This is a genomic window from Roseixanthobacter liquoris, from assembly GCF_043195135.2.
Taxonomy (GTDB): domain Bacteria; phylum Pseudomonadota; class Alphaproteobacteria; order Rhizobiales; family Xanthobacteraceae; genus NCEH01.
Genome location: NZ_CM195537.1, coordinates 2697285 through 2812627 on the forward strand (window position 1 = coordinate 2697285; position 115343 = coordinate 2812627).

Below are 115343 nucleotides of genomic sequence, written 5' to 3' on the forward strand. Positions count from 1 at the left end.
GCGCCCGGCGCGGGTAATTTCGCGTTCGAGGCGCCCCCTTCGGCCCAGGCAAACCGGGTCTATTCGGTCAATCGCCAGACCGGCGAAGTCTCCGCCTGCCAGTTCGAGCGGCCCGACAGCGCGCTCGTGGGCATCACCCGCTGCTTCCCGAAGGGCGAGGGCGCGGGCGCGCAGAAGGCCGGGGCCTATTCCCTGGTCTCCGCCCGCTTCGCCGGCGAGACCGGCATTTTCCGCGTCAATGCGGACACCGGCGAAATGAGCGTGTGCTACGTCCGCGACGTGCCGAAGAGCGGCGGCGGGGCCGCGGAGCCCATGGTCCTGTGCACGCCGCAGGCAAAGTAGCCGTGAAGCCATCTGTCGGCGGCCTCCCCGCTTGTCGGCGGCGCCGATCAAGGCTAGCAACCGTTCAGCCAGCCAACGCCAGCCACCGGACACCCAAATGGCCGATGCCGAAGACCTGAAGCGCGCCGCCGCCGCCCGCGCCCTCGAGTTCGTGACGGACGGCATGCGCCTCGGCCTCGGCACGGGCTCCACCGCGCGGCACTTCGTGGATCTGCTCGCGGCGCGCGTCCGGGCGGGGCTGAAGGTGGTGGGCGTGCCCACCTCCGAGCAGACCCGCGCGCAGGCGCTTTCGCTCGGCGTGCCGCTCGCGACGCTGGACGAGCTGCCCGAGCTGGACCTCTGCATCGACGGCGCCGACGAGGTCGGGCCCGATCTCGCGCTCATCAAGGGCGGCGGCGGCGCCCTGCTGCGCGAGAAGATCGTCGCCAGCGCCGCGCGCGAAATGGTGGTGATCGCCGACGCCTCCAAGCATGTGGCGGTCCTCGGCCGGTTTCCGCTGCCGATCGAAGTGGTGGATTTCGGCGTTCCCGCCATCACGCTGCGCCTCGCGCGCGCCCTTGAGGCGGCGGGCTGCGCCGGCGACCTGGTTCTGCGCCGGGCGGGCGGGCAGGCGCCCTTCGTCACCGACCAGGGCAATGTCATACTGGACGCCCATCTCGGCCGCATTCCCGATCCTGCGGCGCTCGCCCGCCACATCGAGCAGGTGGCCGGCGTGGTGGAACACGGACTTTTCCTCGGCCTCGCGCGCCGCGTCATCCTGGCTGGTTCCGGCGGCATCGAGCTGCTCGAACGGTCGGCCTGAACCCAATCCAACGGAGAAGAATATGCGCCCCTCGCTTGCCCAACGCCTCGGTGCCGGCCTGTTCGCCCTCTCGCTCTCGGGCGGCTTCGCGCTCGCCCAGCAGGCCCAGCAGCTCACGGTCCAGCCCTCGGCGGGCCAGATGCAGGCCGCGCGCGACTTGGTGAACGCAAACGGCGAAGCCCGCGCGTTCAACGGCGTGATCGCCAACCTGGTCGATGGCGCCGCGCTCGGCTTCCTCCAGACCAATCCCGATCTCGCCCCGCAATTGCGTGATGTCGCCGTCGCGCTGCGTCCGGAGTTCGAGAAGCGCCAGGCCGAGATCATCGACATGGTCGCCGCCTCCTATGCCCAGCGTTTCACCGAGGCCGAGCTGAAGGAGGCGCTGGCCTTCTACAAGTCGGCCACCGGGCAGAAGCTGGTGAACGACCGCCCCGCCATCGTTCAGCAGGCGGTGCAGAACATCCAGGCCTGGAGCGCCCAGCTCAATTCGGACGCGCTGGAGCGGATCCGAGCGGAGATGAAGAAGCGCGGCTACGATCTGTGATCTGAGGCAAGGCGGCGCGCCGCGCCTCTGATCCGATCGCCATTCGGCAGCCTGGTCTATGCGGAAGCCGCCTGACGGCAGGGCGCCCTGCTGTATTTCTCTCACCGTCCGTCATGGCCGGGTGTATCCCGGCCATCTCCCGTGATGGGCGTCAAGTGCCGGAATGAGCCCATGGCTGGTTGTCGCGGGCGATGGCGTTGAGAGTGACGAGCAGTTTACGCATGACTGCGGTTAGAGCGACCTTCCCCGGTCGCTTATTGTGCGTGACGAGGCGCTGGTAGAAGTCTCGCATGACGCCGTTCCAGCGGATGGCGGACCGAGTTGCGTTGAACAGCACGCGGCGGACGCCGGGTCGTCCGTGGCCTGTGGTGGCGCGAGCGGAGCGCTTGCCGCTTTCGCGATTTCTGGGCGCAAGGCCAACCAGGGCAGCGATCTCCTTGCCGGTCAAAATGCCCAGCTCTGGCAGTTCAGCGATCAGGGTATGAACTGTCACCGGGCCGATGCCTTTCAGTGTGCGCAAGTTTGCCGCTCGCTGGGCCAACTCCGCATTGGCAGCGATGCGCTCGGCAATCGCCGCCTCGATGGCATCAAGGGAGGCTGCGAGTGCGCCGACGATCGCGGCTATGTCGGCGCGCACCGCTTCAGCCTGCGCAATGGCGGCGCGGCACCGCTCGGCCTGCAGCAGATCCACAAGCTGGCGGCGGTGCACGGTCATTTCGCGCAAGGCAAGGTCTCCTTCCACACAGCACCCCAGTGCGCGGCGGGAGAGTTCGCGCGCGGCGAACTCAGCCAACAACAGGGCATCGCGGGCATCGGTCTTAGCTTTGACGCCGCAGCGGGTGCGGAAAGCCCCCACTTCATTGGGGTGGACACGCACGAACGGCAGCTTGGCTGCGACCAACTCCTGGCGCAGCCCCCGTTCGTACCCGCCGGTGGGCTCGAAGGCGACCAGGCCGATCTGAGCCGGTTCGAGGGTGTCGCTCCAAGCCGCCACGGCCGCCGGGGTATTGGCAATGCGCAGGCCCCGTCCAACGGCTTGCCCGCCATCGTGGCTCGCGATGTCGAGCCAGTCCTTGGACACGTCGATCCCGATGTAGAGCTTGCCGTCCATGGCACCCTCCGGCATGTTTGAGCGGTGGTCTGCACGCCGGATTGCATTCGGGCGAAAGCCCCCAACTCCCGTACGCGTGTGCGACCGAAACGCCGGCGGGTCCGAGATGACCACGGTCGACAGACCCGTCCACGCATCGGAGTGCCCGCCGGCGTCCCCATCCTAACAGGACGGGCAGACGCAACATGCAATCCATGCCGGGCCGCCCGCGCGGGGCATCAAGGGCCGGCGCCGGCGGCGCCGCGTGGATGCCCGGGACGCGCCCCTTGCATGACGGCGCTTCTGCACCGGCTTCAAGCCGTGAAGGCCGAGCGCTGTTAGGCGCCCGTCTGCGGCGGGCGAATAGCGTCGGTGCGGGGCTCCCGGCCGCCTTCCGGGCGCTTGGCGATCCCCGCGTGCAGGCTGTTGCGCGCGAGATTGGGATTGTAGTGCGGGTCCACCAGGCTCGCTGTGTGCCAGAGCGCTTCCATGCGCGCCCGCTGGGCCTTCAGCCGCTCGCGATGCGCCTTGCTGCGCCGGCGTCCGCGCGAGGCGGATTCATGGTGCAGCAGCAGCGCGAACGGCGTCCACACCACCTCGAACCCGCCGGCCCGGGCGCGCAGGCACAGATCGATATCGTTGCAATCCTCGGCGAAGCGCACCGCGTCGAGCGGGCCGATCCGGTCCCAGCATTGGCGGCTGACCATCAGGCACGCGCCGGTGACCGCGCTGAGATTGTTGCGGGCGTGCAGGCGCCCGAGATGGCCGGCCATGTCCTCCGCGCCATGGGCAAACCAGTGCGCGGCATAGCGGAACAGCCCGGCGATCACGCCCGCATGCTGGAGCGTGCGATCGGGAAACAGCAGCTTCGCCCCGACGATTCCGGTGCCCGGCAAGGCGGCGAGCGAGACCATCTCATGCAGCCAGCCCGGTTCCACCACCTCGATGTCGTTGTTCAGCAGGCAGATCAGATCGCCCGATGCGGCGTCCACGCCGGCATTGCAGATGCGCGGATAATTGAACCCGCCATCGTCGCGCACCACCAGCGTGCGCGGCCAGGCGGCCTGGATCTCCGCGAACAAGGCGAAGGTCTGCGGCTCCGTCGAGCCATTGTCGACGATGACGATCTCGAAATTGCGATAGGCCGTGTGGGCGATCAGCGAGCGCAGCGCCATGCCCATCAGATCGGCGCGGTCGCGCGTCGGGATGACGAACGACACCAGCGGCGGGGCGTCCGGCAGGCGGTAATGCGGGCGCAGTTTCAGGTCGGCGTGGATCTCCACCGGCGCGCCGGTCGCATCCTCCAGCGCGCGGGCGGCTTCGCGCGCCTGGTCAGCGGAGGCGAACCCCGTCCAGCCGCCGGGGCCGCGCCGGCCATAGGCGACACGCGGGATATGGCGGATCGCCTCCGGCGGCAGGGCGCCCACCGCGCGCAGAAGCAGATCGTAGCGCCACGCGAGCGGCAGATAGGCGCGCGCGCCGCCGATGGCGCGGGCATGGGCCGTGCGCAGCGCGACGATGTCGCCGAAATAATCCACCGTCCGCAGCAGATGGCGGTTGAACGCCGGCTTGAAGATGCCGTCGCGCGGCGCACCGCCCTCGTCCAGCATCTCTTCGTCGGTATAGGCCAGCATGCAATCCGCATGGGCAGAAAACGCCGCGCGGATCATCGCCACGGCATCGCGGGTGGGGCGGCCGGCGGGATCGAGCAGGGCCAGCGTCTCGCCCCGCGCGGCGGCCAGCAGGGCGTTGAAGGTGAGCGGCGCGGTTCCGGCGCCGGGCAGCAGATGGACGCGCGGCTCCTGCGCCAATTGATCGGGAATATCCCCCGGCGCGTCCGGCAGGCCGATCAGCCATTCCCAGTCGGCGTCGTTCTGGGCACGCAGGGCGGCGAGGCAGGCGGCGAGATCCTGCGCGCCCGTGCCCGCATCGAGCACGCTGAGGAACGAGAGCGTCCCCCCGGCGGCCGGCGGGGCGGCGAAATCCTCCACGAAGTCCGCGCGATAGCGCCGGTAGCGGCGCGTCGCCTGGACCTGGCGGGCCGGCGAATCGGCGAACAGCGAGGCGTGCATGCCGCGCAGGTCGCGCGCCGCCGCCCCCGCCGCCCGCCAGCGCCGGTGCGGCGGCAGGCCGGGAAAGCTGCCATGGGCGAAGGCGTGCAGCTTCAGCCACACTTTTCCGCGCGGATACAGGCCGAGGCGCAGCGCCGCCCGGTTCGTGGCGGCGATGCGCGCGGTGCCGCGCGGCAGCAGGAGCGCGGCCACCGGCGCGGCGACGGTCGCATGGCCGAGCGCCGTGCCGTCAGGCCCGAGGAAGGTCAGTTCGAGCGGCTCCGCGCTCTCCGCCGAGTCGCGGGCGATTTCCACCGCGAACACGCCGTCCCCGGCGGCGAGGCGCACGCGCCAGAGCCACGGCAGGGAAAAGCGCCGCCCGCGTCCGGGAGCGTCTTCGGCGCGAAGCCAGAGCGGGGAAATCTCTGAGGGCATTCGTGTGCGTTCTGACCTGCGATCGGCGGGGCGGTTGGTTCCGGGGACTTGAAGCACCCCTGGCGGCGCCCCGCAAGCGCGGGCGCAGCCCTGCCCTGCGCGCGCTTGACGGCGCAGGCTGCGTGTCTACATCTCGGCAGGGCCGCGAACGCCCGGCCGCGAAGGCCCTGCCGCAAAGGCCAAAGGAGCACGCCATGTCCGACACCGAAATCGATCTCTTCGTCATCGGTGGCGGGTCCGGCGGCGTGCGCGCGGCCCGAATCGCCGCCCAGCATGGCGCCAAGGTGATGCTCGCGGAGGAATACCGCATGGGCGGCACCTGCGTCATTCGCGGCTGCGTGCCGAAGAAGCTGTTCGTCCATGCCGGCCGCTATGCCCAGGATCTGAAGGACATGGCCGGCTTCGGCTGGAGCGTGGAGGGCGCGCGCTTCGACTGGCCGACCCTGATCGCCAACAAGGACACGGAAATCGGCCGCCTCGAAGCGATCTACCGTCGCAACGCGGAAGCCGCCGGGGTGAAGATCCTCGCCTCGCGGGCGGTGGTGGAGGGGCCGAACACGGTGCACGTCCTCGCCACCGGCGAGCGGGTGCGGGCGAAATATATCCTGATCGCCACCGGCGCCCATCCCGCGCTCGGGCCCTCGATTCCCGGCTGCGAACGCGCCATCACCTCGAACGAGGCGTTCCATCTCCCGGCGCTGCCGAAGCGCATCCTGATCCAGGGCGGCGGCTATATCGCGGTGGAATTCGCCGGCCTGTTCCACGCGCTCGGCTGCGAGGTCACGCTGGTGCAGCGCGCCGACGTGATCCTGCGCGGCTTCGACGACGAGATCCGCGCCCATCTCGCCAAGGAGATGGAGCGCGCCGGCATCCGCATGTTGTGCGGACGCACGCTCACCTCCATCACGGCGGTGGAGGGCGGCAAGCGGGTCCGCCTCTCCGACGAGACCGAGGTGGAGGTGGACGAGGTGATGCTGGCCATCGGCCGCGTGCCCAACACGCGCAATCTCGGCCTGGAAACCGCGGGCGTCGAGCTGGACGCGGTGGGCGCGGTGAAGGTGGACGCCCATTCGGCCACCAATATCGCCTCCATCTATGCGGTGGGCGACGTCACCAATCGCATCAATCTCACGCCGGTCGCCATTCGCGAGGGGCACGCCTTCGCCGACACCGTGTTCGGCAACAAACCCTGGCAGGTGGACCATTCCCTGATCGCCACCGCCGTCTTCAGCGAGCCGGAGATCGGCACGGTCGGCCTCTCGGAAGCCGCCGCGCGCAAGGCGGGGTACACGCTCGACATCTACAAGACCGATTTCCGCCCGCTCAAGGCGACGCTTTCGGGCAGTCCGGTGCGCACCTTCATGAAGCTGGTGGTGGATGCGAAGACCGACCGGGTGCTCGGCTGCCACATCCTGGGGGAGGCCGCATCCGAGATGATTCAGCTCGCGGCGGTGGCCCTCGGCCTCGGCGCCACCAAGGCGGATTTCGACCGCACGGTCGCGGTGCATCCCACCTCCGCCGAGGAATTGGTGACGCTGCGCACCAAGGCGTCATAAACGGCGCGCCGGGGCGAACCGGACGGGGCATCGGCGCGTTGTCTTCGCGATCCCTGCGGACATTTGCGCCGCGGGGCGCGCCGCAAGGCAACCCGCAGTGCACTTTCGGAGGACGCGTGATGACTGAGATTCCCCAGATCGATGTGGACAGCACGGGCCGTGCCGCGCTGTCCGCCCATGTGGATCAGCGTCGCGCCGATGCGCCCCGCGTTGCCCCGGGCATTCGCGCGCTGCCGAACACTTACCGCACCGTGTTCCACCACCAGATGGAAGCCGACCCGCAAGTGATGCTCGCCTTGTTCGATCTGGAGGACGCGGCCACTCTCGCCACGGTGATCCGCGATCAGTCGCAAAGCGTCCTGCGCGCGGCGCGGCAGATGAAGCGCGAGGGCGAGGTGATGGCGGATGTGCCCATGCCGCCGCTGCTGCGGCAAATCGGCCTCGAAAACCTGCCGGCCTTCCCCAGAGACATGCTGGACGACTATTTCCGGGCGGTGCAAATAGAGGCGTAACACCGCACCCATCCTGGAGTTCACTTCGTGCAGCGCCCCGCCGCCGTCCTTTTCGTTTGCGCCCTTTTCCTGGCGCCAGTCTCGGCCTTCGCCGATCCCATCACCCCCGCCCAGGACAAGGCCGGCGCGGTGCTGAAATATCAGCGCCTGGGCCCGGACGACCGCCGCGCGACGCTGGAAGCCTTCACGGGCGCCAAGATCGCCAACGACAGCGCGTTCGACAATCTCGACGCCTGCACCCTGCGCGAGACCACCGAGGATGACGCGAACCGCGCCAAGCTCGGCAAGACCATCGCGGATTGCCAGAAGGAACTCGGCAAATAGGCGTCTCTCCGCCCTGGCGGGGAGACGGGGCGGCGGACCCTGCAAGGACCCGCTGCTAATGGCCGGGCGTGCTGCCGAACAGGCGCCAGCGCTCGGCCCACAGCACGGCCACGACGCCGAGCGCGCCGAGCACGCAATAGCCTAGTGCGAGCGGCAGGACGGTGCCGTCGAAGGCGCGGCCCACCGCCATGCCGAGCAAGGCCCCCATCAGCGTCGTGTAGAAGCCCAGGAAGGACGAGGCGGTGCCCGCCACCGCGCCGAGCGGCTCCATGGCGATGGAGTTGAAATTCGGCACCGTCAGCGCGAACAGCGCCTGGTTGAGACCCACCAGCAGGCAGAACAGCAGCACCGGCGGGCGGCCCTCGAAGCCCAGCGCCGCCGCCACCTGCAACGCTCCCACCAGGACGAAGCCGCAGAGCCCGAAATGGGACAGGCGTCGCATGCCCAGCCGGTTCACCAGCCGGGCATTGATGAAGGAGGCCACGGACATCACCCCGGCGATGGCGGCGAACGCCAGCGGGAACAGGCGCCCGAGGTGATAGACCTCGGTCTCGAAGATCTGCTGGGAGGAGCCCACATAGCCCATCAGGCAGCCGAGCATCAGGCCCATGGCATTGGCATAGCCGAACGCCCGGCGGTTCGTGACGGTCAGCTTCAGGCCGGCGAAGATCGCCCGCATGGAGAAGGGGACGCGATATTCCGGATGCAGGGTTTCCGGCATGCGCAGGCCGAACCAGGTGGCGAGCACGAGGCTCAGCAGCAGCATGGCGCCGAAGATCACGTGCCAGTTGCCCACCAGGAGGATCATTCCGCCCGCCGCCGGCGCGACGATGGGCACCACCAGGAACACCATCATGGCGAACGACATGACGCGCGCCATGTCGCGGCCCTGGAAGCGGTCGCGCACGATCGCCACCGAGAGCACGCGCGCCGCCGCGCAGCCCATGCCCTGGATCGCGCGGGCGAACAGCAGCGTGCCGAAGCTGTCCGCGGTCATGGCGATGACGCAGCCGGCGGCATAGATCGCGAGCCCGATCATCAGCATGGTCTTGCGGCCGAACACGTCCGACAGCGTGCCGAACACGATCTGCATCACCGCGAAGCCGATCAGATAGGCCGAGATGATGAGCTGGAGGTCGTTCGGATTGGCGACCGCGAAATAATGATGGATGGGCTCGAAGGCGGGCAGCAGATTGTCGATGGAGAAGGCGGTCAGGCCCATCATGAGGGCGATGATGGCGACGAATTCGGTAAAGCCGGGCAGCGATGCGCCCGGCCGTGCCGGATCGCTCTTGCGGTGCATCATGGGAAGGGCTCGAAATCGCGCCGCGCAACGGCGCAAGGGAAGGGCATTGCGCCCGCTTCTAGGCGATCGGTGCGGGGAGTGCCCGCACTTTATTGTGTAAACGCGATGACGCCCCGGCGGTCCCCTTCAATCGTCTCTCAGCGCGTCGCCCCGCGCAGGTCCGCTTCCAGCTGGGGCCGGGCGGCCCCGCCGAAGCGCATCTTGTAGACCTGGTAGTTCTCCATCACCCGCTGCACGTAATTGCGGGTTTCGGAGAAGGGAATGCATTCCACCCAGTCCACCACGTCCACGTCCGGGTCGCGCGGATCGCCATAACGCTCGATCCATTTGCGCACGCTGCCGCGCCCGGCATTGTAGGCGGCGAACACCAGGATGTAGTTGCCGCCGTAATTGCTCACCAGCTCGCCCAGCTCGGCCGCACCGAACTGGACATTGTAGGACTGGTCGCTCATCAGCCGCGATTCGTTATAGGGCGCGCCGGTCTGCTTGGACACCTCGCGGCCGGCGGCCGGCGTCACCTGCATATAGCCCATGGCCTTGGCGCTGGAGAGCGTGCGCGGGTTGAACTGGCTCTCCTGCCGGGCCACCGCATAGATCACCGCCTTGTCCACCGGATTGCCGATGGAGGTGTAGGACGGCAGGCCGAAGGTGGGGAAGGAGGCGGCATCGAGGGGATGGCCCTCCGCCGAGCCTTCCTTGCCCACCACGAGCACGCCGCGCGTGTCGTTATTGGCCTGGGCGAGATCGGCCACCATGGCGAGATGGGTGGAATCCTCCATGCGCCAGGCGAGGTCGTAATAGATCGTCAGCGGAATATCGCGCTCGCCGATGGCATAGAGCAGGCGGATGGCGCGCACCGGTTCGATGCGGTCGAAGGTGGCGCGAGCCTGGGCGGAGGGCTCCGGCTGGCGACGCAGCGCCACCGGCGGCAGGCCGAGGCGGGCGCGCGACATCTGCCCATAATAAGTGGTGCTGAAGCGGGCCGCCGATTCATAGCGGGCGCGCGCGGTGCCCGTGTCCCCCATGGCCTCCGCCGCCCGGCCCTGCCAATAGGCGGCGCGGGCGAGCGTGATCGGGTGCTTCTGCTCGCTTTCCATGCGCGCGAAATGCTGGGCGGCGGTGCGCGGATCCTTGAGGAAGCGCAGGGCGATCCAGCCGGCGGTGAATTCCTCCTCGGCGCGGTAATTGTCCGAGGTCGGCGTCGCCCCATGGGTGGCGACACGATAGGCGGTCTTGAAATCCCCGTTGTCGAGAAGCTCGCGCGACACGAGGCGGCGCTCGATCCACCATTCGTCCGCATCGCCCACGGCGGCACGCGTGTCGGGCGCGCTCAGCAGCGCCTGGGCGGCCTCGGTGGGGCGGTCCGCGCGGCGGGCGAGCTGGGACTTGGCGAACAGATAGGCCGGGTCGTTGGCGAGCGTGAACGGCACGGCGGCGAGCAGCTTCGCCCCGTCGGTTTCCTTGCGGGCGATGGCGAGGCGCGCCTGGGTGAGCGCCACCACGTCGGAGCCCGCGCGGGACGCGGCGCGCATGGCGCGCTCGGTGTCGGGCTTGTAGCTGAACTTGTCGGCGCGCGCCTTGTGGTCGGCGCGGGTGAGGAGGGGGCCGAACTCGGTCATCACCGTCTTTTCGACGGTTTCGCTCAATTCATCCTCGCGCCACGCCTCGCGCACCAAAGCGGCGGTGGTGGTGCGGTCGCCGGAAGCGGCGAAGGCGCGTGCCAGCGCGATCTTGCCTTCGCCGGAGAGCGGATCGGCCTCGGAGAAGAAGGCGCGGATAACGTCCGGGCTGCGGTTCTCCGCCAGGAGCACCCGTTCCGCGCGGCGGCGCAGGGTGTTCTGCGTCGGCCAGCCGGGCTTGTCCTTCAGGAACGCGTTGATGCCGTCGAAGCCGAGATCGTTCGGCGCATTGCGGATGACGAGCCACGTCACGAGGCTGCGGGCCACCGGATCGTTCAAGTCCCGCGCCATGGCCAGGGCTTGGGTGCCCTGTCCGTTCTTGGCTGCGGTGACGGCGGCGCGCAGCGGGGCAAGCTCGCCGGAGAGGGAGACGGCGGGCGCGCCGGCGGGCGCGAGGGTGAGCGCGGCGGTCGCCGGCTTGGCATTCGGCTTGGAGGCGGCCTTTTTGGACTCGGTCTTTTTCGCGTCGGCCTTCTTCGCATCCGCCTTCTTGGCGTCGGCCTTTTTGGCGTCCGCCTTCTTTGAATCCGCCTTCGCCTTGGACTCCGCGCTCGGCTTGGCGGGGGCGCTCTTCGCGGGCTTTGCGGGCGGCGAATCGGTGGTGTCGGATGCAGCCATCGCCGGCGCGGTCCAGGCGAGGGCGATCGCCAGGGCGGTGCGGGAGATCAGGCGATGGGCAGGCGACATGTTCGTTCCTCACGTCCTGGCGCGGCTCGGGGGAACCTGACGCCGCGCGACCGTGTTCGAGGCCGGATGGTCCGCCGTATTGTTCTCGATCAGCCTTGACGAAATGCTAAGCGGCCGGCGCCGCAAATTTCACGGGTCCACCAGCCTCACGAAACCGGCAAAACGAGGGCCGCAGCTTGCGCGACCCTTTCCGGCCGGCCCGCAACAGTTTATCTGATGCGATCCGCCCGCTGAAACAGGCGTGCGCGAATCGTTTTTCACAACAAGGCACCTGCCATGTCCTCCTCGTCGTCCCTGCCGCACTTCCGGGGTCAGTTTACGGCCCTGGTCACTCCTTTCCGGGATGGTGCGCTGGATGAAAAAGCATTCCGCGACTTCGTCGATTGGCAGATCGCCGAGGGCATCGACGGCCTGGTTCCGGTCGGCACCACGGGCGAGAGCCCGACGGTGAGCCATGAGGAACACAATCGCGTGATCGAAATCTGCGTCGAGCAGGCGAAGGGGCGCGTGCCGGTCATGGCCGGCACCGGCTCTAATTCCACCGAGAGCGCCGTGGAATTCTCGCGCCATGCCGAGAAGGTCGGCGCCGACGCCCTGCTGGTGGTCACGCCCTATTACAACAAGCCCACGCAAGAGGGCCTGTTTCAGCACTTCAAGGCCATCAACGACGCGGTCGGCCTGCCGATCTTCATCTATAATATTCCGAGCCGGTCGGTGATCGACATGTCGGTCGAGACCATGGCGCGGCTGTACGAGCTGAAGAACATCGTCGGCGTGAAGGACGCGACCGCCAATCTGGCGCGCGTGTCCCAGCAGCGCCTGACCCTGGGCACCGATTTCATCCAGTTCTCGGGCGAGGACGCGACCGCGCTGGGCTTCATGGCCCATGGCGGCCATGGCTGCATCTCGGTGGCGTCGAACGTGGCGCCGCGCCTCTCCGCGGAACTGATGGGCGCCTGCCTCGCCGGCGACTTCAAGGCCGCCCTGGCGTTGCAGGACAAATTGTTTCCCCTGCACACCGCCTTGTTCGTTGAGACCAATCCGGCACCGACCAAGTTCGCGCTGTCGCTGCTCGGCAAGATGGCCGAGGACGTGCGGCTTCCCATGGTGCCGGTTTCCGAAACCACCCGTGCGGTCGTGCGCAGCGCGATGGCCCACGCGGGCCTCCTGAACTGAGGTTGAGGGACAGCGCGCGGCGGCAGAGGTCCGCTCTGCCGCCGCCGTCCCCGGATGCAAATGTCAGAAAAAAAGAAGAAAGAACTGCCGCGCAAAGTGGTCGCCGACAATCGGCGTGCCCGCTTCGATTATGAGATCGGCGAGGTCTTCGAGGCCGGCATCATGCTGACCGGCACCGAGGTGAAGAGCCTGCGCAGCGGCAAGGCCACCATCGGCGAGAGCTACGCCGCCGCCAAGAACGGGGAATTGTGGCTCTACAACGCCTATATTCCCGAATATCTGGAAGCCAACCGCTTCAACCACGAGACCCGCCGCCCCCGCAAGCTGCTGATGCACAAGCGCCAGATCGGCAAGCTCGCCCAGGCGGTGGAGCGCGAGGGCATGACCATCGTCGCCCTGAAGATCTATTTCAACGAGCAGGGCCGCGCCAAGGTCGAGGTCGCGATCGGCAAGGGCCGCAAGACCCACGACAAGCGCGAGGCCGTGAAGGAACGCGACTGGGGCCGCGACAAGGCCCGCCTGATGCGGGATCGCGGATAGGCCGCGCACGACGCGCGAGGCGGCTGGATCGCGGGCGCGCCTTTGCGAGAGCATTTTCGAGCAAAGCGGACCCGGTTCGCGTGAAGAAAATGCGTAAACGATCTAGGATACGACACGCCGGGCCGGGCACTCCCCGCACCGGCCAGGAGATGGGGCGGAGCCGTGGCCGACTGGAGCGAACTTCCCGATAATCTTCCGGTGCCCGAGGACGATGGCATGGCGAGCCATCTGCCGGGCCTGGAACTGCCGATCATCCCGCTGGCGGCGACCGACGGTCGGCGGGTGGACCTGTCCAACCTGTCCGGGCGCATCGTGGTCTATTGCTACCCGCGCACCGGCCAGCCGGACACGCCGAACCCGGAGGGCTGGGACGAGATTCCCGGCGCCCGCGGCTGCACCCCGCAGAGCTGCGCCTTCCGCGATCATTTCGAGCAATTGATCGAGGTCGGGGCGCACCACGTGTTCGGTCTCTCCACCCAGGACACCGACTACCAGCGCGAAGTCGCCGAGCGGCTGCATCTGCCGTTTCCGCTGCTGTCCGACCACAGCCTGGAATTCACCCGGGCGATTTCGCTGCCGACCTTCACGGTGGATGGCAAGGTGCTGCTGAAGCGCATCACCCTGATCATCGAGGACGGGGTGGTGGAACACGTCTTCTATCCCGTGTTCCCACCCCACGAGAATGCCGGCAACGTGCTGGAATTCCTGCGCCGCCGGGTGGCCGGCTAGCGGCCGGCGCCGCTCTCCAGATAGGCCCTTGCGGCGCGGAAGACGTCGGCGAACATGGCCGGCGTCAGCACGCCCGTATTGGTGTTGTAGCGCGAGCAATGATAGCTGCCGAACAGGCGCAGGGGGCCGATCTGGGCTTGGGCGCCATGGCCGAACTTCACGCGCGACACCTTTTCGCCCAGCGCGGCGACGGTTGAATCATGGCCGATCTTGCCGAGCGCGATGATCGCCTTCAGGTTCGGCACGGCGGCGATGGCGGAATGGAGGAACGGCCGGCAGGTGCGGATTTCCTCGGTGGTGGGCTTGTTCTCCGGGGGGACGCAGCGCACCGCATTGACGATGCGCGCATCGCGCAATTCCAGCCCGTCGTCGGGGCGCGCCCCATAGGTGCCCGTGGCGAAGCCGAAATCGAGCAGGGTCTGATAGAGCAGGTCTCCGGCGAAATCGCCGGTGAACGGGCGCCCCGTGCGGTTCGCGCCGCGCAGGCCGGGCGCAAGGCCAACGATCAGCAGGCGGGCATCGTGCGGGCCGAAGCCGGGCACGGGAGCGTTGAACCAAGCGGGTTCGGCCGCGCGCCATTGCTCGCGAAACGCCGCGAGGCGCGGGCACAGGGGGCAGTCATGCCCCGGCTGGCGTTCCATCAAGGATCAGGGCTCGTCGGCGTCGGGCAGGGGAGAGCCGCGCCGCTCCAGGAAGCGGGGCGTTTCCTGCATCCGCCCCTGCCGCTCGGCGGGATCGCGGCCGATCTTGGATTGCAGGTCCACGAGATCGAGGAAAATATCCGCCTGCCGGCGCAATTCGTCGGAGATCAGGGGCGGCTGGGTGGAAACGGTGGAGACGACGCTGACCCGAATGCCCTTGCGCTGCAAGGCTTCGACCAGGGAGCGGAAATCGCCGTCGCCGGAAAACAGCACGATATGATCCACGTGGCCGGCGAGTTCCATCGCGTCCACGGCGATTTCGATATCCATGTTCCCGCGCACCCGGCGGCGGCCCTGGGAGTCGGTGAATTCGCGTGCCAGCTTTGTGACCACGGAATAGCCGTTATAATCGAGCCAATCCAGCAGCGGCCGGATGGAAGAGTATTCCTGATCTTCGATCAAGGTCGTGTAGTAAAAAGCGCGCAGCAGATATCCGCGCGACTGAAATTCCTTCAAGAGGCGCTTATAGTCGATGTCGAACCCGAGAGCCTTTGTCGCTGAATAGAGATTGGCGCCATCAATAAGCAGCGCGATCTTTTCCAGTCCATTCATAAAGGGCGTCCAAAACCAAGAGGGAGAGTTTACAAGCTGGAATGGGTATAAAATGGTAATTCCGCCCTTTCTCCGCCAGACTTAAGCGGAGCGCAAGTGAAAAGCCCGCCTGCCCTTGCCGCATCCCGGGCTTTCCTGTAAACAAGCCCTCTTCAAACGAACATCCTACCTTATCTTACCGCGCACGAGGGAGTGCCGAGCCCATGGCCCGTGTCACCGTTGAGGACTGCATCGACAAGGTCGACAACCGTTTCGAGCTGGTTCTCCTCGCCGGCCACCGCGCCCGCATGATTTCCTCAGGGGCGCCGATCACCGTCGACCGCGACAACGACAAGAATCCGGTCGTTGCCCTGCGCGAGATCGCGGATGAGACGGTGAGCCCCGAGGATCTGAAGGAAGACCTCATCCACACCTTGCAGAAGTATACCGAGGTGGACGAGCCGGAACCCGAGACGGTGCCGATGATCGCCTCCAGCGTCGGGTCCAGCGACGATACCGACATCGTGCTCGACCGCATGACCGAGGAAGAGCTGCTGGCCGGCCTCCAGGGCCTCGTGCCGCCCGAGCACACCGACGAGGACGAGGGCTGAACCCTTCGGCCTGCGCGGGTCTGCATGATCTCGCGGGATTTCGGTGATTTTGAACGCGGTCGGCGCCCCCGGCCGCGTTTTCTTTTGGCGCTCTTGCCGTGAAGCGCGCCCGGCCTCAGAAGCCGACGGCGGTGCCCCGCAGGTCGTAGGCGTCCGCCGCCTCGATCTTGACCGAGGTGATTTCGCCCACCCGCAGCGGCCGGCGCGAAGCCACATGCACGCGCCCGTCGATCTCCGGCGCATCGCCCTTGGTGCGGCCGATGGCGCCGGCCGGGCCGACGCTGTCGATGATCACCTGCTGGCGCGTGCCCACCTTGCGCTTGAGCCGGCGCGCGGAAATCGCCTGCTGGGTCTTCATGAAGCGGTCGTAGCGCTCGGCCTTCACCTCGTCCGGCACCGGGGCGGCGATCTCGTTGGCGGGGGCGCCGGCCACCGGCTCGAACTTGAAGCAGCCCACGCGGTCCAGCTCGGCTTCCTTCAGGAAGTCGAGGAGCTCGGTGAATTCTTCTTCGCTCTCGCCGGGAAAGCCAACGATGAAGGTGGAGCGCAAGGTCAGCTCCGGCACCGCCGCGCGCCAGGCCTGCACGCGCGCCAGGGTCTTTTCCTGCGAGGCCGGCCGCTTCATGCGCCGGAGCACGGTCGGGCTCGCGTGCTGGAAGGGAATATCCAGATAGGGCAGCACCTTGCCGCTCGCCATCAGGTCCATCACCCGGTCCACATGGGGATAGGGATAGACATAATGCAGGCGCACCCAGGCGCCGAGTTCGCCCAGCGCCTCGGCGAGATCGAAGAAGCGGGCGGCGCGTTCGCGGTCGCGCCACAGGCTCTCGGCATATTTGATGTCGACGCCATAGGCCGAGGTGTCCTGCGAGATCACCAGCAATTCCTTCACCCCGGCGGCGACGAGGCGCTCGGCCTCGCGCATCACATCGGCGAGGGGGCGGCTCACAAGGTCGCCGCGCAGCTTGGGGATGATGCAGAAGGTGCAGCGATTGTTGCAGCCCTCGGAGATCTTCAGATAGGCGTAATGGCGCGGGGTGAGCTTGATGCCGTGCTCGGGCACCAGATCCAGGAACGGATCATGCTGCGGCGGCACCGCCTCGTGCACGGCGGCAAGCACGCTCTCATATTGCTGGGGGCCGGAGATGGCGAGCACGCTCGGGTGCACCGCGCGGATCTGCTCGGGCTCGGCGCCCATGCAGCCGGTGACCACCACCTTGCCGTTTTCCGCCAGCGCCTCGCCGATGGCCGAGAGGCTCTCGGCCTTCGCGCTGTCCAGGAACCCGCAGGTGTTGACGATCACGAGGTCCGCGCCGTCATGGCCGCGGGAGAGTTCATAGCCTTCGGCGCGCAGCCGCGTGATGATGCGCTCGCTGTCCACCAGGGCCTTCGGGCAGCCAAGCGAGACGAACGAAATACGAGGCGAGGTCTTCGGCGCGAGTTCGGCCATGGCGCGGGGCGCGTTTCCATCAGTGTCAGGAGCGCCGACGCGTTAAGCGAGGACGGGGACGGCGTCAATCCCGCGCCCGGACACGAAGACGGGAAGCGGGCCGCGCCGACCGGCCGTGGCGTGCGTCCGGCGCGGCGAAAACGTGAGGCGGCATGACGCAGCGGTATCCGGGCGCATGGTCGCAGCCGCGAAAAAAGCTTAACGTCGCTCCTTTGATGGCGTAAGAAATGAGTCAGCCAGCCAATCCCCGCAGCGGGTCGCCAGCCAAACCAGCTTTCTTTATTTCTTGCCGGTGAAGCGCGATGTCGACACGCGAATTTTCATGCATGCCCCGCGCATGCGTCCGTTGGGGTTCGATTCTTTCCCTGGTCCTGGCCGGTGCCTTTGCGGCACCTGAAGTGATGGCGCAGCAGCCGGCGCCGCAAGCGCAGGCCGCCCCGGCGGCCTCGCCCGCGCAGCCCAGCTTGCCCGCGCTGCCTGCCTCGCCCGCCGCTCCGCTCTCTTCCGCTCCGGTATCCTCCGCTCCTGTCTCCTCGGCGCCCGGCGCCGCTGCGCCCGGCGCACCTCAGCCGGCGGTCGGCCCCGCTTCGGTCGCTCCCGGCCCGGACGCCCCGCGCGCCGCGCCGGCGGCCCCCGCCGCAACCTCTGCATCGCTGATCCTGCCGCATGATCTTTCGCCCTGGGGCATGTTCATGGCGGCGGATCTGGTGGTGAAGGCGGTGATGCTCGGGCTCGCCTTCGCCTCCGTGGTCACCTGGACCGTCGCGGTGGTGAAGGTGCTCGAACTCATCCTGGCGCTCGGCCAGGCGCGGCGCGGCCTCAAGATCCTGCGCCAGTCGAGCGGGCTCCTGCCGGCCGCCGGCGCGCTCGGCACCGCCAAGACCACCACCAATCGCCTGGTGCGCGCCGCCCTGGCGGAGCTTGAGGCCTCGCGCGGCCTGCCGGCCGAAGGCATCAAGGAGCGGGTGGCGATTTCCCTCAGCCGGATCGATGCCTATGCCACGCGCCGCATGCAGGTGGGCACGGGCCTTCTCGCGACCATCGGCGCGACCGCTCCGTTCGTCGGTCTGTTCGGCACCGTCTGGGGCATCATGAACAGCTTCATCGGCATCTCGAAGGCGCAGACCACCAATCTCGCCGTGGTGGCCCCGGGCATCGCGGAAGCGCTGCTCGCCACCGCCATCGGCCTTGTCGCCGCCATTCCGGCGGTTGTGATCTACAACGTGTTCGCCCGCGCCATCGCCAATTACAAGGCGACGCTCGGGGATTCCTCTTCCGAAGTGCTGCGGCACCTCTCGCGCGATCTCGACCGGCAGGATGCGGGCATCGCCGTGCCGCCCCTGCGCGCGGCGGCGGAGTGAGCCATGGCCGCGAAGCTCGATCTCGGCGGGGACGATCTCGCCGAAAACCACGAAATCAACGTCACGCCCTTCATCGACGTGATCCTGGTGCTGCTGATCATCTTCATGGTGGCCGCGCCGCTCGCCACGGTGGACGTGCAGGTGGACCTGCCGACCTCCAACGCCCAGCCGCAGCCGCGCCCGGACAAGCCGCTGTTTCTCACGGTGAAAAGCGATCTCTCCCTGTCGCTCGGCAATGACCAGGTGCCGTGCGACGGCTTCGGCCGGGTGCTCGACGCCGCCTCGAACGGCGACAAGCAGCAGCGCGTGTTCGTGCGCGCCGACCGCTCCGTGCCCTATGGCGACGTGATGGAGGTGATGAACCTCCTGCGCAACGCCGGCTATCTGAAGGTGGCGCTGGTGGGGCTGGAAGGCGCGCCTGGCGGGGCCGCGCCCGCAGCTCCCGGCAGCGCCGCGCCAGCTTCCGCGCCGCCTGCCGCGCCCTCTGCCGCGCCCGCGTCCGCCACGCCAGGGGCAGGGCGGTGACGACGATCCACCATCCCCATTTTCACTGGCACCATCCCACGCGCGCCGAGGTTCTCGCGTTCGTGGCGCGCTGGGCCCTGGCGGCGCTGGTGATCTTCCTCATCCACGGCGCGCTGGTCTATATCGGCCTCTATTGGCAGCGCGAGCAGGAGGGCGACCTTCCGGCCGCCGCGATGGTGATCGAACTCGCGGATCTCGCGGTGTCCTCGCCCTCGGAAACCCCGGATGTCGCGCCCGGCCCGCCCATGGTGAAGGCGCCCGAGCCAGTGCCCGACGCACCCGACACGCTGGATGATTCGCCCCCGCCGCCCGAGCCGCAGGTGATGGAGAAGGTGGAAGAAGTCTTCGAGCTTCCGCCGCCCCCGCCCATGGCCGAGGTGATGCTGCCCCAGCAGAAGCCGGTGGAGGAGGTGAAGGAAAAGCCGAAGCCGCAGGAAAAGCCCGAGCCGCCGAAGAAGAAGGCGAGCCGCAAGCCCGCCGCGCCGGCCACCACCGCCGCGCCGAAGACCGATGCGCCGGTGGCCGCCACGGCCGCGGCGCCCGCGGTCGGCGCATCCTCCGCCAGCTCGGCGGCGCAGGCGACCTGGCGCGGGCAGCTGATGGCGCACCTCAACCGCTATAAGCGCTATCCTTCCGATGCCAATGGCGACAAGGGCATGGCGCGCCTGCGCTTCACCATCGACCGTTCGGGGCGGGTCGTGTCCTCGAGCCTCGCCGGCTCCGCCGGCTCCGCCGCCCTGGACCGGGAAGTGCTGGCCCTGATCCAGCGCGCCTCGCCCGTGCCGGCGCCGCCGCCGGAAGTCACGGGCAGCACCATCAGCCTCACGGTGCCGGTCAACTTCAACCCGCGCTGATGCCGCGTGGAGCGGGCAGGGCGCGGGCGCGCCCTGTCGCCGCCGCGCCGCGTGCCTTGCGGCGCGCCCTTGTGCCGCGCGCTTCCGCGCGCGCAAGCCAGCCGTGCCGGAAAGGGGGGGGCGCGGCTTTGGACTTGGCCGCTACCCTGTGCTAAGCGACCACCCCTGCCCAAGTTCGCGCCAGCCGTGCCGCGAGCCGGCGCAGCGAAACCCTCGGAGACCACCTTCATGGCCTCGCTCGACGCGAACCGCGCCTCCGTCACGGAGGATCTGACCCGCTTCTTCTCCGCGCCGCTCTCGGAGAGCGATCCCGAGATCGCCGCCGCCATCACCGCGGAGCTCGGTCGCCAGCGCGAGGAAATCGAACTCATTGCGTCCGAGAACATCGTCTCGCGCGCGGTTCTCGAAGCCCAGGGGTCGGTGCTCACGAACAAATATGCCGAGGGCTATCCCGGCAAGCGCTATTACGGCGGCTGCCAGTTCGTGGACGTGGCGGAAAACCTCGCGATCGACCGGGCGAAGAAGCTGTTCGGATGCAGCTTCGCCAATGTGCAGCCCAATTCCGGCAGCCAGGCCAATCAGGCGGTGTTCTTCGCCCTGATGCAGCCCGGCGACGTGTTCCTCGGCCTCAATCTGGCGGCCGGCGGCCACCTGACCCACGGTTCGCCGGTCAACATGTCCGGCAAGTGGTTCACGCCCATCCCCTATGGCGTGCGCGAGGACGACCAGCGCATCGATTACGAGGAAGTGGCGCGGCTCGCCGACCAGCATAAGCCCAAGGTGATCGTCGCCGGCGGCTCGGCTTATCCGCGCATCATCGATTTCGCCAAGATGCGCGCCATCGCCGATTCGGTGGGCGCCAAGCTCATGGTGGACATGGCGCATTTCGCCGGCCTGGTGGCGGGCGGCGCGCATCCGAGCCCGTTCCCCCACGCCCATGTGGTGACCACCACCACCCACAAGACCCTGCGCGGCCCGCGCGGCGGCATGATCCTGACCAATGACGAGGATCTGGCCAAGAAGATCAATTCGGCGATCTTCCCCGGCATCCAGGGCGGCCCGCTGATGCATGTCATCGCCGGCAAGGCGGTGGCGTTCGGCGAGGCGCTCCAGCCCTCGTTCAAGATCTATGCGAAGAATGTGGTGGAGAATGCCAAGGCGCTCGCCGACACGCTGCGCGGCCACGGCTTCGCCATCGTCTCGGGCGGCACCGACACCCATCTGATGCTGGTGGACCTGCGCCCCAAGCGGCTGACCGGCAAGGTCTCCGAGGCGGCGCTCGGGCGGGCCCACATCACCACCAACAAGAACGGCATTCCGTTCGATCCCGAAAAGCCCTTCGTCACCTCGGGCGTGCGTCTCGGCACGCCGGCGGGCACGACGCGCGGTTTCGGGGTGGCGGAATTCCAGCAGGTGGGCCACATGATCGCGGAAGTCCTCGACGTGCTCTCGCAGAAGGGCACGGACGAGGATAGCCTGGTGGAACAGGCGGTTCGCGGGAAGGTGGCCGAGCTTCTCGCGCGCTTCCCCATCTACAGCTGAGCGCGGGGCGCCGGGGGGCTATCCAACATGCGGTGTCCGTACTGCGGAAGCCTGGACACCCAGGTCAAGGATAGCCGGCCGACCGAGGACAATACGGCCATCCGCCGCCGCCGGGTGTGCCCCGATTGCGGCGGCCGCTTCACCACGTTCGAGCGCGTGCAATTGCGCGAGCTGATGGTGTTGAAGCGCTCCGGCCGGCGGGTGCCGTTCGACCGGGACAAACTCGCCCGCTCGGTGGAGATCGCCTTGCGCAAGCGGCCGGTGGAGCCGGAGCGGGTGGAGCGCATGCTTTCCGGCCTGGTGCGGCAATTGGAAAGCCTCGGTGACAGCGACATCACCTCGGAGACCATCGGCGAACTGGTGATGGAAGGCCTCAAGCAGATCGACGACGTGGCTTACGTGCGGTTCGCCTCGGTCTATCGCAATTTCCGCGAGGCGAAGGATTTCGAGAGCCTCCTCGGCGAGCTGTCGAGCGACGGCGAGGGCCGGCCCGCGCCGGTGGCGTCCCCGGCGCGCGAGGACTGATCCCATGGCAGCCCCAGAGGCGGTCATTTCCCCGCAGGAAGACGAACGCCTGATGGCCGAGGCGCTGCGGGTCGGACAGGAAGGCCTCGGCCGCACCTGGCCCAATCCCTCGGTTGGCGCCATTGTCGTGCGGCAGACGCAGCACGGCCCCAGGATCCTCGGCGCCGCCGGCACCGCCCCTGCCGGGCGGCCCCATGCCGAGCCGCTGGCGCTCGCGCAGGCCGGCGAGGGCGCACGCGGGGCGACGCTCTATGTCACGCTCGAACCCTGCTCCCATCACGGCCGCACGCCGCCATGCGCGGATGCGGTGGTCGCCGCCGGCATCAGCCGGGTGGTGGCGGCGATCGAGGATCCCGACCATCGCGTGAAGGGCCGGGGCGTCGCGCGCCTGCGGGCCGCCGGCATCTGGGTCACGGTGGGGGTCGGCGCCGAACAGGCGCTGGAGGATCATGCCGGCCATATCAGCCGCGTCACGCGCGGCCGGCCCCATGTGCTGCTGAAGATGGCGGTTTCCGCCGACGGCAAGGCGGCGCTGCCCGGTCCCCGTCCGGCGGCCATCACGGGGGAGGAGGCGCGCACCCGCGTCCATCTCATGCGCGCCCATAGCGATGCCATCATGGTCGGCATCGGCACCGTGCTGGCGGACGATCCCATGCTCACCTGCCGCCTGCCGGGCCTGGAAGGGCGCTCGCCGGTGCGCGTGGTGCTGGACAGCGATTTGCGCCTGCCGCCGACCTCAGCCCTGGTGCGCACCGCGCAGGAAGTTCCGGTCTGGGTGATCTGCGCGGAGGATGCCCCCCTCGGCCCGGAGCGCATCCTGGTGGATCTCGGGCTCGAAGTGCTGCGCGTGCCGCGCGCGGGCGACGGGCGGCTCGATCTCGGCGCGAGCCTGCATCTGCTCGGGCTGCTGGGCGTCACCCGCCTGATGGTGGAAGGCGGCCCGCACCTGGCCGTTGCCCTGCTGGATTCAGGCCTCGTGGATGAAGTGGCGCTCCTGCGGGGCGCCGGCACCCTCGGCCCCGACGCGCTCGACGCCCTTCCGGGGCGGGCGCTGGAGCGCCTTTCCGCGCCGGTTGGCTTCGTTGAGGTGGAGCGTGCGGACCTTGGCGCGGATCATCTCACGCGGCTGCGCCGACGCTGAGGCCGCTGCGCCCGCCACCCGCGCCAGACGCAGGGGCGCCATGCGCCGCGGCGCCGCGCCCTCGCGAAAAAGGGACGCGATTTTCGCCGCGACATGCTCTAAGGGCGTGACATCTGGCTTTTGCGGCGCACCCTGGCGCGCGCGCCGCGTGGCCGGGCGGTGCCACGGGCGTTCCGGCAGGAACGCGGGTGCCGCCGGGTCCCTATGGATTTGGACGCACACCATGTTCACCGGCATCGTCACGGATCTTGGCCTTCTCACCGAGGTTGCCGCCCATCACGAGGTGCGCACCCTCACCATCGCCTCGGATTATGATCCCGCCGGCATCGCCATCGGCGCGTCGATCGCCTGTTCCGGCGTCTGCCTCACGGTGACGGGCGTGCGCGAGGGCGGCCCCCGGCGCAGCCTCTTCACCGTGGATGCGGCGCCCGAGACCTTGGCCATCACCACGGTGGCGCAATGGCAGGCGGGGCGGCGCATCAATCTGGAGCGCGCGCTCGCCATCGGCGCGGAACTCGGCGGGCATATCGTCACCGGCCATGTGGACGCCATGGCGCGCGTTCAAGCGCGCGAGGATTTCGCCGAGACCACCAAATTCACCTTCGAGGCGCCGGCGGATCTTGCCCGCTTCATCGCCGCCAAGGGCTCGGTCTGCCTCGACGGCACCTCGCTCACGGTGAATACCGTGGACGGCAATTTCTTCACCTGCCTGCTCATTCCCCACACCCTGGCGGTCACCTCCTGGGGGGGCGTGAAAGCGGGCGACGACATCAATCTCGAAGTGGACCTGATGGCGCGCTATGCGGCGCGACTTGCGGAGTTCCCTCGCGGCGCGTACCCCTCGCGCCCAATTCAGGAGTGATTTGACATGGTCAGCACGCGCAACGAGCGCGCAGGCACCGCGGTGGAGCCGGTTTCCGGCGCGCGGGTGCTCATCGTGGAAGCCCGCTATTACGAGGCCTTGGCCGACGAACTGCTCGCCGGCGCGCGCGCCGCGCTGGAAGCGGCCGGGGTCGACGTGGAGGTGGTGACGGTGCCCGGCGCGCTGGAGATTCCCATCGCCGCCGAGATCGCCATGGACGGCGCCGAAATCAGCGGCGAGCCGATCGACGCCATCGTCGCGCTTGGCTGCGTGATCCGGGGCGAGACCTATCATTTCGAGATCGTGGCGGGCGAATCCGCGCGCGGCCTCATGGACCTCGGCCTTGCCCATGCGATGCCCGTGGGCAACGGCATCCTCACCGTGGACACCGAGCCGCAGGCCTGGGAGCGCGCGCGCGTCTCCGAGGGCAACAAGGGCGGCGGCGCGGCCGAGGCGGCGCTGAACCTGCTGCGCCTCAAGCGCCGGGTGTCGGAATGAGCGAGACCGCGCCGAAACCCATGCGCAAGAGCCTCGCCCGCCTGGGCGCGGTGCAGGCGCTCTATCAGATGGACGTGGCCGGCACGCCGGTGAACGAGATCTTCGCCGAATTCCAGAGCCATTGGCTCGGGCAGGAGGTGGAGGGCACGCAATATCCCGACGCCGACGTGACCCTGTTCAAGGACGTGGTGGAAGGCGTGGTGCGCGACCAGCGCACGCTCGACCCCCTGGTGGACAAGGCGCTCTCCGACGGCTGGCCGCTGCGCCGCGTGGAAGTGGTGCTGCGCGCGGTGCTGCGCGCGGGCGCGTTCGAGCTGTCCGCGCGCCCGGACGTGCCGGCGCGCGTGGTGATCGCGGAATATGTCAATGTCGCCGGCGCGTTCCTCGACCGCGACGAGACCGGCATGGTCAACGCCGTGCTGGACGCCCTTGCGCGCGACCTGCGCGCCGGCGAATTCGCCCGCAGCGGAACCGATTGAGATGGTCGCGGACGGCGGTTCGGGCGAGGATGCTTTCATCGGCCGGTTCTTCCGGCCCATCGCCACGGACGCCGCCGCGCGCGGGCTGCTGGACGATGCCGCCATCCTGACCCCGCCGGCCGATTGCGACCTGGTCCTGACCAAGGATGCCGTGGTCGCGGGGGTGCATTTCTTTCCCGAGGATCCGCCGGCTTCCATCGCCCGCAAGGTGATGCGGGTGAACCTCTCCGACCTGGCCGCCAAGGGTGCCCGCCCGCTCGGCGCGCTGCTGGCGCTCGCCTTGCCGCGCGACGTTGCGCCGGAATGGATGGAAGCCTTTTCCGCCGGCCTCGGCGCCGATGCGGATCTCTACGGCTGCCCGATCCTCGGCGGCGACACGGTGCATACGCCGGGGCCGCTCACGCTCTCGATCACCGCCTTCGGCGCCGTGCCGCGCGGGCGCTTCGTGCCGCGCACCGGCGCCCGGCCGGGTCAGGCGATCGTGGTCTCGGGCACCATCGGCGATGCGGCGCTGGGGCTGCAATGGCGGCTCGATCCGGCGCGGCCGGGCTTCGCGAACCTCGATCCCGTGCTTACCGCCCATCTTGCCGATCGCTATCTGCATCCCCAGCCGCGCCTGGCCCTGGCCGGCGCGCTGCGCGACCACGCGGCCGCGGGCATGGACGTGTCCGACGGGCTCGTGGGCGACGTGGCGAAGATGCTCTCGGCCTCCGGCTGCGGCGGCCGGATCTTTGCCGCGCGCGTGCCGCTCTCGCCCGCCGCGCGGGCGGCGGTGACGGCGGAGCCGGCGCTGTTCGCCACCGCCCTGACCGGCGGGGACGATTATGAGATCGCCGCCACAATCCCGCCCGGGGAGGTGGAGGCCTTTCTCGCGGCGGCGCGGAAGGCCGGCGTGCCCTGCACCATCATCGGCGAAACACGCTCCCACGGCGGGCTCGACCTGCTGGACCAGGCCTGCAACCCCATGGTTCTGGAGCAGCTCAGCTTCAGTCATTTCTGAGCACCGCCCCAGAGCGGTCGCGAGCGCGCCCTGATGCCGCCATTGCGCTGCGGAACCAATCCCCACGCCCACCGTTAAGCTGCGGCATCGCACTCTCAGGGAAGGCGATCTGCGGCACCTTCGCATTATGAGGCTCGTCCATGCATCGACGCCAGGTCGTCAAGGCCGCCGCTTTCTTTCCGCTCATGGGGGCGCTCGGCGCCTCGTTCTTCGGCGGGCTCGCGGCGCAGGCGCAGGCGCAGACCCCCGCCCCGGCGGGAGAAGGCACACCGTTCGATGCCTATACGGTGCGCCAGCTCGCCCGCGAGCGCGCGGCCAAGGCCTATAAGGCGGGCGACCAGAAGCTGCCCTCCCAGCTCGACAAGCTGAGCTACGACGATTACCGCAACATCCGCTTCAACCCGGACAAGGCGCTCTGGCGCGGCGAGAAGCTGCCGTTCGAATTGCAGATGTTCCACCGCGGCTTTCTGTTCCGCGACCGGGTGGACATCGCCATCGTCGCCGACGGCAAGGCGCGGCCGCTGGCCTATTCCCCCGAGCTGTTCAATTTCGAGCACAATGTCGCGGCGCCGGACCCCAAGGACAATCTCGGCTTTTCCGGCTTCCGCCTGCACGCGCCCATGAACCGGCCGGATTATTTCGACGAGGTCGCCGCCTTCCAGGGCGCGAGCTATTTCCGCGCGGTCGGCAAGGGGCAGGTCTATGGCTCCTCCGCGCGCGGGCTTTCGGTGAAGACCGGCGATCCCGGCGGCGAGGAATTTCCGCTGTTCGTCGCCTATTGGATCGAGCGGCCGAGGCCGGATACGGATTCGGTCGTGGTGCATGCGCTGCTGGACAGCCCGAGCGCGGCGGCGGCGTTCCGCTTCACCATCCGCCCCGGCGATCCCACCGCCATGGCGGTGGAGATGAGCCTTTATCCCCGCGCCGACATGGACCAGGCGGGCATCGCGACGCTCACCTCCATGTTCTTCTTCGCCCCCAACGACCGCAACGACGTGGACGATTTTCGCCCCGCCGTGCGCGATGCCGAGGGGCTCGCCATCATCAACGGCCGGGGCGAGCGGCTGTGGCGGCCGCTCACCAATCCCAAGCGGCTGGAGGTGAGCCAGTTCGTCGATTCCAACCTGCGCGGCTTCGGCCTGATGCAGCGCCAGCGGTCCTTCTTCGACTATCAGGACCTTGAAGCGCGCTACGAGAAGCGCCCGAGCGTGTGGGTGGAGCCCATCGGCGATTGGGGCGAGGGCGCCGTCCACCTCATCGAGATTCCCACCCGCGAGGAGGTGCACGACAATATCGTGGCCTATTGGCGGCCCAAGGAGGTGCTGCGCAAGGGCGGGGAATATGCCTTCACCTATCGCCTGTACTGGGCCTGGGATCATGGCGAGGCGGCCCCGCCGGCCCGCTTCGGCGCCACCCGCACCGGCGTCGCCGGCACCGGACGCCTGTTCGTCGTGGATGTGGTGGGCGACAAGCTGAAGGACATGGACATCGCCACCCTGCGCGCCGAGGTTTCGGCCAGCGCCGGCGCGGTGAAGGATCTGGTGTTGCAGCCCAATCCGGACATCCAGGGCTGGCGGCTCTCGTTCGTGCTCGATCCGCAGAATGCCGAGCTGGCCGAGCTGCGCGCTCAGATCCTGCGCGACAAGGACGCGGTTTCCGAAGTCTGGGTCTATCGATGGACAGCCTGACGAACCCGCGCATCGCGCCGGCCGGCGTGGTGCCGCCGCCCGAGGCCGTCGCGCCGGCGCTGCCCCCGCCGGCGCCGCTCGCCATGCCGGTGCAGTCGCTCTCGGTGCGGCCGCCCCCCGCCGGCCGGCCCGAGACCGCGCCGGCCGGGCTCGTCTGGCGGCGGGTGCTGGTGATCGGCGGCGCGATCGCCATGACCGCCTATGCGGCGTGGGAAATGTATCTGGTGCTGTCGGTCGGCGCGCTCTCCTGGCTGGAAGGCGTGGTGCTGGTGCTGTTCGTGATCCTGTTCGCCTGGATCGCGTTTTCCTGCACCAGCGCACTGAGCGGCATGTTCTCCCTGCTGCGCCACGGCGCCGGGCCGCTCGGCATCGATCCAAACGCGCCCTTGCCGGAGGTGACCGCCCGCACGGCGCTGCTGATGCCCTGCTATAACGAAAGCCCGGCGCGGGTGATGGCGGGGCTCCAGGCCACGTACGAATCGCTCCTGGCCACCGGGCAGGGGGAAAGGTTTGACGTCTTCATCCTCTCCGACACCACCGATCCCGACGTGTGGATCGCCGAGGAGGCGGGCTATCTTGCCCTGCGCGCGCGCACCGGCGGCGCGGGCCATCTCTTCTACCGGCGGCGCGCGAAGAATATCGACCGCAAGGCCGGCAATATCGGCGAGTGGGTGACGCGCTTCGGCGCCGCCTATGAGAGCATGATCGTGCTCGACGCGGACAGCGTCATGACCGGCGACGCCATCGTGCGCCTGGCCGCCGCCATGGAGCGCAATCCCGGCGTGGGGCTGATCCAGACCCTGCCGATCATCGTCGGCGGGCGCACCCTGTTCGCGCGGCTCCAGCAATTCGCGGGACGGCTCTACGGGCCGCTGCTGGCGCACGGCCTCGCCTGGTGGCACGGCAGCGACAGCAATTATTGGGGCCACAATGCCATCATCCGCACCCGCGCCTTCGCGCAATGCGCCGGCCTGCCCCATCTGCGGGGCCGCAAGCCCTTCGGCGGGCATATCCTGAGCCATGATTTCGTCGAGGCGGCGCTGATCCGGCGCGGCGGCTTCGCGGTGCACATGGTGCCCGCCCTCGAAGGCAGCTACGAGGAAGGCCCGCCTTCGCTGACCGACCTTGCGGTACGCGATCGGCGCTGGTGCCAGGGCAATCTCCAGCACGCCGCCGTGCTGCCTGCGCGCGGGCTCGCCTTTGTCAGCCGCCTGCATCTTCTGACCGGCATCGGCTCCTACATCACGGCGCCGCTTTGGCTCGCCATGCTCGCGGCCGGCTTGCTGGTGTCGTTGCAGGGGCGGTTCGTGCCGCCGGATTATTTCCCCTCGCAATTCTCGCTGTTCCCGAGCTGGCCCGCGCAGGATCCGGTGCGCGCCGCCTGGGTGTTCGCCGGCACCATGTCGGTGCTGCTGGCGCCGAAGCTGATCGCCTATGTCCTGATGCTGTGCGACGGCCGCCGCCGGCGCGGGTTCGGCGGCGGCATATTGGCCTTTCTCGGCGTGCTGCTGGAGACCCTGTTGTCCGGCCTGATGGCGCCGATCATGATGATCATCCAATCGGCGGCGGTGGCGAGCATCCTCATGGGCCGCGATTCCGGCTGGCAGCCCCAGCGGCGCGACGACGGCTCGGTGCCGCTCGGCGACCTGCTGCGGCGCTACGGCTTTCACACCCTGCTCGGCCTCGCCCTCGGCGCGGTCGCCTATCTGATCGCCGCGCCCCTGTTCTGGTGGATGAGCCCGGTGATCCTCGGCCTCGTGCTCGCCGTGCCGCTGGTGGCGCTCACGGCGTTGCGCGGCGCGGGGACCGGGTTGCGGCGGCTCGGCCTTCTCATGGTCCCCGAGGAGCGCACGCCGCCGCAGGTCTTGGAGCGGGCGGGCGAAATCGCCGAGCGGCTGGCGGTGGACCTGCGCGCGGGCGAGGCGGTGGCCCGGTTGCGGGGCGATGCGACTCTGAGGGCGGCCCATCTCGCCTTCCTGCCCGACGGCGGGATGCGCCGGCGTGGGGATTACGCCCCCGAGCGTCTGGTGGCGCGGGCCAAGATCGCCGATTCCGCGAGCCTGCCGGAGGCGCTCGGCGCGCTTTCCGCGCGGGAGAAAGCGGCCGCCCTCGGCGATGGCGAAGCGCTCGCCGGTCTGCTCGCGCTCGCGGATTCGCGCGACCGCGACCCGCTCCCGGAAAGCACGCCGGCTCAGCAAGGCGCCGCGTGACGGCGCGCCGGTGCGGTTTCGCCCGGCAATAGCGCCGCCTGCCGCAACGCATCCACCACCGTCTCGGCGCACGAGACGCTGTCGTTGCGCGCCCATTGGGTCGCGTCCTCCCACACCCGGTGGTAGGTGCGCTCGTAGATCAGCTTCGCGACGAATTCCGTCACCTCGGCCTGCGCGCGGTCCCGGGATGGATTGTGGTTCGGTGTCATGTGGGCTCCGTGTGAAACCGGGAACGGGCACGGCTGCGTCCGCTCCGGGATGGGCCCCCGCCCGTGGTGTGCGTGGGCTCAGGGCGCGGGATGGGGGCGCCGGGCCGCCGCGTCCTCGTCCGGGACGGGATGTTCCCCACTGGTGTGCGGATCACGCCCGCCTGTGCGTTCCTCCGGCGGCCGGTGCCCCGCCATCGGCGGGGCGAGCGGCGCGCCGAAGGCGAAGGCGAGCGGACCGCGCGGCGGGCCGGGGGGCAGGGCCGCCGAAAGATCTGCGGCGCGGCGCAACTGGTCGTCGGTGAGCTTGGTCTTCAGCGCCGTAAGCGCGTCCAGAACCGCCTGGGCCTTCACGCCCTGTTCGGCCATCCGGCCGGCGATCGCCTCGGCCCGCGCGAAGGCTTCCGGCTTCGGCTCCTCCCGGGGCGGCTGGAGCAGCGCCAGCACGGCATTGGTATAGGCGCGCCACGCATCGAGTTGGTCGGCGCGGATGCCGATGAAGGTCTCCATCGCCGCGAGCGCGCCGGCGGCCATCACCTGTCCGCCGAGGGGCGCGGGACCCGCGAACGGGCCGGATCCGGGGACATGCGGCGGGGTGCCGTCGCGCGGCGCGGCGCGCCCGGCGCCGTCCGGCTGCCGGTCGCGCGGGCCGGGCGGGGTGGCGTCGGCCAGTTGAACCGCCCGCGGGCCCATGGCGAACCGGGTCGTTCCCTCGCTGGCTGAAAGGCGGTCCGTGCTCTTCGCCGCAACGCTGGCGCCATCGGCGAAGGCAAGGCCGCCGGCCGCGAAGCCGGCCACGCCGATGCCGAGCGCCAGCACCACCGAGGGGGCGAGAATGGCCCGTTTCAACATATGCGTCGTCCTCAGGTCGTTTTCGATGACCGGACGGTGCGCCCCGGCAATTGCCCCGCTGTGGCGGTTGGTTTCCGTATGTTTCCAGATTTCGGGGATTTGTGAGCGGCCGTTGCTGGGCGCATGATGGCAACGGAAAATTGCAATCCACGGGCCGATCCTTTCGCCGGCTGCGCTAGAGCATCGGGGACTGCAACGGGAAACATTCGGGTGGAAGCGGCTCCGCACATTCTCGTGGTCGATGACGACCATGAAATCAGAAAACTGCTCGGCCGCTATCTCGCGAGCCAGGGGTTTCGCGTGTCCCTGGCCGCGACCGGCCGGGAGATGGAAGAAAAGCTCACCACAAACCGCATCGATTTCGTCGTGCTGGATCTCATGCTGCCCGATGCCTCGGGCCTGGACCTGTGCCGGTCGCTGCGTTCGCGCTCGCGGGTGCCGATCATCCTCCTGACCGCGCTCAAGGAGGAGGTGGACCGCATCATCGGCCTTGAGGTCGGGGCGGACGATTATCTCGGCAAGCCGTTCAACGCGCGCGAGCTGGTGGCCCGCATCCGCGCGGTGCTGCGGCGCATGCACGACGTGCCGCCCGATCCCGGCCTCGCGCAGAAATACAGCTTCTGCGGCTTCACCGTGGAGCGCGCCGCGCGCCAGGTGCTCGATGCCGAGGGCGTGGACCTGGCCTTCACCGCCGCCGAATTCGACCTGCTGCTCGCCTTCCTGGAACGGCCCGGCCGCATCCTGTCGCGCGACCAGCTGCTGGACATCACCCAGGGCCGGGAGGCGGGTCCGTTCGACCGGTCCATCGACGTGCTGGTGAGCCGGCTGCGGCGCAAGCTCGGCGATGCCGGCTCGTTCCAGATCCTGAAGACCCAGCGCAACGGCGGCTATCAGTTCGCGGCGCGGGTGGAGATGCTCGAGACCGCCCCGTGAAATCCCTGCGCGCGCGGGTCACCGCGCTTTTGGTGGCGGCAATCCTGCTCGTGGTGGTGCTCGCGACCGCGATCTCCCTGCTGGTGATCGGCCGGCCGCGTCCGCCGCGCGACGTGTCCATCAGCGCGAGCCAGCTGGCTCTGGTGCTGCGCATGGCCGAAAGCGGCGCGCTGCCGGCGGGCGGCTTCGGCGCGATCGGCGAGGAAACGCCCGACGGCATGGTCGATCCGGCCGCCTCGCGCATGATCACGGATGCCCTCGCGCGGCAGGGACTCGCCCGCGCGGTGACGGTTCTGGCCCCGAACCCGGGACCGATGCCGGAACCCGGCCCGAGCCCCGCTGCGGATGGCGGTTCGGGCGCGCCACAGGGCGCGGCGCCGCCCGGCGGGCGGGACGGGGAGGAGGAGGGGCGCGGCCTCATCGCCACGGTGCGCCTGAGCGACGGACGCTGGCTCAAATTCCCGCTCCAGCAGCACATGATGCCGCCGCCTCCCAGCATTCCCTACGGCCTGCTCGCGTGGCTCGCATTGGTCGCGCTCGGCGTGACGGGTGTGGTGGCGGTGGCCGTGCAGCGGCTCATGCGGCCGCTGGCGCTCATCGAGCAGGCGGTCTCCCAGGTGGGGGCCGACGGGGCATGGCCGCATCTGGAGGAGACCGGCTCCACCGAGGTGCGGGCCGCCGCGCGCACCATCAACACGCTCTCCAATCGCCTGAAAATGGCCATGGAAAGCCGCATGCGCATCGTCGCGGCGGCGGCCCACGACCTGCGGACCCCGCTGACGCGCCTGCGCCTGCGGGCGGAATTCCTGGAGGACGAGGACGAGCGCGAGCGCTGGTTCGCCGACCTCGCGGAACTGGACCACATCGCCGACAGCGCGATCCGTCTCGTGCGCGAGGAAGTCAGCGGCCTGCCGGACGAGGTGGTGCCCCTGGACGAGCTGGTGAAGGCGGTGGTGCGCGAGACCGTGCAAAGCGGGCTCGCCGCCGAGCTGGTGGAGGCTAATGGCGTGAACGTGCGCGGCAAGCCGCTCTCGCTCAAGCGGGCGATTCGCAATCTGGTGGTGAATGCGGCCACCCACGGGCGCGGCGCGCGGGTGCGCGTGTGGGCGCGGGAGGGGCGCGCCATCCTGCGGATCGAGGATGACGGGCCGGGCATTCCCCAGCATCTCATGGCGCAGGTGTTCGAGCCGTTCTTCCGCACCGATCCGGCCCGGCAGGTGACGATACCCGGGGCCGGGCTCGGCCTCGCCATCGCCCATGAGATCATCCTGCGCCACGGCGGCGCGCTGGCGCTCAGCAACCGCGCGAGCGGCGGACTGGCCCAGCAGGTGGATCTGCCGGCGCTGGGAGAACCTGAGGATAGCGCGGACCGCGATGCCGCGTGATTCAACGAGGCATCGCATTGCACCTGCCGCATCGCCAGGCGAACCGACGACCCGTTGGCCCGAAAACGCGCCCTTGGGTCCGATCGACCTTCGGGGGCGCGGTGTATCCGCGAAGGGCCCGAGGCCAGGTGCGCGCGCTTGTCGTGCCTTCACCGTTCGTCACGGCCGGGACGGCTGCACGGGCCTTGAAAAGCCGGTGCCGACGGTGCCGCGCGGATGCACGGGGACATGTCCGCACATGACAGTGCTTTGTCGCCCTCGCGCCGGATCTTGAGACACGACCGGTCTAGATCGTCCCGACGAGGCTGCGGCCATTGCGCTGGATGTAGAGCGCGGCGGTGGCCAGCAGGCCGCACAGGGCCGCGAACCCCAGCCACAGGCCCGGCGCGGCCTTGTCGCCCGTCGCCTCGATGAGCCAGGTGCAGGCGGCGGGCGTGAAGCCGCCGAACAAAGCCGTGGCGAGGCTGTAGGCGAGCGAGAAGCCGGAGGTCCGCACGTTCACCGGCATGACTTCGGTGAGCGCGACGACCATGGCGCCGTTATAGCTCGCGTACAGGAACGAGAGCCACAGCTCCACCAGCAGCATGCGGCCGAAGGTGGGGTCGCTCACCAGCCAGGCGAGCGTGGGATAGCCGGTGACCAGGGCGAGCAGGGAAAAGCCCGCCAGCAGCGGCCAGCGCCCGACCCGATCGGACAGCGCGCCCATCACCGGCAGCCAGAAGAAATTCGACACGCCGATGCAGAAGGTGACGATCAGGCTGTCGGCGGCGCTCAGCTTCAGGACGGCGCGGCCGAAGGTGGGGGTATAGACCGTGATCAGGTAGAAGGACACGGTCGTCATCACCACCAGCATCATGCCCGCCAGCACCAGCGGCCAGTTCGTGAGCATGGAGCGAAAGATCTCGCCGGCGTCGGGGCGATGCTTGCGGGCGAGAAATTCCTCGGTCTCCTGGAGCGAGGTGCGGATGACGAAGATGAACGGCACGATCAGGCAGCCGATGAAGAAGGGGATGCGCCAGCCCCAGTCGGAGACGGCCTGCGGGCTCATCCATTCGTTCAGCGCGAAGCCGAGGGCGGCGGCGACGATGATCGCCACCTGCTGGCTCGCGGACTGGAAGCTGACGTAGAAGCCCTTGTGGCCGGGCGTCGCCATTTCCGAGAGATAGACCGAGACCCCGCCCAGTTCCACGCCGGCGGAAAAGCCCTGGAGCAGCCGGCCGATCAGCACGAGGAAGGGCGCCAGCAGCCCGATGGTGGCATAGCCCGGGACGAAGGCCACCAGGATGGTGCCGCACGACATGATCGCCAAGGTCAGGATCAGGCCCTTGCGGCGGCCGATCTTGTCCACATAGGCGCCGAGAATGATGGCGCCCAGCGGACGCATCAGGAAGCCCGCGCCGAACGTGCCGAAGGTCAGCATCAGGGAGGCGAACGCGTCGTGCACCGGAAAGAATGCCGCGGCGAGGTGCGTGGCATAGAATCCGAACAGGAAGAAGTCGAACATCTCCAGGAAGTTGCCACTGGTGACGCGGAAGACCGTGGCGGCTTTCGAGGGAGATTTGCGGGGCAGGCTGGCGTCCATATGCGCGGTCTCGGACATCGCGTTCTCCATGGGCGGTGCGCCGCCGCTCGCTGCAACCCTCTCTGGATAAGGAGCTTTCCCGCCGCAGGCAATGGCGCGCCGGCGCGCGCGGCGCTGCTGCGGAGCGTGTGGCGCGGCGGTAGCGGAGCGCATGCAAAAATATATTGCGTGCGATTTAATCGTGAGATATATAAATCGTCATGAGGTCGCCGCCGGGGCTCGTGCCCAGCGAACGAAGCGGTTGCCGCAGCGTCTGAAACGGATTTTCGAAGGAGACATCCCATGACTGTCGACGTGAAATACACCACCCAGGCCACCGCCACCGGGGGCCGCGACGGCCGCTCCACCACGGCCGACGGCACGCTGGACGTGAAGCTGACCACCCCGAAGGAACTCGGCGGCGCCGGCGGCGAAGGCAATAATCCCGAACAATTGTTCGCGGCCGGCTATTCCGCGTGCTTCCTCGGCGCGCTGAAGGTCGTCGGCGCCCAGGAAAAGGTGCATATCCCCGCCGACGCCACCGTCACCGCCACCATCGGCATCGGCCCGCGCTCGGAAGGCGGCTTCGGCATCACCGCGGCGCTGAAGATCTCGCTGCCCGGCATCGATCACGCCCAGGCCGAGGCCCTGGTGGCCAAGGCGCATCAGATCTGCCCCTATTCCAACGCCACCCGCAACAATGTGGACGTCGGCCTCGAAGTCGCCTGAGCCATTTTCGGCCGCGGCGTGGCGGCATCCGCAAGGCTGCCGCGCGCCGCACCACAAAAGAAAACCCCCGCCGCGGCCGAGCCGGGCGGGGGTCTTCGTTTCAGGCATCAGAAAAGCGAGGGCTCACCAGCCCGGGCGGCAGTGCAGGCCGCCGTAGGGGCCGCGCCAGCAATAGCCGGGGTGCCAATAGGGGCCGTAGCCATACCACCAGTCGATGAACAGGCTGGCATTGGTGCCGGAAGCCGGCTTCTCGTCGCTCAGCAGCTTGTAGTTATAGACCAGCGTGTCGCCATTGAGCACCGGATTGGTGAGCTCGACCACGGCGGTCACGGGCTTGCCGTCAACGGTCACGGCGAGCGTGGCGTTCGGGGCATCCTTCTGGAAGCTGTCCTTGCCGGTGTTCCAGAACTTCACGAAGTTGGCGGTCGGCGCATCGCCGGTCATCCGCTCCGGACGATCGGAGAACATGAGGGTCTGGGGGGCGATGCCCTTCAGCGTGATCGTCTTGTCGTCGACCGTGACCGAATCGGCGACCTGCACGAACAGCCAGTTGGCCGGCTTCATTTCCTCGGTATTGGCAGGCTTGGCGCCTTGGGCGTTCGCCATCCCGATGGCGCCGACCATCGCGAACAGCGCGCCGAAAATCACAGATTTCATCGATCTCTCCCAGGGCAGACGTGAATCCGTCACTGCGGCTGGCACATTACCACCGCGGTCGCGCTTTACCAGACCCGGGCGGCTCTTTGCTGGTGGGAAAGTTTATTGCCGGCTCATGGTTAAGATCGCGCTCTGTCTTAATAAAATCGGCCGTGCCTGTGACAGTTAAATGAACTTGAGCGGAACTTCGCGACCGATAAAGCGCAGGTTTGAATACTTCCAATTGCTAACCGATGCCCGGATTCCATGAGGCAGGGGAGGCGGCCGGGCCGCCTCCGGCGCCCTCAGCTGTCCAGCAGGCCGGCGAGCTTCAGCGCCACCCCCTGCGAGCCCTCGACCCGCAGCCGGCCGGTGGAGAAGGCCAGCATGGGACCGATGCGGCCGGTGATGAGCTTGTCCAGCGTATCGGTGGAGAGCTTGAGCACGGCATCCGCCTCGCCGGTGCCCTCGCTCACCTCAACGGCCGGGCCGGTGGCATCCAGCAGGATGGATTCGTCGGTGTCGGTCAGGTCGAACCGCACGCGATAGCCGAGCTCGCTCAGGGCGCCGGCGCGGTCGTTCATGAGTTCGATGAGGGAGGAAAGGTCAGCCATGGTCTGTCCTGCATGCGGGTGCCGCGCCCAGGCGGCGCGTCCAGAGAAGGGGCGCGCCCTCGGCACGCCCCGGGGTAGGCTCAGAAGGCGGCGTCGTCCAGCGCCATCATGGACGCCTTGCCGGCCTTGATGGAGCCCCACAGGGCCGCCACTTCGGGCAGCAGGCGATCGATGAAGAAGCGCGCGGTGACGATCTTGGCTTCGTAGAAGGCGGCCTCGCCATTGGCCGCGCCGCGCTTTTGCAGCGCCACTTCCGCCATGCGTACCCACATGTAGCCGAGCGCGACCAGCCCGAACAGCCGCAGATATTCGGTGGCCGCGGCGCCCGCCTCGTCCGGGTCCTTCAGGCCCTTCTCGGCGATATGGGCGGTGGCCAGCTGGAGCGCGCCGAACGCCTTGCCGAGCGGGCCCACCAGCGGCCCGAGGTCCGGATCGTCCAGCTTGGCGTCGATATAGTTCAGCACCGGATGGAAGAAGGCGCGCAGATAGCGCCCGGTATGGGCGCCGAGCTTGCGGCCCACGAGATCCAGCGCCTGCACGCCGTTGGTGCCCTCATAGATCATGGCGATCCGCGCATCGCGCAGATATTGCTCCATGCCATGGTCGCGGATGTAGCCGTGGCCGCCATAGACCTGCACGCCGAGCGAGGCATTGGTGAAGCCGAGATCGGTGAACATGGCCTTCACGATCGGCGTCATCAGAGCGGTGAAATCCTCCGCCCGCTGGCGCTCTTCCGGGTCGTTGGAGCGCTCCATCAGGTCGAGGTTGCGCGCCACCCAGCCGGACAGCGCGCGGCAGCCCTCGTTATAGGCGCGCATGGTCATGAGCGTGCGCCGCACATCGGGATGCACGATGATCGGGTCCGCCGGCTTGTCGGGATATTTCGCCCCGGTCAGCGCGCGGCCCTGGAGGCGCTCCTTGGCATAGGTCACGGCGCCCTGATAGGCGGCTTCCCCCACCCCGAGCCCTTGCGTGCCGACGGACAGGCGCTCGGAATTCATCATGGAGAACATGGCCCGCATGCCCTTGTGCGGCTCGCCGACCAGCCAGCCGGTGGCCTCGTCGAACGAGAGCTGGCACGTCGCGGAGCCGTGGATGCCCATCTTGTGCTCGATGCCGGTGCATTGCACGCCGTTGCGCATGCCCGGGCGGCCGTCCTCGGTGGGCAGGAACTTCGGCACCAGGAACAGGCTGATGCCCTTGATGCCCTTGGGCGCGTCCGGCAGGCGCGCCAGCACCAGGTGGATGATGTTCTCGGTCAGGTCATGCTCGCCGGCCGAGATGAAGATCTTGTTGCCGGTGATGGCATAGCTGCCGTCGCCCTGGGGGGTCGCCTTGGTGCGCAGCAGGCCGAGGTCGGTGCCGCAATGGGGCTCGGTGAGGCACATGGTGCCGGTCCAGACCCCTTCCACCATCTTCGGCAGATAGCGTTCCTTCAGCTCCTGCGAGGCGTGGTTCTTCAGCGCGATATAGGCCCCGTGGGTGAGGCCGGGATAAAGGCCGAAGGCAAGGTTCGCCGAGCACATCATCTCCTCGATGAACTTGGTGACGCTCGCCGGCAGGCCCTGGCCGCCCCATTCCGGATCGCAGGCGATGCCGTTCCAGCCGCCCTCGCGATAGGTCTCATAGGCCTGCTTGAAGCCCTTGGGCGTGCGCACCACGCCGTTCTCATAGGTGCAGCCTTCCTGGTCGGCCGCCATATTGATGGGCGCCAGCACCTCGGTCACCAGCTTGCCGGCTTCTTCCAGCACCGCGTCGATGAGATCGGGCGTGACGTCTTCGAGGCCCTTCATGTCCTTCAGGCTTTCGCTGCCATGCAGTTCGTGCAGCACGAAGCGCATGTCGCGGAGCGGGGGCTGATACGTCTGCATGGTCGCTCTCCCGTTGTCCTTTGCGGCCTCTCCGAGAGGCTCATGTTCCTGGGTTAACTCCCTCTCCCGCAAGCGGGGGAGGGGCGGGGAGGGGCAGATGACGCAGAGCCGATGCCTGCCCAGGCGGAAATGCCCCTTCCCCCTCCCTAGCCCTCCCCCGCAAGCGGGAGAGGGGACTGTTCAGGCGATGCCACTTAATTCCGCAGCGGGCGGCCGGTTTCCAGCGTGTGCTCGATGCGGGCGAGCGTCGCATTGGTCCTGATGAGGCGCATGAAGTTCGCCCGCTCCAGTTCCAGCACTTGGGCTTCCGTCACCGGCTCGATATGGTCCGCCTTGCCGCCGGACAGCACCTCGGCGAGCGCGCCGGCCACCACCAGGTCGTGCTTGGTGGCGATGCCCCGCCGGTGGAAGCCTTCCGCCGCCATCACCAGGGCCGTCTTGCCGGACGGGCCGGGCAAGGTGAGGTCCTTGGGCTTCGGCGGCACATAGTTTTCCGCCAGCGCCAGGGCCTTGGCCTTGGCATCCGCCAGCAGGCGATCGCGGTTCATGGTGATGCCGTCGCTGTCGCGCAGGAACAGATATTCCTTCGCCTCGGCGGCGGATTTGGAGACGGTGGCGACGCTCACCAGTTCGAACACCTTGGAGGTCGCCGGCATGGGACCCTTGGGCATCCCCTTGGCGTTCTGCCAGCGGGTCAGCATTTCCTTACATCCGCCCCAGCCCGGGAGCAGGCCGACGCCGCATTCCACAAGCCCGATATAGCTTTCCGCATGGGCCTGAACCGCATCGGAATGCAGCAGGATCTCGCAGCCGCCGCCGAGCGCCATGCCCGCAGGCGCGGAGACGACGGGGAAGGGGGCGTATTTGAGGTCCTGATAGGCTTTCTGCCCGGTCGCGACGAGCTTCTCCACCTCGCCGAACGCGGCGATGTTGCAGGCGAACAAGGCAAGGCCGAGATTGGCGCCGACGGAGAAGTTCGTGCCCTCATTATAGATCACGAGCGCCTTGTACTTGTCCTTCACAAGACGCGTCGCCTTGCCGAGCAAGGTGATGATGCCTTCGTCCAGGGAATTGCCCTTGCTGGTGAATTCCAGGCACACCACGCCGTCGCCGATGTCCCACAGCGCCGCCGAGCCGTTCTTCATCAAGGACTCGCTGTTGAGCTTGATGTCGGCGAGCAACAGCACGCCGCCCGGGCGCACCACGTCGTGATAGGCGCCGTCGCGGCCGAGATATTGCCGCTTGCCGTTTTCCACCCGGTAGAAGGGTTTTGTTTCGGCGCTGGCGAGCAAAGCGGGAATCTCTTCCCCATCCGCCTTAAGGCGGGCGATGAGGTTTGCCGCGTCGATCCTGTCGATCAGCTCGAACGGGCCCCATTTCCAATTATAGCCGAGGCGCATGGCCTCATCGATGGCGACCACGTCGTCCGCCGCCTCGCCCACCAGGCGCGCGGCATAGGCGAGCGTGCGCCCCATCACCGCCCAGGCATAGCGCCCGGCCGCGCCGGGGGCGGAGAGAAGGGCGAGCAGGTCCTTGCCGCCGCCGTCCTCCAGCTCCGGCAGTGCCGCCTTCTCCTGCGGGCGATACGCGCCGGTGGACAAATCGATGGCTTCCTTCAGCTTGCCGCCGTTCTCGCGGTTCAGCCGATAGAAGCCGCCCTTGCCCTTGCGGCCCGTGTATCCGGTCTCGATCATGGTCTTGACCAGGGGGATGTCCCGCAGCGTGGCATGGAACGCATCGCTCTTGGGAAGCGCGCGTTCCAGGCTGCCCTGGACGTGGGGCATCAGATCCAGCCCCACGAGATCGAGCAGGCCGAAAATTCCGGTCTTGGGAATGCCGAACGGGCGGCCCATGACGGCGTCGGCTTCTTCCACCTTCAGCCCGGTCTCGATGGCTTCGCCGACCGCGAGATTGAGCCAGAAGGTGCCGAGGCGATTGGCGATGAAGCCGGGCGTGTCCTTGCAGGTCACCACGGTCTTGCCGAGCTTCACGTCGGCGAAGGCCGAGACCTTGGCTACGGTGGCGGGATCGGTCTTGGGGCCGGCGACGATCTCCAGCAGCCGCATGTAGCGCGGCGGATTGAAGAAATGGGTGATGAGGAAATCGCGGGCGAAGCTGTCCGGCAGGCCGGCGGTGAGATCGGCCAGCGGGATGGTGGAGGTGTTGGAGGACACCGCGCTGCCGGGGGCGCGCGCGGCCTCGATCTTCGCGTAGAGCGCCTGCTTGATGTCGAGCCGCTCGATCACCGCTTCCACGATCCAGTCGCAGGTGGCGAGCTGGTCGAGATGGTCCTCGATATTGCCCGGCGTCACCAGCTTGGCGGCGGCCTTGGACATGAAGGCGGCGGGGTCCGCCTTCAGCAGGCGCGCGATGGCGCCTTCGGCGATGGCATTGCGGTTATCGGCGCCCTGCGGGACGATATCCAGCAGCAGCACCGGAATGCCCGCATTGGCCACATGGGCGGCGATGCCGGCGCCCATGACGCCCGCGCCGATGACGGCGACCTTCTTGATCTCGTTCATCTTTCGCGCTCCGCTCAGATGCGTTCGAGAACGGTGGCGATGCCCTGTCCGCCGCCGATGCACTGGGTCGCCAGCGCATAGCGCCCCCCCTCGCGCTGGAGCAGAGAGGCGGCCTTGCCGACGATCCGCGCGCCGGTCGCGCCGAGCGGATGGCCGATGGCGATGGCGCCGCCATCGATATTGATCGTGTCGTCCCGCAGCCCGAGATCGCTGATGCAGGCGAGCGCCTGGGACGCGAAGGCTTCGTTCAGCTCCACCACATCGAGATCGCCGACCTGGATGTTGGAGCGCTTGAGCGCCTTGCGGGTGGCGGCGACGGGGCCGATGCCCATGATTTCCGGCGCGCAGCCCGCCACCGCGACGCCGCGCAAGCGGGCGAGCGGGGTGAGGCCGTGCTTCTCGGCATAGGCTTCGGTGCACACCAGCACGGCGGAGGCGCCGTCGGTCAGCGGCGAGGAGGTGCCGGCGGTGACGGTGCCGTTCTCGTCGAACGCGGGCTTGAGGCCGGCGAAATCCTCGGCCTTGGCCTCGGTGCGGATGCAGCCGTCCGCATCCACGCTCTTGCCATTGATGCGGATGGAGACGATCTCGTCCTTCAGCCGACCCTCGGCCTGGGCCTTCGCCGCCTTCTGCTGGCTCTTCAGGGCGAAGGCGTCCTGGTCGGCGCGGGTGATCTGCCATTTGCGCGCGACGTTTTCAGCCGTGTCGCCCATGGCCATGTAGGCGGCGGGGTTCTTCTCGTGCAGGGCCGGGTTGGGCATCGGGTTGAAACCGGTCATGGGCACGCGGCTCATGCTCTCCACCCCGGCGCACACGAACACCTCGCCGGCGCCCAGCTGGATCTGTCCCGCCGCCATGTGGATCGCCTGCATGGAGGAGCCGCAGAAGCGGTTCACCGTCACGCCGGCGACCGACTGGGGCAGGTCGGCGATCATGCCGATGAGGCGCGCCACGTTGAAGCCCTGTTCGGCCTCGGGGAAGGCGCAGCCGACGATGAGATCCTCAATGTCCTCGGGGTTCACCTTGGTGCGTGCAATCAATTCCCGCACAACCTGGGCGGCCATGTCGTCCGGACGGACACGCGCGAGCTCGCCCTTCTTGGCGAGCGCGAAGGGCGAGCGGGCATAGCCTGCGATAACCACGTTCTGCATGGGCTCTCCTACCAGATATCTTTGTTGTCAAATGTTCTTGCTTACCGCGTTCAGTAAAATGCCAAGTCGACCAGGAGTGGAACCTTGATATGACGGCGCGACCACCGATCAGGACTTGAATTCTCCAGGGCACGCGTCGTGGGGAGGCAGCCCACGAAGCCGCCCGCCCGATCATGGCGCCCCATTCATGACGCGCGATAGACGCCCGGTGGCGCGCGGCGCCGCGCGCGAGCCCGCGGCCTCCTCCCGGCGCCCTCCGCGGCGCCGACGCGCGGCCTCAGCCGGCGATGCGTTGGGAGGCGGTCTCCTGCTTCAGGGCCTCCTCGGTCTGCGCTTCGATCTCCTTCAGCTCGACGATGGTTTCCTCCAGCGCCAGGCGCTGGTCCTCCAGCATTTCGAGCCGGGTGCGCACCTGCTTCAGCAGCAGGCGGATCTGCTCGATCTGGGTCGGATCGACATCGTAAAGGTCCAGATATTCCTTGATTTCCCGCAGGCTGAAGCCAAGCCGCTTGCCGCGAAGAATCAGCGCCATCCGTGCCCGGTCGCGCTTGGTATAGACGCGGATATTGCCGGCACGGCGGGGGGTGATGAGTCCCTTGTCCTCATAGAAGCGGATGGTGCGGGCCGTGACGGAAAGATCCCGCGCCAGCTCGGTCACGGTGAAGAATGTGTCGGTTATGGCACCGGAGGCACCGCGCTTAACTGCCACTGTCGCACCCTTACCTATACGTCATCCAACGAACGGCAGGATACATGCTTTAACCTTCGGCGCAAGCCCCTGGTCCCCCATGTGGGGAAGACGAGGAGACGCACGCGGCCGCATCAATATTGCATTGCGAAAGATTCGGAGGTGGCCACGGCGCGATGCACAATGGCGGATCCTATGCCGTGTGTTTCTCGGCTAGTGGAAAAACGTCAATCTGGCTGTCGTATCGTAGAGGATTCGCCAGAAGTCAGTCGTCTTGACTGATTTACCCCGGCGGATGGCGTTGCACGTCTGCCACAGAGGTGTGGTTAAAGTTGATTTTGGAGATAAATGCCCGCCACTCCGGTTGACGCTCCCGCCCGGTTAGGCATCTTTGTTGACGTATAGGGCATCGGAAGCACTGATACGTGCGCCGCACAAAAGACGGGATGCCCGCCGGAAACGCAACCCTAGGGGGCATTATGTCCAAACGTCACGCGATCGCCCGTACCGGTTCCGCCTTGATGGTGCCGGCCTTGCTTCTTGGCGGCGTTTCGACCGCCTCCGCCGGCGGCTTCGGCCTGCGCGAGCAGAGCTCCTATTATCAGGGCACGTCGTTCGCGGGTAACGCCGCCGGCGGAGCGGGCCTTGCCTCGATGTACTGGAACCCGGCGGCGATGAGCTTTGCGCCCGGACTCTCGGTCGAAGGCAATGTCACCTATATCGCCCCCCATGCGTCCATCGACGTGATCGGCGCCCGCTCCGCGCTCGGCACCAATCTCGGAAACGTGGGCGTCGGCGACATCGTCGACAACGGCACGCTTCCCACCAGCTATCTCAGCTATGCGTGGGACCGCTGGGCGGTCGGCCTCGCGGTGACGTCGCCCTACGGCCTCATCACGGACGCGCCGTGCAACTGGTCCGGCCGCTATTACGGTTGCTACAGCCGCATCTTCGACATGAACGCCACCGCGTCGGTGGCCTATAAGGTCAACGACTGGCTGACCCTCGGCGGCGGCGTGGCCGTGAATTACATCGACGCCAAGCTGAACCAGGCGCAGATCCTCACCGGCGCGCCGTCCTTTCTCCAGGGCTCGGCCGAAGTGAATGGCGATGATATGGGCGTCGGCTTCACCCTCGGCGCCCTGTTCACCTTGCGCCCCGGCACCACGCTCGGCATCGGCTATCGCTCGGCCATCGACCAGAATCTGAGCGGCTCCACCACTCTGTCCCTGCCCATCGGAGCCATCGCCGGCCAGTCTCCCACCACCGCCGGCCTGAACCTGCCGGACCAGATCACCGCCAGCTTGCGCTCGCAGCTCGATCCGCGCTGGACCGTGCTCGGCACGGTGGAATGGACCAATTGGTCGAACCTTCAGCAACTGGTCATCCAGCCGAACAGCTCTGTCCCCACCGCTCCCTCGATCCTGTCGCTGCATTGGCAGGACGGCTGGTTCTTCTCCGGCGGCCTCGAATATCAGTGGGACCCCAAGCTCACCTTGCGCGCGGGTCTTGCTTATGAAATCTCGCCCGTCACGGACGAATACCGCACCCCGCGCCTGCCGGACAGCAACCGCCTGTGGCTCTCGGGCGGCCTGACCTATGCCTGGACGGAAAATCTGAGCATCGATCTCGCCTATACGCACATCTTCGGCGAAAGCGGCCCGATCAACCTGTCCCCGCTCGACACCGCCAATCTCACCCGTGGCGTGCTGGTCGCCGAGGTGAACAACGCCTATGTGGACATCGTGTCCGTGGGCGTGCGCTACCGCTTCGACACGGCCCCGGTGAAGGCTGCCCTCATCACCAAGTGAGGTGAGGGGCACGCGCGGGAAAGCGCGCCAAGCTTCGCTTTCCCGGCGCAATTGCGCCCCATGATGCGCGCGGCGGCGCCCTTAGGCGCCCTCGCAAGCAAGAGAGGCCGTTCACCGTGTCACGCGGCGATGCGCCTCCGTCGAGAGGGACACAGAAATGCTCGATCGCAATCAGGACGCAGGCATCGCGACGGGGCCGGTGACGGACCTGCTGGACGTGAGCGTGGCCGAATACGGCGCGCGCCCGGCGCTGAATTTCATGGGCCGCAAATGGACCTACGCCCAGCTCGGCGCCATGGTCGATGCCGCCGCCGCCGGCCTCCAGCGCCTCGGCGTGCGCAAGGAGACGCGGGTCGGCCTGTGCCTGCCCAACACGCCTTATTCGGTGATCTTTTATTACGCGATCCTGCGGGCCGGCGGCATCGTGGTGAATTTCAGCCCGCTCTATGTGGAACGGGAGCTGGCAAACCAGATCCGCGATTCCGGCACCACCATCATGGTGGTGCCAGACCTGAAGGTGATCCATTCCCGCGTCGCGGCGGTGGCCGACGAGTCGGGCCTGAAGACGATCGTCGTCTGCCCGTTCGCGAAGGTCCTGCCCTGGGTGAAGGGACTGCTGTTTCCGCTGCTGCGCCGCAAGGACCTGGCGCAGTTCTCGCGGCAGGACGGCCGCCATATCCGCTACCAGGATCTCGTGCATGACGTGGGCCGGCCGGCACCTGTTTCGGTCGATCCGCTGCGCGATGTCGCGGTGCTGCAATATACCGGGGGCACCACGGGCATTCCCAAGGGCGCCATGCTGACCCATGCGAATGTGGTGGCCAATGCACGCCAGGTGAAAGCCCATGTGAACTGCCTGGAGGTGGGCGGCGAACGGGTGCTCGGCGTGCTGCCGCTCTTCCATGTCTTCGCCATGACCACGGTGATGAATATTCCCATCGCCGCCGGATCTGAAATCATCCTCGTGCCGCGCTTCCACCTCGGCGACCTGCTGGCGACCATCGCCACGCAGAAGCCGACGCTGTTTCCCGGCGTTCCCACCATCTACACCGCCATCAACAATGCGCCGGACCTCGCCAAATACGATCTGTCCTCGCTGCGCCTGTGCATTTCCGGCGGCGCGCCCCTGCCGGGCGAGGTGCGCCATCGCTTCGAGGAATTGAGCGGCTGCAAGCTGGTGGAGGGCTATGGGCTGAGCGAGACCTCGCCCGTGCTCACCGCCAATCCGCCGCTGGGGATCATCAAGGATGGGTCGGTCGGCACCGCGGTTCCCGGCACGCGGATCGAGATCCGCGATCTCGCCGATCCCACTCGCCTGGTGCCGCTTGGGGAAAAGGGCGAGGTCTGCGCGCGCGGGCCGCAAGTGATGGCGGGCTATTGGAACCGGCCGGAAGAGACCGCCCACGCGTTCGTGGACGGTGCCTTCCGCACCGGCGACGTCGGCTACATGGATGCCGACGGCTATCTGTTCCTCGTGGACCGCATCAAGGACGTGATCCTGTGTGGGGGATACAATGTTTATCCCCGCGTGATCGAGGAAGCGCTCTATCTGCATCCGGCCGTGGCGGAATGCGTGGTGATCGCGGTGCCCGACAAATATCGCGGCCAGAGCCCCAAGGCCTTCGTGACCCTGCGGGCGGAGGTGAGCGCGACGCCCGACGAACTGCTCGCCTTCCTCGCCACGCAAGTGTCGAAAATCGAGCTGCCGAAGGAGGTGGAAATCCGCGACACGCTGCCTAAGACCCTGGTGGGCAAGCTTTCCAAGAAGGAGCTGGTGGAAGAGGAGCGGCGCAAGCACCCCTCGGCCTGAATGCGGACGGCACCAGCGCCCGGCGCCGCGATGTTCAGGCGGGCGGCGGTGGGGTGGGATAGGATGGCTGCGGGAACGCTCCTCGGCAGGCGGCGTTGCGGAGGCGCGACGGATCGCGTCGCCAGAGGAAGGACGCCGCAGATGGAAACCCCACATGGATTTTGAGACGCGCGTCGCACGCGGGGTGGCGATCGGCTGTCTCGTTGCCACCGGCTTCCTCGTGGCCTGGCTCCTCTCGGATCTCATCCTGCTCATCTTCGCGGCGGTGTTGATCGCGATGGCCTTGCACGCCTTGGCGGAGCCGATCGCGCGCGCCACCGGCCTGCCGCCCCGGGCCGCGCTCGCGGTGGCCGGGCTGCTGGTGGCGGTGGCGCTCGGGCTCACCCTTTATCTGTTCGGCAGCCTCATCCAGGCGCAGGTGAGCGAACTGGTGCAGCGCCTGCCGCAGGCCTGGGCCGAGTTCCGCGATCGCTTCGGTTTGCAGGGCCTGACCGACGATCTGATCCGCCACGCGGAAAATGCCGTGCCGTCCGGAACCACGGTGCTGACCGCGCTGCGCGGCTTCACCAGCAATGTCGCCAATGTCCTGCTCGGCCTGTTTTTGGTCGTGGTCGGGGGCATCTATCTCGCCATCCAGCCGCAGCTGTACCGCCGGGGCATTCTGCTCGTGTGTCCGCGCGACTGGCGGCCGCAGGTCGACGCGGCGCTGGACCGGGCGAATCTCGGCCTGCGCAATTTCCTGAAGGCGCAGCTTCTGGCGATGATCCTGGTGGGCGTGCTGAGCGGCGTCGGCCTGTCGATCATCGGCATCCCGTCCGCCTTCGCCCTCGGCCTGTTCACGGGGCTCGCGGAATTCGTGCCCATGATCGGCCCGGTGGTGTCGGCGGTGCCCGCGCTGCTGCTCGCCTTCACCGTGGGCTATGAGGAGGCGGCCTGGACGCTGGCCCTGTTCGTGGTGGTGCAGCAGTTGGAAGGCAACGTGATTTCGCCGCTACTTCAGCAGGAGATGGTTTCGCTTCCCCCGGCGGTCAGCCTGTTCGCCGTGGTGGCCTTCGGGACGCTGCTCGGCCCGCTCGGCGTGCTGCTGGCGACGCCGCTGACGGTGGTGGTGTTCGCGGTCTGGCGGCGGGAGGCTCTTTCCAAACCGGCGGAGCAGGGGGCTGCAGGGCAGGGGGCTCCGCCGGCGTGAAGGTGCCGGCGCGAAGACACGAATCGCCGCCTCAATCAGCTGGAGCGCGACGTTAACGCGCGTTTGAAACCGGCATGCATCGGACGGTTTGCGGTGGCGTGGGCGCCGTGTATGTTCGCGCGCCCGTTCTCGACCATGCCCGCCAGCGCCCAGCGCCGGTGCGCGGCATGATCCAACCTCTTTACGCGGTACGCTTCCGGCAAGGGGACTTTGTGCTCCCCTTCCGGAGGGTGCCAGGGAAAATGCGCGCATGGCTCGCGATATGCTGGATGCGACCCCGATCCAATCCCGCGACGCGTTGGTCGCCTGGATCGAACAGGGGAACAAGCCGGAATCGGCCTTCCGGCTCGGCACCGAGCACGAGAAGATCCCCTTCACCATCGGCCGGCACGAACCCGTTCCTTATGAAGGCGAGGCAGGAATCCGGGCGATTCTGGAAGGCATGCGGAGCCTCTCCGGCTGGGAGCCGATCCTGGAAGGCGAAACCCTGATCGGCCTCGCGGACCCGCACGGCGGCGGCGCCATATCGCTGGAGCCGGGCGGCCAGTTCGAGCTTTCCGGCGCGCCGCTGCTGACGATCCATGAGACCTGCTCGGAGATCAACGCGCATCTGACGCAGGTGCGCCAGGTGGCCGAGCCGCTCGGCATCGGCTTTCTCGGCATCGGCATGAGCCCGAAATGGACCCGCGCCGAGACGCCGGTGATGCCCAAGGGCCGCTACAAGATCATGGCCAATTACATGCCGAAAGTCGGCACGCTCGGCCTCGACATGATGTTCCGCACCTGCACCGTGCAGGTGAACCTGGACTATTCCTCGGAAGCGGACATGGTGCGCAAGCTGCGGGCGAGCCTGGCCCTTCAGCCCATCGCGACCGCCTTGTTCGCCAATTCCCCCTTTACCGAGGGCAAGCTGAACGGCTTTCTCTCGTTCCGCTCGCAGATCTGGCGCGACACGGACAACCAGCGCGCCGGCATGCTGCCCTTCGCCTTCGAGACGGGCATGGGCTTCGAGCGCTATGTGGACTATGCGCTTGATGTGCCGATGTATTTCGTCAAGCGCGGCGATGCTTACATCGATGTTGCCGGCTCCTCTTTCCGCGATCTGCTCGCCGGCCGGCATCCCGCCCTGCCGGGCGAGACCGCGACCTTGTCGGACTGGGTGAATCACCTTTCCACCATTTTCCCCGAGGTGCGGCTGAAGCGCTTCCTGGAGATGCGCGGGGCGGACGCGGGGCCCTGGGCGGAATTGTGCGCCTTGCCCGCCCTGTGGGCCGGCGTGCTGTATGATTCCGTCAGCCTCGACGCCGCGCTGGATCTGGTGAAGGATTGGACCGAGGCCGAGCGGCAGGCATTGCGCGACGATGTTCCCCGCCTCGCCCTCGACGCCACCATCGCCGGCCGCAAGGTGCGCGATATCGCCGCCGACATGGTGGCCCTGTCCGAGGCCGGCCTCAAGCGGCGGCGCCATCTGGATAGCCAGGGCCGCGACGAAACACGCTTCCTCGCTCCGCTGAAGGAGGTTCTCGCCAGCGGCAAGACACCGGCGGAAAAGCTGCGCGACCTCTATCTCGGCCCTTGGAACGGCTCGGTGGAACCGGCGTTCACGGCGCTCGCCTATTGAGGCGACCGACCCCGGTACGGCGGTCATATGTTCCTCGCGCATGGCGGCCATGCGCGGGCGGGTGGTTCGCGCGGCGCGCCGGTGGGGTCTAACGGGCCATCTCCCGGAGTTAGGAAAGAAATGGCCGCGCCCCCGCCTCCCGCCGCCCCGACAGCGTTCGGCCCCGTGGAGGCGACGCTTTATGTTGCGACCGTGCTGCTGTGGGGCTCCGGCTGGCTGCCCCTGCGCCTGCAATTGGGCGTCGTCGCGCCCGAGGTTTCGGGCATGCTGCGCTTTCTCGTCGCCGGGGCGATCATGTTTCTGGCGGTGGGGATTTCCGGCGGCCGGCTCGCTTTCCGGCCGCGCCATCACCTCTTGTTCGCCGGGCTCGGCGTGTGCTTGTTCTCGCTGAACTTCCTGACGTTCTATTATGCCGGATACCACCTGAAATCCGGCGTCATGTCGGTGATATTCTCGCTCGCCTCGGTGTGCATTCCGGTTCTGTCGGCGATCATGTTCGGCACCCGCCTCACCGCGCGCATCCTGGTGGGCACCTTGCTCGGCGTCGGCGGGATCGCGCTGGTGTTCGAGCCGAGCCTGGTCGAAACCGGCTTCGACGGGGCGGTGCTGGCGGCGCTCGCGCTCGCCGTCGCCGGCACCATCCTGTTTTCGCTCGGCAGCCTTTTGACCGGCGTGGTTTCGCGGCACGGCCTGCCGCTGTTCTCGGCCACCGCCTGGGGCATGGCCTATGGATGCCTGGTGTTCCTGCTGGCGACCCTCGTGTCCGGCGCGCAGATCCAGGTGGAGTGGACACCGCGCTATCTCGGCGCGCTCGGCTATCTGATCCTGGGGCCGACCCTGCTCGGCTTCGCCATCTATCTGCAATTGATCCGCCGCATCGGCGCCAGTCGCGCGGGCTACGGCACGGTGCTCTTCCCGCTGGTGGCGCTGCTCATCTCCACCGTGTTCGAAGGCTATCACTGGACCCTGGAGGCCGGCCTCGGCGTCGCCCTGGTGCTCGCCGGCAACGTGGTGGTGCTGACCAAGGGCCGCGCGGCAGCGCGCTGAGCCTATTCCGCCGCGTCCGCCTCGGTGACATTGTCGAGGCCCTGGATGATGTGGAGCGCGAGGGCGTCGGCGAGCGCGTTCGGCTCATGGCGATTGCGCAGCAGAGCGATATCGCAGGGAGGTAGGGGCGGGTAGCCGTCCGCCGGTCCGAGCACCCGCATGCCCGGCCGCAGCGCCGATTCGGGAAAGACGCTGACCGCGAGGCCTGCGAGCACTGCGGCGGAGACGGCGCCGGAATTGGGGCTGGTGTAGAGCACGCGATGGGCGCGCCCGCAGCCGGCAAGGCGCGTCACGGCCGCGTCCCGCCACACGCAGGTCGGGCGCCCGAGGGCGAGCGGCACCGGCGTTTCGAGATGGGCGGCGTGCCGCGCGGACCCCACCCACAGCAGGCGCTCGCGGCGGATCACCTGCGAATCGCGCGCCGAGGTCTCGGTGTAGGTGATGATGGCGAGGTCGAGCGTTCCCGCCTTGATGCGCTCCACCAGTTCGCAGCTCGGCTCGCAGATGACGGTAAGTTCCACCGAGGGGTGGGTGCGCGAGAACCGGGCCATGATTTCCGGCAGATAGCGATCCGCGTAATCGTCCGGCACGCCCAGGCAGACGCGGCCGGACAGGGTGGCATCGGCGAAGCTCGCGACCGCTTCCAGATTGAGCTTCACGATGCGCCGCGCATAGTCCAGCAGGCGCTGGCCGTCGTCCGTCAGGCGCGAGGCGCGCCCGTCGCGGGCGAACACCGGGCGGCCGACCCGCTCTTCCAGGCGCTTCATCTGCATGGACACCGCCGACTGGGTCTTGTGAACCACTTCGGCCGCGCGCGTGAAACTGCCGGTCTCGGCGATGGCGACGAAGGTCCGCAGCTGATCCGTGTCGAACAATATGGTCATGGGCGATCTCGATCTATCAGCATTAATGATATTTCAGATGAAAAACATTCGCTAGCGTGATTTTACGCATCGTCGCACAAGCAAGGGGCCCCGGCGCGGTGAGATCGGGTGGTCCCCCCGCGGCTCCAGGGAGCAGAAGGGCAGGCGTCGGGCAATGGAGGTGACGATGAACATTCATGGCGAAATCCGCACGACCGGTGTCGCGCCCTTCGGGGCGGTCCTCGCCGCGTTCCTGATCCAGTCGCTCGACCAGGGTCTGAAAATGGTTCGCGCCATTGAGCATCGTCGTGTCGTTCGCGCCCTCGGAGCGCTCGACGATCACATGCTGCGCGATATCGGCCTCACGCGCGGCGACGTGCGCGACGCGGCGGCCGAGCCGGTGTGGGTCGATCCCTCCACCTTGCTGGTGCGGCGGGTGGTCGAGCGCCGCGCGGCAGTATGGCCCAAGGCGCGCCGCCCGAGCTGATCACGCAGGATTTTCGATCGGCGGTCAAAGCCCCTCGCGACCGCCCATCTGGGCCCGTGCCGGCCGCAACCGGCGCGGGCCTTCTTTTATGCGGCGACCCGTTCAGCCCTTGCGGGTGGGCCGTGTCCCGGTCTTCGTCGGCGAGGCATGCCCGTGGGCCGCGCTGCGGCCGAGCATCTGGCTCCAGAAATCCGGGAACGGATAGAAGGCGGCGAGGCTGGCGAACGGGCTCGCCGGATCATGGCCGCTGGTCTTGGCATTCGGCGGGAAGCCCTGGGCGAACAATTGGGCGAAATAATCCTGCATCGGCCATTGCCCCAGCGCCGCAAGCGGCTCAGGCGGCGGCGGGGGAGGCGGCAAGGCGATCGTTTTCGCCGCAGCGGCCACCTGGTGCGGAGCGGATTGGCGCGCCGCCGATTGGCGCGCCGCGGCCTCGCCGGAAACCGCCGTCATGGTTTCCATCATGGCGGCGATGAGTTCCTGCCACGCATTGGCGGCATTGCCATAGACATCCTGGCTTGCCGCGCCGGCCCGCTCCGCCGGTCCGCGATAGGTCGCGGCCTGGGCGCGCGCCGCGCCGGGCCAGGACGCGCCCATGCCAGCCTGGCCCCACCCGCCTGCGTCGCCGCCGCTCCAGGGGGATTGCAGCATCATCTGCGCGAATGCGTCCACCCAGGGGTTGCCGGTGCTCTGGCTCTGGCGCGGCATGGCGCTGTTCATCCAGGTCGCCAGACCGTCGACCCAGGGATTCCCGGTGGGCACGGGCAGACCGTTGGCGCGCGCCAGCATGGCCGCGAGCATCTGGTTCATGGCGCCCGAGGCGGCCAGCGACTTGGTGAGGCCGCCCATCACGAGGGTCGCGAAATCCGGCATGATCTTGCGCACGACCGCCGTCGCAAGGCCGGTGCTGGCGGCGGCGTGATTGGCTACCGCCGCGCTGATTTCCGGCGAGCCGAACAGCGCGTCGAGCGCATTGGCGCCGGCTTGCGTGAACTGGTCGGGCGCTGCGGGCGGGCGATCATAAAAGCCGCCATAGGGACCGCGCATCATCAGCACCATGAGGCTGGCGAGCCCCTCGGGCGACTGCATGGCGCGCTGGATGCCGGCGGCGAAGGCGGGCATCACGGCTTCCGCGGCCTTCTGGGCCTGTTGTGCCGTGAGGCCGTAGATCTGAGCGAGATTCTCAAGGCCTTGCCCGCCTTGAGCGGCCCTCAGCAATTGCACGAACTGGTCCATTGAACGGCCTCCCGAGTTCGCGACTCTACGCCATCGTCTCGCCAAAATCACGGCTCGATGGCGGTTGCATCCTGCGGCGAAGAGAGCGGCGGCAATTCCACGGTGGAAAGATGCGGCGCGGGCCCGCGATCGCTCACCGGCGGGGGCGCGGCGGCGATCCTTTCGATCACGCGGAAGGCGAAAATCATGGCGGCGATGCCGAACGCGACAGCGCCGAGCGCCTGTCCGAGAATCACCCCGTTCGCGCCCATCAAGTCGCTGCCGATCCAGACCAGCGGAATCGTGCCTACAGTGGCGCGCCCCCAGTTGAAGAAGGTGGAGAGCAGCGGGGCGCCGAGATTGTTGAAGGCCGCGTTCGCCACGAACAATCCGCCGAGGAAGATGAAGCTGCCGGCGGTCACGAGGCAGAAGAAAGCGACGATCTGCTGGCCCTCGGGGGTGAGGCCGAACACCGAGGCGATAGTATTGCGCAGCAGGGCCAACAGCACCCACACGGCGCACACATAGAGCAGCGTCAGGATCAGGCTGTCCTTGAGCGTGGTGCGCAGGCGGTCGAACAGGCCGGCGCCGAAATTCTGCCCGAAGATGGGGCCGACCGCTCCGGTCAGCGCGAACAGCGGGCCGAAAGCCACCGGAATCACCCGGCCGATGACCGCGAAAGCCGCCACCGCGCCGTCGCCGAACGGGGCGAGCTTGGCGGTGACATAGGCATTGCCCACCGGGGTCGCGACATTCGTGAGGATGGCGGGAATGGCGATCGCCGAGATCGGCCCGGCGTGGCGATGCCACATGGCGAGCGTGGGCCGGCGAAACAGATTGTGCCGTCTGTGGCACGCGTGCAATCCGTAGGCGGCCATGAACAGGCGCGACGCGACGGAAACGATGGCGGCGCCATCCACGCCCAGGCCCAGGGCGAGGATGAGAATCGGGTCCAGCACCGCGGTCAGCAACCCGCCGCCGAGCGTCACCCACATGGCCCGGCCCGCATCGCCGGTTGCGCGCAGCAGGCCGGAGGCGACCATGCCGATGCCCAGCAGCGGCGTCGAGAGCGTGACCACCACGAGAAAGCGGTCGGCGATGTCCAGCGTGCGGCCATGGGCGCCGAGCAGCGACAGCAGCGGCCGGATGAGCGGCAGCGAGACGGCGGTGAGACCGACGCACACCAGCACCATGTAGAGGGTCGCGATGGTGGCGAGCGCGCGGGCGTCCTCCCGGTTGCCCGCACCGAGCGCGCGCGACACCACGGCCGAGCCCGCAATCATGATGCCGAGCGCCACCGAGGTGGTGAAGAACAGCATCGTCCCGGCATAGCCGATGGCGGCGGCCAGTTCCGCCTCGCCGAGCAGCGAGATGTAGAACAGGTTCAGCAGATCCACGAGGAACACGGCGACGAGGCCGATCGACCCCGTGGCGGCCATCACCGCCACGTGGCGCATGATGGAACCCTGAAGGAATTTCGCGGGCGCTGCGCTCATGCGGTCCGTGAGGCTCGTGTGGGCTGTGTCGGGGAGACCTGCCGGCGGGTGGATCGCGCCAGGCAGAGAACGGCGGGCCGCCCGTTCTAGAGCGTTTTCGAGCGAAGGGGAAACCGGTGCGCGACGCGAAGACAGCGCGTCGACGTCGCCGTGCGCCGCCGTCAGCCGGAGAATTCGGTCTCGTGGGCGAGCACGTCCTGGGCCTCGGGATTGAGCGGCTTGGCGGGCTTGTTGGGATCGGTGAGGGGCTCGGGCTCCACCTTCTGGCCGGTCAGCTCGATGCCGGCGTAGAGGCCTTCCTGGACCTGGAGCTCAAGCCGCTTGCGGTCGCGGGCACGCACATCGGCGACCAGCGCGGCGACCGCCTCTTGGTCAACGCCCAGCGCCTCCAGTGTCCGCCCCCCGAACGCAAACGCCGATTCGAGCGTCTCGCGCATTTCGTAATCCACCGATTTGCGCAGCAGCGCCATGGCGTGGACGCGGTCGAACGCACGCACATGCAGCCGGGCATTGGGCATGTTCGCCTGCGCGATATCGACGATGCGGTCGGCGGCCTCGCGATCGTCCACGCACACGGCGATGACCTCCGCCTGGTCGGCGCCGGCGGCGCGCAAGACGTCGAGGCGCGTGCCGTCGCCGTAATAGATATGGACGCCGAAGCGCCCCGCGCTCTGGATCATCTCCACGTCATTGTCGATGATGGTCACGCCCACGCCTTCCGCCAGAAGGCATTGCGAGACGATCTGGCCGAAGCGGCCGAAGCCGATCACGAGCACGCGCCCGTTGGCGTCGGTAAAATCGTCCGGCTCCGGCTCCGGCTCGGCATGGCGAAGCCGCGGCAGCAGGCGGCCGATGCCGGCGAACACCAGCGGCCCGATCATCATGGTCAGCGCGGCGGTGGCGGTGAGAAGCTCCGCCTGTTCGCGATTGAGAATGCCGTTCGCGAGGGCGAGCGGGAACAGCACGAAGGCGAATTCGCCCGCCGGCATCAGGACCGCTCCGGCCCGCAGCGCGTCGGCGTCGGTGCGGTGGTCGGTGCGATAGAGCAGGAACACGACCAGGAACTTGATCGCCGTGATCATCAGGGCGGCAAGCACCACGGGCAGGATATGCGGCAGCAGGACCTTGAGGTCCAGGGACATGCCGACGCCCATGAAGAACACCGCCAGCAGCAGGCCGCGGAAGGCGTCGATATTGGCTTCCAGCTCGTGGCGGAAGGTGCTTTCCGACAGCAGCAGCCCGGCCAGGAACGCGCCGAGGGCCATGGAGAGCCCCACGGTCGCCATCAGCCCTGCCGCGCCGAGCACCACCAGCAGCGCCGCCGCCGTCATCGCTTCCCGCGCGCCGGACCGGGCCAGCAAGCGGAACAGGGGATTGAGCAGGAACCGGCCCGAGACCACGATCACGCTCACCGCCGCCAGCGCCGCCGCCGCCTTCAGCAAGGTCGCGGTCGCATCCGTGCCGAGATTGGTCTCGCCCGGCGCCAGCAGCGGCACGAGGGCGAGCAGCGGCACGATCGCGATATCCTGGAACAGCAGGATCGAGAAGGCGCGCTGGCCGTAGCCGGAGGACAGATCATTGTGCTCGCCCAGCAATTGCAAGGCGATCGAGGTCGCCGACATGGCCAGCGCCATGCCCGTGATGATGGCGCCGGCGATGCCGAATCCGAGCAGCCAGGCCACAAGCGCGATGACCATGCCGGTAATCAGCAATTGCGCGGTGCCGAGGCCGAAAATATAGCGCCCCATGGACAGCAGGCGCGAGGGCTGAAGCTCAAGCCCGATGAGGAACAGAAGCAGCACCACGCCCAGTTCGGCGACGGCGATCACCGTGGTCGGATCGGCCACATTGAAGCCCGCCGGGCCGATGGCGATGCCGGCCGCCAGATAACCGACCACGGGCGAGAGACCCAGCCGCCGCGCCACCGGCACGGCCACCACGGCCGCCACCAGGAAGGCGAGGGCGCTGATGAACAGGGTGTGGTCGTCTCCGTGCATCCGCCATGCCTTCTGCCAAGCTTGCGCCGGCCGCTCTTGTGCAGAGCAACAATGGCCAAACCATGCCGTCCGAACCATCTGTCATTAAAGGCGGGACGGCGTCCCCCACAAAGAGAATTGTGATCGTAAACGGGTGCTTGCGGCGGCGTGTGGCGTAACGGCAACGGCCTATTTGAGAGCGTCGAATCCGGGACCGAAGCCGTTGAGGCCGAGCGGGATGCCGATGCCTTCCTCCGGCGTCTGGAAAATGATGAAGGTCGCCTGCTTGCCCTGCCGCAGCTTGCCGACCAGGGCATCATCCATGACCACTTCGGCGACGCAGCCATTGGGCAGGCAGCGCACGAAGCCCGCGCGGCCCACATCGGTATCGTCGATCTTGAGCCCCAGGCCGGAGGGAATCAGCACGCCGAGCGGCGCCAGCACGCGCAGGAGCCGGCTCTTCTGGTCGGCGGTCTTCAGGATGATGACGGTCAGGCCCACGTTGGGCCGGTCGTCCGCCTGCACGCTCTGGAGCAGCACGCACTGCTCGGTTTGCGCGCCCGGAGGAGTATCGCAGCGAATCTGCCAGTCGCCATACACCTGCTTCACGACTCCCTGCGCCGCCGCCGGCTGCGCGAGGCCGAGCAGGGCGCAGAAGCCGAATGCCGCGACCATGAGGGCGCAGAACACCTTGCCAGGCAGCACCATGCGAGCGCCCTCAGGGCGCCGATCCGTGCGGGCGAGGCCCCGCGACAACATGAACTCCATGGGCACCGGCTCCGAAAACTGGCGGCAATCCAAAACGGGCCGCGACTGTCACTGCGGGCGTAGCGTGGCGCCCGTGCGTTTTGGCTTAAAAGGCTGACCGTCCATGTCAAGAATGCGGCGGCGCTTTGCGGAATAAAACGGAGAATTGATGGAGAAGGGCCGGGGCGGCCTCCGCCGGCCCCTGTGCCGGCCGCGGATCGCCGGTGTCCGCGCTGCGGACGGGGGGCGATCCGCAGGCGGGATTCTTTTTGCCGGCACGTCGATGGAAGGGGGAGTCCGACCTTGTGTCGCATCGTGCGCCTGTGCGCCGCAATTGCGGGAGGCAGTGATTTGTGTTTGATTTAAGTCAAGAATGCGCCGGCCAATCGAGCGTGCTTACGGCGTCCGCCAACTACCGATCACCGCTGCGCTTGCGGTAGCGACGGCGCCGCGCAGGGAGAGCAGATTACCATGATTTCGTTCATTCGCACCGGTGCTCTCGCCGTGGCCGCGCTGGTCGCCGCGATTTCGCTGAGCTCGGCTGCGTGGGCCGGTATGGGCCAGCCGTCGGATTGGCAGATCGGCCTTCAGGATGCTGCGACGCCGGTGATGGCCAGCATCCACTCCTTCAACAATTTCGTGCTCGCCATCATCGTCGCCATCGTGCTGTTCGTGATGGTGCTGCTGGCGATCGTGATGGTCCGCTTCAACGAGCGGGCCAATCCGGTGCCCTCGAAGACCTCCCACAACACGCTGATCGAGGTCATCTGGACCGTCGCTCCGGTGATGATCCTGGTCGCGATCGCGATCCCCTCGTTCCGCCTGCTCCATCTGGAGCTGAACATTCCGCCGGCGGACATGACCGTGAAGGTCACGGGCCATCAGTGGTACTGGTCCTATGAATATCCCGACAACGGCGGTTTCGGCTTTGATTCGCTGATGGTCGCGGAAAAGGACCTGAAGCCCGGCCAGCCGCGCCTGCTTGCGGTGGACAATGAAGTGATCGTGCCGGTGAACAAGACCGTGCGCATCCAGGTCACCGCCGCCGATGTGATCCATTCCTTCGCGGTGCCCTCCTTTGGCGTCAAGATCGACGCGCTGCCGGGCCGCCTGAATGAATCCTGGTTCAAGGCCACCAAGGAAGGCATTTATTACGGCCAGTGCTCGGAGCTGTGCGGCCGCGACCATGCCTTCATGCCGATCGCGGTGCGGGTGGTGAGCCAGGCTGAATTCGATGCCTGGATCGCCCAGGCCAAGCAGAAGTTTTCGGCCGCGCCCTCGGATGTCCGCACGGCGCAGGTCCCGGTCGCCGGTACGCTCGTGCTTGCGGATGCCGCCAACTGAGGCGTCCGCCCGGACGCGTCGAGCCGACACGAACAAAGATGGCGCGAGAAGGCATCCGTCGTCTCGCGCCCTGAAATCGAAGGGTCCGCGCGCGGACCAGACACGACCCCACGGCGCTTAAAGATAAGACGGCAACGTCAAGAGATTGAGGACTAGACTCATGGCCACCGAGGCTATCGCGCACGACGCGGCACATGCCGAGCACAATCCCACGGGATGGAAGCGGTGGGTGTTCTCGACGAATAACAAGGACATCGGCATCATGTACCTGATCTTCGCCATCGTGGCGGGGATCGTGGGCGGCGCGTTGTCCATTGGCATCCGTCTGGAACTGATGGAGCCGGGCCTCCAGTATTTCAAGAACCCGCAGACCTTCAACGTGTTCACCACGGGCCACGGCCTCATCATGATCTTCTTCATGGTGATGCCGGCGCTGATCGGCGGCTTCGGGAACTACTTCATTCCGCTGATGATCGGCGCGCCGGACACGGCCTTCCCGCGCATCAACAACATCGCCTTCTGGCTGATGCCGCCGGCGTTCGGGCTGGCGATCATCTCCCTGTTCGTCGAAGGCGCCGCCGGCTCCAACGGCTTCGGCGGCGGCTGGACGATCTACCCCCCGCTCTCCTCCAAGCTCGGCCATCCCGGCCCGGCCATGGACCTGCTGATCTTCGCGCTGCATATCGCCGGCGCGTCCTCGATCCTCGGGGCGATCAACCTCATCACCACCATCTTCAACATGCGCGCCCCGGGCATGACGCTGCACAAGATGCCGCTGTTCGCCTGGGCCCAGCTGATCACCGCCTTCCTGCTGCTGCTGTCGCTGCCGGTGCTCGCCGGCGCCATCACCATGCTGCTGACGGACCGCAATTTCGGCACCACCTTCTTCGATCCGGCCGGCGGCGGTGATCCGATCCTGTTCCAGCATCTGTTCTGGTTCTTCGGCCACCCGGAAGTGTACATCCTGATCCTGCCGGGCTTCGGCATCGTCTCTCACATCGTCTCGACCTTCTCGCGCAAGCCGGTGTTCGGCTATCTCGGCATGGCCTACGCCATGGTGGCGATCGGCGTGGTCGGCTTCGTGGTGTGGGCGCACCACATGTACACGGTGGGCCTCTCGGCTTCGACGCAGTCCTATTTCGTCGCGGCAACCATGATCATCGCCATCCCGACGGGCGTGAAGATCTTCTCTTGGATCGCCACCATGTGGGGCGGTTCGGTGCAGTTCCGCACCCCCATGCTGTGGGCGATCGGCTTCATCTTCCTGTTCACCGTCGGCGGCGTGACGGGCGTCGTGCTCTCCAACGCCGGCATCGACCGCTCGCTGCACGACACCTATTACGTGGTGGCCCATTTCCACTACGTGCTGTCGCTCGGCGCGGTGTTCGCCATCTTCGCCGGGTGGTATTATTGGTTCCCGAAAATGAGCGGCTACATGATCCCGGAATTCTGGGGCAAGCTGCACTTCTGGGTCACGTTCGTGGGCGTGAACCTGGTGTTCTTCCCGCAGCACTTCCTCGGCCTCGCCGGCATGCCCCGCCGCTATGTGGATTATCCCGATGCGTTCGCGCACTGGAATTTCGTGTCCTCCATCGGCTCCTACATCTCCGGTTTCGCCGTGCTGATCTTCTTGACGGGCATCGTGGTCGCCTTCCGCCGCAAGGAACTGGCCGGCCCTAACCCCTGGGGACCCGGTGCGACGACCCTGGAATGGACGCTGACCTCTCCTCCGCCGTTCCACCAGTTCGAAGTTCTGCCGCGCATCAAGTGAGCGTCGGCTTTCCCTCGAGGCGAACCGGCGCGGTTTCCCGCGCCGGTTCCGTTTCGGGGACAAGGGGCTTGGGCAGGGAAGGGCGGCAGGGTGTCGGTCCGTGGGTGTCGATTACCCGGACCCGGACCAGGCGGACTCCCGCTGCCTGCACTTGCGGGAGCGCAGGGGCCATGTGGCGCGCCGCACCGGCGGCTTAGTTGACGCGTAAAAAGGAGCGACGCCACGAGGCGGGCTCCGAGCAAGACCAGTATGACAGGACGAGTGCGCATGAGCGATGTGAGCGTGAGCTTGAACCAGACGACGGGCGGTGGCGAAGCGGGTCTCGGCCTCGCCTCGCCGCGCGATTACCTGTCGCTCCTGAAGCCGCGCGTCATGTCGCTGGTGATCTTCACGGCCCTGGTTGGCCTGGTTCGCGCGCCGGACCACGTGCATCCGGTCATCGCCTTCACCGCCTTGTTGTGCATCGCGGTCGGCGCGGGCGCTGCGGGCGCGCTGAACATGTGGTGGGATGCGGACATCGACGCGGTCATGGCCCGCACGAAGAACCGTCCCATTCCCGCCGGCCGCGTGACGCCGCAAGAAGCCCTCGCCTTCGGTCTGACGCTTTCGGCCTTCTCGGTGGTGGTGCTCGGCCTGCTGGTCAATGTCCTGGCCGGTGCGCTGCTGGCCTTCACCATCTTCTTCTACGTCGTCATCTACACCATGTGGCTGAAGCGCTCGACGCCGCAGAACATCGTGATCGGCGGCGCGGCCGGCGCATTTCCCCCCATGGTGGCGTGGGCGGCCGCGTCCGGTTCCGTGGGGTTCGAAAGCCTGCTGCTGGTGGCGATCATCTTCTTCTGGACGCCGCCGCATTTCTGGGCGCTCGCGCTCTATCGCGCCGATGATTACGCGCGCGCCGGCGTGCCCATGCTGCCCGTGACGGCGGGACCGGACGAAACCCGCCGGCAGATCCTGCTCTACACGCTGTTCCTGGTTCCGCTCGCCCTCTCACCGGTTGCGCTCGGCTATGCCGGATACGGCTATGGCGCGGTGGCTGCCATTCTCGGGGCCGGCATGGTCTGGTTCGCCGTGAAGGTCTACCGCGTGCGCGAAGGTGCGGCGGCTGTGAAGGCGAGCAAGCAATTGTTCGGCTTCTCCATTCTGTATCTGTTTTTGCTCTTCGCCTCGCTTTTGGCCGAAGCGCTGGTGGGAGTGTGATGCGTGGTGGACAAGAAGGAAAAGCGCGCGCCCGAGAGTGAGGGCATCGTGCTGACCGATGAGCAGAAGCGGCGGCGGCGGGCGCGCTCGGTGGCCATCGCTTCGGTGCTGGGTTTCCTGGTGATCCTTTTCTACGTGGTCACCATCGTGAAGATGGGTCCGGCCGTGTTGAACCGGCCGCTGTGAGGATGAAATGAGCGCAGCCGCGCAGCCCCCCTTGCCCGAACCGGGCTCGGCCGCCACTCCGAAGCGGCGGCGCCTCCGGCACCTGCCGGTGGCCCTGGCATGCCTCGCGTTCGCCCTCGGCATGGTCGGCGCGGCTTATGCGATCGTTCCCTTCTACGCGATGTTCTGCTCGCTCACCGGCTTCGGCGGAGCGACGCGGGTGGGCACGGCCGCGCCCGACAAGGTGCTCGACCGCACCATCCAGGTGCGGTTCGACTCCAATATCGCCCCCGGCCTGCCGTGGGAGTTCAAGCCCGAACAGGCGGATGTGAACGTGCGCGTGGGCGAGACCAAGATGGTCTATTACCTCGCCCGCAATCTCTCCTCGGCGGAGACCTACGGCAACGCCACCTACAATGTCACGCCGGCCCCCGCGGGCGCCTATTTCGTGAAGATGCAGTGCTTCTGCTTTTCCGAACAGACGATGCAGGGCAAGGAAAAGGTGGACATGCCGGTGGTGTTCTTCATCGATCCCGCCATCGCGGACGATCCGGAATTCAACAATGTGAAGACCATCACATTGTCCTACACCTTTTTCCCCGCTCCCAAGCCCGCGGCGCCGGTTGCGCGCGCGGCCGAGCCGGCGAGCGAGAGTTCCAAGAAGGCTCTGTGAGCCTTGGGTCCGCCGGTGCCGCGCAGTGGCGAGGCGGCAAAGAGATCAAGCCCGGACGGCCGGGTGGGTTGGTTGGTGGGGCTGGACACAACCGTCGCATTGCGGCGGGGCGGCAGGTCCTGGTAGAATTTTAATGCTGGAAGGGGAGGCCGCTTCAAATGGCCGAGGGACACGTGAAGCAGCACGATTATCACATGGTGGAGCCGAGCCCGTGGCCCATCGTGGGCTCGATCTCGGCCTTCATTCTCACCGGCGGCGCGGTGGTGTGGATGCACGGCGGCACGGCCATTCCCATGGGGATCGGCTTTCTGGGCGTGCTCTACACCATGTTCGGCTGGTGGCGGGACATGATCCGCGAAGGCCATCTGGGTTTCCATACCCCGGTGGTGCAGATCGGCCTGCGCTACGGCATGATCCTGTTCATCGCGTCCGAGGTGATGTTCTTCGTCGCCTGGTTCTGGGCCTATTTCGATGCCGCCCTGTTCTCCGGAGAGGCGATCAATTATTCGCGCTTCGAGGTGACCGGCGGCGTGTGGCCGCCCCATGGCATCGAATCGCTTGATCCCTGGCATCTGCCGCTGCTCAACACGCTGCTGCTGCTCACCTCTGGCACCACGGTCACCTGGGCCCATCATGCGCTGCTGGAAAACGACCGCCAGGGTCTGAAATGGGGCCTGTTGCTCACGGTCGTGCTGGGTGTGCTGTTCACCAGCTGCCAGGCGTTCGAATATCTGCACGTGCATTTCGGCTTCTCCGGCAACATCTATGGCGCCACCTTCTTCATGGCGACCGGGTTCCATGGCTTCCATGTGATCGTGGGCACCATCTTCCTGCTGGTGTGCCTGCTGCGCGCCGTGGCCGGGGATTTCACGCCGCAGAAGCATTTCGGCTTCGAGGCGGCCGCCTGGTACTGGCATTTCGTGGACGTGGTGTGGCTGTTCCTGTTCGCCTTCATCTATGTGTGGGGCGCCGGCGCGTCCGCCCACTGAGGTCGCCGGAGCCCCAAGGGTTTCTCAGGAATCGGCGGGGCGGCGCGAGCCGCCCCGTTTTGTTTCGCCGGCGGCTGCGGCCGTGAACGGGGATGACCATGGAACCGTATTACAGCCCGGTCTCGCCCATCGTCGCGGGCCTATCCTGCCGCTGCCCGCGCTGCGGCAAGGGAAAATTGTTCAAGGGGTTTCTGCAGCTCGCTCCGGAATGCGAGGCCTGCGGCCTGGATTACTCCTTCATCGATGCGGGTGACGGCCCTGCGGTCTTCGTCATCCTCATCGGCGGGTTCCTGGTGGTCGCGCTCGCCTTCTGGGTGGAGGTCACGTTCGAGCCGCCCCTCTGGGTGCACGCCTTGCTGTGGATCCCGGGCATCTTGATCGTCACGCTCGGCCTGCTTCGCCCATTCAAGGGCGTGCTGGTGGCGATGCAATATGCAAACCGGGCGTCCGAGGGGCGACTGGAGCCGCGCGACGGCGAATGAGCGGATCGCTGCGTCGCGGGCTGCTGCTGCCCACCCTGGCCTCCCTGGTCGCGTTCGTGGCGCTGCTCGGCCTCGGCACCTGGCAGCTGGAGCGGCTGAGCTGGAAGAATGGCCTCATCGAACAGGTCGAGGCCCGCGCGGCGCAGCCGCCGCACCCGGTGCTGCCCGCGTCCCAATGGCCGAGCGTGACGCGCGAGGTGGACGAGTATCAGCCGGTGCGGGCCACCGGCACGTTCGACCATGCCAAGGAAACCTTGATCTACACGGTCCTGTCCGACCCGAAAGGGCCGTTCAAGGGGCCGGGCTTCCAGGTGCTGACGCCGCTGATTCTGCCGGATGGGGCGGCGATCCTGGTCAATCGCGGCTTTGTTCCGGAAGATCGCCGCGCGCCCGACAGCCGCCGGGACGGTCAGATCCAGGGGCCGGTGACGGTCACCGGCCTGCTGCGCATGCCCGAGGAGGCGAGCTGGTTCGTGCCGGCGAACGATCCCGCCCACAATGCCTGGTTCCGGCGCGACCCGGCGGAGATTGCCGCCGCGCGCGGGCTTGCAAAGGTGGCGCCCTTCATCATCGATGCCGATGAAAGTCCCAATCCCGGCGGCCTGCCCCAGGGCGGGGAGACGCGGCTGTCCTTCCCCAACCGGCACCTTGAATATGCGTTGACCTGGTATGGCCTCGCCGTGACCCTCGCGGGGGTCTATGTGGCCTTCGTCATTTCGCGGCGCCGCGGCTTGCTGTGACGGCCGTTCAGGCCCCGTAATAGCGGCGCGGACGCTCGCCCTCGCGCATGTAGCCGACGAAACCCGCGACCCCCACGCCTTGCGCGAGCAGGGCGGGGAGCAGGGCGGCGAGGTCGCCCACGGTCAGGCCATCGGGCGCCAGGAGATCGCGGATGGCGAACTGGCTGAAGGCGGTCACGATCAGCCATGCCACCAGAACGACCGACGCAAGGGAGCGCGTGCGCGCCGCGCGTCGCACCGTCAGGATCACGAAGCCGATCGCCCAAACGAACAGCACGACCTGCGGAAACAGGCCAAACCGCAGCATCTGCGAGGAAGCGCCGGGAGCGGACAGCGAATCTGCGATGGCCGACCAGGCTGCCTGCGGGCCGAGCACCGAGATCAGCGTGAAGATGCCGGCAAGCGGCACGGCCGTGATGCCGCAGGCGCACCAGAAGATGATCGCCAGAAGGCCGGACAGCCGGGGCGCGTCGTCATTGTCGTGCCGGATCGGGCGGATGGAAGGGAGGCGGGGCATCGGGTGTCCTTCAGCGGAAGCGGTCGCGCCAGGCGGCCTGGGCACCGGGATAGGGCAAGGTGGTGGCCTCGAATATGGCGCGCCCGACCGCGCGCGCCAGAACGCAGGCGGCGGTTGCGCCAAGCTCGGCCTCCGCATGGCGGATGGGGTCGAGGTCCTTGCGCCCCGTCGCCAGGGCGAAGACGCAATCGCCATCGAGCTGTGTGTGTACCGGAAACAGCGACAGAGCCAAGCCGTCCTGCGCCATCACAGCGAAGGCCCGGGCCTGCGCGCGCGTGAGCACGGCATCGGTGGCCACCACCGCGATGGTGGTGTTGGCGCGCGGCATGGCCCCCTTCATGGCGAGCGCCGAGGCATCGTCGGGCCAATGCTGCGGCATGCCGCGCCCGCCGAACTCGGCATCGCGCTCGAACGGTGCCGCGCGCAGGTGGGGTCCGGTCCCGATCAGCGGGCTGCCCACCGCATTCACGGCCACCAGGGCGCCGACCACGTGCCCGCCCGGCGTGATGGCGGACGCCGAGCCCAACCCGCCCTTCACGTGGGCCGTTGTCGCGCCGGTGCCGGCGCCGACGGAGCCGAGGGCGAAGCGACCGGCGCGCGCCGTCGCCGCCGCCTCATAGCCAAGGGCGGCATAGGGCGAATGGCGGCCCCAGGCCTTGTCGCCGCCATTGAGGAGATCGAACAGGATCGCGCCGGGGACGATGGGCACCCGCACCGAGCCCACCGGGTGCCCGCGCCCCTGTTCCGCCAGCCAGGACATGATGCCAGAGCCCGCATCGAGGCCGAAGGCCGAGCCGCCGGACAGGAACAGGGCATCCACGTGCTGAACGCTGGCGCCGGGCGCGAGGAGATCGGTTTCGCGCGTGCCGGGGCTGCCGCCGCGCACATCCACCGCGGCGATGGTCGGCACATCGCACAGCACCGCCGTGACGCCGGATCCCAGCTTGAGGTCGGTCGCGTTCCCAACCTGGAGGCCCGGCACATCGGTGAGGAGGTTGAGCATGTCGCGTCCGGGCCAGCGGGATCGTACCTAAGCTCTAGAGGGTTTCCCGGTTTCAGGGAATCGGGAAAACGCTATCTCATTGGGGCGTCGCGTCTTCCCAAACCGATCCTCCGTGCGCTTCCCGCAAAGGCGCGCGCCGGCCGGTCCGGCCCCTCGTCCACGGGCGGCGCGTGCGGCAAAGAGGCGGATCACATGGCCGGGAGGCAAGGTCCGCGCCCTCTTGTGCGGTGGCGCCGTTCCGGCCCATGACAGGCGGCGAAAGCTCCGCCGGCTTGCGACGCGCGGGGTGCGGTTTCGCGTACGAAGGGTGCAACCCTCCCATGGCCGATGTCACGCTGCCTGCCGCTTTCGCCGCGGGCCTCGCGAGTTTCCTGTCCCCCTGCGTCCTGCCTCTGGTGCCGCCTTATCTGTGCTTCCTCGGCGGCGCGACGCTGGAGGATCTCTCGAAGGCCGAACCGCTGCAGCAGGTGGGGCGCCGCGCGATTTTCGGCGCGCTGCTGTTCGTGAGCGGCTTTACCGTGGTGTTCGTCGCATTGGGGGCCGGCGCCTCGGCGGTGGGCGAGGTGCTGCGCGCGCACCAGGAAGTGCTGTCCATCATCGCCGGCATCGCGATCATCGTGATGGGGCTGAATTTTCTGGGCGTGTTCAAGATCCATCTGCTGTCGCGCACCGCCCGGCCGCATGTGAACGAACCCACCGGCCTGTGGGGCGCGTTCGTGATGGGCCTCGCCTTTGCCTTCGGCTGGACCCCGTGCCTCGGGCCGGTGCTGGGCGCGATCCTGGCGGTGGCCGGATCGGAGGCGACGGTCGCGAAGGGCGCGGGCCTGCTGGCGATCTATTCCGCCGGCCTCGGCGTGCCGTTCCTGCTGGCGGCGGTGGCGGTGCGGCCGTTCCTGGATGGCCTGCGCCACATGCGCCGTCTTCTGCCGGTGATGGAGAAGGTGATGGGGGCGATGCTGGTGCTCACCGGCATCGCCTTCATGTCGGGCTGGATCGCCAGCGTCTCCTATTGGCTGATCGAGACGTTCCCGGCCCTGTCCACCATCGGCTGAGGCGCTCAGGTGAGCGGCGTCATGACCGCCTCGCAATAGGCCGGGCGGTCTTTCAGCCGCTCATACCACGCTTCCAGATGCGGCATCGGCGGGCGGGCGAAGGACAGTTCGAACCAGCCATAGGCGAAGCAGCCGAGCGGAATGTCCCCCATGGCGAACGCGTCACCCGAAAGATAGGGCTGGTGTGCGAGCGCCGCGTCCACGCGCGCCAGCAGGTCGGCGCAGGTGGCAATGCCCTTTTCCACAGCCCCCATGTCGCGCTGCTCCGGGGCAAGCCGGACGAGGTTCCAAAACACATCGCGGAACGGCCCGGCAAACGAGGTGGAGGTCCAATCCATCCATTTGTCGCCGATGGCGCGGATCGCCGGGTCTTCCGGCCACAGCGTGCCGGCTCCGTAGCGGGCCGCGAGATAACGCACGACGGCGTTGGATTCCCACAACACCAAGCCGTCGTGCTCCACGCAGGGCACAAGGCCGTTGGGGTTCAGCGCGCGATAGTCCGGTTCGTTCACGAGGCCGAACGCACCGCCGGCATTGGTGTGCTCGAACGGCAGGTTCAATTCCCGTGCGACCCAAACCACTTTCTTCACATTGGTGGAGTTGAGGCGTCCCCAGATTTTCAACATGGCGTTTTCCCTTGTCGGTGCGGCGGCATCCAGGGCGCGGCACCCATGAAAAAAGGCCCGCGCCGGAGCGCGGGCCTTTCACAAAATGACCGCAGCGCGGTCAGATCTCGCTGTAAGCCCCGTCCTTCCAGATATAGACGACATAATCCTTCTTCGTGATGTCGCCCTTCTTGTCGAAGGAGAGCGGGCCAAGCACGGTCTGGAAGGTCGCGCCGGAATGCATGTAGTCGGCGATCTTCTTCGGGTCGGTGGACTTGGTGGCCTCGGCCGCCTGCTTGATGATCTGCACAGCGGCATAGGAATAGAGGACATAGCCTTCCGGATCGACGCCCTTGGCCTTGAACCGGTCCACCACTTCCTTCGCGGCGGGGTTCTTGCGCGGATCGGGGCCGAAGGTCATCAGCGTGCCGGCGGCGCCGGGCCCGGCGATGGACCAGAACTCCTTGTCCGTGATGCCGTCGCCGGAGAACAGGACGCTCTTCAGGCCCTGGTCGCGCATCTGGCGCACCAGCAGGCCGGCTTCCGGATGCAGCCCGCCGTAATAGACGAGATCGACGCCCGCGGCCTTGAGCTTGGAGACGAGGGCGGAATAGTCCTTCTCGCCAGGATTGATGCCCTCATAGAGCACTTCCTTGACGCCGCCCTTGTTCATGGCCTTCTGGGTTTCGTCGGCAAGGCCCTTCCCGTAGGGGGTCTTGTCGTGGACGATGGCGACCTTCTTGTCCTTGAAATTGGCGACGATGTAGTCGCCCGCAACCGCGCCCTGCTGGTCGTCGCGGCCGCAGGTGCGGAACGTGTTCCACATCTTGCGCTCGGTGAACTGCGGGTTCGTGGAGGCCGGGCTGATCTGGAGAACGCCGGCTTCCTCATAATCCGTCGAGGTCGGGATCGAGACGCCCGAATTGAAGTGGCCGACCACGTATTTCACGCCGTCGGAGATGAACTTGTTGGCCGCCGACTTGCCCTGCTCGGGCTTGGAGGCGTCGTCGCCGATCGAAAGTTCGATCTTCTGGCCGTTGATGCCGCCGGCGGCGTTGATGTCCGCCACCGCCTGTTCGACGCCGGTCTTGATCTGCGCGCCGAAAGCGGCATTCGGGCCGGTCATCGGACCACCCGCGCCCATCTTGAGAGGCGCCTGCGCGTAGGCAGCAGTTCCGGCCGCCGCGAGGGCGAGGCCGGCACCGACCGCGAGGCCGGCAAGTAACAGCTTCCTCATCCTGTTCTCCTCTGGTTATACCGGGCGACGAAGACCTTCACCGCGCCGGCAGAGCGTGCGTCCGGCTGACATTGTGCCGGTTTCCCGTTCCCTGTCGACACGCCAAATGGATCACGCCGCTTCATTCGTGCCGGCCTTGTTGCGCCAGGACAGCGGGCCGGCAGATTCGTAGAGCCAATCGTAGCGCACGGTCATCTGCTGCTTGCGCACCGACCGGAAGCCGAGGGTTGCGATGGCGAACAGCAGCACCGCTTCCACGAGATAATAGTCGAGCGCGAACAGCGTGCCCTTGAACAAGGCGAAATGGCAGAAGCGCACCGCCGCCGTCAGCAACAGGGAATAAGCGAGCACGAGGGCGAACGGCTTCCACCCGTTCGCCACCGCCCGCCCGGTGAGCCAGGCCGCGCCCCCGCCGAGAAACAGCGTCACCAGCATGAAATCGCCCGTGGAGACTTCCACCACCGCGCTCGGGCGCGCGAGGAAGAGCACCGCCATCGCCACAAGCGCAAGCACCGGCAGCAGGATCATGGGGGAGGAGGGGCGGCCAGGATGCGGCAGGTTCGCCATGGCTCACGCGCCTCCTTCAAGATAGGCGGCCTTCACCTCGGGCCGCTCGAGCAGATCGCGCCCCGTGCCCGCCATGGTGATGGCGCCGTTCACCAGAACATAGCCGCGATGGGCGAGCTTGAGCGCGTGATAGGCGTTCTGCTCCACCAGGAACACGGTCAGTCCCTCGGTCTGGTTCAGATCGCGGATCACATCGAAGATCTGCCGCACCACGAGCGGCGCGAGGCCGAGGGAGGGCTCGTCCAGCAGCAGCAGGCGCGGCCGGCTCATGAGCGCGCGGGCGATCGCCAGCATCTGCTGCTCGCCGCCGGAGAGCGTGCCGCCGCGCTGGTGCAGACGCTCCTTGAGGCGCGGGAACATCTCGAACATGCGTTCCAGATCCTGCGCGAAATGCACCCCGCCGGAGAGCGCGGCGCCCATTTGCAGGTTCTCGTACACGCTCATGCGCGGAAAGATGCGCCGCCCCTCCGGCGACTGGGCGATGTTCAGCCGCATGATTTCGTGGGTCGGCAGGCGCGTGATGTCCTGCCCGGCGAACACGATGGTGCCTTCCTGGGCGCGCGGGGCGCCGCAGATGGTCATCATGAGGGTGGACTTGCCCGCGCCGTTCGCGCCGATGAGCGTGACGATCTCGCCTTCGTTCACCTCCAGATCGACGCCGCGCAGGGCCATGATCTTGCCGTAGAAGGTCTTCACCCCGGCAAGCGAGAGCAGGGCGCTCATGGGCCCACCTCCGCTTCCACCTGGTCGACCGCATCCTCGTCCACGCCTAGATAGGCGGCGATGACGCGCGGGTCGGAGCGCACCTCGGCGGGCGTGCCGTCGGCGATCTTGCGGCCGTATTCCAGCACGATGACGTGGTCGGAAATCTCCATCACCACCGACATGTCGTGCTCGATCAGCAACACGGACGTCTTCTCCTGCCGGATCGCCAGGAGCAGGGCGTTCAGGGCCGCGGATTCGCGCGGGTTCAGCCCGGCGGCCGGCTCATCCAGGCACAGGAGTGCGGGTTCGGAACACATGGCCCGGGCAATCTCCAGCCGCCGCTGGTCGCCGTAGGGCAGATCGCCCGCCGGGTCGTCCGCGCGGTCCACCAGAGCGATGCGTTCCAGCCAGTGCAGCGCACGGTCCACCGCCTGCTTTTCCCGCCGCCGCCAGCTCGGCAGGTTCAGGAGCGCGGATGGGGAGAGCAGTCCGGTTTCGGTCAGGCTCATGTGCTGGGCCACCAGCAGGTTTTCCAGCACCGTCATGCCCGAGAACAGACGAATGTTCTGGAACGTGCGGGCGACCTTGGCCTGGGAGGCGACCTTATAGTCCGGCAAACGCTCCAGCAGGAACAGGGCGCCGGCTTTCGTGCGCGCGGCGGCAAGGCCGTTGCGGGTCAAGGCGTCGATCTCGGCCGCGCTCGGCGCCCCGCCATGGGCGAGCGCGAGCCGGCCCGAACTCGGCTTGTAGAAGCCGGTGATGCAGTTGAAAACCGTCGTCTTGCCGGCGCCATTGGGGCCGATGACGGCGGTGATGTCCCCCCGTCCCGCCCGCAGCGAAACGTCGCCGACGGCGACGAGGCCGCCGAACCGCATGCTCAGGTGGTCCACCAGAAGGATGGGGTCGCTCTCCCAGGGCCTCATCCGTGGCCCTCCTTCACGAGATCGCCGGATACCTTCTTGCGCTCCTTGAGGAAGATTGTGGCCAGGCGGCTGGAGACCAGGCCGCGCGGCCGCCAGACCATGACCGCAACCATGGCGAAGCCGAAGATCAGCATGCGATAGAGGGTGGGGTCGAAATCCGGTCCAAGCAGCCAGGGGTCCTTCAGGAAGGTGAGGTTGCGCAGCAATTCCATGCCGCCGATGAGCAGGATCGCCGAGGCGGCAACGCCCATCTGGGAGCCCATTCCCCCCAGCACCACGATCGCCAGTATCACCGCCGATTCCATGAAGGTGAAGGATTCCGGCGAGACGAACCTCACCCGCACCGCGAAGAAGGCGCCGGCAAAGCCGCCGAACATGGCGCCGATGGAAAACGCAGTCAGCTTGGTGAGCGTGGTGTTGATGCCGAGCGAGCGGCAGGCGATCTCGTCTTCCCGCAGCGCCTCCCAGGCGCGGCCCACCGGCATGCGCCGCAAGCGCACGGTGGCGAGGGCAGTGAGGGCGGCGAGGCCGAGAATCACGAAATAGAGAAAGATGATGCGGTGCATCGCGTTGAACGGCAGGCCGAACAGCGCCGCGAACCCGTCGTCACCCGCCGTGAAGGGAATGCCGAAGAAGGTGATGGCGGGGATGGAGGAGATGCCCGCCCCGCCATTGGTCAGATCCACCCAATTGATCAGCACCAGGCGGATGATCTCGCCGAAGGCCAGCGTGACGATGGCGAGATAATCGCCCCGCAGCCGCAGCACCGGAAAGCCGAGGATCAGGCCCCAGAAGCCCGCCAGCAGGCCGGAGATGGGCAGGCACAGCCAGAACGCCCAGGCGGCCCAGAAGCCTTCGCCGAGATGGCCGGCGAGGAAATCGTTCAACGGCACGCTGGTGGAGAGCAGGGCGAAGGCATAGGCGCCGACGGCGTAGAAGGCGACATAGCCGAGGTCCAGCAGCCCCGCGAGGCCCACCACGATGTTGAGGCCCCAGCCCAGCATCACATAGGTCATGATGTAGATGCCGAGGTCGATGTAATAGCGGCTCGCACCGAGGTCCCCGGCGCCGAGCACGGCCAGCGCGGGGAAGGCGATGGCGAATGCAAAGAATACCGGCTTTGCGAAGGGTTCCGCCTTGTCGGCAATGGCCGCAAGCGCCGTATTGCCGCCGCCCTTGATCCGACCCGGCCGCCACAGCGTGAGGTGGAGCACGAAGCGCAACACCGCGACGATGGCGGCGAAGATCAGAACCAGGCCGAACCGGTAGGTGAGGATCAGCGGGCCCCCGGAATCCTCCGTGGCCCGCAGCCCCACCAGCGGCGTCAGGACGAGGAAGGTGAGCACGGCGCTGATGGCGGCGTCCTTCAGCGCGACCGGCAGCACGGCCTCGCGGCTTCCCGCAGACACACCGGCCTGCATCAGACCTTCTCCACTTCCGGCCGGCCGAGCAGGCCCTGGGGCATGAAGATGAGCGTGATGGCGAGGATGGAGAAGGCGGCCACGTCTTTGTACTCGATGGTGAAATAGGCGGACCAGAACGTCTCGATCAGGCCGATGAGCAGGCCGCCCAGCACCGCGCCGGGCAGCGAGCCGATGCCGCCGAGGACCGCCGCCGTGAACGCCTTCACGCCCGGAACGAAGCCATCCGAGAAGTTCACGACGCCATAATTCATCAGGTACATGGTGCCCGCCACGGCGGCCAGGGCGGCGCCGATGATGAAGGTGAGCGAGATGGTGCGGTCCACGTCCACGCCGAGCAGCGCCGCCATCTTGCGATCCTGCTCGCACGCCCGCTGGGCGCGGCCGAGCGAGGTTTTCTGCACCAGGAACCAGAAGATGCCGAGGCATATGGCGGTCACCGCCATGATGATCAATTGCTTGTAGGCGAGGGTGACCTGATAGCCGTCGCGGTCGATCAGCACGATCACGTCGGTCACCAGAGGCGGGATCGATTTGTTGCGCGGGCCCTGGGCGACCTGCACGAAATTCGAGAGCAGGATCGACATGCCGATGGCCGAGATCATGGGCGCCAGCCGGAACGAGCCACGCAGCGGGCGATAGGCGAGGCGCTCGATGCTCCAGCTCACGAGGCCGGTGAAGATCATGGCCACCACGAGCACGATCGCCAGCACCAGGAATACCGAGCTGATTCCGAGCACGGTCGTCAGCAGCAGGAAACAGGTGAGGCCGATGAAGCTCGACACCATGAACACGTCGCCATGGGCGAAGTTCACCATGCCGATGATGCCGAAGACCATCGTGTAGCCGATGGCGATGAGACCGTAGATGGAGCCGAGCGTCAGCCCGTTGATGAGCTGCTGGAGGAAGATATCCATCCGTCCGATGCCCCTGTGTTCGAGTGCGCCTATTTCTTGATCGTGCCTGGAGTTTGGGCGCTTTTCCATTCAACTCATAGCGCGGGTGGTGGCGGGAGACAAATGGCTACCGGGCCTTGCGTGCGTCGGGGCGAGTTTCCCACAGGCGCGGCATGGCGCAACACCTGCTGGCGCCTGCGTCACATCATTTTCATCCTGCCGCACCGGCCCGCACGGGGCCAGCGCGTCCCATCCGGATTCGCCCCCGGACGGGAGCGATCGCCCTTGACCGCGTCGCCTTGGCCGACCCACACTGGAAGCAATAAAAGGTGCGGGTGGGCCAAAGCGCGTGAGCACGGGCGTTACGCCCACTGCGGGAGGACGCGGATGACGCAAATTGCCATCACAGTGAACGGCCGGGCGGTTTCCGCGGATGTCGAGCCGCGAACGCTGCTTGTCCAATTCCTGCGGGAGAACCTGTTGCTGACGGGAACCCATGTGGGCTGCGACACCAGCCAATGCGGGGCCTGCGTGGTGCATCTGGATGGCGCTGCGGTGAAGTCCTGCACCATGCTGGCCGTGCAGGCGGACGGCCATGCCGTCACCACCATCGAGGGCATCGCCGACGGGGCGACCCTCCATCCCATGCAGGAGGCCTTCCGCGAGCATCACGGCCTGCAATGCGGCTTCTGCACGCCGGGCATGATCATGACCGCGCTCGACCTCGTGGCGCACCACGGCGCCGATCTCGACGAAGCGACGATCCGTGCCCATCTCGACGGCAACCTGTGCCGCTGCACCGGCTATCACAATATCGTCAAGGCGGTGGAAGCGGGCGCGCAGGCCATGGGCGGCGCCCTGAAGCACGCCGCCGAATAGCGCCACTGCGCGACGTGCCGGGCCGCGGCCCGATTGTCCGAATGCCCGGGGCCGCGACGCTCGCCGCCAAGACGCGAGCGCGCTGCCCGGAGTTCCGTTTCGCCAGTCCCCCAGGGAGGACGCCATGAACGCCAACAGCTTCGATACCAGCAAGGTGACGCCGCTCGGCGCGCCGGTGCGCCGCAAGGAAGACCGCCGCTTCATCACCGGCAAGGGCCGCTATACCGACGATCTCGCCCGGCCGGGTCAGGCGCACGCCTATTTCCTGCGCTCGCCTTATGCCCATGCGCGCATTCGCGGCATCGATACGTCCGCCGCTGCGGGCATGCCGGGCGTGGTCGCCATCCTCACCGGCCAGGATCTGGCGCATGACGGGATTCGCGGGCTGATCTGCGGCTGGATGATCCATTCCAAGGACGGATCGCCCATGAAGGCGGGCCATCACGCGGCCCTCGCCAAGGACAAGGTGCGCTACGTGGGCGACCATGTGGCGGTGGTGATCGGCGAGACGCTGAACGCCGCCAAGGACGCCGCCGCCGCCATCGCGGTGGATTACGAAGTGCTGCCCGCCGCCGCGGATCTGGGATCGGCGCAGGCCGCCGGCACGGCGCAGATTCACGACGAGGCGCCCCACAACACCGCGTTTGAATGGGAATTGGGCGACAAGGCCGCCACCGAGGCCGCCTTCGCCCGCGCCGCCCATGTGACGACCATCGACCTCGTCAACAATCGCCTCGCACCCAATCCCATGGAGCCGCGCGCGGCGATCGGCGAATATGATGCGGGCGACGAGGCCTACACGCTCTGGACCACCAGCCAGAACCCCCATGTGGCGCGGCTCGTGTTGTCCGCCTTCGTCGGGCTTGCGCCGGAAAACAAGCTGCGGGTGATCGCCCCGGACGTGGGCGGCGGCTTCGGTTCCAAGATCTTCATCTATGCGGAAGAGACGGTGTGCGCCTGGGCGTCCAAGCGGGTCGGGCGGCCGGTGAAATGGACCTGCGATCGCTCGGAGGCCTTCCTGTGCGACGCCCACGGGCGCGATCACATCACCCATGGCGAACTGGCGCTGGATGGCGCGGGCAAGATCATCGGCTTCCGGGTCAAGACCACCGCCAACATGGGGGCCTATCTCTCCACCTTTGCCTCGTGCGTGCCGACCTATCTCTATGCGACGCTGCTGTCCGGCCAGTACGACATTCCGGCCATCTATTGCGAGGTGGATGCGGTCTATACCAACACCGCGCCGGTGGACGCCTATCGCGGCGCCGGGCGGCCGGAGGCGACCTTCCTGGTGGAGCGCATCGTCGAGAAGGCGGCGCGGGAGATCGGCCAGGATTCGGCCGAATTCCGGCGGCGCAATTTCATCACCAGCTTCCCGCATCAGACGCCGGTGATCCTCTCCTACGACATCGGCGGATACGCGGCTTCGCTCGATAAGGCGCTGGAACTTTCGGATTATGCCAATTTTCCCGCCCGCAAGGCGGAAGCCGCCCGGCGCGGCAAGCTGCGCGGCATAGGGCTTTCCAATTATATCGAAGCCTGCGGCATCGCCCCTTCCGCAGCCGTGGGTTCGCTGGGTGCCGGTGTCGGCCTCTGGGAAAGCGCCGAGGTGCGCGTGAATCCCACCGGCAATGTGGAGGTGCTCACCGGCTCCCACAGCCACGGCCAGGGGCATGAAACCACGTTCGCCCAGCTGGTTTCCGCCCGCCTCGGCATTCCCATCGACCATGTGACCATCGTCCATGGCGACACCGACAAGGTGCAGTTCGGCATGGGGACCTATGGGTCGCGCTCCGGCGCGGTGGGCATGTCCGCCATCTCCAAGGCCCTCGACAAGGTGGAGGCCAAAGCGAAGAAGATCGCCGCCCATATCCTGGAAGCCTCGGAAGGCGACATCGAGTTCAAGGACGGCCATTTCACCGTCAGCGGCACCGACCGTTCGCTCGCCTTCGCCGCGGTGGCGCTGAACGCTTATGTCGCGCACAAATTCCCCACCTCGGAGATCGAGCCGGGCCTGAAGGAAGGGGCGTTCTACGACCCCGTCAATTTCACCTTCCCCGCCGGCTGCCATATCTGCGAACTGGAGGTGGATCCCGAGACCGGGACGACGGAAATCGTCAAATGGGTCGCCGTGGACGATTTCGGGTCCGTCATCAATCCGCTGATCGTGGAAGGGCAGGTGCACGGCGGCATTGCCCAGGGCGTCGGCCAGGCGCTGCTGGAGGGCGTGCGCTATGATGCCGACGGTCAGCTTTTGACCGGCTCCTACATGGACTACACCATGCCCAGGGCCGGCGACCTGCCCTCGTTCGTTGTCGGCCTGACGGAAACCCGCTGCCCCTCCAATCCGCTCGGCATGAAGGGCTGCGGGGAGGCGGGCGCCATCGCCGCGCCGCCGGCGGTCATCAATGCTTTGACGGACGCGCTGGGGACGGAGGATATTCCCATGCCGGCGACGCCCGCGACGTTGTGGAAGATCGCGCAGGGCCAGATCGCCCGCCGCGCGGCCGAGTGAGGGAGACGCACCATGTATGCCTTCGATTATCAGCGCCCCGCCGGCCTGGATGAAGCCCTCGCCGCATTGCGCGCCGGCGAGGACGTGAAGCTGCTCGCGGGCGGTCAGACCCTGCTGCCGACCCTCAAGCAGCGGCTTGCCCAGCCCTCGGCCCTGGTGGATCTCGCCGCCATTCCCGCGCTGAGCCGCATCGAGCATAGCCAGTATTTTCTGACCATCGGCGCCATGACGCGCCATGCGGATGTCGCGGCCTCGCCCATGGTGGCGGAGGCTATCCCCGCATTGGCCGAGCTTGCAGGCCTCATCGGCGATCCGGCGGTGCGCAATCGCGGCACCATCGGCGGGTCGATCGCGAATAATGATCCGACCGCCGATTATCCCGCCGCCTGTCTCGCGCTGGGCGCCACCATCGTCACCAGTGCCCGCCGCATCGCGGCCGAGGATTTTTTCACCGGCCTGTTTGAAACCGCCCTGGCCGAGGATGAAGTGATTCTGGCGGTGGAATTCCCCGTCGGCGCGCGTGCCGCCTACCGCAAGTTCCGCAATCCAGCCTCGCGCTATGCCATGGCCGGCGTGTTCGTGGCGGCGCGCGACGGCGACGTGCGGGTCGCGGTGACCGGAGCCGGGCAGGGCGGCGTTTTCCGCTGGAGCGATGCGGAAGCGGCCCTGGCGGCGGATTTCTCCCCGGCGGCGCTGGACGCGCTGACGCTCGATCCCTCCGACGTGATGGCGGACCTGCACGGCGGCGCGGAATATCGCGCGCAACTCGTCAAGGTGATGGCCAAGCGCGCGGTGGCGGCGATCGCCGGCTGATGCGTCGTGATGCGGCTCGGGGCCCGGCGCGAGAGGCGCCGGAACTTCCGCCGGGCGCAGGTCTGTAGGATGCTGGTCCGGAAAGGAGAAGGGCCGCGTTCGCCTTGCTCTCGTCCCGCCTTCGTCGGGGGAGAGCGGATGACCCCGCGCCGGCCGTATTGGACCCGATGAGAACCTTGCCTGCAACGCGGATCGACGCGCTTACCGACGGCATTTTTGCCTTCGCGATGACGCTCCTGGTGCTGGAAATTCGCCTGCCGGACGATCTGCCCATCGGCAGTTCGGCCGATCTCGTGGCGCATCTGCGCACCCTGGGGGCGGAATATGTCACCTACCTCATCAGCTTCTTCGTGCTCGCCGCGCTGTGGCGCGGCAACATCAGCCTGCGCCACAAGGGCGAGGAAGTGTCCCATCTGTGCGGGCGCATATGGCTGTTCTATCTGTTCTTCATTACCAGCGTGCCGTTCTCGTCGAGCGTGGTCGGCCATTATGGCCAGTTTGCACCGGCGGTCTGGCTGTATGCCGCCAACATGATGATTCTGGGCCTTCTTTCGATGTTGCTGGTGAAGCTCGAAACGCCGCCGGCGCGGAAGGTGCAGCCTCGGCCAAAATACCTGCCACTGCTGCTGTTCACCGGTTCGGCGGCGATCTCCGCGCTCATCAGCTTGGCCGATCCGCATTATGCCATGTATGCCTATCTTCTGAACGGGCTGTCCCGCTTTCTGCCCGCCCCCGCCAAAGATCCCGCCCACCCGCCGGCGGCCTCCGCCGAAGCCGAGCTGAGCCCGCCGGGTCCGGCGTAAACGGTGAGAATGAACGCCGATGAACCAGACTGGCCCCATGACTGCTTCCGACGTTCCGGTCTCGCCCTTTCCCGCGTCCGTCGATGCCGCAGATCGCATGTTGCGGGCGGCCGGATATGTGCCGGACCGGGCGCTCGCGACCGTGCTGTTCCTGGCGCTGCGCATGGGCCGGCCGCTGCTGCTGGAGGGCGAGGCGGGCGTCGGCAAGACGGAGGTGGCGCGCACCCTTGCGAAGGCGCTGGGGCGGCGGCTGATCCGCCTGCAATGCTACGAGGGGCTCGATCTCTCCGCCGCCGTCTATGAATGGAACTATGCCGCGCAGATGATCGCCATCCGTCTTGCCGAGGCGGCGGGGGAAAGCGACAAGGGGATGATCGCCTCCGATGTCTTCTCCGAGCGCTATCTGCTGCGCCGGCCGCTGCTGGATGCGCTGATGCCCGATCCCGCCGGCCCGCCGGTTCTCCTGGTGGACGAGCTGGACCGCACGGACGAGGCGTTCGAAGCCTTCCTGCTGGAAGTGCTGTCCGATTTCCAGGTGACGATCCCCGAACTCGGGACGATCCGGGCGGCCCATCCGCCGCTGATCATCCTCACCTCCAACCGCACGCGCGAGATCCATGACGCCCTGAAGCGGCGCTGCCTTTATCATTGGGTGGATTATCCGAGCGCCGAACGCGAACTGGACATCCTGCGCGCGCGCCTGCCGGGCTTGCCGGAGCGTCTGTCGCGGGAGGTGGTGGCGTTTGTCCAGGCGCTGCGCAAGGAAGACGTGTTCAAGGTGCCCGGCGTCGCGGAAACCCTCGATTGGGCCTCGGCCCTTGTGGAACTCGACGCCGCCGCGCTGGATCCCGCCGTGGTGGGGGACACGCTGGGCGTGCTCCTGAAATATCAGGACGACATCGCCGGCACGGATGCCGGGCGGATCGAGCGGCTGATCGCGGAAACGCGCGAGGCCCTGCGGCCGCGCGAATGAGCGAAACCGCGCCGGCTGCCGGGACCGAGGGCCGGCTTTCCCACAACATCGCCTATTTCGGCCGCGCGCTCCGCGCGGCGGGCCTGCCGGTGGGACCTGGCACGGTCCTCGACGCGGTTCGGGCGGTGGACGCCGCCGGAATTAGCGCGCGCGAGGATTTCTATCATGTGTTGCGGGCGGTGTTCGTCAGCCGTCACGAGCACCAGGAGATTTTTGACCAGGCGTTTCAGCTGTTCTGGCGCCGGCGCGCCCAATCGGAGCGGCTGATCGCCATGCTTTCCCCGCCCGCGCCGGGAGCGGAGGCGAAGGACAAGCCGAAAGTCCGCAAGCGGGTGGAGGATGCGCTGTTCGCCGGCGTGGGGCGCGAACAGCGCAGCAAGAAGAGCGAAATCGAGGTTGAGGCCAAGTTCAGCGCCTCAAGCGCGGATGTGCTGCGCACCAAGGATTTCGCCCAGATGAGCGCCGAGGAACTGGCGCTGGCCCGCCGCCGCATCGCCCGCCTGCGTTTCCCGGACGATGAGATATCGACCCGCCGTCTGAAGGCGGATCGAAAGGGCCCCGCGTTCGATCTGCGCGCCTCCCTGCGCGCCTCGCTGGCCAGCGGCGGCGCCTTCATGCCCTTGCGCCGGCGCGGGCCGAGCCCGCGTCCCCGCCCGGTGATCGCGTTGGTGGATATTTCCGGGTCGATGGCGGATTATTCACGGCCGGTGCTGCATTTCCTCCATGCGCTGACCGAGCGGCGCGGACGGGTGCATACGTTCCTGTTCGGCACGCGGCTGACCAATGTCACGCGCGTGCTGCGCCATCGTGATCCGGACGAGGCGCTGGAGAAGGCGGGTCACGCCGCGCAGGATTGGTCCGGAGGCACGCGCATCGCCGCGTCTCTGCGCGCGTTCAACAAGATCTGGTCGCGCCGGGTGATGGGACAAAATCCCATCATTCTGCTGATCACGGACGGACTTGAGCGCGACGCCGACGCCATGCTGGAGGTGGAAATGGATCGTCTGCGGCGGTCCGGGCATCGGCTGATCTGGCTCAACCCCTTGCTGCGCTATGATCGTTTCGAACCCAAGGCACGCGGCATCCGGGCCATGCTGCCCCATGTGGATGCCTTCCGTCCGGTGCACGATCTGGCGAGCCTTGAGGGGTTGGTCGGGGCTCTGGCCCAGGAGGGGGACGCGCGGGCGCAGCGCCCGGTCAGGCGCGGCCGGGTGCCTTATTCCGGCTCCGCCACGGCGGGCGGATAAGCATGCACCCCGCCGCAATGGTCCCGCACCCCTTGGCCGCCGGGCTCGATATATCCGGGGGTTAGCGGAACCTTGCCGTAGCCGCCCGGGATGTCGAGCACATAGGTCGGCAGCGCAATGCCCGAGAGCCGGCCCCGAAGGGCGCGCATCAGCGCCGTTCCGGTCGCGATGGGCAATCGGAAATGGGCGGTCCCGGGCGCAAGGTCTGGATGATGCAGGTAATAGGGCTTCACCCGGCATTCCACGAGGGCGCGAAACAGGGCGGTGAGCGTCTGCGCATCGTCGTTCACCCCCTTCAACAGCACCGACTGCGAGAGCACCGGCACACCGGCCTCCACGAGCCGCGCGAGGGCCGCCCGCACGCTGGGCTGGAGTTCGCGCGCATGATTGGCATGGACCACCACATAGGAGACGACGCCCGGCGCCTTGAGTGCGGCAATCAGCTCCTCGTTGACCCGTTCGGGCGCGGCGATCGGCACGCGGGTGTGGAAGCGCACCACCTTCACGTGCGCGATGGCTGCGAGACGCTGGACCACCTCGGCCATGCGGCGGGGCGAGACCATGAACGGGTCGCCGCCCGTCAGAATCACTTCCCAGATCGCCGGGGTGGCCGCGATATAGGCCAGGGCCGCGTCGAACTGCGCCGGGCTGAGCGCGGTTTCTCCGCCCGGCCCCACCATCTCGCGGCGGAAGCAGAAGCGGCAATAGACGGCGCAGACGCTCACCAGCTTCAGCAGGACCCGGTCCGGATAGCGGTGCACGATGCCCGGCACGGGCGAACGGGCTTCATCGCCGATGGGATCCGCCAATTCCGCCGGCTGCACATCCAGTTCGGCCCGGTCCGGCACGAACTGGCGCGCGATGGGGTCGGCGGGATCGTCTTGTGCGATCAGCGCCGCGAGATCGGGCGTGATGGCCACCGCATAGCGCGCGCCGACCCGCGTCAGATCCTCCCGCCGCGCCTCGGGGGCGAGGCCGGCCGCGATGATGTCGTCGGCGGTGCGCAGGGTGGACATAAGCGTTTCCGACGGAAAATTTCCGTGATGTGGCGTCTGAATGCTCAATACGCGAGGGCCGCCCCTATATAGGTAACGCAGCCTGATTGCCAGAATCGCACTCCGCAGGAGGATTCCATGACCAGCTCGAACGAGGATGTCCTCGAAGGCGCCCTGCGCTGGCGCCGTGAAGGCAAGGGGGTCGCGCTCGCGACCGTTCTGGAGACCTGGGGTTCGGCGCCCCGGCCCGTGGGCAGCCATCTCGCCGTCGACCAGGATGGCGGCTTCCTCGGCTCCGTCTCCGGCGGGTGCGTGGAAGGGGCTGTGGTGAGCGAGGCGATGGATGTGATCGAATCCGGCAAGCCGCGCATTCTGGAGTTCGGCGTCGCTGACGAAACGGCATGGCGCGTGGGGCTCTCCTGCGGCGGCGCCATCCGCGTCTATGTCGAGCGGGTGGATTGAGCCGCATCGCCCATTCCGCGGCTTTATGAGGAAGCGCGAACATGCAGCTTGAAGTCCTGGCCCAGCTCACCGCCGCACGCGCCGCCCGCCGCGCCGCCGTGCTGATCACCGAACTCGAAACCGGCACCCAGCGCCTGGTGGCGGCGGAGGCCATGTCCGGCGATGCGCTCGAACCGTCGCTGCGCGCCGCGCTGGCGAGCGGGAAGAGCGGCATTCTTGAAACGCCGGAGGGCCGGGTGTTCCTGACGGTGCAGGTGCCGCCGCCGCGCATCGTGGCCATCGGCGCGGTCCATATTTCCCAGGCGCTGGCGCCGCTCGCCCGGATCGCCGGCTACGACATCACCGTCATCGACCCGCGCACGGCCTTCGCGACCCCCGAGCGCTTTCCAAACACGACCGTCATCGCCAAATGGCCGGATGAAGCGCTGAAAGAGGTGACGCTCGACGCCTTCACCGCCGTCGCGGCTCTGACCCATGATCCGAAGATCGACGAACCGGCGCTGGAAGCGGCGCTGAAGGCCGGCTGCTTCTATGTCGGCGCGCTCGGCTCGCGGCGCACCCATGCCAAGCGGGTGGAGCGCCTCTCCGCGCTCGGCCTCTCGCCGCAGGAGATCGGCCGCATTCATGCGCCCATCGGCCTCGACATCGGCGCGGCGAGCCCGGAGGAGATCGCCGTATCCGTTCTCGCGCAGATCATCGGCGCGTTGCGCAAGGGCAGTCTTGCGCCGGCCAAGACCGAGGCCGCCGCGTGAAATTCGGACCCGTCCCGCCGGCGCTGGCGCATGGCGCCATTCTCGCCCATTCGGTGCGGACGGCGCATTTCACCCTGAAGAAGGGGGCGCGGATCGGACCGGGCGAGATCGCGGCGCTTCAGGCGGCGGGCCTGAGCGAGGTGGTCGTCGCGCGGCTTGAGGCGGGCGACGTTTCGGAAGATTCGGCGGCAGACCGTCTCGCCGCGTCTCTTGGCGCGGACGGGCTGCGCGCAGCCATGGCTTTTACCGGCCGCGCCAATCTGTTCGCCACATGCGCCGGCATTCTGGAAATCGACCGCGCCGCCGTCGATGCTTTGAATGCGCTGGACGAGGCGGTGACCTTCGCCACGCTGGAGCCGTTCCGCGCCGTCGCCGAGGGCGACATGGTGGCGACGGTGAAGATCATTCCCTACGCCATCCCGGCCACGCTGATGGAGGCCGCCGCGGCGCTCGCGCGCCCGGCGGTTCGCATCGCCCCGTTCCGCCGCCGGCGGGTGGCGGTGATCTCCACCTTGCTGCCGGGCCTCGCCGACAAGGTGGTTGAAAAGACCCTGCGCGTCACGCGCCAGCGCCTCGCGCCGGCCGGCGCCAGCATCAGCCATGATGTGCGCGTGCCGCACGCAGCCCCGGACCTGGCTGTCGCCATTGAACGGGTGCGGGTGGAAGGCGCGGACTGCATCGTGGTGTTCGGCGCGTCCGCAATCGTCGATCGGCGCGATGTGATCCCCGCCGCGCTTGAGGCGGCCGGTGGCCGGGTGGAGCGGCTCGGCATGCCGGTGGATCCCGGCAATCTGCTGATGCTGGGCGGTCTCGGTGGCATTCCGGTGCTCGGCGCGCCGGGCTGTGCGCGCAGCCCCAAGGAGAATGGCTTCGACTGGGTGCTGATGCGGTGTCTCGCGGATGTGCCGCTGACGGCGTCCGACATCGGCGGCTGGGGCGTCGGCGGCCTGCTGGGCGAAATCATCACGCGGCCGCAGCCGCGCGGCGGAACCGGGGTTGACGAGATGGCAGACGAAAAGCCGCCCGTGGCCGCCATCGTGCTGGCCGCGGGCCGGGGCACCCGCATGGGTGGCCCGAACAAGCTGCTGGAGGATGTGGGCGGCCGCCCGGTCGTGCGCCGCGTGGTGGAAGCCGCGCTCGCGTCACGGGCATCCCCCATTGTGGTGGTGACCGGACATGAGCAGGCGCGGGTGGAGCAGATCCTCAGCGGCTTGCCTGTGATCTTCGTGCACAATCCCGCCTTCGCCGAGGGCTTGTCCACGTCCGTGCGCACCGGCATCGCGGCGGTGCCGGGCGGGGCGGGCGCGGCACTCGTGATGCTGGGCGACATGCCTCTGGTGGGGCCGGGCATTCTCGACACCATCATGGACGCGTTCGACCCCGATGCGGGCCGCCTCATCGTGCTGCCCGTCGCTGACGGCCGGCGCGGCAATCCCGTGCTGTGGGATCGGCGGTTCTTCGAGGCCCTCTCGAAACTGGAGGGCGACGTGGGCGCCCGCCATCTCATCGCAGCCCACGCCGAGGCCGTGGTGGAGATCGAGGTGGAGGGGCCCGGCGCATTCCTCGACGTGGACACGCCGGAGGCGCTTTCGCGCGCCCGCTTGCTGGCGCCCCGGGAAGGATCATCGCAAGGTGCCGGACCGGTACCTGCGGACGAGACCGACGCGCTTGACCCGTCCCATGCCAGGCCATAAAGAACCGGCCATGAGGGTGGCTTCCCTCCGTAAGCGTCTGACGTCAACCAACGCGCAACGTGGTGCGGCCGAATCGGCCGCCATGCCCGAAAGCGCAGTTTGATGTTGAATCCTCCCCACTCCTCCGATCCCGGCCTCGCGCCCCTTTCGTCCGGCACCGTTTTGTTGCGGCTCCTGCCGCTGGTGTGGATCGTGTTCTTCAGCGCGCTCGCGATCGCCGTGCCCTTGCCGGTGCTCGCCTTGCATGTGCACGAAACGCTCGGTTTCAGCATCGCCACCGCCGGGCTTGCCGTCGGCGTCCAGTCGATCGCAACCTTGCTCACGCGCCAGTACGCCGGCTCGGCGGTCGATCGCTACGGCGCCAAGATGACGGTGGTGGTGGGGCTGCCGCTCGCCGTGGTGGCGGGGCTTCTCTATCTCGCCTCGCTGGCGACCGCGGCGCCCCTTTTCAGCCTTGGCGTGCTGACCGCGGGCCGGCTCTGCCTCGGCCTCGCGGAAAGCCTGTTCCTCACCGGCACGATGGCCTGGGGCATCGGCCGCGTGGGCCTGGCCAATACCGGCCGCGTCATGGCCTGGCAGGGCATCGCGCTTTATTCCGCCATCGGGCTCGGCGCGCCCATCGGCCTCGCCATCCATGCCGCCTATGGCTTTGCCGGCGTCGCGGTGGTGGCGGCGATTGCCCCTCTGGTGGCCCTGCCGATGGCGTTCCCGATCGCCGCGGTGCCCACGGTTCCGGGGCGCAGGCTCGGGTTTCACCATGTGCTGGGGCTGATCTGGCGCCACGGCATCGCGCTGGCGCTCGCGACCGCGCCGTTCGCCGTTCTCGCGACCTTCCTCGCGCTCGTGTTCGCCAGCCGGGGCTGGCCCCACGCCGGGGCTGGGCTGTTCCTGTTCGGCGCGAGCTATATCGGCGTGCGGTTGTTCCTGGCGCACCTGCCGGACCGCATCGGCGGTGTCGGCGTCGCGGCGGTGTCTTTGCTGGTGGAGGCGGCGGCCCAGTTCATGCTGTGGCTCGCCACCGAGCCGGTCCTCGCCCTGGCGGGCGCGGCGCTGTCCGGCGTCGGCTTCTCGCTGATCTTCCCGGCCTTGGGTGTCGAGGCGGTGCGACGGGTGCCGGCGGAGAGCCGAGGCCTGGCGGTCGGCGGATTCCTGGCCTTCTTCGATATCGCGCTGGGGGTCACGGGGCCCGTGGCCGGCATTCTGGTGGCGGCCTTCGGCTATGGCTCCATGTTCCTGGCTGGGGCGATCGGCTGCCTTCTCTCCTTCGCGATCGTGCTGACCCTGCGGCGCTCCCGCGCCTAAGCCTCAGAACGGGTCGGCGATCAGGTGCGTGACCGGAAGGTCGAGCCGTTCGCAAAGGAATTGCGCGAGGCGCAGGCGGTGGCAGCCCTCCACGTGGCGCTCATAGCACATGAGGCAGATGCGCCGGCCCTGCGCCAGCGTCGCGAGTTCCTCCAGCGCCGCGCGGGCCGGGTCGGTGGCGAGGTGGGCGTCGTAGATGCGCATCAGCGCGTCGTGATCGCCGGAGCGCGCCGCGAGCCGGCCCTCCTTCGGCGTGCCGAGCGCCCGCAGGTGGGCATAGGCGATGCCATGTTCCGCGATGCCGGCGGCGAGGGCGGTCTTCGAGAAGCCGGGACGGCGCGAGGCGGCGACCGCGCGCACGTCCACCAGCAGATCGACGCCGGCACGGGTCAGGGTGTCCTGAAACGCGCCGGACGTCGTTTGCTCATAGCCGACCGTGAACAGTTCGGTCGTCTTGGTTTTCGCCATCGATCCTCATCCGTAGAGCGCCTTCGGCAGCCACAGGGCGATGCCGGGGAACACATAAAGCAGGATCATGGCGACGATGACCAGGCAGAGGAAGGGCATGACGCCGGAGAAGATCTGGTCGATGGAGACGTTCTTCGGTGCCACCCCCTTCAGATAGAAGGGCGCCATGGCCACAGGCGGAGAGAGGAACGACGTCTGGAGATTGAGCGCGACCAGGATCCCGAAGAAGATCGGGTCCACGCCGAAATCATCCAGCAGCGGCAGGAAGATGGGCAGGAAGATCACGATGATCTCGGTCCATTCCAGCGGCCAGCCCAGCACGAAGATGATGGCCTGGGTCAGCAGCAGGAAGCCGATGGGCCCAAGGTTCAGGGCGAGGATGAATTCCTCCACCACCCTCTGCCCGCCCAGCAATGCGAACACTGCCGAGAACACCGCCGAGCCGACGAACAGCCAGCACACCATCGCCGAGGCGCGCGCCGTGAGGAACACGCTCTCCTTCAGCTTGTTGAGCGAGAAGGTGCGATAGGCGAGGGCGAGCAGGACCGCGCCTGCCGCGCCGATGGCCGCCGCCTCGGACGGTGTCGCAAGGCCGAAGATGATCGCTCCGAGCACGCCGCTGATCAGGATCGCCAGGGGAAAGAAAGAGCTCGCCAGGGCGAACGCGATCTCTCCAAACGAGCGCGCCTTTGCTTCCGGCGGCAATTTCGGCGCGAGGGCCGGGTTCAACATCGCCCGGATGATGACATAGCCCATGTAGAGGCCGGTCAGCATGAGGCCGGGCAGGAAGGCGGCGGCATACAGCTTCACCACCGAGACGCCCGCCGTGGCGCCGTAGAGGATCAGCATCACGCTGGGTGGTATCAAAATGCCAAGACAGCCGCCCGCGCACACCACCCCGGCGGCGATCTTGGTGTCGTAGCCGGCGCGCAGCATGGCTGGAAACGCAAGCAGCCCCATGAGCGTCACCACTGCGCCGACGATGCCGGTGGCGGTGGCGAACATCGCGCAGGTGATGAGGGTGGCCACAGCCAGCGAGCCCGGCACCCAGCCGGCGGCGAGTTGAATCGCCCGAAACAGGCGATCGAGAATGTTCGCCCGTTCCACCACATAGCCCATGAACAGGAACAGGGGGATGGAGATCAGGACGTCGTTCGCCATGACGCTATAGGTGCGCTGGACGAAGAGCTGAAACACCGTATCGCCGCGCGTGATGTAGCCAAAGCCGACACCGAGCGCCATCAGCGTAAAGGCGATGGGAAAGCCGAGCATGAGGAAGACGAGGAACAGGACGAGCATCAAGATGCCGAGGGCGGGATCCGACAAAAACATCACAGTGCCCCCTTACCGATGGCTTCGGCGTCCGCCTTGTTGGCGGCGTCTTCAAGAATGAGCTTTTCCATCTCCTCGACGTCGTGGAGCCGATCCGGCCAAACCCCGGTGCGCAGGGTGATGATGCAGCGGATCACCTCGACCACGCCCTGCATGAACATGAGGACGCCGGTGATCGGAATGAGCCCCTTGAAAGGCCAGATCATCGGCCCGTCGGGCGAGAAGGAGGAATGTTCGTTGAGCAGGAAGGAGAGGTAGAAATAACCCCAGCCCGAGTAGATGAGGGCGATGATGCCGGGGAAAAAGAACAGGAAATACAGCACCAGGTCCACCGCGGCCTGCCGCTTGGGCGGCCAGTTGCGGTACAGGAAATCGCCGCGCACATGCCCGTTGCGCGAGAGCGTGTAGGCGCCCGCCATCATGAACAATGTGCCGTACAGGATATAGGAGACGTCATAGGCCCACGAGGTGGGGGACCGCAGGACATATCTGCAAAAAACTTCGTAGCAGATGGCGACGGTCAGGATGACGATGACCCAGGCGAATAACTTTCCAACAAAGGTATTGAATTTATCAATACCGATCAGAAACGCTTGCATTGCGCGATTTCTCCGCTTCGGCAGCCGTGACGGCGCCCCTCGTCCTTCGCGGTGTGCGCGCCATGACGCGCCCGTGCCCGCCCCATGCACGCAACCGCCCATGGCGAGGGCCAGGGGCGGTTGCAGCTTTCGAGGCGAGGCGTAGACGCCCGGCGCGCGGTCCCGCGCCGGCGTCAGGCCTTCTGGAAGAAGTGGTTGTAGGCGAAGGCGCTATCGACCTCGTACTGGAGGCGGAAGCCGACGACGCGCTTGGCCCACGCCATCTGGCTGTCCACGACCTTCTTGAAGAACGGGTCGGCGGACAGATTGGCGATCACCTTGTCCCAGGCGTTGAGCTGGGCCTCCAGCACCGATTTCGGCGTCGAGATGACCTTCACGCCGCGCGCCTTGAGCGCCTCGAGATCCTTCGAATAGCGGTCCTGCGCCTTCCACATCATGTCCGAGGAAGCCGCATCCGCAGCGCCCTTGATGATGGCCTGGACATCCTTCGGCAGGCTCTCGAACTTGGTCTTGTTGAACAGGACCTCAAAGCATTCGAGGGCCTGGTGATAGCTCTGCACCATGTAGACCTTGGATACGTCCGGGAAGCCGAGCACCGTGTCGGACGAGGGATTGTTGAATTCCGCTCCCTCCAGCAGGCCCCGGTCCATGGCCGGAACGATTTCGCCACCGGGAACGATGGTGACGGCGACGCCCATTTCCTTGAAGAGGTCCGCCCCGAGGCCGACGGTGCGGTATTTCATGCCCTTCATCTGGTCCGGGCTGGTGATCTCGGCCTTGAACCAGCCGAGGGGCTGCGTCGGCATCGGGCCGGTGAGCATGCCCACCACATTGAGCTTGAGGATCTGCTGGGTCAGCTCGTCGTACAATTGCTGGCCGCCGCCATACCGCACCCAGCCGAGCAATTCATCCGCATCCCAGCCGAAGGCCGGTGCGGTGCCGAACAGGGAGAACGCCTTGTTCTTGCCGTACCAATAGGCGGATACCCCGTGGCCGCCGTCGATGATGCCGGAGCTGACCGCATCCAGCACCTGGAACGCGGGCACCACGGCACCCGCGGCGAGCAGTTCCAGTTCCACACGCCCGCCGGCCATCTGGTTCACGTAACGGACGAAATCGCCCGCGAATTCGTGGAAGATGTCCTTGTTCGGCCAGGTGGACTGAAATTTCAGCTTGACCGGCGCCTGAGCGTGGACGGCCGGTGCAGCAATGACAGCAGCACCCGCCGCGGTGGCGGCCGCAGCCGTAAGAAAGCCGCGTCGCGAGGGACGCGCGGACTCGTTCACTTTGGAAGTGTCAGTCAATGTATCCTCCCTAAGGGGGTACGGTTCTCTTTGGAACCATTGCGGTGTTGGCGCACCATCCCCCGAGCGCCCTAGCAGACGCTACGTCATGCCGCTACGGCAATAGACTTTAGTCTAGTTCGGCCAAAAATATTCCGCCTGTGGGCCAAGCGGGCCCGCGCTTTCCTCGAATTGGCGGGATCACGACGCATTTTGGCCGGCCCCGGATGCCACACGCGCGCGATACTTGCCGGGAAGCGCGCGGCAGAATACCTGTATGCGCCTTCGCCGGGTCTGCCCGGTCGAGCGGGGAGCATTGAAATGGCCGAAATCCAGCAACCCATCGAGCTTCACTATTGGCCCACCCCCAATGGGTGGAAGATCGCCATCATGCTCGAGGAATGCGAACTGCCCTACACCGTGAAGCTGGTGAACATCGGCAAAGGGGAACAGTTCAAGCCGGAATTTCTCGCCATCTCGCCCAACAACAAGATCCCCGCGATCCTCGATCCCAACGGACCGGGCGGGGCGCCCATTTCGGTGTTCGAGTCGGGCGCCATCCTGCAATATCTCGGCCGCAAGACCGGCAAATTCTATCCCGCCGACGAGCGCAAGCGGGTGGAAGTGGACGAGTGGCTGTTCTGGCAGATGGGCGGCCTCGGCCCCATGGCCGGCCAGGCCCATCATTTCCGCATCTATGCGCCGGAGAAGATCCCCTACGCCATCGATCGCTACACCAACGAGGTGCATCGCCTGTACGGCGTGATGAACACGCGCCTGAAGGACCGCGAGTTCCTGGCGGGGGACTATTCCGTCGCCGACATGGCCTGCGTCGGCTGGGCCAAGCTCTGGGAACGCCAGGGCCAGAAGATCGAAGAGTTCCCCCATCTCCAGCGCTGGCTTGACACGGTGAAGATGCGCCCGGCCGTGCAGCGCGGCCTTGCGGTGAGCGCCGAGGAACGCAAGCCGGACCTCTCCAAGGACAAGGAAGCCCAGAGCATCCTGTTCGGTCAGCGCGCACGATGAAGGCTTGAGCCGCCCCCTCGCTTTTTGCGCGCGGTCGGCTTAGATGCGACCGCCGCCACTGGCCGTGGCGCCCGCGGACGGGCATGCGGACCAGGCGCGGCCGCAAGGTCCAGGAGTTGCCGTGTCCATGTCGCCCGATCCGCGCACGATACTTGGCCAAGCCGCCGCATTCGCCCGGGCGGGGCAGATGGAGAAGGCCATCGAGGGGTTTCGCCTCGTGGTTGAGCTCCAGCCCGCGCTTGTGGACGCGCATCGCATGCTGGCCATGGCGTTGATCCAGACAGGCCGCGCGGACGAGGCTTTGCCGAGCGCACGGCGCACCGCCAATCTGGCACCGAAGGATCCCCACGCCGCGATCCTGCTCGCGGTCGCGCTTCAGGGCGTCGGCCAATTCGAGAAGGCCCTGTCCGCGGCTGAGCGCGCCATCAAGCTCGCGCCCCAATTGGGCGAGGCCCATTTCCAGGCAGCCAACGCACTCGGCGCCCTCGGTCGCCACGAGCTTGCGGCGAAAGCCTATTCGCGGGTGCTGGAATTGGACCCGCTGGCGGTGGAGGCGCTCGCCAATCGCTCCGTCGCCCTGGTGCAAGCGGGCCATCCGGACGCGGCACTTGCCGATTGCGAACGGCTGCTGCAATTGCAGCCCTGGTCGCCGGTTCATCCGGTCAACAAGGGCTTCATCCTGCTTGGACGCGGCGAGGCGGCCGAGGCCCGTGCCGCAGCAGAACACGCGGTGAAGCTGGCGCCCGAGTTCGTCGACGCCCACCACCTCCTCGGGGAATGCTGTTTCCTGCTCGGCGATTTGGAAGGCGCGCGCGCGGCCTATCGGCAGGCGGTGGAGCGCGCGCCGCAGCGCGCGGAATTTCGTTTGCGCTACGCCTTTCTCCTGCGCCGCCTCGGCGCATTTGCAGAGGCAGAGGAACAGAGCGCCGCCGTGCTCGAGGCCGCACCGAGCGACCCGGCCGCCTTGTTCGAGCGCGGCATGGCGCGCGAGGGGCTGGGCGATGTCGCTGGCGCGCTGGAAGATCTCGATGCCGTGCTGGCGGTGGAGCCGCCCTTCACCGAGGCGCTGCTGGCGCGGGCCCGCCTTCTGACCCATCTCGGCGCGCGAGCGGAGGCCCGTGCCGCCATCGACAAGGCCCTGCATCTCGACCCCCACAACCCCCATGCCCTCGACGCGCGCGCGAACGAAGCGCTGGGACGCGGCGCCTGGGCCGAGGGATGGGCCGCGCTCGATGCCGCCGCGCAGGCGCCGCGGACCCGCCTCGCCGCCCGCAATGTGGGGATCTGGGATGGCGCGGGGAGCCCGCGCGCGCTCGTGGTCGTCGCCTGCGAGCGGCTTTCCGACACGATCGCCCTGGCGCGCCTGCTGCCGCTCCTGGCCGACCGCGGGATTGAACCCCGCCTGCTGGTCGCCGATCCGGCGGACGCGGCCTTGTTCGCATCCCTGGACCCGCGGGTCGGGATTCTGGCCGATCCCGCGCAGGTCGATCCTGCCGAAGAGGGGGTGCTGGGCGTCGCCCTTGCAAGCTTGCCTCAACTCGTCGCGCCGGATCCCGCGCTCTGGCCGCGCACGCCCTATCTGCATGCGGCGCCGGATCGCCTTGCAGCCTGGAGCCATGCGCATTCCGCCGGCGATCTGGTGATCGGCATCCATTGGCAGAGCGAGGATGGCGGCCGCGTCGAACCTTTGCGCGGCGCACCGCTGGAGGCCTTTGCCCCGATCGCCGCAATCGAGGGGGCTCGGCTCGTGGGACTTCAGCAGGGTCCCGCCGCGGCGCAGATGGACCGCGTGCCATTCCGGGGTCGCATCCTGCGCCTGGAGAGTGATTTCGACGCCGACGGGACGTTTGTCGACAGCGCCGCGCTGCTGCATCACCTGGACCTGCTCGTAAGCGTCGATGCGCCGCTTGCGCATCTTGCGGCGGCAATGAACCGCCCGGTGCTGCTCGCGGCGAGCGGAGCCACCCACTTTGCCTTCGCCGGGGATGGCGCGGACACCGGGCTCTATCCCTCGGTGCGTGTCGTTCGCCAGGAGCAGCCGGGGCAATGGGCCGGCGTCTTCACGGCGATAGCGGCGGGCGTCGAGATGGGGAAAGCGGAAAATCATGAGTACAAGTGATGCGGCGCTGGCGCCGGTGGAGATTCTCGCTCCGGTTTCCGCCGGCGAGCTGATCGACAAGATCACCATCCTCGAGATCAAGGCCGAACGCATCGCCGATCCGGCGAAGCGTGCGAACGTGTTGCGGGAACTGACCGCCCTGGCCCAATTGCGGGACCTGCACGCATTGAACACGGGGTTCGAGGCGCTCACCGCCGAAATCAAGGGCGTGAACGAGGCGCTGTGGGAGATCGAGGACGCGCTACGCGAGCTCGAAGCGGAAAAACGCTTTGATGCCAGGTTCGTGGAACTGGCGCGGGCGGTCTATGTGACCAATGATCGGCGGGCGGCGATCAAGAAGGAAATCAACCTCCGTTCCGGCTCGCTGTTTGTGGAAGAGAAATCCTACGCCGGCACTTAATTGCGAGGACAAGGGCGGGGGCGGCTTGCAAAGCCGTCCTTCGTTCGGCATAGGTGAGCGCAATGGAGACGTGGCCGAGAGGCTGAAGGCACTCGTTTGCTAAATGAGCAGACCCCCAAAAGGGTCTCGAGGGTTCGAATCCCTCCGTCTCCGCCATTCTTTTATATAAGTCATTGCAAGGCATGCCGGCACGCGGCGGCAGCCGCCGGCTCGCCCCTGAGGGTTTGTCCGCCCCCGAAAATGAGCGCGACGGACCTCAACGCCGCAGGCCCTCTGAACGGTCAATTGCGGGGAGAAGCCGGTCCGCTCCGGCGGGGGCGAAAGAGTTCCTCAAGCTTTGCAGGTCACGAAGAGCGCCGGTGGCTTGAAGCCGGCCGGGTCGCCATGCGGCGGGACAGGTCCGCGTATTCTGAAGGCGGCCGCCCCTGCGACCGGGCCCGGCGACGGCGCCAGTTGAGCGTGCGAAATCCAAACCTTTGAATTTCAACGTGCTTCTGGTGACAAGACTGCGCGCCGGTCAAGCAATCAATATTAATATAACATTCTAACGAACTGCATTTTAGGAATTTCGCAAGATCTCGCTTCGTACGTTGCGTCCCGCGGGGCGCCGCCATCGATTGTTGAGGTAGTATGATGTCGGTTGACGTTAATGTCCGAGCACCGGCGGGTGATCAGCTCGTTATTGAATATATGTCGGACTGCGTTGCGATATTCCGAAACAATCTTCTGTCCGAGCGCTTTGAAGATTGGGATGAATCGGATGTGAATCTTATATTCATCCATTATATCATGGGGCTTGTCGTATGTATATTTGGTGATGCGCCCCCAAGAAAGCAGATGAATTTCATCCAGCGCTTGGCGGAATTGGAAATCTCAAGGGAGGAAGCCGTGCGTGCGCTTCATGCTGTCCCGCCGGGGGGGCGGGGTGGCCTGGCGCGCGCCGTAGAGGCGGCAGAGCAGGCGGGTCGTCATGATGGTCGAGGCGTTCACAGGCCATCAGTATATGCAGGTCGAACCGCCCAGTTGGGAGCTTTTTGACGAGGGCTCCTATTGCGTTATCCGGGGGGAATACTGTGCCGTATTCGAGTATCGTGCGTAAGGCGAAGCTGGACCAGTTCGGGGGTGGCTCAGTGAGCTCCGCCAGACATGGACGATTTATCTCCATCTTGCGAATCGCGGACCGCGCCGTTGGTTTTCGTCGCAAGTCCCTCGCCTTTGGGTTCGGGGTCGGTGCGGCGACCGCGGGGTTTTTTGGACCCGTGACGGGCGCCAATGCCGGCGGCTACGTGATCGGAAGCAGCAGCGGGGCCGGCAGCAGCGCCGGGCTCAGCAATCTCTGCCTGACGCTCGACGATCCCTCTTCCTCTTCATCGCTCTGGAACTGCCAGGTCGGAACCGCGGGCGGCGGGCTCGCCTGGGTTTCCGGGGTTGTCGGGAATTCCTTGTCGGTGCAGGCGGCAAATCTCGGCAGCCTCGCCGGATCTCAATCGATCGCAATCGGCACGCAGTCCACAAGCGCTGCGGGCAGCGGGGCGATCGCGATCGGGGCAGGGGCGACAACCGCTGGTGTGTCGAACGGCGTTGCGCTGGGCACGGGTGCGACCGTGGGGGTCGCCGGCGGCGTCGCGCTCGGCCAGAACGCGGTGGCGAATACCGCTGCCGGCATTGATGGCTACGTACCTTCCTGGGCGAGTTCCACCAGTAGCGTGAATGCGACGAAAAGCACATTGTCCGGGGTCTCGGTCGGCAATGCCGCGAGCGGCCAGTTCCGCCAGATCAGCGGGGTCGCGGCCGGAACCGCCGATTCCGACGCGACAAACGTTGCTCAGCTGAAGGCGGTCGCCTCCGGCGTTTCCAATCTCTCGGATCGCGCCGTGGTCTATGATGGCGCCGTGGGCAGCGCGAAGGACACGATCACCCTTGCCGGCAGCGCAGGCACGACGCTGACCCATGTGAAGGCGGGTGCGGTTTCCGCCTCCTCCACCGATGCGGTGAACGGGGCCCAGCTTTATTCCACCAACCAGAGTGTCGCGGCGCTCGGCTCGGATGCCTTGAAATGGAATTCGTCCCTCGGGACCTATGACGCGAGCCACGGGAGCGGCTCGGCTCAAAGGATCTCCAACGTCGCCGCTGGCACCGCGGATACGGATGCGGCGAATGTGGGCCAGCTCAATGCGGTTTCCACGGGCATCGCCACGCTTTCGGATCGCGCGGTGCTCTATGACGGTGCGGCGGGCAGTGCCAGGGACACCGTCACGCTTGCCGGCAGCGCGGGCACGACGCTGGCCAATCTGAAGGCGGGCGCGGTTTCCGCGGCCTCCATGGAAGCGGTGAACGGGTCCCAGCTTTACGGGGTATCGCGGAGCGTCGCGACAACGTTCGGTGGCGGTGCGATGGTTGCATCCGACGGCACCCTCATCGCGCCCACCTATCTCGTCAATCACGTGAACTACAATAATGTCGGGGATGCCATCGGCGCCGTCGATACGAGGCTGTCGACGCTGAATACGGCGATCACAAACGTTGCCGCCGGCAATACGCCCTATGTCCAGGTCAATGCCTCCGGGCCGGTCAGTCAGGCGAGCGGCGCCGGCAGCATCGCCCTCGGGTCGTCCGCCCAGGCGGCCGCGACGAGTTCCACGGCCATCGGCCAGGGGGCAAGTGCGCGCAATGCGGGCGATGTCGCGCTCGGAGCCGGAGCGACCACCGCGGCGGCTGTTCAGACCTCGACCATGACCGTGAACGGAACCACCTATGCGGTCGCCGGGACGGCGACGAGTACGGTTTCCGTGGGATCGGTCGGCGCGGAACGCACCATCACCAATCTCGCGGCAGGGCAGGTCAATGCGACATCCACCGACGCGGTTAACGGATCGCAGCTCTACGCCACCAACCAGGCCCTGAGCTCGGCCATGGGGAACATCGGCACCCTCAGCAGGGTCGCGGTGCAGTACGATACCGACGTGAATGGCAATAAACTCAACTCGATCACTCTGGCGGGCGGGGACGCGAATACTCCCGTGGTCATTTCAAATGTGGCGGCGGGTGTGGCAAGCAATGATGCCGTGAACGTCTCTCAGATGAAAACGGGATTGAGCGATACCCTGACCGCGGCCAACACCTACGCCGATTCAAAAACCACCTACGCCATAGCAACGGCCAATACCTACACCGACGCCAAGTCGCAGCAGACGTTGACCCAGGCGAATGCCTATACCGACCAGAAGTTCGCCAATCTCAACAGCTCGATTGCGAGCGTGCGCACTGAAGCGCGCCAGGCCGCAGCCGTCGGCCTCGCGGCCGGCTCGCTGCGTTATGACGACCGGCCGGGCAAGGTCAGCGCCGCGGTCGGTGGCGGAGCGTGGGCTGGAGAGAGTGCCTTCGCCATGGGTCTCGGCTACACGACACCCGACCAGCGGATGCGGATGAACATCTCGGGAACGACCGCTGGCGGGGAATGGGGCGCCGGCGGGGGACTGAGCCTCACCCTCAACTGATTGGGGAGAGACATGTGGGTCACGAAGGGAGGCCGAGGCGTCATAGGCGCCTTGGCTCTCGCGCTCCAGCTGATGTGCGGCGGCCAGGGGCTTGCCGCGGAGAAAGCCAAGAAGGTGGAGCCGGCCAAACCTGCGGCGTCAAAGGAGCTGTCACCGGGCTACGTCGTGAAGCCGTCCGATGTGGTGCCCCCCGCGGATGTGCCGCTCGGCCAGTATCTGCGCACCATTCGTCCGTTTCCCAACTGGATTCTGGTCTGCGACGAAAACCGCGTCAAGAAGCGGAAAGTCTGCAACATTTCGCAGGAAATCCTGGGTCCCTCAGGGGCCTCGGTGTTCAGCTGGTCGCTCGCGGCCACGGACGACGGCCGACCGGTCATGATCCTGCGGACGCCGACCGGCGCCAGCTCCGGCACTGTGGCGCTCGAACTGGGTGATGGTCAGCCCCACGTTACGGTTCCCATTTATGGGTGCAACGAAAAGCTCTGCATCGCTTATCTGGCCCTGGACGCCCGCTTGCGGGCGGCGATCGAGGCCGAGCGGGTGGTCGGGATTACGTTCGATCTCAAGGAAAATGGCGCGGCGAGGACAGAGTCTTTTCGGGCGCCGCTCGCCGGCCTGACACAGGCGCTTTCAGCGATCTGAGCCGAAAGACGGCTGGTGACGTCACGCCGCATCGGGACCTATTCTGGAAGCACGCTCATGAACGAAAAACAAAGCGTTTACGAACGCATCCTCGGATCAAGCGGAGCGCCTCCGGATGACGGTGGGGCCCGCGGTCGCCATTTTTCCCGGCGCCGCGTTCTCCTCGCGGCGGGCGCTGCGGCCAGCCTGCTGGTCTGTTTCGGCCTCGGGGTGGCGGTGTCGCAGCCAGGGGGTATCTTAGGCTTTTGGACTCGATCCGAACCGCAACCGGCCGCGAGCGACGGCAAGGATCTGTTCACGGCCCATGCCTTGGCCAATGGGGTGAAAACCTGCGCGGCGACCTATGCTCTGCTCGGCAAGGCGCTGACCGCGGGGGCGAATTTCGCCTTCCAGACCCAGGTGGCCGAAACCGCCCCGAACCAGCATGCGGTGCAGGGCACGGTCGGCATGCGGTTTGCGGGAAACCCGCGTCTCGCCGGGCAAGCCGCCGGCGTGATCCTGGCGGCTCCCACCGCAACCTCCTGCGAAGGCAATTCGGTGCGCGTCATCCCGATCAAGCAGCGCTGCGAGGATGCGACCTCCCTGCTGCCGCCTGGCTCAAAACTGATGTCGCCCCTGTCGGACCTGCCCTTCTACGCGTTGCCGACCGGGGAACAGACGCTGTTTCTGCCGGTGGGGGACTATTGCGTCGCCGTGACGACCCTGCGTTCCGGATCCTGAGCGCAGGTCCGTCGGCGCCCCCTGCGTTCGGCCGCCGGTGTCGCGGGGATAGGCGACGGGGATGGGTGACAGAGTCGCACTTTACAGCAATGCCTTTGGCGTTGGTCGTGCGTGACGCTGCGATAACGCCTTCCGGGGGTGCTTAGATATAGATCGTGAGTTGTGTTTTCAATATTTGCCTTAGAAGGGGTGGTGTGCTGTAGATTTCAGGCGCCCGATGCTGGTTGCAGGACGTCAATTTTATGACGCAAACCTTTGAAAATCGGAGGGGAGAGGCAATTGCAGGGTCCATTAGCAATGTGATACCTCAAATGGAACAGTGCCAATGTTCCATAGCCGTCGGGGGGCGGGGGGTCATGACACAGGATCTTGCGGGACGGCCGGCTTCTAGAAAAGCAATCGGCGCCGTGTACGGGGCATCCAGCGCGCGGCTGCGCCTGTCGACGGCTCTTTCCACGACCCTGTGCGGCATCGCCTTTCTGGCCGGTGGCGCGGCGCCGGCCATGGCGCAGGCCCAGGTCAATGTGCCCTACACATCGATTCAGTTCGGCTTCAACGGCGGGACCGGAAACACAGTCGACGACTACACGTCCGACGCGTACGGCGGACCCGGCGGCAATGGCGGGACGCTGGGGGTCACGAACGTCGCCGTCAGCGGCGGGGGCACGGGGCTCGGTTCGGCCGTCACCATTCTCAGCCGAGGCGGCGCCGGCGGCTATGGCGGCTACGGCAGCAGCGATACCGGCAGCGGCACGGGCGGCCCCGGCGGGGCGGGTGGCTGGGGCGGCGCGCAGACGGTGTCGATCACCAATGTCAACGCCAGCACCAACAATACCGGCGTTCGGATCCAGTCTTACGGCGGCAATGGCGGCAATGGCGCCTACGGCAGCAGCCACACCGACAATGCGCAGGGCGGTGCGGGCGGCAATGCCGGCGGCGCCGGCGTGATCGCCGTCACCGTCGCCGGAACCACTCTTTCCACCGGTCAGTCCGGCATTGTGTTGCTCTCGATGGGCGGCAATGGCGGCTCCGGCTCCTATGGCAGCACGGACAGCGACGTTTCGGGCGGCGGCAACGGCGGCAACGGCGGTGTCGGCAGCAATGTCAGCCTCACCCTGAATGGCTCCACGCTGACGACCGGGGGCACGGGCGCAGCGATCAGCCTGCAGTCGTCGGGGCAGGTCAGCGGCTCCGGCGGCACCGCGAGCAGCTCCACGGACACCGCAACCGCGGGTGCCGGAGGAACGGCGGGCGCGGGCGGCAACGTATCCGGCCAGATCAGCAATTCGATGATCACAAGCTCGGGTGCGGGTGTCAGCCTGCTCTCGACCGGCGGATGGGGCTTTAGCGGGGCGGAAGGCACCAGCCATTTCGGCCTCGCCTTCGGAGGCGCGGGCGGCGCTGGCGCGAACGCGGGCTCTGCCGAGCTCACCGTTTCTAATTCGACGATCTCCGCTGCGGGCGGCGTGGGCATCGCCATGTCCTCCATTGGCGGGCTCGCGGGCGCCGGCGGGAAGGCCTATTCCAATACCTGGAACGGCACCGCTGGCGCCGGCGGCGCTGCCGGGTCGGGCGGCCCGGTTTCGCTGACGCTGACGGGGGCGACGGTCAGCGGGACCAGCGGCGGCGTTCAACTCCAGTCCACGGGCGGCGCGGGTGGCGCGGGCGGCTATGGCAGCAGCGACACCGACAATGGGCGCGGCGGCCTCGGCGGCACGGGCGGCGCGGGCGGAACGGCCTATGGCACCTTCACCGGTTCGTCGGTCCGCGCGGCGGGTACCGTCGTCACCATCGCTTCGCTCGGCGGCGCCGGTGGTGCTGGCGGCATGGGCGACAGTGCGACGAATTATTCTTACGGCGCGAATGGTGGAAACGGCGGTGCGGGCGGCAATGTCGGTTTGTCGCTGACCAACACCAGCGTCACCTCCACCGCCGGCGCGGGCATCGTCCTCACCTCGACCGGCGGTGCCGGTGGCGCGGGCGGGGAAGGCAAGAGCAATTCAAGCAATGCGGTCGGCTACAATGGCGGCAACGCCGGCAATGCCGGCAATGTGTCGCTGAAGCTCTACGGCACGGTGAATATAACGGCGGCCGGCACCGCCGCCGCGCTGACGTCCACCGGCGGCGCAGGTGGCGCGGGTGGCGTCACCAATTCCGACGGGAGCTTCTCGATCGGCGGATCGGCTCAGAACGGCGGAGCCGGCGGCGCGGTCAGCGTTTCGGGCGACGGCATCGTCTCCGCCACCTCCGGGTCCGGCATCACCATCGCGTCCATCGGCGGCGCGGGTGGCGCGGGTGCTTATGCCAGCACCAACGGCACCATCACGGTCAATGTCGGCGGCCAGGGGGGCAATGGCGGCAGCGGTGGTTCGGCGAGTGTCACCACCGGCAGCACGATCACCGTCGGCAACACCGGCAGCGGTACGGTCTATGGCATTCAGGCGCTCAGCCAAGGCGGCGCGGGCGGAGCCGGCGGCAATGCGGGCAGTCCTTACAAGGCCGTGGGCGGCGATGGTGGTAACGGCGGCAATGGCGGCAATGCCAGCATCACGTTGAACGCCAACGGCGCGGTCACGACGACGGGTCCGAGCGCCTTCGGCCTTGCGGCGCAGAGCCTCGGCGGACTTGGCGCCCAGGGCGGGGAGGCGATCGCCTTTGGGGATTCCCAGGGCGCGGTGGGCGGAACAGGCGGAAACGCCGGCAATGCCTATGTGAAGAGCGCGGGCACGATTACCACCAGCGGCCAGGGATCCTCCGGCATCGTCGTGCAGAGCATCGCCGGAGGCGGGGGCGCCGGCGGCAATTCGGACGCGGTGTTCGATTCCACCAGCGGCTCGGGCGGGGATAGCGGGACCAGCGCCCTGGCGAGCGCCATCCTCACCGGCGGCAGCGTGAAGACCGGCGGAAACTATGCCGCCGCAGTGGTGGTGCAATCCATCGGCGGCGGCGGCGTGCTCACCGTGCTCGGCGCGCAGGCGCCGGTGAGTCTCAATGGCGTTAACGGCACCTCCGGCACGGCCTATGCCTCGGCGGCGCAAGGCGTGAAGATCGCCACCCAGGGCGCGGCCTCGGCCGGCATCCTGGTGCAGTCGATTGGCGGCGGCGGCGGTTCGGCCGGTTCCGCGGATGCGGTGATCGTCGCCGTCGGTGGCGACGGCGCCTCCGGCGGCAATGCGGGATACGCGCATATCGTCAACGCAGCCACCGTGACGACGGCGGGCGATGGCTCCATCGCGCTGCATGCCCAGTCGATCGGCGGCGGCGGCGGCCATGGCGGCGGCACCTTGGCCGTCTCTGTGCTGGGCTCCGCCCAGATCGGCGGCAGCGCCGGCGGTGGCGGCGCGGGCGGGGCGGTCGCGGTTTCAAATTCCGGATCGCTGAAGACCTATGGCAGCAGCGCCGATGGCATCGTCGCCCAATCGATCGGCGGCGGCGGCGGCAATGGCGGCGATGCCGAGGGCTTCGGGCTCGATGTGGTCCAGCTGGGGCTCGGCGGCTCCGGCGGCGCGGGCGGCAATTCCGGCACGGTGCAGGTGAACAACACCGGCGCCATCTCCACCCAGGGCGGCCGGTCCAGCGGCATTGTCGCCCAGTCGATCGGCGGCGGCGGCGGCACGGGTGGCGCCGCTTACAACCTTTCGGCGAGCATCGGCATCAGCTTCGGCGTCAGTGTCGGCGGTTCCGGCGGCGTGGGCGCCGGCGCGGGCACCAGCGTTCATGTTTATAATTACGGGTCCATCACCACCCAGGGCGCGGACGCATTCGGCATCATCGCCCAGTCCATCGGCGGCGGCGGCGGCAATGGCGGATCGGCGGCCGCCAAGGTGGTCACGATCGGCGATGCCGACGTGCCCTCGATCTCGGTCTCGGCCGCCATCGGCGGCTCGGGTGCGGGCGGCGGCAGCGCCGGCAACGTGACGGTCGTCAACGAAAGCGGCGCCAAGATCGTCACGAGCGGCGACGGGGCAACTGGCATCCTTGTTCAGTCGGTCGGCGGGGGCGGCGGCGCGGGCGGCGATTCCACGGCGTCGGCGGCGTCCTATGTTCCCGGACATGCCGGGATTTCCTTCTCCGCCGAAGTGTCGCTCGGAGGCAAGGGTGGCGGCGGTGGGGCCGGCGCCGGAGCGTATGTGACCAATAGCGGACTGGTGAAGACGAGCGGGAATTTCGCCGACGGCATTCTCGCCCAATCGGTCGGCGGGGGCGGTGGCAACGGCGGGGTCGGCGCGGCGGATGGATCGTCCCAGGCGCGCCTGTCGTTCGGCGTCACCTTCACGCTGGGTGGCTCGGGGGGAACGGGCGGCGGGGGCGGCACCGTGACGGTGACCAATTCCGGCACTATCCTCACCTATGGGGCCGGGTCGCGTGCCCTGGTCGCCCAGTCGGTGGGCGGAGGCGGCGGCAATGCCGGCGGCGGCACCGCTTCGGCGTCCGGCGGTACCGCGGCTTTGACGCTGACGATGGGCGGCACCGGAGCGGCGGCGAATGCGGGCGGCACCGTCACCGTCACGAATTCCGGCAGCATCGTCACCCACGGCGGCGACGCGGACGCCATTTTCGCCCAGAGCGTGGGCGGCGGCGGCGGCAGCGGCGGCAGTGCCACGGGCGACGCCGTGACCAAGGCTTCAAACGGCAGCAGCGCGCAGTTCTCGCTGACCGCCACCATGGGCGGCGCGGGCGGCGGCGGCGGTGCCGGCGGCGCGGTGACGGCGACCAATTCGGGCACCCTTGCCACTTATGGCCAGCATTCCACCGGCATGCTGCTCCAGTCCGTCGGCGGCGGCGGCGGCAAGGCGGGCGCCGCGGCGGGCAAATCGTCCGGTGGCGTCGTGTCCCTGTCCTTTACCCTTGGCGCATCGGGCGGAGCCGGCGGGGCCGGCGGCGCGGTTTCGGCCTATAATTCGGGCTCGATATCCACGGCGGGCGCCGATGCGGCGGCGCTCATCGCGCAGTCGGTGGGCGGCGGCGGCGGCATGGCCGGAAACGCCAACAGTTCCGCGTCCGGGTCCAAGATCAGCCTCGGTGCCTCGGTCGGGGCCAACGGCACGCCGGGCGGCGATGGCGGGACCGTCATCGTTTCGCTCACCGGCGGCACGCTCTCCACCTCCGGCGCGGCCTCCGACGCGGTCATCGCCCAGTCGATCGGCGGCGGCGGCGGCACGGGATCATCCGTCGGGACGGACACGAAAAGCTCGGGTTCGAACAACACCTTTGGCGCGGCCTTGGCACTCGGGGGATCGGGCGGCGCGGGCGGGAACGGCGGCACGGTCACCCTCACGAATGCGGCCATCATCAAGACGGCGGGCGACGATTCCGTCGGCATCTTTGCCCAGTCGGTGGGCGGCGGCGGCGGCAAGGGCGGCACCAGCGCCACCGACGCGACCGGCGGCAGCTCGGCGTTTCAATTGTCCGCGAATCTCGGCGGCTCGGGCGGCAGCGCCGGATATGGCAACACGGTCATCGTCGGCAGTTCGGCGGCGATTTCCACGTCCGGCGACAACGGCACGGGCATCCTCGCCCAGTCGGTGGGCGGCGGCGGCGGCCGCGCGGGAAGTTCCGGCGCATCGGCGGTGGGCGGCAAGGCGTCTGCCGCCATCGCGCTCGGCGGGTCGGGCGGCGGCGCCGGCAACGGCGGCACGGTTACGGTGACAACGACCGGCGCTGCGGCGACCATCACCACCACCGGCCGCAATGCCAATGCCATCACCGCCCAATCGGTGGGTGGGGGCGGCGGCAGCGGCGGGAATGCCAATGCGGCTTCCAGCGCCAAGCTCGATATCGGCGGCAGCCTCGGCGGCACGGGCGGCGGCTCCGGCACCGGCGGCACGGTCACGGTGACGAGCGGCGGCTTCCTCTCCACCGGAGGGCAGGATTCCAACGGCATTCTGGCCCAGTCCATCGGCGGGGCCGGCGGCGATGCGGGCTCCGGGTCCAGCAAGAGCAAGGCAAGCGGGTCGGACGCGGCATCCCTCTCCATCGGCATCGGCGGCGGTGCGGGATCCGGCGGAACCGGCGGCACGGTCAGCGTCACCAATAACGGCGGCATCCTCACGAATGGGAGCGGCGCGGCCGGCATCCTCGCCCAGTCGATCGGCGGCGGCGGCGGCAAGGGCGGCGCGGCATCCTCCACGTCCACCTCCTCCAACGGCGGGGTCGCGTCGATTTCCGCGACCCTCGGCGGCAGCGGCGGCGCGGGCGGAAATGGCGGCGGCGTCACGGTTCAGAACAACAATTTCATCGCGACCATCGAAGCGCATGCGGACGGTATTCTTGCCCAGTCCATCGGCGGCGGCGGCGGCAGCGCGCATCTTGCGAGCTCCGACGCGAGCGGAACGAAGAGCGACGCCAATATTTCGGCAACGCTCGGCGGAACGGGTGGGAACGGCGGGTACGGTGCCGCCGTGGTGGTCAACAATACCAGTACCATCGCAACCCAAGGCGCCTTTTCGCGCGCGATCCTGGCGCAATCCATCGGCGGCGGCGGCGGCGTCGCGGACGGAACCCATGACAGCACCGGCGGCGGCACCGTGGGCGTCACGCTCGGCCTCGGTGGCAAGGGCGGCTCGGGTGGCAACGGCGGCGACGTCACAGTGACCACGTCCGGAAGCCTCGTCACCTCGGGCGCAAACGGCGCGGCGATCCTGGCCCAGTCGATCGGGAGCGGCGGCGGCGCGGGCGGCAGTTCCAATAATGGCGCGACGGCGAAGATTTCCCTCGGCGCGGCCCTCGGCGGCGCCGGCGGCGTCGGTGGATCGGGCGGCAAAGTCCAGGTTCTGATCCAGAACCAGAGCTCCGGCCAGATCGCCACGACCGGCGACCAGGCGGACGCGATTATCGCCCAATCCATCGGCGGCGGCGGCGGCAATGCGGGGGCGGGAAGCGGCAAGGCGGACGGGGCAGGGGGCAACGGCCTCGGTCTTACGCTGACCATGGGAGGATCTGGAGGCACCGGCGGCATCGGCGGCGAGGTGATCGTCACGAATGGCGGCGTCGGTCTTGCGGGCGCGACCATTTCCACGTCGGGCGACGGGTCGAACGGCATCCTGGCCCAATCGGTGGGCGGCGGCGGCGGGCGCGGCGGCGCCTCTTCCTCGACCACCGGCGGTTCGGGCGCGGCGACCATTTCCGCCAGCCTTGGCGGCTCGGGCGGAAGCGGCGCGACCGGCGGCGCCGTTCATGTGGACAACGCCAACACCATCGCCACGCTCGGCGCCCATGCGAGCGGCATCGTCGCGCAGTCCATCGGTGGCGGCGGCGGCAACGCGACCTTGTCCAGCAGCATCGCGAAGGACCAGAAGAGCGACGTCAATCTCTCCGCGACCCTCGGCGGCGCCGGGGGCACGGGGGGCGTGGGCGGCGCGGTCTATGTGACGGAGAGTTCGGTCGTTACCACGAAGGGCGATTTTGGCCACGGCATCCTGGCACAATCCATCGGCGGGGGCGGCGGCAATGCTGCGACGACCGGAGCCACCGGTGACGGCGGCAAGGCCAGCGTGGCGTTCGCACTCGCCGGCGATGGCGGCACGGGCGGCAATGGCGGCGCGGTGACCATCACGCAAAGCGGCTCGATTTCGACTGAGGGCCATGGTGCGAGCGCGATCCTCGCCCAGTCGATCGGCGGCGGCGGCGGCGTTGCGGGCAGCGCCACCCACGCGGCGAGCAGCAAGATCGCGGTCGGCGCGTCCATCGGCGGCGGCGGCGGCGCCGGCGGGGCCGGCTATGGTGTCAGCCTCACCAGCACCGGCACGGGGGTTCTTTCCACCAGCGGCGATGCGGCGGATGCAGTGCTGGTCCAGTCCATCGGCGGCGGCGGCGGCGTCGGGGCCGCAGGCAAGGGCGACGCGGACGGCGCCGGCGGCAATGGCCTGTCGCTGGGCGTGAGCGTCGGCGGCGGTGGCGGTTCGGGTGGCGCCGGCGGCGCCGTCACGATCAATATCGGCACGGCGCAGCAGGCCGGACCCTCGATCAGCACAACCGGCCACGATTCCGCGGGCCTGGTCGCCCAGTCCATCGGCGGCGGCGGCGGCAAGGGTTCGTCGTCCAGCTCGACGACCGGCGGCAGCGGCATTGCAAGCCTCTCCGCCACCGTCGGCGGCGCGGGCGGCTCCGGCAGCAACGGGGGCGAGGTCAACGTCTCCGTCAACACCACGATCCAGACCACCGGTGCGGGCTCCGATGGCGTGCTGCTGCAATCCATCGGCGGCGGCGGCGGCAATGCGGTGCTCGCCACCAGCATCGTGAAGGGCCAGAAAACCGACATGAGCTTGAGCGCCACCCTCGGCGGCAGTGGCGGCGCCGGGGGATCGGGCGAGCAGGTGAGCTTCACACAGGCGGGGCTCATCTCGACCGCAGGCGAAGGGGCCAATGGCGTCGTCGCCCAGTCGATCGGCGGCGGCGGCGGCCGCGCCTCGGCGGTATCGGCCGATGCGGGCGGCGGCAGCGTCAACGGATCGCTGTCGCTCGGCGGCGCGGGCGGCAGCGGCAATATCGGCGGCACAATCGCGCTGACGCTGAACGGCGACATCATGACATCGGGCCGCAATGCCATCGGCGTGCTGGCCCAATCCATCGGCGGCGGCGGCGGTATCACGCTGACCAGCGCCAGCGCGGCCCAGGGCACCGCTTCCCTGGCCTTGACCCTCGGCGGTTCCGGCGGCAGCGGCAATGACGGCGGCAAGGTGGGCGGCACGCTCGCGAGCACCGGGTTCATCAGCACCAGCGGCGTGAATTCCCACGGCATCCTGCTGCAATCCATCGGCGGCGGCGGCGGCCTTGCGGCCACCAGCGGCGCCACCGGCCTCGCGAGCCTCGCATTCGGCGGGGCGGGCGGCGGCGGCGGGAATGGCGGGGAAGTGTCCTTCACGCTCGCCGGCATCGTGGCGACGCAGGGCGCCGGTGCGAGCGGCCTGTTCGTCCAATCGATCGGCGGCGGCGGCGGCCTCGGCGGCGACGCGTCCAGCACATTCTTCACCGTCGCCGACAGTTCCGCCGGCACCGGCGGCGGCAGCGGGAACGGCGGCGCGGTGAACCTGACCGTCAGTGGCAGCGTCGGCACGTCGGGCGCGAACGCGGCGGCGGTCAACGCGCAATCCATCGGCGGCGGCGGCGGAACCGCGCAATCCGGCTCGCAGGCGGTGAACGGCTCGGCCGGGGGCTCCGGCACCGGCGGGGCCGTGAACGTGACGGTTTCGGGCCTCGTGGTCGCGGCGGGCGCCAATTCACCCGGCATCTTCGCGCTTTCCTCGGGGCCAAGCGGCGCCGGGCCGATCACCATCGACATCCTCAGCGGCGGCACCGTGATCGGCGGCAAGGATGAGCGCGGCGCGGGCATCATGCTCTCGGGCGGCGCCGATAACACCATCACCATTGCTTCCGGCGCTTCGGTCAGCGCCCTGGGCAATGTCGCCATTCTCGCCGGTGGAGGGAATGAGATCGTCAGCAATGCCGGCACGGTCAGCGGCAGTGTCGACCTCGGGACGGGGGCCGGCAGCTTCCTCAACCAGGCCGGCGGCGTGTTCAATTCAGGTCGCACCATCAACCTGAACGGCGGCGCCCTGACCAACCAGGGCACGCTCAGCCCGGGCGGGCTTGGCACCCTCGCCACGAGCGCGCTCACGGGCAATCTCGTCTCGAACGGGGCAATCGCCTTCGATCTGGACGCCAATTCGCGCCGCTCCGACCTGCTCAGCGTGTCCGGCACCGCGAACCTCGCCGGCACCCTCCAGGCAAATCCGCTGACCATTGCGCCGAACACCTCGTTCAAGGTGCTCGAGGCCGGGACCCTTGCCGGCTTCACCTCCAGCGTCGTGGACAATTCTCTGGTTTATCAATGGAATGCCTCGGTGGCTGGGAACAGCGTGCTGCTTTCCCCGACCGCCGATTTCACGCCAACGGGCACCAAATTGTCGGCCAATGGCACGGCGGCGGCCAATCATCTGCAAAGCATCTGGAACAGCGGCACGCTCGGAACGACCGCATCCATATTCAACACGCTGCTGAACACGGGAACGGACGCGCAATATCGCCAGGCCCTCAAGGCGGTCTCGCCGGAGCTCAACGGCACGGGTCCGGCGAGCCGCATCATGGAGAGCCGCGCGGTGCTGAACCGCACCATGAGCTGCCCCATGTTCGCGGGCGACACCCTGTTGTTGCAGGAGGACCAGTGCAGCTGGGCGCGGGTGATCGTCGGCCGCTCCAGCCAGACCGGAACCTTCGAGAACCAGGGCTTCTCCACCGACACGGTCACCTTGCAGGCCGGGGTGCAGCGCGAGCTGCAACAGGACTGGTTCTTCGCCTTGTCCGGCGCCTATCAGCAGAGCTGGACCAGTGCCTCCGCGGATGCGAGTTCAGCGAGCGGCAGCGGCTTCGACGTGACGGCCGCGCTCAAGCGCCAGATCGGTCCCTGGCTGATTTCCGGTGCGGTGGACTTCGGCTGGATGAACATCGACAGCCAGCGCGTGGTTTCGGCCCTGGCCGCCGCGCCCGAAAGCTCCATCGACGTCTACAACGTCACGGGCCGCGTGCGCGTGGCCTACGAAATCCCGCAGCCGGGCTGGTATGTGCGGCCCTATGTGGATCTGGACCTGTCTTACGTGAACGTGCCCGGCTACAGCGAAGCCGGCATCAGCGGAGCGGAATTGCGGGTGCTCGGCGCGAGCCAGACCACCTTCATCGTCAGCCCGACGGTGGAAGTGGGCACCCGTGTCAATCTCGCCGACGGCACGGTGTTGCGGCCCTATGCGAGCCTCGGTGCCAGCTTCCTGTCCAACGGCAGCTGGATCACGACCTCCTATCTGCTTGGCGCGCCGGTGGGTACCGGGACGTTCGACACCGTCACCTATACGCCGGACATGCTGGGCAATTTCGACATGGGCCTGCAATTGGTGACGGCGAAGAACTGGGAGTTCAAACTGGATTACGGCGTCAGCGTCGGCCAGGATTTCCTCTCCCAGGCCGGGATGGCGCGTGTCGCGGTGCATTTCTGAGGCTTAACCTTGAACGATCCTGAGCGCGCGCCGGATGGCGCGACAGCGAGCCCCGCGTCCCTTCCCCCGGCCGCGGCAAACCCTGCGCCGGCGGACCTGACGACCGACCTCACCTGCTCGCGGGGTTTTTCGTCCTGGCTGGCGCAGCATCAGCTGAGCCTTGCCTTTTCGTCCTACCAGACCGGGCAGTTGTTTCTCATCGGCCGCACGCCCGATCACGCGATGTCCTTTCACCAGCGCGATTTCGTTCGCGCCATGGGGCTGTGGTACGAGCCGGGCCGGTTGTTCCTCGGCTCTCTGCTTCAGGTGTGGCGGCTGGAAAATGTGCTCGCTCCACACGAGCGGGCGAACGGCCATTTCGACGCCCTGTTCGTTCCGCGCATGGCGCGCATCACGGGCGATATCGACGTGCACGAGATGGCGGTGGACGGGCGCGGACGGCTGGTGTTCGTCAACACCAAATATTCGTGCCTCGCCACCTTCAGCCTGGAGCACAGCTTCGAGCCCTTGTGGAAGCCGAAATTCATTTCCCGCCTCGCCGCGGAAGACCGCTGCCATCTCAATGGCTTGTGCATGGCGGACGGGCGCGCCGCCTATGTCACGGTGGTGGGGCGCAGCGATGTCGTGGATGGCTGGCGCGAGCACCGCTCGGGCGGGGGAATGATCATCCGCGTGGAGGACGACGCCATCGTCGCCGATGGACTCTCCATGCCCCATTCCCCGCGCCTGTATGGAGGGGCGCTCTGGGTGCTGGATTCCGGACGGGGCTATCTGGTGCGGATCGATCCGCAGACCGGCACCCGCCAGGACGTGGCGTTCTGCCCCGGCTTCATGCGCGGCCTTGCGTTCCACTATGGTCACGCCGTCATCACCCTGTCCCTGCCGCGCTATCTGAACTTCAAGGGCCTGCCCCTGGACCACGAGCTGGAAGCCCGGGGGGCGCAGCCCTGGTGCGGAGTGGTCGTGGTCAATCTTGCGAGCGGCGACATCGTCGAATGGATCCGCCTTGAGGGCGCGATCCGCGAATTGTTCGATGTGGTCGCCATGCCGGGCATCGCCTGCCCCATGGCCATCTCCCCCCAGGCCGCGGAGCTTGCCAATCTGATCACTCTTGCACCGCCCGCTCGCCCGCTGGACGAGCCGGGTTGGATATGAGCGCTCCGTCTTTCCGGGCCGCGTAAAAAGTTTGCTCCGACCTGTCGGCTGCCTGGAAACCGGCACGTCCTTGCCCGTGACGGTTGCGCGGCGCGCATCCGATCAGGCGGATGCGACCGCGCCGCCTGGGAGAAGCGGGGAGATTGTGATGCTGGTCCAGCCCTACCTGACGTTCGATGGCAAGTGCGAGGAAGCCCTTGAATTCTACAAGGCCGCCCTCGGCGCCCAAGTGGAACTGCTGATGCGCTACAGCGAGGCGCCCGAGGCGCCGCCGCCCGGCATGGTCGCGCCCGGTTCCGACAACAAGATCATGCATGTGAGCTTCAAGATCGGCGACAGCACCATCATGGCGTCCGATGGGGGATGCCGGAACAGCTCCAGTTTCCAGGGCTTCAGCCTCTCCCTGATCGTCGAGAGCGAAGCGCAGGCCGATCGCGTCTTCACCGCGCTCTCTGACGGCGGACAGATCCAGATGCCATTGGGTAAGACCTTTTTCTCGCCGTGCTTCGGAATGGTCTCCGATCGCTTCGGCATCAATTGGATGGTCAATCTGGTGCCGTGAGGCCGGGACGGGCTCTTTTGCGGGAGGAAGCGATGGCGAAGAAAGTCCTCGTGCTGGTCGGCACCAAGAAAGGCGCCTTCATCGCGGAAAGCGACAGCGCGCGCGCCAATTGGAATGTGCGGGGCCCGTTCTGCGAGACATGGCCGCTCAATCACGTGGTCGGCGATCCGCACTCGGGAACGATCCAAGCGGCGGGCGGAAACGAATGGTTCGGCCCGGCGGTGTGGCGGTCCACCGACCTCGGGGAGACCTGGACCCATTCGAGCGACGGTCTCGCCTATGAGGCCGGCGCGCCGCCCGTGAGGACCGCATGGAGCCTCGCCCATGGCACCGACGCGCTTTATGTGGGCGTCGAGCCGGCCGGACTGTTCCGCAGCACCGACGGCGGCCAGAGCTTCACGCATCTGTCCGGCTTGCAGGCGCATCCCTCCCGCGCCGACTGGCACCCCGGCGGGGCCGGGCTGATCCTGCACTCGCTGGTGCTGAATCCGCAGGACAATGCGCAGATCTGGGTCGGCATATCGGCGGCCGGCGTGTTCCATTCCTCCGACGGGGGCGAGACCTGGGAACCGCGCAACCGCGGCACGCGGGCGGACTATATGCCGGAGGGGCAGAATTATCCCGAGGTCGGCCAGTGCGTTCATTGCCTGGTCATGGCGCCCAATCGCCCGGAACGGCTGTACCAGCAGAACCATTGCGGCATGTATCGCAGCGATGACGGCGGGCGGAGCTGGTCGAGCATCGAGGCGGGCTTGCCCTCGTCGTTCGGCTTTCCGGCCGCCGTGCATCCGCGCGACGACGAGATGCTCTATCTGGTCCCCCTGAACGGGGACACCGCCGGACGCTTCATGCCCGATGCCCAGGCTGCGGTGTGGCGCACCGGCGACGGCGGCCGCTCCTGGGAGAAGCACACCGATGGCCTTCCCCAGAAGGGAGCCTATTTCAACGTCCTGCGCCAAGCCATGGCGACCGATGCGCTGGAGCCCGCAGGGGTCTATTTCGGCACCAATTCCGGGGCACTCTACGGCAGTGCCGACGAGGGGCGCCAATGGACCTGCATCGCAGCGCACCTGCCCCTGATCACCTCGGTGGAGACACTGGTGGTCGAAGCCTGACGTCGCGGCGGAGCGAGAGGCATGGACGATGCCCGGATGAGCGGCATAGAGGGGGCGCCCCGGGTGCTGGTGCGCCTGCCGGACCATCTGGTGCGGCTTTTTCCCGGTGCCGAGCGTCGGGTGTGGCTGCGCGGGTCGACGGTGGACGAGATGGTGTACGCGCTCGATGACCGCTGGCCCGGAATGCGCGATCGCCTGTGCGATTCCACTCCGGCGGTCCGCCGGCATATCAACATCTTCGTTGGTGGCCGGCGGGCCCGCCTTGCGACACCCCTGGAAGAGGGGATGGACGTCTTCGTCCTGACCGCCATCAGCGGCGGATAGGCTCGCGACCCCTCGCTCCGATGGGCCCGTAGCGCAGGGGGAGGTGACGAAGGAGCCTCGGGCGGTTATATTTATTAACCATGTTCTTTCATATTTGCCGTCTGGCGCACCGCGCAGAACGCGCGCCTTTTGCGGAGGGCCGGATGGGTTTCAGTTTTGAAGACCGCATCAATATCCGCGAGGATTATGCGGCGCGTGCCCCGCGTTTCGTTCAGATATCCAAGGGGCTCGTGCTGCTGCTCGTGTGCATCGCCATTCCCACCGGCTGGATCTATTTCAACGAGCGGATCAAAATTCCCGAAGTCGAGCGGGCCATGCCCTATGCCGCGCGCGACATGGTCGGGCTGCTGCGATCCTATAATCATGAGGTGCGTGTGGAGCGGCTGGCGGACGGAAAGCTGGTCTATGTGGTGGATGGGCGGGCCCCGGCGGATTTGAAATCACTGGCCCGCGCCTATCCGCAGTATGATCTTCTGCGTTTCGCGGAACAGCTGCCCTCGCCCTATCTCGGACCCAACCGGCACTGACCGGTCCTCAGATATAATCGACGAACGAGCCGAGCTGGTCGGCCGAGAGATCCCGCATCTGCGCCAGCGTATAGGTGTCCAGCACGGTGCCGATGGCGTCGCGTACCCGCACCATCAGCAGGCGCACCTCGCAATGGGCGATGTCGCAATCTTCACACGGCACATAGGCGTTTCGACTGGCGCAGGGGAGGGCGGCGAGCGGGCCGTCGAGGGCGCGGATCAGATCGCCGACGATGATCTCCTCCGCCGGCCTGGCGAGACGATAGCCACCGGTGCGCCCCTTCTTGCTGGAGAGCATGCCGGCGTTGCGCAATTCGCCGAGGATTACATCGAGGAATTTTTTCGGAATCTGGTTCGCCTCGGCGATATCCGCCACCTGAACGGAATCTCCCGGGGCGAGGCGGGCGAGGTGAACCGCCGCCTTGAGCCCGTACTTTCCTTTTTTTGTCAGCATGCTTGCTCCCCTTGCCCCCTTTTGGTTCGTCCGCGAACGGGGGTCAACCGCGCAGACGGGCGCGGCTTTATGAGATCGGGTGTGGGGTTGGACCCTCGGCCTGCGGCAGATGCGGCGTTGCAGGCCGCGCGTTCCGAGAGGTCAGCGCCGCGCCGGCACCCGCACCGGGGCCAAGCGCAGGGCGGCGAAGCCGTTGCGCCGTGCGCGCCCGCCACCTTTCGGCGCGGCGGGGTTCCGCGGCTCGTCCTCGCCCAGGAGCATGACGGCGACGCCCATCTGAACGCTGGAGAAGGTGAGGCCCATCGCGAATGTCAGGACGAAGGCGGGCAGCCAGGCTTCGCCGCTTCCGGCAAGCAGCGTCCGCAAATGTCCAAGGTCGAGCGCGACCAATCCACCCACGAACGCGGCGGCGATGGCAAAGCCAAGCGCCGCGTGCTTGGCGAGGAAGATCACGAGCTTCGGCATCTGCCACTCCTTGGCCGCGCCGACGACCGGCCGGGCCAATTCCCAATAATTGTCTGTAAAGATAATCGCTCTGGCGGCAAACGCCACCCCTGCCTTCGATGCGCGACATCCCCATATGAGGGTGATCCGTCGGCCGGCGCGGGCTTCTCTTACGCTATGCCGGCGGGTGGTGTATAAGCCGCCGTTCCGGCACCGCATCATGGGGTTGGCTTCGCCCGAAACAGGCGGGCAGGCCGCCGGACGACCCGATGGAGAGCATCATGACGACCCGCTTCGTATCCGACCGCAACCCTGGCGCCGAGACCTCCTCTCGCCGCGCCGAAGGCTGGCGTCCGGATTCCTGGCGATTTTATCCGGTCGTGCAGATGCCGAACTATACCGACGCCGAAGCCCTCAAGGAGGTGGAGCGCAAGCTTGCCTCCTATCCGCCGCTTGTGTTTGCCGGCGAGGCGCGCCGCCTGAAGGCGGAGCTTGCCAAGGTGGCGAAGGGCGAAGCCTTCCTGCTTCAGGGCGGCGATTGCGCGGAAAGCTTCGACGAGCATTCGGCCGATAACATTCGCGATTTCTTCCGCGTTTTCCTCCAGATGGCGGTGGTGACCGCGTTCTCCGGCGGCGTGCCGGTGGTGAAGGTGGGCCGCATCGCCGGCCAGTTCGCCAAGCCGCGCTCGTCCGACATCGAGAGCGTGAATGGCGTCGATTTGCCGAGCTATCGCGGCGACATCGTCAACGACATCGCCTTCACGGCCGAAGCCCGCCAGCCGGATCCGCGCCGCCAGATCGAAGCGTATCGCCAGTCGGCGGCGACGCTCAATCTGCTGCGTGCGTTCGCGACCGGCGGCTATGCCAATCTGTCGAACGCCCATCAGTGGATGCTGGGCTTCGTGAAGGACAGCCCGCAGTCCCATCGCTACCAGGAACTGGCGAACCGCATCACCGAGGCGCTCGACTTCATGCGCGCCTGCGGGATCGATCCCCAGTCCCATCCGGAGATGCGGACCACGGACATCTTCACCAGCCACGAAGCGCTGCTGCTCGGCTATGAGCAGGCGCTGACCCGGGTGGATTCCACGTCCGGCGACTGGTACGCGACCTCCGGCCACCTGCTGTGGATCGGCGATCGCACCCGCCAGCCGGATCATGCGCATGTGGAATATTTCCGCGGCATCCGGAACCCGATCGGCATCAAGTGCGGCCCCTCGCTCTCGGGCGACGGACTGCTGCGCCTGCTGGATATTCTCCAGCCGGACAATGAGGCCGGGCGCATCACGCTGATCTGCCGCTTCGGCGCGGACAAGGTGGGCGAGCATCTGCCGGGCCTGATCCGCGCGGTGGAAAAGGAAGGCCGCACGGTGGTGTGGTCGTGCGATCCCATGCACGGCAACACGATCAAGGCCGGCTCCGGCTACAAGACCCGCCCGTTCGACCGCATCCTGTCGGAGATCAAGACCTTCTTCGACGTGCATGCGGCGGAAGGCACCTTCGCCGGCGGCGTGCATCTGGAGATGACCGGCAAGAACGTCACCGAATGCACCGGCGGCGCGCGGGCGATTTCCGATGAAGACCTGCGCGATCGCTACCACACTTATTGCGATCCGCGCCTGAATGCGGAGCAGTCCATCGAGCTGGCCTTCCTGGTGGCCGAGCTGCTGAAGCGGGAGCGCCAGGCGCGCGCCCGCCCGGATGCCGCCGCCGCCGAGTGAGACGGCCGGCGCTTCGCCGCACGCTGAAAAACGAACGCCCCCGGAGATGTCCGGGGGCGTTTTCGTTTCCAGGGCGTCTCGGTT

Annotated in this window: 101 protein-coding genes and 1 tRNA gene (1 of these 102 only partly in view); 65 read left to right on the forward strand and 37 right to left on the reverse strand. The window is 67.5% G+C overall.

The features are described 5' to 3' along the window. The 3 genes from V5F84_RS12065 to V5F84_RS12075 all read left to right on the forward strand — a co-directional run. Positions 1-342 carry the 3' portion of a lactonase family protein gene (locus tag V5F84_RS12065; protein ID WP_394045445.1) on the forward strand. The gene continues 108 nt to the left of window position 1, outside the view, so only the last 342 of its 450 coding nucleotides appear in the window; the start codon falls outside the window, past its left edge; the stop codon is at positions 340-342. A gap of 97 nt (positions 343-439) precedes the next feature. Further along, positions 440-1144, forward strand: coding sequence for a ribose-5-phosphate isomerase RpiA (rpiA, locus tag V5F84_RS12070; protein ID WP_394045443.1), 705 nt, complete (start codon positions 440-442; stop codon positions 1142-1144). A 22-nt stretch (positions 1145-1166) separates the two neighbouring features. Then, entirely contained in the window at positions 1167-1688 is a 522-nt protein-coding gene (locus V5F84_RS12075) for a DUF2059 domain-containing protein (protein WP_394045441.1), read from the forward strand. Between the two features lie 151 nt (positions 1689-1839). On the opposite strand, the gene V5F84_RS12080 is transcribed toward V5F84_RS12075, so the two are convergent. Both V5F84_RS12080 and V5F84_RS12085 read right to left on the reverse strand, forming a co-directional pair. Continuing rightward, entirely contained in the window at positions 1840-2799 is a 960-nt protein-coding gene (locus V5F84_RS12080; RefSeq protein ID WP_509277093.1) for an IS110 family RNA-guided transposase, read from the reverse strand. Positions 2800-3116: 317 nt separating this feature from the next. Beyond that, a complete protein-coding gene (locus V5F84_RS12085; protein ID WP_394045824.1) occupies positions 3117-5264 on the reverse strand; it encodes a glycosyltransferase family 2 protein in 2148 nt (715 codons plus the stop codon). A gap of 194 nt (positions 5265-5458) precedes the next feature. Here V5F84_RS12085 and gor point away from each other — a divergent pair, with 194 nt between their 5' ends. The 3 genes from gor to V5F84_RS12100 all read left to right on the forward strand — a co-directional run bounded on the left by gor (position 5459) and on the right by V5F84_RS12100 (position 7656). Next, entirely contained in the window at positions 5459-6820 is a 1362-nt protein-coding gene (gor, locus tag V5F84_RS12090) for a glutathione-disulfide reductase (protein ID WP_394045822.1), read from the forward strand. A 119-nt stretch (positions 6821-6939) separates the two neighbouring features. Next, a complete protein-coding gene (locus V5F84_RS12095; RefSeq protein WP_394045820.1) occupies positions 6940-7332 on the forward strand; it encodes a hypothetical protein in 393 nt (130 codons plus the stop codon). A gap of 27 nt (positions 7333-7359) precedes the next feature. After that, positions 7360-7656 carry a hypothetical protein gene (locus V5F84_RS12100; RefSeq protein WP_394045818.1) on the forward strand — a complete coding sequence of 99 codons (297 nt, stop codon included), beginning with the start codon at positions 7360-7362 and terminating at the stop codon, positions 7654-7656. 55 nt (positions 7657-7711) lie between these two features. Here the strand turns inward: V5F84_RS12100 and V5F84_RS12105 are convergent, their stop codons facing one another. Both V5F84_RS12105 and V5F84_RS12110 read right to left on the reverse strand, forming a co-directional pair. Next, on the reverse strand, positions 7712-8962 hold the full coding sequence (locus V5F84_RS12105; protein WP_394045816.1) for a multidrug effflux MFS transporter: 1251 nt from the start codon (positions 8960-8962) through the stop codon (positions 7712-7714). Between the two features lie 137 nt (positions 8963-9099). Next, positions 9100-11328 (reverse strand): lytic transglycosylase domain-containing protein, encoded by a 2229-nt coding sequence (locus tag V5F84_RS12110; RefSeq protein WP_394045814.1) that lies wholly within the window; start codon positions 11326-11328, stop codon positions 9100-9102. 276 nt (positions 11329-11604) lie between these two features. Here V5F84_RS12110 and dapA point away from each other — a divergent pair, with 276 nt between their 5' ends. The 3 genes from dapA to V5F84_RS12125 all read left to right on the forward strand — a co-directional run bounded on the left by dapA (position 11605) and on the right by V5F84_RS12125 (position 13773). Beyond that, positions 11605-12504 (forward strand): 4-hydroxy-tetrahydrodipicolinate synthase, encoded by a 900-nt coding sequence (gene dapA, locus V5F84_RS12115; protein WP_394045812.1) that lies wholly within the window; start codon positions 11605-11607, stop codon positions 12502-12504. Between the two features lie 60 nt (positions 12505-12564). Further along, positions 12565-13044 carry an SsrA-binding protein SmpB gene (smpB, locus tag V5F84_RS12120; RefSeq protein WP_348848376.1) on the forward strand — a complete coding sequence of 160 codons (480 nt, stop codon included), beginning with the start codon at positions 12565-12567 and terminating at the stop codon, positions 13042-13044. Positions 13045-13260: 216 nt separating this feature from the next. After that, complete coding sequence (locus V5F84_RS12125) at positions 13261-13773, forward strand: peroxiredoxin (RefSeq protein WP_394045830.1); 513 nt, start codon at positions 13261-13263, stop codon at positions 13771-13773. On the opposite strand, the gene V5F84_RS12130 is transcribed toward V5F84_RS12125, so the two are convergent. Continuing rightward, on the reverse strand, positions 13770-14414 hold the full coding sequence (locus V5F84_RS12130; protein WP_394045809.1) for a uracil-DNA glycosylase: 645 nt from the start codon (positions 14412-14414) through the stop codon (positions 13770-13772). The two genes, V5F84_RS12125 and V5F84_RS12130, sit on opposite strands and share 4 nt — an antisense overlap. A gap of 6 nt (positions 14415-14420) precedes the next feature. Then, positions 14421-15026 (reverse strand): LabA-like NYN domain-containing protein, encoded by a 606-nt coding sequence (locus tag V5F84_RS12135; protein ID WP_394045807.1) that lies wholly within the window; start codon positions 15024-15026, stop codon positions 14421-14423. A gap of 203 nt (positions 15027-15229) precedes the next feature. Between V5F84_RS12135 and rpoZ the strand changes: the two genes are divergently transcribed. Beyond that, a complete protein-coding gene (rpoZ, locus tag V5F84_RS12140; protein WP_394045805.1) occupies positions 15230-15616 on the forward strand; it encodes a DNA-directed RNA polymerase subunit omega in 387 nt (128 codons plus the stop codon). A gap of 115 nt (positions 15617-15731) precedes the next feature. On the opposite strand, the gene rimO is transcribed toward rpoZ, so the two are convergent. Beyond that, positions 15732-17066: a 30S ribosomal protein S12 methylthiotransferase RimO gene (rimO, locus tag V5F84_RS12145; protein ID WP_394045803.1), complete on the reverse strand. Its 1335-nt coding sequence runs from the start codon at positions 17064-17066 to the stop codon at positions 15732-15734. A 401-nt stretch (positions 17067-17467) separates the two neighbouring features. Between rimO and exbB the strand changes: the two genes are divergently transcribed. From exbB to mdoH, 12 genes are all read left to right on the forward strand, one after another. Continuing rightward, positions 17468-18427, forward strand: a complete 960-nt coding sequence (exbB, locus tag V5F84_RS12150; RefSeq protein ID WP_394045801.1) for a tonB-system energizer ExbB — start codon at positions 17468-17470, stop codon at positions 18425-18427. 3 nt (positions 18428-18430) lie between these two features. Next, positions 18431-18952, forward strand: coding sequence for a TonB system transport protein ExbD (exbD, locus tag V5F84_RS12155; RefSeq protein WP_394045799.1), 522 nt, complete (start codon positions 18431-18433; stop codon positions 18950-18952). Then, complete coding sequence (locus tag V5F84_RS12160; protein ID WP_394045797.1) at positions 18949-19806, forward strand: energy transducer TonB family protein; 858 nt, start codon at positions 18949-18951, stop codon at positions 19804-19806. The genes exbD and V5F84_RS12160 overlap by 4 nt, the downstream gene beginning before the upstream one ends. 228 nt (positions 19807-20034) lie before the next feature. After that, a complete protein-coding gene (gene glyA, locus V5F84_RS12165; protein ID WP_394045795.1) occupies positions 20035-21348 on the forward strand; it encodes a serine hydroxymethyltransferase in 1314 nt (437 codons plus the stop codon). 27 nt (positions 21349-21375) lie between these two features. Next, positions 21376-21873: a transcriptional regulator NrdR gene (gene nrdR, locus V5F84_RS12170; RefSeq protein WP_394045793.1), complete on the forward strand. Its 498-nt coding sequence runs from the start codon at positions 21376-21378 to the stop codon at positions 21871-21873. 4 nt (positions 21874-21877) lie between these two features. Continuing rightward, entirely contained in the window at positions 21878-23014 is a 1137-nt protein-coding gene (gene ribD / locus V5F84_RS12175; RefSeq protein ID WP_394045791.1) for a bifunctional diaminohydroxyphosphoribosylaminopyrimidine deaminase/5-amino-6-(5-phosphoribosylamino)uracil reductase RibD, read from the forward strand. Positions 23015-23237: 223 nt separating this feature from the next. Next, positions 23238-23876, forward strand: coding sequence for a riboflavin synthase (locus V5F84_RS12180; RefSeq protein ID WP_394045789.1), 639 nt, complete (start codon positions 23238-23240; stop codon positions 23874-23876). 6 nt (positions 23877-23882) lie between these two features. Beyond that, on the forward strand, positions 23883-24374 hold the full coding sequence (ribH, locus tag V5F84_RS12185; RefSeq protein ID WP_394045787.1) for a 6,7-dimethyl-8-ribityllumazine synthase: 492 nt from the start codon (positions 23883-23885) through the stop codon (positions 24372-24374). Beyond that, positions 24371-24853 (forward strand): transcription antitermination factor NusB, encoded by a 483-nt coding sequence (nusB, locus tag V5F84_RS12190; RefSeq protein ID WP_394045785.1) that lies wholly within the window; start codon positions 24371-24373, stop codon positions 24851-24853. Before ribH ends, nusB begins: the two co-directional genes overlap by 4 nt. A 1-nt stretch (position 24854) precedes the next feature. Beyond that, on the forward strand, positions 24855-25853 hold the full coding sequence (gene thiL, locus V5F84_RS12195; protein ID WP_394045783.1) for a thiamine-phosphate kinase: 999 nt from the start codon (positions 24855-24857) through the stop codon (positions 25851-25853). Positions 25854-25993: 140 nt separating this feature from the next. Next, the gene (locus V5F84_RS12200; RefSeq protein WP_394045781.1) at positions 25994-27541 is read left to right on the forward strand and encodes an OpgD/OpgG family glucan biosynthesis protein; all 1548 of its coding nucleotides are present in this window, start codon (positions 25994-25996) and stop codon (positions 27539-27541) included. Beyond that, positions 27529-29751, forward strand: a complete 2223-nt coding sequence (mdoH, locus tag V5F84_RS12205) for a glucans biosynthesis glucosyltransferase MdoH (RefSeq protein ID WP_394045779.1) — start codon at positions 27529-27531, stop codon at positions 29749-29751. The genes V5F84_RS12200 and mdoH overlap by 13 nt, the downstream gene beginning before the upstream one ends. Here the strand turns inward: mdoH and V5F84_RS12210 are convergent. Continuing rightward, positions 29733-29960, reverse strand: a complete 228-nt coding sequence (locus V5F84_RS12210; protein WP_394045777.1) for a hypothetical protein — start codon at positions 29958-29960, stop codon at positions 29733-29735. The genes mdoH and V5F84_RS12210 overlap by 19 nt on opposite strands. A 78-nt stretch (positions 29961-30038) precedes the next feature. Next, positions 30039-30809, reverse strand: a complete 771-nt coding sequence (locus V5F84_RS12215) for a hypothetical protein (protein WP_394045775.1) — start codon at positions 30807-30809, stop codon at positions 30039-30041. A gap of 210 nt (positions 30810-31019) precedes the next feature. Between V5F84_RS12215 and V5F84_RS12220 the strand changes: the two genes are divergently transcribed. Both V5F84_RS12220 and V5F84_RS12225 read left to right on the forward strand, forming a co-directional pair. Next, positions 31020-31742: a response regulator gene (locus V5F84_RS12220; RefSeq protein WP_394045773.1), complete on the forward strand. Its 723-nt coding sequence runs from the start codon at positions 31020-31022 to the stop codon at positions 31740-31742. Continuing rightward, positions 31739-33127 (forward strand): ATP-binding protein, encoded by a 1389-nt coding sequence (locus V5F84_RS12225; protein ID WP_394045771.1) that lies wholly within the window; start codon positions 31739-31741, stop codon positions 33125-33127. Before V5F84_RS12220 ends, V5F84_RS12225 begins: the two co-directional genes overlap by 4 nt. Before the next feature lie 286 nt (positions 33128-33413). Here the strand turns inward: V5F84_RS12225 and V5F84_RS12230 are convergent, their stop codons facing one another. Next, a complete protein-coding gene (locus tag V5F84_RS12230; protein WP_394045769.1) occupies positions 33414-34727 on the reverse strand; it encodes an MFS transporter in 1314 nt (437 codons plus the stop codon). A gap of 264 nt (positions 34728-34991) precedes the next feature. On the opposite strand from V5F84_RS12230, the gene V5F84_RS12235 reads away from it, so the two are divergent. Continuing rightward, the gene (locus V5F84_RS12235; protein ID WP_394045767.1) at positions 34992-35417 is read left to right on the forward strand and encodes an organic hydroperoxide resistance protein; all 426 of its coding nucleotides are present in this window, start codon (positions 34992-34994) and stop codon (positions 35415-35417) included. 123 nt (positions 35418-35540) lie between these two features. On the opposite strand, the gene V5F84_RS12240 is transcribed toward V5F84_RS12235, so the two are convergent. From V5F84_RS12240 to V5F84_RS12265, 6 genes are all read right to left on the reverse strand, one after another. Continuing rightward, positions 35541-36074 carry a hypothetical protein gene (locus V5F84_RS12240; protein ID WP_394045765.1) on the reverse strand — a complete coding sequence of 178 codons (534 nt, stop codon included), beginning with the start codon at positions 36072-36074 and terminating at the stop codon, positions 35541-35543. A gap of 284 nt (positions 36075-36358) precedes the next feature. Then, complete coding sequence (locus tag V5F84_RS12245) at positions 36359-36667, reverse strand: SCP2 sterol-binding domain-containing protein (RefSeq protein ID WP_394045763.1); 309 nt, start codon at positions 36665-36667, stop codon at positions 36359-36361. A gap of 80 nt (positions 36668-36747) precedes the next feature. After that, positions 36748-38538 (reverse strand): acyl-CoA dehydrogenase C-terminal domain-containing protein, encoded by a 1791-nt coding sequence (locus V5F84_RS12250; RefSeq protein WP_394045761.1) that lies wholly within the window; start codon positions 38536-38538, stop codon positions 36748-36750. A gap of 194 nt (positions 38539-38732) precedes the next feature. After that, on the reverse strand, positions 38733-41060 hold the full coding sequence (locus V5F84_RS12255) for a 3-hydroxyacyl-CoA dehydrogenase/enoyl-CoA hydratase family protein (RefSeq protein ID WP_394045759.1): 2328 nt from the start codon (positions 41058-41060) through the stop codon (positions 38733-38735). A gap of 14 nt (positions 41061-41074) precedes the next feature. Continuing rightward, on the reverse strand, positions 41075-42211 hold the full coding sequence (locus V5F84_RS12260; RefSeq protein WP_394045757.1) for a thiolase family protein: 1137 nt from the start codon (positions 42209-42211) through the stop codon (positions 41075-41077). Positions 42212-42488: 277 nt separating this feature from the next. After that, entirely contained in the window at positions 42489-42920 is a 432-nt protein-coding gene (locus V5F84_RS12265) for a MerR family transcriptional regulator (RefSeq protein WP_394045755.1), read from the reverse strand. A 458-nt stretch (positions 42921-43378) separates the two neighbouring features. On the opposite strand from V5F84_RS12265, the gene V5F84_RS12270 reads away from it, so the two are divergent. From V5F84_RS12270 to V5F84_RS12290, 5 genes are all read left to right on the forward strand, one after another. Then, entirely contained in the window at positions 43379-44710 is a 1332-nt protein-coding gene (locus tag V5F84_RS12270; RefSeq protein WP_394045753.1) for an OmpP1/FadL family transporter, read from the forward strand. Positions 44711-44867: 157 nt separating this feature from the next. Further along, complete coding sequence (locus V5F84_RS12275) at positions 44868-46520, forward strand: long-chain-fatty-acid--CoA ligase (protein WP_394045751.1); 1653 nt, start codon at positions 44868-44870, stop codon at positions 46518-46520. Positions 46521-46674: 154 nt separating this feature from the next. Further along, the gene (locus V5F84_RS12280) at positions 46675-47709 is read left to right on the forward strand and encodes an AI-2E family transporter (protein WP_394045750.1); all 1035 of its coding nucleotides are present in this window, start codon (positions 46675-46677) and stop codon (positions 47707-47709) included. Positions 47710-47959: 250 nt separating this feature from the next. After that, positions 47960-49330 (forward strand): glutamate--cysteine ligase, encoded by a 1371-nt coding sequence (locus tag V5F84_RS12285; protein ID WP_394045748.1) that lies wholly within the window; start codon positions 47960-47962, stop codon positions 49328-49330. A 120-nt stretch (positions 49331-49450) separates the two neighbouring features. Continuing rightward, positions 49451-50377, forward strand: coding sequence for a DMT family transporter (locus tag V5F84_RS12290; RefSeq protein ID WP_394045746.1), 927 nt, complete (start codon positions 49451-49453; stop codon positions 50375-50377). Positions 50378-50379: 2 nt separating this feature from the next. Here V5F84_RS12290 and V5F84_RS12295 read toward each other — a convergent pair whose 3' ends face one another. Next, a complete protein-coding gene (locus tag V5F84_RS12295; RefSeq protein ID WP_394045744.1) occupies positions 50380-51261 on the reverse strand; it encodes a LysR substrate-binding domain-containing protein in 882 nt (293 codons plus the stop codon). A gap of 166 nt (positions 51262-51427) precedes the next feature. Between V5F84_RS12295 and V5F84_RS12300 the strand changes: the two genes are divergently transcribed. After that, complete coding sequence (locus V5F84_RS12300; RefSeq protein ID WP_394045742.1) at positions 51428-51727, forward strand: DUF1127 domain-containing protein; 300 nt, start codon at positions 51428-51430, stop codon at positions 51725-51727. Between the two features lie 102 nt (positions 51728-51829). On the opposite strand, the gene V5F84_RS12305 is transcribed toward V5F84_RS12300, so the two are convergent. From V5F84_RS12305 to V5F84_RS12320, 4 genes are all read right to left on the reverse strand, one after another. Then, positions 51830-52963 (reverse strand): DUF937 domain-containing protein, encoded by a 1134-nt coding sequence (locus tag V5F84_RS12305; protein WP_394045740.1) that lies wholly within the window; start codon positions 52961-52963, stop codon positions 51830-51832. A 47-nt stretch (positions 52964-53010) separates the two neighbouring features. Next, complete coding sequence (locus tag V5F84_RS12310; RefSeq protein ID WP_394045738.1) at positions 53011-54438, reverse strand: MATE family efflux transporter; 1428 nt, start codon at positions 54436-54438, stop codon at positions 53011-53013. Positions 54439-54599: 161 nt separating this feature from the next. After that, positions 54600-56435 carry a monovalent cation:proton antiporter-2 (CPA2) family protein gene (locus tag V5F84_RS12315; RefSeq protein WP_394045736.1) on the reverse strand — a complete coding sequence of 612 codons (1836 nt, stop codon included), beginning with the start codon at positions 56433-56435 and terminating at the stop codon, positions 54600-54602. A 168-nt stretch (positions 56436-56603) separates the two neighbouring features. After that, entirely contained in the window at positions 56604-57122 is a 519-nt protein-coding gene (locus V5F84_RS12320) for an invasion associated locus B family protein (protein ID WP_394045734.1), read from the reverse strand. A gap of 510 nt (positions 57123-57632) precedes the next feature. Here V5F84_RS12320 and coxB point away from each other — a divergent pair. The 8 genes from coxB (at position 57633) to V5F84_RS12360 (ending at position 64525) form a co-directional block, all read left to right on the forward strand. Then, entirely contained in the window at positions 57633-58505 is an 873-nt protein-coding gene (coxB, locus tag V5F84_RS12325; protein ID WP_394045732.1) for a cytochrome c oxidase subunit II, read from the forward strand. 160 nt (positions 58506-58665) lie between these two features. Next, positions 58666-60276: a cytochrome c oxidase subunit I gene (ctaD, locus tag V5F84_RS12330; RefSeq protein ID WP_394045730.1), complete on the forward strand. Its 1611-nt coding sequence runs from the start codon at positions 58666-58668 to the stop codon at positions 60274-60276. A 267-nt stretch (positions 60277-60543) separates the two neighbouring features. After that, the gene (gene cyoE, locus V5F84_RS12335; RefSeq protein ID WP_394045728.1) at positions 60544-61476 is read left to right on the forward strand and encodes a heme o synthase; all 933 of its coding nucleotides are present in this window, start codon (positions 60544-60546) and stop codon (positions 61474-61476) included. 6 nt (positions 61477-61482) lie between these two features. After that, entirely contained in the window at positions 61483-61662 is a 180-nt protein-coding gene (locus tag V5F84_RS12340; protein WP_394045828.1) for a cytochrome c oxidase system small membrane protein, read from the forward strand. A 7-nt stretch (positions 61663-61669) separates the two neighbouring features. Next, the gene (locus V5F84_RS12345; RefSeq protein ID WP_394045726.1) at positions 61670-62314 is read left to right on the forward strand and encodes a cytochrome c oxidase assembly protein; all 645 of its coding nucleotides are present in this window, start codon (positions 61670-61672) and stop codon (positions 62312-62314) included. Between the two features lie 158 nt (positions 62315-62472). Beyond that, positions 62473-63303, forward strand: coding sequence for a cytochrome c oxidase subunit 3 (locus tag V5F84_RS12350; RefSeq protein ID WP_394045724.1), 831 nt, complete (start codon positions 62473-62475; stop codon positions 63301-63303). A gap of 92 nt (positions 63304-63395) precedes the next feature. Further along, positions 63396-63785, forward strand: a complete 390-nt coding sequence (locus V5F84_RS12355; protein ID WP_394045723.1) for a DUF983 domain-containing protein — start codon at positions 63396-63398, stop codon at positions 63783-63785. Further along, positions 63782-64525 (forward strand): SURF1 family protein, encoded by a 744-nt coding sequence (locus V5F84_RS12360; protein WP_394045721.1) that lies wholly within the window; start codon positions 63782-63784, stop codon positions 64523-64525. The genes V5F84_RS12355 and V5F84_RS12360 overlap by 4 nt, the downstream gene beginning before the upstream one ends. 7 nt (positions 64526-64532) lie before the next feature. On the opposite strand, the gene V5F84_RS12365 is transcribed toward V5F84_RS12360, so the two are convergent. Both V5F84_RS12365 and V5F84_RS12370 read right to left on the reverse strand, forming a co-directional pair. Beyond that, entirely contained in the window at positions 64533-65042 is a 510-nt protein-coding gene (locus tag V5F84_RS12365) for a hypothetical protein (RefSeq protein WP_394045719.1), read from the reverse strand. Positions 65043-65052: 10 nt separating this feature from the next. Then, positions 65053-66045, reverse strand: coding sequence for a P1 family peptidase (locus V5F84_RS12370; RefSeq protein ID WP_394045717.1), 993 nt, complete (start codon positions 66043-66045; stop codon positions 65053-65055). Positions 66046-66365: 320 nt separating this feature from the next. Here V5F84_RS12370 and V5F84_RS12375 point away from each other — a divergent pair, with 320 nt between their 5' ends. After that, a complete protein-coding gene (locus V5F84_RS12375) occupies positions 66366-67097 on the forward strand; it encodes a cytochrome c biogenesis CcdA family protein (RefSeq protein ID WP_394045715.1) in 732 nt (243 codons plus the stop codon). A gap of 5 nt (positions 67098-67102) precedes the next feature. On the opposite strand, the gene V5F84_RS12380 is transcribed toward V5F84_RS12375, so the two are convergent. The 7 genes from V5F84_RS12380 to V5F84_RS12410 form a co-directional block, all read right to left on the reverse strand. Next, a complete protein-coding gene (locus V5F84_RS12380; RefSeq protein WP_394045713.1) occupies positions 67103-67723 on the reverse strand; it encodes a glutathione S-transferase in 621 nt (206 codons plus the stop codon). Between the two features lie 100 nt (positions 67724-67823). Next, positions 67824-68939, reverse strand: coding sequence for a branched-chain amino acid ABC transporter substrate-binding protein (locus tag V5F84_RS12385; RefSeq protein WP_394045711.1), 1116 nt, complete (start codon positions 68937-68939; stop codon positions 67824-67826). Positions 68940-69050: 111 nt separating this feature from the next. Continuing rightward, positions 69051-69506, reverse strand: coding sequence for a DUF6867 family protein (locus V5F84_RS12390; RefSeq protein WP_394045709.1), 456 nt, complete (start codon positions 69504-69506; stop codon positions 69051-69053). Positions 69507-69509: 3 nt separating this feature from the next. After that, entirely contained in the window at positions 69510-70229 is a 720-nt protein-coding gene (locus V5F84_RS12395; protein WP_394045707.1) for an ABC transporter ATP-binding protein, read from the reverse strand. Beyond that, positions 70226-71134 (reverse strand): ABC transporter ATP-binding protein, encoded by a 909-nt coding sequence (locus V5F84_RS12400; protein ID WP_394045705.1) that lies wholly within the window; start codon positions 71132-71134, stop codon positions 70226-70228. Before V5F84_RS12400 ends, V5F84_RS12395 begins: the two co-directional genes overlap by 4 nt. After that, entirely contained in the window at positions 71131-72555 is a 1425-nt protein-coding gene (livM, locus tag V5F84_RS12405) for a high-affinity branched-chain amino acid ABC transporter permease LivM (RefSeq protein WP_394045703.1), read from the reverse strand. Before livM ends, V5F84_RS12400 begins: the two co-directional genes overlap by 4 nt. Beyond that, positions 72555-73472, reverse strand: a complete 918-nt coding sequence (locus tag V5F84_RS12410) for a branched-chain amino acid ABC transporter permease (protein WP_394045702.1) — start codon at positions 73470-73472, stop codon at positions 72555-72557. The genes livM and V5F84_RS12410 overlap by 1 nt, the downstream gene beginning before the upstream one ends. 366 nt (positions 73473-73838) lie before the next feature. Here V5F84_RS12410 and V5F84_RS12415 point away from each other — a divergent pair, with 366 nt between their 5' ends. The 6 genes from V5F84_RS12415 (at position 73839) to V5F84_RS12440 (ending at position 80681) form a co-directional block, all read left to right on the forward strand. Beyond that, positions 73839-74330 (forward strand): (2Fe-2S)-binding protein, encoded by a 492-nt coding sequence (locus tag V5F84_RS12415; protein WP_394045701.1) that lies wholly within the window; start codon positions 73839-73841, stop codon positions 74328-74330. 124 nt (positions 74331-74454) lie between these two features. Beyond that, entirely contained in the window at positions 74455-76845 is a 2391-nt protein-coding gene (locus V5F84_RS12420; protein WP_394045700.1) for a xanthine dehydrogenase family protein molybdopterin-binding subunit, read from the forward strand. A 12-nt stretch (positions 76846-76857) separates the two neighbouring features. After that, the gene (locus V5F84_RS12425; RefSeq protein ID WP_394045699.1) at positions 76858-77658 is read left to right on the forward strand and encodes an FAD binding domain-containing protein; all 801 of its coding nucleotides are present in this window, start codon (positions 76858-76860) and stop codon (positions 77656-77658) included. A gap of 176 nt (positions 77659-77834) precedes the next feature. Continuing rightward, on the forward strand, positions 77835-78461 hold the full coding sequence (locus V5F84_RS12430) for a TMEM175 family protein (RefSeq protein WP_394045698.1): 627 nt from the start codon (positions 77835-77837) through the stop codon (positions 78459-78461). Positions 78462-78498: 37 nt separating this feature from the next. Next, entirely contained in the window at positions 78499-79434 is a 936-nt protein-coding gene (locus V5F84_RS12435) for an AAA family ATPase (RefSeq protein WP_394045697.1), read from the forward strand. Continuing rightward, positions 79431-80681, forward strand: coding sequence for a vWA domain-containing protein (locus tag V5F84_RS12440; protein WP_394045696.1), 1251 nt, complete (start codon positions 79431-79433; stop codon positions 80679-80681). The genes V5F84_RS12435 and V5F84_RS12440 overlap by 4 nt, the downstream gene beginning before the upstream one ends. Here the strand turns inward: V5F84_RS12440 and V5F84_RS12445 are convergent. Next, positions 80651-81697 (reverse strand): lysine-2,3-aminomutase-like protein, encoded by a 1047-nt coding sequence (locus tag V5F84_RS12445; RefSeq protein WP_394045695.1) that lies wholly within the window; start codon positions 81695-81697, stop codon positions 80651-80653. The genes V5F84_RS12440 and V5F84_RS12445 overlap by 31 nt on opposite strands. A 117-nt stretch (positions 81698-81814) precedes the next feature. Here V5F84_RS12445 and V5F84_RS12450 point away from each other — a divergent pair, with 117 nt between their 5' ends. From V5F84_RS12450 to V5F84_RS12465, 4 genes are all read left to right on the forward strand, one after another. Continuing rightward, positions 81815-82138: an XdhC family protein gene (locus V5F84_RS12450; protein WP_348848440.1), complete on the forward strand. Its 324-nt coding sequence runs from the start codon at positions 81815-81817 to the stop codon at positions 82136-82138. Between the two features lie 41 nt (positions 82139-82179). After that, a complete protein-coding gene (locus V5F84_RS12455; protein WP_394045693.1) occupies positions 82180-82890 on the forward strand; it encodes an XdhC family protein in 711 nt (236 codons plus the stop codon). Next, positions 82887-84584 carry an NTP transferase domain-containing protein gene (locus V5F84_RS12460; protein ID WP_394045691.1) on the forward strand — a complete coding sequence of 566 codons (1698 nt, stop codon included), beginning with the start codon at positions 82887-82889 and terminating at the stop codon, positions 84582-84584. The genes V5F84_RS12455 and V5F84_RS12460 overlap by 4 nt, the downstream gene beginning before the upstream one ends. Positions 84585-84686: 102 nt before the next feature. After that, positions 84687-85886: an MFS transporter gene (locus tag V5F84_RS12465; RefSeq protein WP_394045689.1), complete on the forward strand. Its 1200-nt coding sequence runs from the start codon at positions 84687-84689 to the stop codon at positions 85884-85886. Between the two features lie 3 nt (positions 85887-85889). On the opposite strand, the gene V5F84_RS12470 is transcribed toward V5F84_RS12465, so the two are convergent. From V5F84_RS12470 to V5F84_RS12485, 4 genes are all read right to left on the reverse strand, one after another. Next, entirely contained in the window at positions 85890-86354 is a 465-nt protein-coding gene (locus V5F84_RS12470) for a DUF488 domain-containing protein (RefSeq protein ID WP_394045687.1), read from the reverse strand. 6 nt (positions 86355-86360) lie between these two features. Continuing rightward, entirely contained in the window at positions 86361-87686 is a 1326-nt protein-coding gene (locus tag V5F84_RS12475) for a TRAP transporter large permease (protein ID WP_394045685.1), read from the reverse strand. Continuing rightward, a complete protein-coding gene (locus V5F84_RS12480) occupies positions 87686-88285 on the reverse strand; it encodes a TRAP transporter small permease subunit (RefSeq protein ID WP_394045683.1) in 600 nt (199 codons plus the stop codon). The genes V5F84_RS12475 and V5F84_RS12480 overlap by 1 nt, the downstream gene beginning before the upstream one ends. Positions 88286-88458: 173 nt before the next feature. Then, on the reverse strand, positions 88459-89589 hold the full coding sequence (locus V5F84_RS12485) for a TRAP transporter substrate-binding protein (protein ID WP_394045681.1): 1131 nt from the start codon (positions 89587-89589) through the stop codon (positions 88459-88461). A gap of 300 nt (positions 89590-89889) precedes the next feature. On the opposite strand from V5F84_RS12485, the gene V5F84_RS12490 reads away from it, so the two are divergent. The 14 genes from V5F84_RS12490 to V5F84_RS12555 all read left to right on the forward strand — a co-directional run bounded on the left by V5F84_RS12490 (position 89890) and on the right by V5F84_RS12555 (position 112640). Further along, complete coding sequence (locus tag V5F84_RS12490; RefSeq protein WP_394045679.1) at positions 89890-90594, forward strand: glutathione S-transferase N-terminal domain-containing protein; 705 nt, start codon at positions 89890-89892, stop codon at positions 90592-90594. Positions 90595-90721: 127 nt separating this feature from the next. Continuing rightward, entirely contained in the window at positions 90722-92713 is a 1992-nt protein-coding gene (locus V5F84_RS12495; protein ID WP_394045826.1) for a tetratricopeptide repeat protein, read from the forward strand. Continuing rightward, complete coding sequence (locus V5F84_RS12500) at positions 92700-93113, forward strand: DUF6165 family protein (protein WP_394045677.1); 414 nt, start codon at positions 92700-92702, stop codon at positions 93111-93113. Before V5F84_RS12495 ends, V5F84_RS12500 begins: the two co-directional genes overlap by 14 nt. 64 nt (positions 93114-93177) lie before the next feature. Next, a tRNA-Ser gene (locus V5F84_RS12505) sits at positions 93178-93269 on the forward strand. Between the two features lie 474 nt (positions 93270-93743). Then, on the forward strand, positions 93744-94151 hold the full coding sequence (locus tag V5F84_RS12510) for a hypothetical protein (RefSeq protein WP_509277106.1): 408 nt from the start codon (positions 93744-93746) through the stop codon (positions 94149-94151). Positions 94152-94279: 128 nt separating this feature from the next. Beyond that, the gene (locus tag V5F84_RS12515) at positions 94280-96610 is read left to right on the forward strand and encodes a YadA-like family protein (protein ID WP_509277107.1); all 2331 of its coding nucleotides are present in this window, start codon (positions 94280-94282) and stop codon (positions 96608-96610) included. A gap of 12 nt (positions 96611-96622) precedes the next feature. Then, positions 96623-97252, forward strand: a complete 630-nt coding sequence (locus V5F84_RS12520; RefSeq protein WP_394045671.1) for an invasion associated locus B family protein — start codon at positions 96623-96625, stop codon at positions 97250-97252. A 15-nt stretch (positions 97253-97267) separates the two neighbouring features. Further along, a complete protein-coding gene (locus V5F84_RS12525) occupies positions 97268-97972 on the forward strand; it encodes a hypothetical protein (protein WP_394045669.1) in 705 nt (234 codons plus the stop codon). A 407-nt stretch (positions 97973-98379) separates the two neighbouring features. Then, a complete protein-coding gene (locus V5F84_RS12530; protein ID WP_394045667.1) occupies positions 98380-108957 on the forward strand; it encodes a hypothetical protein in 10578 nt (3525 codons plus the stop codon). 9 nt (positions 108958-108966) lie between these two features. After that, on the forward strand, positions 108967-110112 hold the full coding sequence (locus V5F84_RS12535; protein ID WP_394045665.1) for a TIGR03032 family protein: 1146 nt from the start codon (positions 108967-108969) through the stop codon (positions 110110-110112). A 148-nt stretch (positions 110113-110260) separates the two neighbouring features. Continuing rightward, positions 110261-110674, forward strand: coding sequence for a VOC family protein (locus V5F84_RS12540; protein WP_394045663.1), 414 nt, complete (start codon positions 110261-110263; stop codon positions 110672-110674). 32 nt (positions 110675-110706) lie between these two features. Further along, positions 110707-111789 (forward strand): WD40/YVTN/BNR-like repeat-containing protein, encoded by a 1083-nt coding sequence (locus tag V5F84_RS12545; RefSeq protein ID WP_394045661.1) that lies wholly within the window; start codon positions 110707-110709, stop codon positions 111787-111789. Positions 111790-111810: 21 nt separating this feature from the next. Next, complete coding sequence (locus V5F84_RS12550; protein ID WP_394045659.1) at positions 111811-112113, forward strand: ubiquitin family protein; 303 nt, start codon at positions 111811-111813, stop codon at positions 112111-112113. Between the two features lie 143 nt (positions 112114-112256). After that, entirely contained in the window at positions 112257-112640 is a 384-nt protein-coding gene (locus V5F84_RS12555; RefSeq protein WP_394045657.1) for a hypothetical protein, read from the forward strand. A 7-nt stretch (positions 112641-112647) separates the two neighbouring features. Here V5F84_RS12555 and V5F84_RS12560 read toward each other — a convergent pair whose 3' ends face one another. Both V5F84_RS12560 and V5F84_RS12565 read right to left on the reverse strand, forming a co-directional pair. Beyond that, entirely contained in the window at positions 112648-113094 is a 447-nt protein-coding gene (locus tag V5F84_RS12560; RefSeq protein WP_394045655.1) for an RrF2 family transcriptional regulator, read from the reverse strand. Between the two features lie 141 nt (positions 113095-113235). Further along, positions 113236-113559 (reverse strand): hypothetical protein, encoded by a 324-nt coding sequence (locus V5F84_RS12565; RefSeq protein ID WP_394045653.1) that lies wholly within the window; start codon positions 113557-113559, stop codon positions 113236-113238. A gap of 260 nt (positions 113560-113819) precedes the next feature. Here V5F84_RS12565 and V5F84_RS12570 point away from each other — a divergent pair, with 260 nt between their 5' ends. Continuing rightward, the gene (locus V5F84_RS12570; protein WP_394045651.1) at positions 113820-115259 is read left to right on the forward strand and encodes a class II 3-deoxy-7-phosphoheptulonate synthase; all 1440 of its coding nucleotides are present in this window, start codon (positions 113820-113822) and stop codon (positions 115257-115259) included. Positions 115260-115343 lie beyond the last annotated feature (84 nt).

Bases quoted from the DNA above. Each gene is read 5' to 3' on its own strand.
- rpiA (WP_394045443.1), top strand. From the start codon at position 440: ATGGCCGATGCCGAAGACCTGAAGCGCGCCGCCGCCGCCCGCGCCCTC.
- V5F84_RS12075 (WP_394045441.1), top strand. From the start codon at position 1,167: ATGCGCCCCTCGCTTGCCCAACGCCTCGGTGCCGGCCTGTTCGCCCTC.
- V5F84_RS12080 (WP_509277093.1), bottom strand. From the start codon at position 2,799: ATGGACGGCAAGCTCTACATCGGGATCGACGTGTCCAAGGACTGGCTC.
- V5F84_RS12085 (WP_394045824.1), bottom strand. From the start codon at position 5,264: ATGCCCTCAGAGATTTCCCCGCTCTGGCTTCGCGCCGAAGACGCTCCC.
- gor (WP_394045822.1), top strand. From the start codon at position 5,459: ATGTCCGACACCGAAATCGATCTCTTCGTCATCGGTGGCGGGTCCGGC.
- V5F84_RS12095 (WP_394045820.1), top strand. From the start codon at position 6,940: ATGACTGAGATTCCCCAGATCGATGTGGACAGCACGGGCCGTGCCGCG.
- V5F84_RS12105 (WP_394045816.1), bottom strand. From the start codon at position 8,962: ATGATGCACCGCAAGAGCGATCCGGCACGGCCGGGCGCATCGCTGCCC.
- V5F84_RS12110 (WP_394045814.1), bottom strand. From the start codon at position 11,328: ATGTCGCCTGCCCATCGCCTGATCTCCCGCACCGCCCTGGCGATCGCC.
- dapA (WP_394045812.1), top strand. From the start codon at position 11,605: ATGTCCTCCTCGTCGTCCCTGCCGCACTTCCGGGGTCAGTTTACGGCC.
- smpB (WP_348848376.1), top strand. From the start codon at position 12,565: ATGTCAGAAAAAAAGAAGAAAGAACTGCCGCGCAAAGTGGTCGCCGAC.
- V5F84_RS12125 (WP_394045830.1), top strand. From the start codon at position 13,261: ATGGCGAGCCATCTGCCGGGCCTGGAACTGCCGATCATCCCGCTGGCG.
- V5F84_RS12130 (WP_394045809.1), bottom strand. From the start codon at position 14,414: ATGGAACGCCAGCCGGGGCATGACTGCCCCCTGTGCCCGCGCCTCGCG.
- V5F84_RS12135 (WP_394045807.1), bottom strand. From the start codon at position 15,026: ATGAATGGACTGGAAAAGATCGCGCTGCTTATTGATGGCGCCAATCTC.
- rpoZ (WP_394045805.1), top strand. From the start codon at position 15,230: ATGGCCCGTGTCACCGTTGAGGACTGCATCGACAAGGTCGACAACCGT.
- rimO (WP_394045803.1), bottom strand. From the start codon at position 17,066: ATGGCCGAACTCGCGCCGAAGACCTCGCCTCGTATTTCGTTCGTCTCG.
- exbB (WP_394045801.1), top strand. From the start codon at position 17,468: ATGGCGCAGCAGCCGGCGCCGCAAGCGCAGGCCGCCCCGGCGGCCTCG.
- exbD (WP_394045799.1), top strand. From the start codon at position 18,431: ATGGCCGCGAAGCTCGATCTCGGCGGGGACGATCTCGCCGAAAACCAC.
- glyA (WP_394045795.1), top strand. From the start codon at position 20,035: ATGGCCTCGCTCGACGCGAACCGCGCCTCCGTCACGGAGGATCTGACC.
- nrdR (WP_394045793.1), top strand. From the start codon at position 21,376: ATGCGGTGTCCGTACTGCGGAAGCCTGGACACCCAGGTCAAGGATAGC.
- ribD (WP_394045791.1), top strand. From the start codon at position 21,878: ATGGCAGCCCCAGAGGCGGTCATTTCCCCGCAGGAAGACGAACGCCTG.
- V5F84_RS12180 (WP_394045789.1), top strand. From the start codon at position 23,238: ATGTTCACCGGCATCGTCACGGATCTTGGCCTTCTCACCGAGGTTGCC.
- ribH (WP_394045787.1), top strand. From the start codon at position 23,883: ATGGTCAGCACGCGCAACGAGCGCGCAGGCACCGCGGTGGAGCCGGTT.
- nusB (WP_394045785.1), top strand. From the start codon at position 24,371: ATGAGCGAGACCGCGCCGAAACCCATGCGCAAGAGCCTCGCCCGCCTG.
- thiL (WP_394045783.1), top strand. From the start codon at position 24,855: ATGGTCGCGGACGGCGGTTCGGGCGAGGATGCTTTCATCGGCCGGTTC.
- V5F84_RS12200 (WP_394045781.1), top strand. From the start codon at position 25,994: ATGCATCGACGCCAGGTCGTCAAGGCCGCCGCTTTCTTTCCGCTCATG.
- mdoH (WP_394045779.1), top strand. From the start codon at position 27,529: ATGGACAGCCTGACGAACCCGCGCATCGCGCCGGCCGGCGTGGTGCCG.
- V5F84_RS12210 (WP_394045777.1), bottom strand. From the start codon at position 29,960: ATGACACCGAACCACAATCCATCCCGGGACCGCGCGCAGGCCGAGGTG.
- V5F84_RS12215 (WP_394045775.1), bottom strand. From the start codon at position 30,809: ATGTTGAAACGGGCCATTCTCGCCCCCTCGGTGGTGCTGGCGCTCGGC.
- V5F84_RS12230 (WP_394045769.1), bottom strand. From the start codon at position 34,727: ATGTCCGAGACCGCGCATATGGACGCCAGCCTGCCCCGCAAATCTCCC.
- V5F84_RS12235 (WP_394045767.1), top strand. From the start codon at position 34,992: ATGACTGTCGACGTGAAATACACCACCCAGGCCACCGCCACCGGGGGC.
- V5F84_RS12240 (WP_394045765.1), bottom strand. From the start codon at position 36,074: ATGAAATCTGTGATTTTCGGCGCGCTGTTCGCGATGGTCGGCGCCATC.
- V5F84_RS12245 (WP_394045763.1), bottom strand. From the start codon at position 36,667: ATGGCTGACCTTTCCTCCCTCATCGAACTCATGAACGACCGCGCCGGC.
- V5F84_RS12250 (WP_394045761.1), bottom strand. From the start codon at position 38,538: ATGCAGACGTATCAGCCCCCGCTCCGCGACATGCGCTTCGTGCTGCAC.
- V5F84_RS12255 (WP_394045759.1), bottom strand. From the start codon at position 41,060: ATGAACGAGATCAAGAAGGTCGCCGTCATCGGCGCGGGCGTCATGGGC.
- V5F84_RS12260 (WP_394045757.1), bottom strand. From the start codon at position 42,211: ATGCAGAACGTGGTTATCGCAGGCTATGCCCGCTCGCCCTTCGCGCTC.
- V5F84_RS12270 (WP_394045753.1), top strand. From the start codon at position 43,379: ATGTCCAAACGTCACGCGATCGCCCGTACCGGTTCCGCCTTGATGGTG.
- V5F84_RS12275 (WP_394045751.1), top strand. From the start codon at position 44,868: ATGCTCGATCGCAATCAGGACGCAGGCATCGCGACGGGGCCGGTGACG.
- V5F84_RS12280 (WP_394045750.1), top strand. From the start codon at position 46,675: ATGGATTTTGAGACGCGCGTCGCACGCGGGGTGGCGATCGGCTGTCTC.
- V5F84_RS12285 (WP_394045748.1), top strand. From the start codon at position 47,960: ATGGCTCGCGATATGCTGGATGCGACCCCGATCCAATCCCGCGACGCG.
- V5F84_RS12290 (WP_394045746.1), top strand. From the start codon at position 49,451: ATGGCCGCGCCCCCGCCTCCCGCCGCCCCGACAGCGTTCGGCCCCGTG.
- V5F84_RS12295 (WP_394045744.1), bottom strand. From the start codon at position 51,261: ATGACCATATTGTTCGACACGGATCAGCTGCGGACCTTCGTCGCCATC.
- V5F84_RS12300 (WP_394045742.1), top strand. From the start codon at position 51,428: ATGAACATTCATGGCGAAATCCGCACGACCGGTGTCGCGCCCTTCGGG.
- V5F84_RS12305 (WP_394045740.1), bottom strand. From the start codon at position 52,963: ATGGACCAGTTCGTGCAATTGCTGAGGGCCGCTCAAGGCGGGCAAGGC.
- V5F84_RS12310 (WP_394045738.1), bottom strand. From the start codon at position 54,438: ATGAGCGCAGCGCCCGCGAAATTCCTTCAGGGTTCCATCATGCGCCAC.
- V5F84_RS12315 (WP_394045736.1), bottom strand. From the start codon at position 56,435: ATGCACGGAGACGACCACACCCTGTTCATCAGCGCCCTCGCCTTCCTG.
- V5F84_RS12320 (WP_394045734.1), bottom strand. From the start codon at position 57,122: ATGGTGCTGCCTGGCAAGGTGTTCTGCGCCCTCATGGTCGCGGCATTC.
- coxB (WP_394045732.1), top strand. From the start codon at position 57,633: ATGATTTCGTTCATTCGCACCGGTGCTCTCGCCGTGGCCGCGCTGGTC.
- ctaD (WP_394045730.1), top strand. From the start codon at position 58,666: ATGGCCACCGAGGCTATCGCGCACGACGCGGCACATGCCGAGCACAAT.
- cyoE (WP_394045728.1), top strand. From the start codon at position 60,544: ATGAGCGATGTGAGCGTGAGCTTGAACCAGACGACGGGCGGTGGCGAA.
- V5F84_RS12345 (WP_394045726.1), top strand. From the start codon at position 61,670: ATGAGCGCAGCCGCGCAGCCCCCCTTGCCCGAACCGGGCTCGGCCGCC.
- V5F84_RS12350 (WP_394045724.1), top strand. From the start codon at position 62,473: ATGGCCGAGGGACACGTGAAGCAGCACGATTATCACATGGTGGAGCCG.
- V5F84_RS12355 (WP_394045723.1), top strand. From the start codon at position 63,396: ATGACCATGGAACCGTATTACAGCCCGGTCTCGCCCATCGTCGCGGGC.
- V5F84_RS12360 (WP_394045721.1), top strand. From the start codon at position 63,782: ATGAGCGGATCGCTGCGTCGCGGGCTGCTGCTGCCCACCCTGGCCTCC.
- V5F84_RS12365 (WP_394045719.1), bottom strand. From the start codon at position 65,042: ATGCCCCGCCTCCCTTCCATCCGCCCGATCCGGCACGACAATGACGAC.
- V5F84_RS12370 (WP_394045717.1), bottom strand. From the start codon at position 66,045: ATGCTCAACCTCCTCACCGATGTGCCGGGCCTCCAGGTTGGGAACGCG.
- V5F84_RS12375 (WP_394045715.1), top strand. From the start codon at position 66,366: ATGGCCGATGTCACGCTGCCTGCCGCTTTCGCCGCGGGCCTCGCGAGT.
- V5F84_RS12380 (WP_394045713.1), bottom strand. From the start codon at position 67,723: ATGTTGAAAATCTGGGGACGCCTCAACTCCACCAATGTGAAGAAAGTG.
- V5F84_RS12385 (WP_394045711.1), bottom strand. From the start codon at position 68,939: ATGAGGAAGCTGTTACTTGCCGGCCTCGCGGTCGGTGCCGGCCTCGCC.
- V5F84_RS12390 (WP_394045709.1), bottom strand. From the start codon at position 69,506: ATGGCGAACCTGCCGCATCCTGGCCGCCCCTCCTCCCCCATGATCCTG.
- V5F84_RS12395 (WP_394045707.1), bottom strand. From the start codon at position 70,229: ATGAGCGCCCTGCTCTCGCTTGCCGGGGTGAAGACCTTCTACGGCAAG.
- V5F84_RS12400 (WP_394045705.1), bottom strand. From the start codon at position 71,134: ATGAGGCCCTGGGAGAGCGACCCCATCCTTCTGGTGGACCACCTGAGC.
- livM (WP_394045703.1), bottom strand. From the start codon at position 72,555: ATGCAGGCCGGTGTGTCTGCGGGAAGCCGCGAGGCCGTGCTGCCGGTC.
- V5F84_RS12410 (WP_394045702.1), bottom strand. From the start codon at position 73,472: ATGGATATCTTCCTCCAGCAGCTCATCAACGGGCTGACGCTCGGCTCC.
- V5F84_RS12415 (WP_394045701.1), top strand. From the start codon at position 73,839: ATGACGCAAATTGCCATCACAGTGAACGGCCGGGCGGTTTCCGCGGAT.
- V5F84_RS12420 (WP_394045700.1), top strand. From the start codon at position 74,455: ATGAACGCCAACAGCTTCGATACCAGCAAGGTGACGCCGCTCGGCGCG.
- V5F84_RS12425 (WP_394045699.1), top strand. From the start codon at position 76,858: ATGTATGCCTTCGATTATCAGCGCCCCGCCGGCCTGGATGAAGCCCTC.
- V5F84_RS12435 (WP_394045697.1), top strand. From the start codon at position 78,499: ATGACTGCTTCCGACGTTCCGGTCTCGCCCTTTCCCGCGTCCGTCGAT.
- V5F84_RS12440 (WP_394045696.1), top strand. From the start codon at position 79,431: ATGAGCGAAACCGCGCCGGCTGCCGGGACCGAGGGCCGGCTTTCCCAC.
- V5F84_RS12445 (WP_394045695.1), bottom strand. From the start codon at position 81,697: ATGTCCACCCTGCGCACCGCCGACGACATCATCGCGGCCGGCCTCGCC.
- V5F84_RS12450 (WP_348848440.1), top strand. From the start codon at position 81,815: ATGACCAGCTCGAACGAGGATGTCCTCGAAGGCGCCCTGCGCTGGCGC.
- V5F84_RS12455 (WP_394045693.1), top strand. From the start codon at position 82,180: ATGCAGCTTGAAGTCCTGGCCCAGCTCACCGCCGCACGCGCCGCCCGC.
- V5F84_RS12465 (WP_394045689.1), top strand. From the start codon at position 84,687: ATGTTGAATCCTCCCCACTCCTCCGATCCCGGCCTCGCGCCCCTTTCG.
- V5F84_RS12470 (WP_394045687.1), bottom strand. From the start codon at position 86,354: ATGGCGAAAACCAAGACGACCGAACTGTTCACGGTCGGCTATGAGCAA.
- V5F84_RS12475 (WP_394045685.1), bottom strand. From the start codon at position 87,686: ATGTTTTTGTCGGATCCCGCCCTCGGCATCTTGATGCTCGTCCTGTTC.
- V5F84_RS12480 (WP_394045683.1), bottom strand. From the start codon at position 88,285: ATGCAAGCGTTTCTGATCGGTATTGATAAATTCAATACCTTTGTTGGA.
- V5F84_RS12490 (WP_394045679.1), top strand. From the start codon at position 89,890: ATGGCCGAAATCCAGCAACCCATCGAGCTTCACTATTGGCCCACCCCC.
- V5F84_RS12495 (WP_394045826.1), top strand. From the start codon at position 90,722: ATGTCGCCCGATCCGCGCACGATACTTGGCCAAGCCGCCGCATTCGCC.
- V5F84_RS12500 (WP_394045677.1), top strand. From the start codon at position 92,700: ATGAGTACAAGTGATGCGGCGCTGGCGCCGGTGGAGATTCTCGCTCCG.
- V5F84_RS12510 (WP_509277106.1), top strand. From the start codon at position 93,744: ATGATGTCGGTTGACGTTAATGTCCGAGCACCGGCGGGTGATCAGCTC.
- V5F84_RS12520 (WP_394045671.1), top strand. From the start codon at position 96,623: ATGTGGGTCACGAAGGGAGGCCGAGGCGTCATAGGCGCCTTGGCTCTC.
- V5F84_RS12540 (WP_394045663.1), top strand. From the start codon at position 110,261: ATGCTGGTCCAGCCCTACCTGACGTTCGATGGCAAGTGCGAGGAAGCC.
- V5F84_RS12545 (WP_394045661.1), top strand. From the start codon at position 110,707: ATGGCGAAGAAAGTCCTCGTGCTGGTCGGCACCAAGAAAGGCGCCTTC.
- V5F84_RS12550 (WP_394045659.1), top strand. From the start codon at position 111,811: ATGGACGATGCCCGGATGAGCGGCATAGAGGGGGCGCCCCGGGTGCTG.
- V5F84_RS12555 (WP_394045657.1), top strand. From the start codon at position 112,257: ATGGGTTTCAGTTTTGAAGACCGCATCAATATCCGCGAGGATTATGCG.
- V5F84_RS12560 (WP_394045655.1), bottom strand. From the start codon at position 113,094: ATGCTGACAAAAAAAGGAAAGTACGGGCTCAAGGCGGCGGTTCACCTC.
- V5F84_RS12565 (WP_394045653.1), bottom strand. From the start codon at position 113,559: ATGCCGAAGCTCGTGATCTTCCTCGCCAAGCACGCGGCGCTTGGCTTT.
- V5F84_RS12570 (WP_394045651.1), top strand. From the start codon at position 113,820: ATGACGACCCGCTTCGTATCCGACCGCAACCCTGGCGCCGAGACCTCC.